The organism is Hydrogenophaga sp. RAC07 (genome assembly GCF_001713375.1).
In the GTDB taxonomy this organism is placed as follows: Bacteria; Pseudomonadota; Gammaproteobacteria; order Burkholderiales; family Burkholderiaceae_C; genus Hydrogenophaga.
Genome location: NZ_CP016449.1, coordinates 1289483 through 1400861, shown reverse-complemented (window position 1 = coordinate 1400861; position 111379 = coordinate 1289483). Strand labels below are relative to the sequence as shown.

Below are 111379 nucleotides of genomic sequence, written 5' to 3'. Positions count from 1 at the left end.
TGGGTGGCTCGTGGTGGTACGGCGCCGCGCAGATGAAGGCCGACGTGGTGGCGTGGAAGGCGGCGGATTTTTTCGCGGTCTACATCGGCTTTCGCTGCGTTTACAGCTGAGGTTTGCCAGGGCCGGCCTGAGCCGGTTCACACAGGCTCAAAACCGGCTCACAATATCAGTCGTTGCTGATTTACTTTTACACCGAGGAGATACCCATGGCCCCGCACCGCTGGTTGAGCAGCGCTTTTGCGCTCGTCCTGACCGCCTTGAGCTGGTCGGCTTCGGCGCAAAGCCTGGTCGAGATGCAGCCGCAGAAAGTCGGCCCCAACACGTACTACGTGCAGGGCCTGGCAGCGCTCGGCTCACCGGCCAACCAGAACTTCATCAGCAACGCCGGTTTCGTGGTGGCGCCACAGGGTGTGGTGGTGATCGATGCGCTGGGCTCGCCCGCCCTGGCGCGCAGGTTGGTGCAGAAGATTGGAGAGATCACGCCCAAACCCATCACCCACGTGATCGTGACCCACTACCACGCCGACCACATTTACGGCCTGCAGGTGTTCAAGGAACTGGGGGCGCAGATCGTGGCGCAGCAGGACGCGCGCACCTACCTGAACTCGGACACCGCCGCGCAGCGCCTGGTGGCCTCGCGCAGCGAACTTGCGCCCTGGGTGGACGACAACACCCGCCTGGTACCGGCCGACCGCTGGCTCACCGACTCGACCACGCTGGAGCTGGCGGGCATGCGCTTTGTGGCGGAGCGCGTGGGCCCTTCGCACACACCGGAAGACCTGGCCATCCATGTGCCGGGCGAACGCGTGCTGTTTGCCGGCGACCTCATGTTCGCCGGGCGCCTGCCGTTTGTGGGCCAGGCCGACAGCAACCAGTGGATCCAGTCCCTCGACCGCCTGCTGCGCTTTGACGTGGCGGTGGCGGTGCCCGGCCACGGCGCCGCCTCCACCGAGCCACGCAAAGACATGGGGGTGATGCGCGACTACCTCACCTATCTGCGCAGCACCATGGGCAAGGCGGCCAAAGAGCTGGTGCCGTTTGACGAGGCCTACAGCGCCACCGACTGGAGCCGCTTCGAGCCCATGCCCATGTTCCGTTTTGCCAACCGCATGAACGCCTACAACACCTATCTGTTGATGGAGAAGGAAAGCCTGGGCGGGCGCTGAGCACGCCGCTGCGGCGATACCGCAGAATCGCCGGGTGACGCCCTCAACCGACCCGCACGACATCCCCGCCCCGCAGCCCACCTTGTCGCCCGCCACGTGGCGCGGCGACCTTGGCGGTGCGCTGGGTGACCTGGGCACCCTGCTGCCCTTTCTGGTCGGCTTCATCGTGCTGGCCGGTGTGCACCCCACCTCCATCCTGCTGGCCTTCGGTCTGAGCCTCATCACGGTCGGCTGGCGCCTGGGCATTCCCTTCCCGGTGCAGCCCATGAAAGCCGTGGGCGCGGCCGCCCTGGCCAGCGCTGCAGTGGCGGGCCAGAACATGCAGGCCGTGCTCGCTCTGGCCGCGTTGATCACCGGCGTGTTCTGGCTCATCGCCGCCTGGAGCGGCCTGGCGCGCTGGCTGGCACGACACGTGTCGCGCGACGGGATCCACGGCGTGGTGCTCGGCCTGGGCATCGCGCTCATCGTCGCCGGGCTGCGGCGCATCGAAGGCGATCTGTTGCTGGGCGCGGCCTCGGTGGTGCTGGCGCTCGTGTTGCTGGGGCGTGGCGGCTGGCTCACCATGCCCGTGCTCATGGCCTTGGGCTGGGCGGTGGGCAACTGGCGCCAACCCGAGCTGCTGCAAGCGCTGGCCAGCGCACCGTGGACACTGCAGCTGCCCGCGCCGCAGTGGCCCGCGTTGAACCAGCCCGGCGTGTGGTTCGCCGCCATCGGCCTGGCCGCGGCACAGATACCACTGACCTTCGGCAACGCCATCCTCGGCATCGTGGCCGAAACGCGCCGCCTGTTCCCCGCCGTGGCGCTGGACGAGAACCGCGCCGCACGCGGCACCGGCCTCATGAACCTGATGGCCGGCGGCCTGGGCGCGCCGCCCATGTGTTTTGGTGCGGGCGGCATGGCCGCGCAGGTGGCGTGTGGCGCACGCACCGGGCGCGCACCCATCTTTCTGGGCAGCGTGTTGCTGCTCGCCGGCCTGTTCGCCAGCGGTCAGCTCACCGCACTGCTGGGCCTGCTGCCCGCCGGCACCCTGGGCGCCATGCTTTTTGTGGCCGGCTTTTCACTCACCATCGGCACCGCGGGCAGCTCGCGCGACAAGGAAGCCCGCGCCGTGCTGCTCACCACCGCTGCCGTGTCGGTGTGGAACGCGGGGGTGGGTGTGGTGGTGGGGGTGGTGCTGGAGGCGGGCTTGCGGGCGCGGGTGATGCGGATTTGAAGAAGGTGAACTGCCGGGATCAAGGCAGAAAGCCGCGGTGCCGTTTGCCAAAGGCGCTTTCATCGGTTTGCACGGCAGCTGCAACCACGACGTGCCGAAGCGCTGAACCATGGTTTGGGAAAGTCGAGGTTGTCGGGGACCAGCCACCCAGCCTCAAGCCTCGTGCGACCGCTGCGCCTGCGGGAGCTTCGTTCGGCGTCGCCGGTCACAGCTGCGCCAGACGGCGCAGCTCTTCAGGGCTGGTGCTCGGCAATCCGAAGAACTCGAGGTAGGCAGGAATCTGCTCGAACAGCATGTCCAGCCCGATCTGGGTGCGGCAGCCGAGGGCGGTGGACGCCGCGAGCAGGGGCGTGACGGTGGGCTGCAGCACCACCTCGCCGACGAAGGTGGACGGTGACAGGCGCGCCACGTCGAACGGCAGCGGGTCATCCGCGTGCATGCCCAGCGGTGTGGCGTTGACCACCAGATCCATGCCTTCCGGATCGGCACTGCCGATCTGGGTCAACAGGCCTGGGTGATGGCGGGCAAGGCGATGCTGGAGCGCTTCGGCGCGCGCGGGATCGGCGTCGGACAACAACAGCTCGGCGACGCCCGCACCGGCGAGCGACGCCGCAATGGCGCAGCCCACGCCACCACTGCCCACCACCAGCACCCGGGCACCTGCGACGGGCAGGCCCTTGCGGGCCACGCCGCGCACGAAACCTTCGCCATCGAATTGTTCGCCCACCAGGCGGCCCTGCGCGTCGCAGCGCACGGCGTTGCAGGCGCCGGCTACCTTCACCGCCGTGCTGGTCTCGTCGAGCAGATCCACCACCGCCACCTTCAGCGGCATGGTGATGAGTGCGCCCCGCACGTTGCGCAGGCGCAGCAGCGGGGGCAGCAGGCTGCCGAGTTCGTCGGCGGTGCAGGCCAGAGGCACCACCGCGACATTGATGCCGTGGGCGGCGAAATAAGGGTTGTAGATCAGTGGCGACTTGAAGCTGTGCGTGGGCCAGCCCAGGTGCAAGATCACCTGCGTGTTGCCGTCGATGCGCGGTGTGTGGCCGGCGGATGAGGTGGTCATGGGTGTGGCGGCCGTCAACCGGTGTAGCCCGCCAACCGCGGCAGGAAGAGCACGAAGTCGGGCCAGAGTGTGATGACCACGAGAGCACCGATCATCACCACCAGAAACGGCATCACCTCGCGCACGAGCGCGAGCAAGGATACGTTGGCGATCTTGGTCATCATGAACAGCAGCAGGCCGTAAGGGGGAGTGACGAGGCCGATCATGATGTTGAGCACGGCCACCACGCCGAAGTGCACCGGATCAATGCCCAGGGCCACCGCCGTGGGCAGCAACACCGGCAGGATCACCAGGATGATGGTGGAGCCCTCGAGGAACGCGCCCAGCAGCAACAGCAGCAGGTTCACCGCCAGCAGAAAAGCCAGCGGCGACATGTCCAGCGTGCGCAGCAATGCACTGAGCGAAGCCGGGATGTTTTCCGACGTGATCACGTAGTTGAACACCAGCGCGCCCGCGATCAGCATGCCGATGGAGATGCTGGTGCGCGCACTCGACAGCAGCGACTCGGCCATGTCGCGCCAACCCAGGCTGCGGTAGAGCACCGAGGCCACCAGCAGCGCATACGCCGCGGCCAGGCCCGCCGCTTCGGTGGGCGTGGTGATGCCGCTGTAGAGACAGCCCAGCAGGATGATGGGCAGCATCAGCGCGGGCAGGGCCTCGCGCGTGATGCGGGGCAGGTCGCGCATCGGCACGGCCGGCTCCACCGGGAACTGGTGCCGCCGGGCCTGCACATAGATCAGCGCCATCTGCACCGCGGCCAGCAGCAGACCGGGCAACACGCCGGCGAGGAACAGAAAGCCGATCGAGGTGCCCGAGATCAGGGCGTAGAGCACCAGCGGTATGGAGGGCGGCAAGATGGGCCCGATAACCGCCGACACGGCGGTGAGCGCGCCCGCAAACGCCGGCGTGTACTTGCCTTCGCGGGTCATCATGGCCTGCATCAGCTTGCCCGAACCCGCCGCGTCGGCCAGCGCCGAACCCGACATGCTGGCGAACACGATACTCTGCAGCACATTGACCTGCGCGAGACCGCCGGGAAAGCGTCCCACGATGGCATTGCAGAAACGCAGCAGGCGGTCGAGCACACTGCCGGTGCTCATGAAACTCGCCGCCAGGATGAACAGCGGAATGGCCAGCAGCAGGTAGCTGGAATAGGTGCTGTTGAGCAGTTGCTCGGCCGCGCTGCCCATGTCCATGCCCTTGAGCCAGAGGTACAGGATGGAGCCACCGATCATGGCCTGCCCCACGGGCACGCCCAGCACACTGAGCGCGACGATGGTGGCCAGGGCCAACGAAAACGGACTGGTGAAGTTCACAGATGCCTCAGGTGGAGGGAGGGTCGATCGGCTCAACGCGCGGAGCGCGCAGCAGGCCCACGATGAACCACAGGTGCCGTGCAATCACGGCCACTGCAAACGCCAGGTAGATCGAGAACAGCCAGTCGAAGCGGATCTTGAGGTAGGAGGTGCTCTCCACTTTCATGAAGCTCACATAGTCCCAGGTGGCCGGCAGCGCCATGCCGAAGAGCACCACGATGCCGATGGAGCCGATGGCTCTGGCGATGCGTCGCACCCGGGGGCCGGCCACCACATCGAGCAGGTCGATGCGGATCTCGTCTTCGTCTTTGAGCACGAAGGCCGCACCCCACAGCACCAGCCAGAGCCAGGCCACCAGCGAGATCTCGGCGGTCCAGCCCACCGGCCAGTCGAACACGTAGCGCAGGACGATCTGCAGGATGAAGGCGATGAAGATGACCGCGAGCAGAGCTGCGGCCACCCCGTCGGCGATGCGGCGTAGGGCGCGCATCCTCACTTCATTGCGTTGATCTTGTCGATCATGCCGGCTGGCCATGCCTTGGCCTCATCCGAGGCCAGGTAGATCTTCTGCGCGTGGTCACGGAAAGCGTTGATGTTGGGCGCGTACACGTCCAGCCCGCCGCGGCGGAAGCCCTCGGCCAGATCGGCCTCGCGCTTCTGGTGCTCGGCGGTGCTCCAGGCAATGGCCTTGTCGGCCGCGGCCTGGAAGGCGCGCTGTTTGTCGGGCGACATGGCCTGCCAGGTCTTCAGGTTGAGCGTGAGCAGGTCAAAACCCACCAGGTGCGAGGTGAGCACGATCTGGCCCATCACCTCGTTGAACTTCATGTTCTGCACGTTGGGCAGCGGGTTGTCCTGGCCGTCCACCGTGCCGGTCTGCAGGCCGGTGTAGGTCTCCGCGTAGGCCAGCGGCGTGGGGTTGGCACCCAGCGAGCGGCCCAGCAGTTGCCAGGCGTCACCCGGAGGCATGCGCAGCTTCACGCCCGCCAGATCGGCCGGCGTGTTGATCTTCTTCTTGCCACGCAGACCCACATGGCGCGTACCGAAAAACACCGGCCCCAGGATCTTCACCTTGAGCTGGTCTTCCACCAGCTTCTTCATCTGCACGCCCATGTCGCTGGCGAAGAAGGCGTTGAGGTGGTTGGCATCGCGGAACAGGTAGGCCGATGTCAGCAGCGACCAGGCCGGCACCTGCTTTGAAATGTCCTGCGGCGAGATGTTGCCCATCTCCAGGTTGTCGCGCTGCAGCGCCACCAGCTCGGTGCCCTGGCGGAACAGCGTGGAGTTGAGGAACAGGTCGATCTTGTGGTCCGCGGCCACGTCGGCGGCCAGGCGTTTCATCATCTCGGCGCGGATGTCGGTGTCGGCAAAGACGGCGGCAAAACGCAGCGTGCTCTGGGCCTGGGCCAGACCGGGCCACAGCGTGGCAGCGGCCAGGGTGGCACCTGTGACGAGGGCGGTGCGGCGGGTGAAGGCAGTGTTCATGGTGTTGTCTCCTGTGGGTATCGTTGGCGGGAAAAGCAGATGAAACCGGGGCGCGTGATCATGTCGTTGCGGTGGACTTGACGTGCTCGCTGACTGCGCGCAGCGCAAGTTCGTAGCCCAACGGACCGAGTCCGCAGATCACGCCGGTGGCGCCCAGCGAGATGATCGACTGCTGGTACAGCGCTTCGCGGCGGTGGATGTTGGTGAGATGCACCTCCATCACCGGCTGGTCCAGGGTCTTGAGCGCGTCAAGCAGGGGAATCGAGCGAAACGACAGGCCTGCGGGATTGATGACCACCGAGGCGCCCAGGGCACGCGCTTCCTGCACCCAATCGATCAGCACGCCTTCGTGGTTGGACTGCCGAAACTCGCACTGCAGGCCAAGTTCGGCGGTCACCGCACGGCAGCGCTGTTCGATCTGGGCCAGCGTCGTGTGGCCATACAGATGCGGTTCGCGGATGCCCAACAAGTTGAGGTTGGGGCCGTTGAGGATGAAGACGGTGTGGGTCATGGTGGTGCGGTCGTGGGTGCGTTCGGGCAAGCCCGCCTGATACGGCGGCTTGGCGTGTCGTGGGCTTGGCCCTACATTTGTCTCCAGATTTGTCGTGTCGGAATCACCGGGAACTTGGTGACGCCGTGTCTTCGATCCGATTCTTGCCCCGGTTCAGGAAAGACTTTCCAAATTGGAAAGTCTTTCCACATCAAGAAATTATCCATGAACCTTGCCCTCGACCGCGGCCTTGCGCTGCTGGAACACCTCTCACGCAATCCCGACGGTTTGCCCCTGGCCCTCATGGCGCAAGACCTCGACATTCCCCCGAGCGCCTGTCATCGCCTGCTGGGTGACCTGCAGCACTGTGGCTATGTGCGGCAGAAACGCAAACAGGGTGACTACCAACTCACGACCAAGGTGGTCTCGCTCGGCTTGGGGTATCTCAGCCACGCGGGCATCGTCGACATTGCCGAGCCGCTGCTGGAGCGGCTGGCGCAGCAATCGGGCGAGCTCGTGCGGCTGTCGATCGTGGACGACGAGCGTCTGATCTGGGTGGCCAAGGCCCAGGGCACACGGCAGCAAGGCATCCGATACGACCCCGACATGGGCATGGAAGCGCGCCTCTCATGCACCGCGTCCGGTCACGCCTGGCTGCTCACGCTGAGCGACGAGCGCGCGCTCGAACTGGTGGCACGGCAAGGCTTCGGGGCGCAGAAGGACTACGGACCCAAGGCGCCGACCACCATCAAGTCGCTGCTGGGCTTTCTGCACGCTGCGCGCGTGCGCGGCTGCGCCATGATCGACGAAGTGTTCGCCCCCGGCATGAACGCCATGGCCGCACCGGTGTTGCGTCGCAAGGAAGCCATCGGCGTCATCAGCATCGCCGGGCCGCGCCAGCGCCTCACCATGGACGTCATGCAGAACCTCGCGCCCGCATTGCTCGCCGCCGCGGCCGAACTCGGGCCCATCAGCAATGCCTCCAACCTGTTCGGCCGACCTCCGCTGGGCAAGGGCTGAGGGTCATCCTCCCTGGTTTTCCCTCACGCAAACGAGCTGGCAACCTCGCCGCATGACGACGTTTTTTTCCAGCTTGTCCGGCGCGGGTCCGGTCTTCATGCAGGGCCTGTTCCTGAGCCTCGGACTCATCGTGGCCATTGGCGCGCAGAACGCCTTTGTGCTGCGCCAGGGACTTCGCCGCGAACATGTGGGCAGTGTGGTGATGTTCTGTGCGGTGGCAGACGCCGTGCTGATCATGGCGGGCGTGCTGGGCATGGCACAGGCCCTGGCAGACAGCCCCGGCATCGCACGTGCGCTGGCGCTCGCCGGCGCGGCGTTTCTGGCGGTCTACGGGTGGCTGGCCCTGCGTCGAGCGCGCAACCCGCAGCTTCTGAAGGCGTCCGAGGGCGGCGAGACGTTCAGCCGCGGCGCGGCAGTGGCGCAGGCGGCGGCGTTCACGCTGCTCAATCCCCACGTCTACCTGGACACGGTGCTGCTGGTGGGCAGCATCGGTGCGCAGCAGCCAGCGTCCCTGCGTGGCTGGTTCGTGGCCGGCGCGAGCACGGCCAGCCTGGTCTGGTTCGGGCTGCTCGGTTTCGGCGCACGCTGGCTGGCGCCCTGGTTTGCGCGTCCGAAGGCATGGCGGGTGCTGGACGGGCTGATCGGTGTGACCATGTGGGTGCTGGCAGCGCTGCTGGTGCGCCACGCCTTCCCCAGCACCTGAGGGCTCCCAGGCACAGGCGATGGCCCTGCGCAGCCATCGACAGGATGCTCATCGCATCGGCCGGGGTCGCTCAGTGAACGTGACCATGGTGGTCCTTGCCGGCGTCCTCACCCAGCTCGCCCTTCGCCTGCCGCATCACCGTCCACCCGCCGTGCAGCGCGAGCGCGGCCATCAGGCTGGCCACCAGGAGGTCGGGCCAGGCGGAGCCGGTGCCGAACACGCCGAGCGCGGCCATGAACACCGCGACGTTGCCGATGGCGTCGTTGCGCGAGCACAGCCACACGCTGCGCATGTTGGCGTCGCCTTCGCGAAACGCGTAGAGCATCCACGCCACAGCCACATTGGCCACCAACGCCAGCAGCGCCACCGCGCCCATGGTCACGGCCTGCGGCACGCCGCCCTGCCACACGGCCCACACCGCGGCGCCCAGCACATAGAGGCCAAAGCCCATCATGCTCACCGCCTTGAGCATGGCCGCGCGCGCGCGCCAGGCCAGGGCAGACGCCAGCACGGCGAGCGACACGGCGTAGTTGAGGGCGTCGCCCGCAAAGTCCACGGCGTCGGCCAGCAGCGACAGCGAACCGGCCTGCAGGCCCGCGCCGATCTCGATGAGGAACATGGCGGCGTTGACGATCAGCGCAATCCACAGGATCTTGCGGTAGCGAGGCAGGTTGACGATGGCATCAAGCTTGGGGGTGTCGTGGTCACAGCAATGGGCGGACATGGTTTTTCCTTTCGATGCCTGCATTGGAAACCCTGGAGCCGCTACAGTGTCAACCACGGGTTTGACCGAAGGGCTTCAACATGCAGATCAAGGAACTGGCCCGCGCCACGGGCGTGGATGTGGAAACCATCCGCTACTACGAAAAACAGGGCCTGCTGCCCGAGCCGGCGCGGCGCGACAACGGCTACCGCGACTACGCAGCCGAGCACCTGGAGCGCCTGTCCTTCATTCGCCACTGCCGCGCGCTGGACATGCCGCTGGCCGATGTGAGCCGGCTGCTGGGTTTTGTGGATGCGCCGCTGGCCGATTGCAGCGACGTGGACCTGCTGGTGGATGAACAACTGGCGCGCGTTCGCGCGCGGCTCAAGAGCATGCGTGCGCTGGAGAAACAACTCCTGCAGTTGCGGGCGCGCTGCTCTGGCAAGCACGAGGGGCACTGCGGCATCCTGGACGAACTGGTGTCGGCGGCACACGGCGAGGCGTGTGCCTGCCACGCAGCACCATGAGCAGGCATCCATGCAAGGCGGGGCTCGGGCAACCGATGCTTGTGCTGGTGTTTTTTCTCGCGCTGCTTGTTGGCTCCAGTGAGGCCCTGGCCCACGCGGTGACCGAGGGCGACAAGGGATACATCCAGGAAATCTCTGGCGTCAACCTGCTGCCCTTCATGTACCTGGGTGCCAAGCACATGGTGACCGGCTACGACCACCTGCTGTTCCTGTTCGGGGTGATCTTCTTTCTGTACCGGCTCTCGCACATCGGCCTGTATGTGAGCCTGTTTGCGCTGGGTCACTCCACCACCATGCTCCTGGGCGTGTATTTCAACGTCGGGATCAACAGCCACCTCATCGACGCGATCATCGGCTTGTCGGTGGTCTACAAGGCGCTCGACAACCTCGGAGCCTTTCAGCGCTGGCTGGGCTTCCAGCCCGACACGCGCGTGGCCACACTGGTGTTCGGCCTGTTCCACGGCTTTGGTCTGGCGACCAAGATTCTGGAGTACGGGATCTCGCCCGATGGCCTGGTGCCCAACCTGCTGGCGTTCAACGTCGGCGTGGAGATCGGCCAGCTGCTGGCGCTCGCCGTCATCCTGATCGGCATGGGCTTCTGGCGGCGCACACCCGGCTTTGTGCGCCATGCGTACACCGCCAACGTCGCCATGATGAGCGCGGGCTTCGTCCTGGTGGGCATGCAGCTCACCGGCTACTTCGTGTCGTGACACCCAGGGATCTTTCGACCATGTACAACAGCAACACCCCACCGCCTTCAGACCTGCCGACGTCCCGGCAACTGCTGCGCTCCACCCTGCTGGCCGCCCTCTCGGCCACCGTCCTGCTGATCGCCGTCGTACTGCCGGCCGAGTACGGCATCGACCCCACCGGCATCGGGCGTGTGCTGCGGTTGACCGAGATGGGCGAGATCAAACAGCAACTGGCTGCAGAGGCCGAAGCGGACGCGGCAACGCCGACAGCTGCGGTGGCGCCGGCGCCGGCCCCGGCGGCCACTGCAACGCCCCAGGCGCCAGCGCCTGTCGTTGACGCGGAGCAGGCAGCACCCTGGCGCGACGAGATGCGCGTGACGCTCGCCCCGGGAGAAGGCGCCGAAATCAAACTGCGCATGCGCGAAGGCGACAAGGCCGAATTCAGCTGGGTGGTGGAAGGAGGCGCGGTCAATTTCGACACGCACGGCGACGGAGGTGGCCGCTCCATCAGCTACGAAAAGGGGCGCGGTGTTCCGGCCGACGAAGGCGCTCTGGTCGCGGCCTTCACGGGCAACCACGGCTGGTACTGGCGCAACCGGGGCCGGGCCGACGTGACCCTGGTGCTGCGCACGCGTGGCACGTACAGCGACATCAAGCGGGCGATCTGATGGCTGTTGCCGACGCCGACTTCAGGCGTCCAGCTTGATGAGCCCCTCGGCCACGTAGCGTTTGAAGTCGGCCAATGGAATGGCTGCAGAGCCGTGCGTGTCCTCGTCGGTCCAGCTCAAGGTCACGTCGTTGATGCCGCGGTTCAGGTCCACCGGACCGGGGCGAATGGCCACATTCGGGCCGTCGCCACTGCGGAACTCGACCTTGCCGACGATGAGTGCTTTTTGTGCCATGAGAATCCCCCAGTGAAAGACACCGAGCATCACCGCTTGTTGGCCACAAAGTCGGTGCGCTGGCATACGCTGGGCACGTCGTTCCGCTGCTTCTCGCCATGACCCACAACCCACGTTCTCCCGCACCGCTCTCCCCTGCCCTGCGCGGCGGCCTGCTGGCCCTGGTGGCTGCGGTGCTGTTTGGTCTGAGCACGCCGCTGGTGCAACGCTTCGGGACGGGTGTCGGCCCGTTCAGCACGGCGGCGCTGCTCTACGCCGGGGCGGCGCTGGTGGCGCTGCTGCTGCGCCAGCCCGCCCGACGTGAGGCGCAGCTGCGCCGCACCGACCTGCCCCGCCTGTTCGCCATGGCGGCCAGCGGCGCGGTCATCGGGCCGGTGGCGCTGGCCTGGGGGCTGCAGCGCACCAGCGGCACGAGCGCTTCGCTCATGCTCACGTGTGAGGCAGTCTTCACAGCGGTGCTGGCCTGGCGCTGGTTTGGCGAAACCATGGACCGCCGCGTGATCGGCGCCGTGTTGCTGCTGCTCGCCGGGGGTGCGTTGCTCGTCGTCGAGCAAGGCCTGGCGGGACAGGTGCAGCTGCTGGGCCTGCTGGCCGTGGCGCTGGCCACTGCGGCCTGGGGCGTGGACAACACACTCTCGCGCGGCGTGGCTGATCGAGACCCTGGCCAGGTGGTCTGGGCCAAGGCGCTGCTGGGCTGCGGCGCCACCGTGGCGCTGGCCCTCTTGTGGCGCGAAGCCCTGCCCGGCTGGACCAACGCACTGGCCTTGCTGGCCGTGGGTGCCACCGGCTACGGCCTGAGTCTGCGCTTCTACCTGCTCGCGCAGCGCAGCTTTGGCGCAGCGCGCACCGGCTCGGTGTTCGCCTTTGCCCCGTTCATTGGAGCGGCGGGCGCCTTTGTTCTGGGCGAACGCTCGGGCAGTGCACTCATGGGGGTGGGTGGTGGGCTCATGGTGCTGGGCGTGCTGCTGCACCTGATGGAGCGCCACAGCCATGCGCACACGCACGAGGCGCTGGAGCACGAACACGCCCACTCACACGACGACGGCCACCACCTGCACACACACCAGCCCATGCCGCACGGCACGCACAGCCACTGGCACCAGCACGCCCCGACGCAACACGAGCACCCGCATGCGCCGGACGCGCACCACCTGCACCGGCACTGAGCCGCAGGTCAGTCGCTCTTGCGGCTGGGAAAGATCGCCTTCTCCATGCTGCACTCGAAGGTGTTGGAAGGTTTTGACATTTCGGTGGCTTGTTGGATCGGGTGGAAGAACCCTGCGGCCGGGGCCCGGCCGGTGGCTCAAGACATCAAGCGGGCGAGCAGGTACACGGTGGCCTTGATCATGGCCCAGACGACGCCCGAGACCACAACGCCCGCCACCGCCGAGGCCAGCAAGCCGATGCCGATCCACACGCCGTCGCGCTCCAGCACGCCCAACGCCAGCAGACTGATGGCCAGCGCAGGCAAGGTGTTGCCCAGGGGCACGGGCAGCATCAGGATGGCGGCCAGCACCAGGCACACCAGTCCCACGAAATACTCCACCGGTGGCCTCACCAGCACCGAGGCGCGCGGCTTGAGCAACTTTTCGGCCTTGGCCAGCCAGGGCACGATGCGCCGCACCAGGGTGGCGAGGTCGTCGCGCGAGATCGATCGCCGGGTGATGACACCGGGCAACCAAGGCCGCATGCCGAGCATGAGCTGGGCCGAGAGAAACAGCAGGGGCGCTCCGAGCAAGGTGGACACGCCCGGTGGCACCGGCAGGATGTTGGGCGCCGCGAAAAAGAACATGAGCGCACCGATGGCGCGGTCGCCCAGGGCGGCGAGCAGGTCGCCCACCGAGATGCGTTCACGGCTGTTGTCGTTCGCCAGGCGGAACAGGACCAACGACAGCGGCACGTTGCCCTGCCGCGCCTGCACGGCCACGTCGGTCGAGCTCAAGGCCGGACGCCTCGCTCAGATGGCGCTCAACACGCCCGTGGCCAGCAACACCAGCACCACGCAGCCCAGCGCCACGCGGTACACCACAAACGGCATGTAGCCGCGGGTCGACACCAGGCGCAGGAACCACACGATCACGCCGTAGCCCACCACGAAGGCGATCAGCGTGGCCAGTGCGGTCGGGCCGGGGGCAATGGGGCTACCCACCTCCCAGCTGCGGTAGAGCTGGTAGAAGCCCGAGGCCATCACGGCGGGTATGGCCAGCAAGAACGAGTAACGCGCCGCAGCCTCGCGGGTGTAGCCCATGAGCAGGCCGGCCGTGATGGTGCCACCGGAGCGCGACACACCCGGAATGAGCGCCATGGCCTGCGCCAGCCCGAACAGCAGCCCATGGCTCCAGGAGAGTTCCTTGAGCGTGCGCTGCTTGGAGCCCACGCGCTCCGCAATGGCCAGCAGCACACCGAACACGATCAGCATCACGGCAGTCAGCGTGAGGTTGCGCAGCCGGCCTTCAATCGCATCCTTGAAAGCCAGGCCCAGCAGCGCAATGGGCAGCGTGCCGATCAGGATCAGCCACCCCATGCGCGCATCGGGGTCGCGGCGCCACTCGGCTTGTGTCAACGATTTCCACCAGGCTTGCAGGATGCGCAGGATGTCCTTGCGGAAGTAGATCAACACCGCCGCTTCGGTGCCGATCTGGGTGATGGCGGTGAAGGCCGCGCCGGGGTCGCCGCCCGATGGCAACAGCGGCCCCAGGATGCGCAGGTGGGCGCTGGACGACACCGGCAGGAATTCGGTGAGCCCCTGCACCAGACCGAGAAAGGCCGCTTCGGCCCAGACCGTGGCGCTCACAGGCGGCGCTTGTTCAGCACGTGGCTGACAGCGGAATGGACGGGAAGACTCGTGGTCATGGGGATGTGTGTTCGGTGGATGGCGTGAAAAAACGGGTGCCCGCGCAGGGTGCCGGCAGTATATCGGGGCGGTCCCGCACACACGCGCTGTTACCAGCCTCACACCTCATGCGTACGCTCGCATACAGACCCCTGCTCTCCACGCCCATAACCTGAAAGCCAGTCGACACCTTCGGCTGCGAGTGTGCAACCTGCTTCAAGCAGTCTTTCAAAGGATCAACCATGAAGACCTCCAACCTCATCACATCTTCCCTGGCCGCATTGGCCGTCGTCGGCTCGGTCGGTCTGGTGTTCGCACAGACCACCACCCCAGGGTCCGGCACCAGCGCCACCCCCGGCGTGACCACGCAGGACAGCCCGTCCACCACCACCACCACCCCCATGGCCACACCACCCAGCGGCGGCATGACCACGCCGGCGCCCGCCACCACCGACAGCATGAACAACAGCGCCGCGATGAACGAGCCCATGGCGCGCGCCGATCGCAACTGACCGCTCCTGCAGTCCTGCCCAGCGCCCCCCGGACCCTTGTGGTTGCGGGGGGCGCACCGCCTGACCCGCAGTGCACGCCACACCCATGAACACCCCTGAGCCGATCGACACACAGGACAACCTGTGGCCCGCCGCCCGCAACGGCGTGCTGGCCGGCCTGGCCATGCTCGCCTTGCTGGCGCCGCCCGGCAGCTGGGGACCCGGTGGTGCGCTCGCCTCTGCGCCTGCACAGGTCACGGCGGAGGTGGCACCCAAACGGCTGGCCGAGCTGGGCAACGTGAACGTGTCGGACGACGCCCGTCTCATGGCCCATTGGGTCGCATCCACCAACGACCACGCGGCCAGGCCGTTTGTGCTGATCGACAAGCGCGCGGCCCATCTGTATGTGTTTGACGCGCAAGCGCGGCTGCTGGACCACACCGCCGTCTTGCTGGGTTCTGCTGCCGGCGACGATTCGGTGCCCGGCATCGGCGACAAGGCCATTGCCGATGTGCTGCCCGAAGAACGCACCACGCCCGCTGGCCGATTTGTGGGACAGCGCGGGCTCAACCTGGGTGGCGAAGACGTGGTGTGGGTCGACTACGGCGCCGCCGTGTCCATGCACCGGGTGCGCGCCAACGTCCCCAAAGAGCGCCGTCTGCAGCGCCTGGCCAGCGAGTCGTCCGACGACAACCGCATCAGCTACGGCTGCATCAACATTCCCGCGAATTTCTTCGATGCCCACATCGCGCCCACCTTCTCGGCGCAGCAGGCCATGGTGTACGTGCTGCCCGAACAGAAGACCCTGCAAACGGTGTTTGGTGTGCCGCCACCAGGGCTTTTGGCTCAGATGATCCGGTAATAAACAACCAACAATCCATTCGTTCCTGAACGGCGCTGAAGCCCGGATCATCCGGTCACTTTCAACCGCTTCACACAAGGAACGACATGACCACCCGCCGCCACCTGATCCGGGCCCTTGCAGCCACCGCCCTCACCGCAGGCGCCTTTTCGGCCAACGCCCAACCTGCGCCGGTGACCCTGCTCAATGTGTCGTACGACCCGACCCGTGAGCTTTACGCGGAGTACAACGCCGCGTTCATCAAACATTGGAAGGCCAGGACCGGCCAGGACGTGACCATCCAGCAAAGCCATGGTGGCTCGGGCAAGCAGGCCCGCTCCATCATCGACGGCCTCGGCGCCGATGTGGCCACCCTGGCCCTGGCGGGCGACACCGACGCGCTGCACAACAACGGCGGCTGGATTCCGAAAGACTGGCAGAAACGCCTGCCACTCAACAGCTCGCCCTACACCTCCACCATCGTGCTCGTGACCCGCGCAGGCAACCCCAAGAACATCAAGGACTGGGACGACCTGATCCGCCCCGACGTGAAGGTCATCACCCCCAACCCCAAGACCTCGGGCGGCGCGCGTTGGAACTACCTGGCCGCGTGGGAATTCGCCAAGCGCAAGTACGGCAGCGATGACAAAGCCAAGGAATTCGTGGCCAAGCTCTACGCCAACGTGCCGGTGCTCGACTCGGGCGCGCGCGGCTCCTCCATCACCTTCGCACAGCGCGCCCAGGGCGACGTGTTCATCTCCTGGGAAAACGAGGCCTGGCTGCTGGACAAGGAATTCGGCAACAAGGTCGACTTCGTCTACCCCTCGCTGTCCATCCTGGCCGAACCCGCCGTGACCGTGGTCGACAAGAACGCGGACAAAAAGGGCACCCGCGCGGTGGCCCAGGCCTACCTGGACTACCTCTACACCGACGAGGCGCAAGACATCATCGGCAAACACTTCTACCGCCCCACCTCGACCAAGGCCCAGGCCAAGTACGCCAAGCAACTGCCCAGGCTCAACCTCTTCAAGATCGAAGACGCGTTCGGCGGTTGGGAGCAGGCGGCCAAGGTGCACTTCGCCGACGGCGGCACGTTTGACCAGATCTACACGAGGAAGTAAGGCGACCGGGTGTCACATAGGATGGAGCCCTCTGATTCCATCCCATCACACCAAGGAACGTACATGCCCAAGGCCTACTGGATCTCCACCTACCGCTCCGTCAGCGACCCCGCCGCACTTGCGGCCTATGCAGCCCTGGCCGGTCCGGCGCTGCAAGCCGCAGGTGCGCGTTTCCTCGCGCGCGGCATGCCCGCCCACGTGTACGAGGCTGGCGTCAACCAGCGCGCCGTCCTGATCGAGTTCGACAGCGTGGCACAGGCCACCGCGGCGCACGACAGCCCGGCCTACCAGGAAGCATTGGCAGCGCTCGGCCAAGGGGCAGAGCGGGACATCCGCATCATCGAAGCCCTGACATAAACACCGACCTCACGGGCGGAGGCGCCATGCACCTGGAAGGTTCGTGCCATTGCGGCAGCGTCAAGTTCTCGGTGGAGTCCACCGAGCCAGTGCCGTTCATGCGCTGCTACTGCTCCGTCTGCCGAAAAACAGCGGGCACGGGTGGCTACGCCATCAACCTCGGCGCCGACCACCACACCCTGAAGGTCACCGGCAAACGCCACCTGCGCGTCTACCAGGCGCAGATCGTCGAGGGCGGGCATGTGCGGCAGAGCAGCGCACAACGTCATTTTTGCGGCAAATGCGGCACGGCACTCTGGCTGTGGGACCCCACCTGGCCCGAGCTGGTGCACCCCCACGCCGGAGCCATCGACACGCCCTTGCCCACGCCGCCAGCGAACGTGCACATCCTGCTGGACTCGAAGGCGGCCTGGGTGGCGGTGGAAGGCCACAAAGGCGACCCATGTTTCGCCGGCTACCCGGACTTCTCGCTCAAGGAGTGGCACCAGCGCCACCCGTGAGCGTTGCCGTGCCGGTGCCTGTCACCGAGCGCCGCACTCAGGCCATGAACACCGCAATGAAGGCCAGCATGAAGATCAGGATGGCACCCATGGTCGGCAGCAGCAAAGGCATGTAGTGCACCACCGAATCCAGGATGTCTTCGGCCTGCTCATCTGCATAGGCGCGCAGTTCCGGATCTGAATAGTCCAGTGGGTGGTCGGCCAGCGCGTCGTCGGGGGAAGGTTGTCTGTGGTCCATGGAAGCTCCTGCCAAAGGTTCATCGGGTTGCGACGGACCGCTGCATAGCGCAGCCCACAGCACTCAAGGCTTGCAGCCTGCGGGATTGGAGGAAACACGTCAATCAAAAGTTTCGTGTGGGCGTCATTTGAAGATGCCCACGGTGTGGCACGCGGCCGCAGCGGCATATGCCCGGACCACATAAGAAAACAAGAACAAAGTCGTTGGTGCCGCAGAGGCCGGCATCCAGAATTCTTCGGATCCTGCGTCCATCTGAAGCATTCATGAACAACACCTTGCGCGTGGCCCTGGCCAGCGCCTCGCCCATGGCCCCCCTGCCTCGTCGTGCCACGCGCCGCGTGCTGCCGGGCTTCAACATCACACTGGGCTTCACGGTTTTTTACCTGAGCCTGATCGTGCTGATCCCGCTCTCGGCGCTGATCTTCAAGACCTTCACGCTGACCTGGCCGCAGTTCTGGGAAGCGGTCACCGCGCCGCGCGTGGTGGCCTCGTACCGGCTGACCTTCGGCGCCTCGTTCACAGCAGCCTGCGTCAACGCGGTGTTTGGTCTGCTGGTGGCCTGGGTGCTGGTGCGCTACAGCTTTCCCGGCAAGAAGATCGTCGACGCGCTGGTGGACCTGCCTTTCGCGCTGCCCACCGCCGTGGCCGGCATTTCGCTCACCGCCATCCTGGCCGGCAATGGCTGGATCGGCCAGTACACCGAGCCGCTGGGCCTGCAGCTCGCGTTCAACCCCAACGGCGTGGTGATCGCGCTCATCTTCATCGGCCTGCCGTTCGTGGTGCGCACGGTGCAGCCGGTGCTCGAAGACACCGAGAAAGAACTGGAAGAAGCCGCCACCTGCCTGGGCGCCACACGGTGGCAGACCTTCAGCCGGGTGATCTTTCCCTGCATCGCCCCAGCCCTGCTCACCGGCTTTGCCATGGCGTTTGCGCGGGCGGTGGGTGAATACGGCTCGGTGATTTTCATCGCCGGCAACATGCCCATGATTTCCGAGATCACACCCCTCATCATCATCAGCAAACTCGAGCAGTACGACTACGCCGGCGCCACCGCCGTGGCCACGGTGATGCTCGTCATTTCATTCATCCTGTTGCTGCTCATCAACGGTCTGCAAACCTGGCAACGCAAACGTTCCGGTGGGGTGATGGCATGAGCGCTGCACGCACAGAAGCACCCTGGGTGCGCCGCACGCTGATCGGCGTGGCGCTGGTCTTCATGTTCCTCTTCCTGGTGCTGCCACTCGCAGCGGTGTTCACCGAAGCCCTTCGCAAGGGCTGGGACGCCTACTGGGAAGCACTGCAGGAGCCCGACGCGTGGTCGGCCATCCGGCTGACGCTGATGACGGCGGCCATTGCGGTGCCGCTGAACCTGGTGTTCGGCGTGGCCGCGGCCTGGTGCATCGCCAAGTACGAGTTCCGTGGCAAGTCCTTCCTCACCACGCTGATCGACCTGCCGTTCTCGGTGTCACCGGTGGTGGCGGGCCTGATCTACGTGCTGGTGTTCGGCGCGCAGGGCTGGTTCGGTCCCTGGCTGATGGCGCACGACATCAAGATCGTCTTCGCCGTGCCCGGCATCATCCTGGCCACGGTCTTCGTCACCTTCCCGTTCATTGCGCGCGAACTCATCCCGCTGATGCAGGCGCAAGGCAACGACGAAGAGCAGGCCGCGCAGGTGCTGGGCGCCAGCGGCTGGCAGACCTTCTGGTACGTGACCCTGCCCAACATCAAGTGGGGCCTGATCTACGGCGTGATCCTGTGCAATGCGCGGGCCATGGGCGAGTTCGGCGCGGTCTCGGTGGTCTCGGGCCACATCCGCGGCCAGACCAACACCATGCCGCTGCACGTGGAGGTGCTCTACAACGAGTACCAGTCGGTGGCCGCATTTGCGGTGGCCTCGCTGCTGGCGCTGCTGGCCCTGGTCACGCTGGTGATCAAGTCGGCGGCCGAGTGGCGCATGGAAGCCGAGATGACAGCACTGGCCGAGCTGCCACCCGAGCGGCCTTCGGCGCCAGTGCCTTTTCTGGCCCCCTCTCCCCAGAGGGGCGAGGGAGTAAGAGAAAGACACCTATGAGCATTGAAATCCGCAACATCAACAAACACTTCGGCAGCTTCCAGGCGCTGAACAACGTCAACCTCGACATCCGCTCGGGCGAGCTGCTCGCCCTACTCGGCCCCTCGGGCTGCGGCAAGACCACGCTGCTGCGCATCATTGCCGGGCTGGAGACGCCGGACACCGGCAACATCTTCTTCAGCGGCGAGGACACCACCGACGTGCATGTGCGCGAGCGCAACGTGGGTTTTGTGTTCCAGCACTACGCGCTGTTCCGCCACATGACCGTGCTGGAAAACGTGGCCTTCGGCCTGCGCGTGAAGCCGCGCGGCGAACGCCCGAGCGACGCGCAGATCCAAAGCAAGGTGCACGACCTGCTCAAGCTGGTGCAGCTCGACTGGCTGGCCGACCGTTACCCCTCGCAGCTCTCGGGCGGACAGCGCCAGCGCATTGCGCTCGCGCGGGCGCTCGCGGTGGAGCCCAAGGTGCTGCTGCTGGACGAACCCTTCGGCGCGCTCGACGCCAAGGTGCGCAAGGAACTGCGCCGCTGGTTGCGCCGCCTGCACGACGAACTGCACGTGACCAGCGTGTTCGTCACGCACGACCAGGAGGAAGCCCTCGAAGTGGCCGACCGTGTCGTGCTCATGAACCAGGGCCATGTGGAACAGGTGGGCGCACCGCAAGAGGTGTGGGACCGCCCGGCCAGCCCGTTCGTGTACGGCTTCCTGGGTGATGTGAACCTGTTTCATGGCCGCGCTCACGAAGGCCAGATGCACCTGGAGGGTGTGTCGTTCGCTTCGCCCGAACACGCCGGTGCGCAGGACGCACAGGCCTTTGCCTATGTGCGTCCGCACGAGCTCGACGTGCTGCCCTATGCGGCCGGCCTGAACGGCATGGTGGTCAAGCTCGACCGCGCGGTGGTGGTGGGACCGATCGCCCGCCTGGAACTCCTGCCGGTGGCATCACCCACCAACGGCGACCCGCCCAAGCTGATCGAAGCCCACCTCTCGGCCGACCGCTTCAAGGAGCTCGGCATCCGGGAAGGCGACACCGTGGTGGTGGCGCCGCGCAAGGCGCGAGTGTTCCTGCAGCCTCAGGTGGAAGCCTGAGCCGTCGGCCAACCGTCGGACCGGCTGCACCCCACGGCAGCACCACCCGATGGCGCCGCCGGATGTGCGTGTGCTGCCGGCTTGACCTGCAACGCCGCGTCGTTGGTCAGACGGGTGTACGCGTCGCGGATCACGCCGTGGCATTCGCAGCTGTGGGCTTCCAGGCCGGCGCGGTCGATCACCGACATCTGGCCACGGCCATAACGGATCACGCCGGCCTTCTGCAGGCGCAAGGCTCCACCGGTCACACCCTCGCGGCGCACGCCCAGCATGCTGGCGATGCGCTCCTGCGTGATGTGCAGCTCGTCGTCGGCCTGGCGATCCAGGTGCACCAGCAGCCAGCGCGCGAGTTGCTGGTCGAGCGAGTGATGGCGGTTGCAGGCCGAGGTCTGCGACATGTGCAGGAACAGCGTTCGCGTGTAGTTCAGCAGGTGGTGCATCACCTGCTCCGAGCGTTTGGCCTGGTGGGCGATGGACTGCGCGCTCATGCGGTAGCCATGTCCGCCCCGGCTCACCAGGGCGGTGTTCTGCGCCATCACCGTGCCACTGGCGGTGGTGCCGTTGTTGGCGTTGCTGCTGCCCATGAAGGCGTCCACACCCACCATGCCTTCGTTGCCCACCGCGGCCACCTCCACGGTGGCGCCGTCCAGCATGGTGGAGACCAGCGAGACCACGGCCGTGGTGGGAAAGTAAACGTGGCGCAGACTGCTGCCGGCCTCGAACAGGGTGCTGTGGGCGGGCATCTCGACCCACTCCAGATGGGATTCGATGTAGCGCCAGTCGTCAAACGGCATGGCCGCGAGCAACTGGTTCTGCTCGCGGTGGGAAATGGCTGTGTGTGTCAATGCAGTGCGCCTCGTGTTTGTTCTCTGGGCGCAATGTAGGTTGACGCATATGGGTTTTCCATGTCGAAAGACACATGCGGCCACCGCTTTACACAACTTGTCAATCGGTTACATCCCAGGGTGATCTGCCTCACCAACGCCATCAGACCAGGGGGCGCTGCGGCGGATGACCGTCACCATACAAATCGGCCAGCCTGGCCAAGGCCTTCACATCCCGCAGGTACAGGCGGCCGTCCTTGATCTCGTGCAAGCCGCGCTTCTCCAACTTGCGCAGCGTCTTGTTGGTGTGCACCAGCGACAGTCCCAGGGCGTCGGCGATGTGCTGCTGCGTGAGCGGCCACACCACGCCACCCTTGCCTTTGTCGTCCTGCAGCGCGGCGGCGCGCTTGAACAGCAGGATCAGCGTGCTGGCGATGCGCTCCTCGGCGCTGCGCCGCCCCACCGACAGCAAGGTGTCGTCCACCAGCGATTCCTCGTGCGCGGTGAGCCAGGTCACGTTGAAGCCCATGGTGGGCGAGCGGCGGTGAATTTCCCACAGCGCGTCGCGCTGGAACAGGCAGAAGCTGGCCGAGGTGAGCGTGTCCACGCCGTGGGCGGCTGCATCGCCCATCTTCTGTTGCACACCGATGAAGTCGCCCGCGAGCAGGAAGGTCAGGATCTGCCTCCGTCCGTCGCTCAAGGTCTTGTAGCGGAAGGCCCAGCCTTGCAGCAAGGTGTAGAGCGGTGAGTCGGTCTGGCCCTCGTGGATCAGGGTCTCGCCGGCTTCCACGCGCAAGGAGCGGCGCTTGAGCGACTGAACCAGCTCCAGTTCTTCGGGGGTGTGGTCAACGAACAGCGCCAGGGGCCGCAGGGGGCACTCGGTGCAGGGCATGGCGGCAGGAGGTGCCTTGTCGGGCCATTCAGCAGCGTCTTGGGGGTGGACGTTGGTTGTCATTGTTGTTCTTGTCCGGGTAGACCACCAGGTCGACGTGCAGAGCGGGTCGATGCACGTTGTTGAGTTGGTCGTGAGTCTATTTGCAGAGCGGTGCCCCACAGGAGTCTGTTCGTTTTCACACACATGCCCGAAGGGTTATCGCATGCAGCAGTGTTCGAGAACGCACAGACCTGCGCGCGACGGGGCCTTACGGTGAGAGGGCCAGCTTCATCGCATCCCCCATGCCGCCATCAGGATTTCAGAAAGCACCCATGACCACGCCCGTCCCCCGAGGCCGCAAATCCCGTCGGGTCGAGCCGCGCCGTCCGGTGGCCAATGCCATCACGCAGCTGCTGGTCGACCACAACGAACTGCAGCAAATGTTCGCTGCCTTCGAGAACACACGCTCGGTGAACAACAAGCGTTTCCTGGTGCAGCGCATCTGCAGCACGGTGGTGGTGCATGCGCAGCTCAAGGAAGAGATCTTCTACCCGGCGGTGGAGTCGGTGCTGCCGCAGGCCACCCCGGAACACGCGGCCATGAAAGCCATGGTCGCCCACATCCAGAGTCTGGAACCGGTGGCCGAGCATGTGGACGGCCCGATCCAGGTGCTGGCCCAGACGGTGAACGAGCATGTGTCGGACCTGCACACCAGCCTGTTTCCGCGTGTGAAGGCCTCGGACATCGATCTGGAAGAACTCGGCCACCGCATGGCCCGGCGCAAGGCCGAGTTGATCGCCGAACTGCCCTGAGGCGAACAGCCCGGTCAGTGCGACAGCTGCGAGGCTGCCGGGCGACTCCGGTGCGTCTCCCGCTCTTCAAGACGCCGAGCCTCGACCCGCTCGAACATCTCCAGCATCCAGGCCATGCGCTGGTTGAACGGGCGCGTGGACACGCCGCTGGAAAACGCGGCGTCCTCCAGCGTCTGGCACTGATCCACCAGGTAGGCAATGGCGGCCAGCGGCGGCACAGCTGCGGCCGAACGCCCCACCCAACCCGATTGCACCGAGGCACACGCCAACAGCACCAGCTTGCGCGAGGCCGGCACCACCGCACGGCGCGCGCACGGGTCCAGACCGTCGCGGCGCAGCTGCTGGCCGATCTCGGCGTAGATCAAACGCGCGGCCAGGATGGCCGAACGGCAGTCGCGCGGCAACTGCGCAATGCCGGCAGCGGCCTGTTCGTACAGCCGGTCGGCTTCATCGAGCAGTCGGGACACCACGCCCTGCAGTGCCGGGGTTCCCACAGGTTGCAGCAGCCAGGCCTCGGTGTCGATGCCGGCCTGCGCCATCCACTGGCGCGGCAGGTACAAGCGACCGTTGCGCGCGTCTTCGCCCACGTCGCGCGCGATGTTGGTGAGCTGCATGGCCACGCCGAGTTCACACGCCCGCGCCAGCGCCTGCGGGCTGCGCACGCCCATGATCCAGCACATCATGGCGCCCACACTGCCGGCCACACGCGCGCCGTAGTCGTGCACCTGCTCCAGCGTGTCGTAGCGCCGGCCCTGCGCGTCCCAGGCGAAGCCGTCGAGCAAGGCGTCGAGCAGCGGGCGCGGCAATTCGTGGCGCTGCACCACCACCGACAGCGCCCGGTCTTCCACGCAGTCCTGCGGGTCACCGGCATAGATGAGGTCCAGCCGGTGCGAGAGCACGCGCATGGCTTCATCAATGCCCATCTCGCCGCTGTCCACCATGTCGTCGGCCACGCGGCAGAAGGCGTAGAGCGCGATCGACGAGGCGCGCACACGAACCGGCAGCAGGCGGCTGGCAGCAAAGAAGGTCCTGGAGCCGGTGCGCATGAGCGCCACGCAGGCGTCCAGGTCGACCGAGGCGCGCGGCGCCGATGTGTCAGCGTGTGGCATGTGAGCGGCCATGGGCTTGGTGCCACGTATCTGCAGAAGGAACCACCGAGTCCAGCGCCTTGGCCGACATCAGCACACCCGGCACACCCGCGCCGGGGTGGGTGCTGGCACCCACCATGAAGAGGCCATCCACGTCTTCGCTTCGGTTGTGCGGGCGGAACCACGCGCTTTGCAGCAGCAGCGGCTCCAGGCCAAAGGCCGCTCCCTTGAAGGACAGCAGGCGGTCGTGAAAATCCTGCGGCGTGGTGAGCAGCGAAGCGGTGACGTGCTGCTCGAAGCCCGGCAGCACGGTGCGGTCCAGCACCTCGGCGATGGCCTGGCGGAACGATTCGGCCTGCCGTGACCAGTCGGTGCCGCTGTCCAGGTGCGGCACCGGGGCCAGTGCATAAAACGTGTCGTGCCCGGCGGGCGCCATGGACGCGTCGCTTGCCGTGGGTCGGTGCAGGTAGAGGCTGAAGTCCTTGGCCAGCTTGTGGCGGCTGAAGATGTCTTTCAGCAGCTCCTTGTAGCGCGGGCCGAGCAGCATCATGTGGTGCGGAACGTCTGTGTACTGTCGGCTGGTGCCGAAGTACCAGACGAAGAGGCTCATGGAGTAGCGCCCGTTCTCCACCTTGCGGTCGGTCCAGTGGCGTCGGTGTCTGGCCTCGATCAGGTTGCGGTAGGTCCAGGCGGTGTCGGCGTTCGACACCACGATGTCGGCGCTGATGCGCTCACCACTGGCCAGCGTCACGCCGGTGACCACGCCCTGGTCCACCTCGATGCGTTTCACTTCGGCGTTGCAGCGCAACACACCGCCCTGCCCCTCCAGCAAACTCACCAGCCCTTGCACGAGCTTGCCTGTGCCGCCCACGGCCCAGTGCACACCGTACTTGCGCTCCAGGGCGTTGATGAGGCTGTAGATGCAGGTCACCGAAAACGGGTTGCCACCGATCAGCAGGCTCTGCAGGCTCATGGCCATGCGCAGCTTGGGGTGCTTGAGGTGCGCCGCCACCATGGCGTGCAGGCTGCGCCAGCCGCGCATCTTGAAGATGGCCGGGCTGGCCTTGATCAGGTCGCCCACGGTGTCGAATGCCTTGTCACCCAGCGCCTCGAAGCCCAGGCGGTAACAGTGGTCGGCCTCGGCCATGAAGCGCTCGTAGCCCGCAGCGTCGCCGGGGCTGATGCGGCGAACTTCGGCGCGCATCTTGTCAGGGTCGCCGCTGTAGTTGAACTCGTCGCCGTCGTCGAAGCGGATGCGGTAGAACGGATCGAGGGCCCGCAGCTCGATGTCGTCGGACAGCTTGCGCCCGGCCAGCGCCCACAGTTCTTCGAACAAAAACGGCACGGTGATGATGGTCGGACCGGCGTCGAACGTGTGTCCGTTCTGGCGGTGCACATAGGCGCGGCCACCGGGCGCGTCGAGCTTCTCCAGCACGGTCACGCGCCAGCCTTTGGCGGCCAGGCGCACGGCCGAGGCCAGGCCACCAAAGCCGCTGCCGACGATGACCGCGTGGGGAGCGTCGGAGGACCGGGTGTTCATGGCGCGGGACGAAGGCGGCAGGTCCCACAGGTCTTCGGGCGTGCGAAAGGCGTTCATGCTTTTTCCGGTTTGATCACCGGGCTGCGCGACATGGCCCAGCCCCAGAGTTTCTGCATGGGCGTGGGAAACGCCATGATCACGTGTTCCACGATGGCCAGGCCCAGCAAGGCCGCCAGCAGGACCCAGCCGGTGGTCACCGTTGCCGTGCCGCTGGACACCTGCCACACCATCCAGGCCCACAGGGCGCACGAGAGGCCCACCGTGAGGTAATAGAACAGCGTGAGCGGCCCGCGCTTGAAGTAGCTCGCCAGGTACAACAGGTGGCTGGGCAGGTACTGCTCGCCGGTCTCGGGAACCCCCAGAAACAGGTTCATCTTGGCCGAGAAGCGCATGCACCAGAGCAAGGCAAAGGTGCAGATCGCCACATGCCCGGCCTGGCTCTGCTGCATCCACAGCAACACGCCGAAGTTCGCCAGCAAGGCCAGCTCGTGCCAGATGACCGCCCGCACCGACTGCGTGAAACGCGTCCAGCCGCGGGCCCCGGCTTGCAGCGGCACGCGGCGCGGGCCGGTGAGCCAGCCGGTGAGAAAGGCCATCTCGTGCCAGCTCCACATCACGATCACGCTGGCAAATGCGAGGTAGGCGCTGCCCACGGTGTGGTCCTGCATGCTGAGCTGGGTGGTCCACAGGCTGCCGAGCAGCAGCAGGCTCAAGACACCCAGCGTCCAGGGGAAGGTGGTGGGCGCCCTGCGCACCAGCCACAGGATGGCACCCGTGCCGAACCACCAGCACAGCAACGCAAACAGCGCTGGCGCTGCCACGGAGCTGGAGAGATCGGTCATGGGTGGCAGCCGGTCTGATTCACCAGACCGGTTCCATGCGAATGGTCTGCGGCAGCTCCTGCTTTTTCACCGGCAGCAAATAAAGATGGCCGAAGGTGAACGCGGCCTGCACGGCGCAGCTGGCCGCCTGCAGCTTGCCCCGCAGCCCGCCGCGCTGTTTGGCGCGATCGGCCACCAGCGAGATCTTGAGCAGGCGCTCCAGGCCGCTGCGGAAGGCCGGGTGGTCGATGTCGACCTCCACCGGGAACACCTGGCGGCAGATGTCGTTGGTGATGCGGAACACTTCAAAGTCGTAGCTGCTGGACTCCAGGCCCATGGCCTCGTGCAGCAGCGGACGCGTGTGGTCGCGCACGTACATGGTGGCGTACACCGCGAGGATGAAAAACCGGATCCAGAGCTTGTTGGCGCCGCGCAGCAGCCCGGGCTGCGAGCGCATGATCAGCGCGAAGGATTCGCCGTGGCGAAACTCGTCGTTGCACCAGCGTTCGAACCAGCGAAAGATGGGGTGGAAACGCTTGTCGGGGTGGCGTTCGAGCTGGCGGAAGATGGTGATGTAGCGCGCGTAGCCGATCTTCTCGCTCAGGTAGGTGGCGTAGAAGATGTACTTGGGCTTGAAGTAGGTGTAGGCCTTGTTGCGCTTCAAGCTGCCCAGGTCGATGCCGAGGTTGAAGTCCTTGAGCGACTGGTTGATGAAGCCGGCATGGCGCGATTCGTCGCGCGCCATGTAGGTCATCAGCTGTTTGATGTCGGGGTTGCTGACGTTCTTGCGGATCTCGTTGTAGAGGATGCAACCCGAGAATTCCGAGGTGAGCGAACTGATGAGGAAGTCCAGAAACTCCTGGCGCATCTCTGGCGAGAGTTGCGGCATCAGGGTGCGCACTTCTTCGGCAAACGCGGCGTCGCGCTGGAAGTGATCGTGGTTGTTGTCGCCCTCGTACTCCTTCATCATCACGTCCCAGTCGGCTCGCACGCTGGAGATGTCGAGCGCATCCATGGCCTTGAAGTCGGTGGTGTAGAAGCGCGGCGCGAGCACGGTGCTCTTCACCGCCTTGGCGTTGGCGTCTTCGGCACTCTCCACCGTGTCCATCAACAGGGCAACGTGATCGATCTCGGGACTGGCGGTCTGGGTGTTCATCGTTGTCTCCTGGTGTTGTTGGGCTTCAAGAAGCGGGCCTGGCCCACTGCAGCTGCGAGAACACCGCAGAGTTGGTGGGGCCGAAAGACTCCAGGCTCAGGCGCTGGCCGGTGGCGGTGTCCAGCAGCGTGATGCGGCCGTCCACATGGCCGGTCAGCTGGAACGGCAGGTCGGGGCTCATGCCGCTGCGCTTGCGCTCGCGGTTGAGCGCGCGCAGGCTGCCACGCAGAAAGCCCTGCTCACCCTGGAAGCGCGCCACTTCCTGCTTCGTGCCCGCATCCAGCACCGCGATGTCGCCGTTGGACTGGCCCACGAAGGACAGCTGGCGCTCCCACTGCACCGCCTCGTGGGCCTCGGGTGGGGCCGCGCCATACACCTTCATCTGCAGCGTCACGCCGGCCAGCACCACCAGCAGAAAGATGCCCAGTGCCCAGATCGGCCAGGGGGTGTCGGTGCCCAGGGGAGAGGGGTGGTGCGTGTTCATGGGGGCTCTCCGGAAATCGGTCAGGCGGTGGCGGCAGCAATCTCGCGCTCGCGGGGCTGGCGCACAGGCGCAGGCGTCTGCTCCTGGGTGCCCAGAACGGCCAGCGTGTCGGTGTTCTGCGCGGTCCAGGCCTGCAGCACCAGCTCACCGAGCTGGCGGGCATCGGGCACGCAGCGCAGGCTGGGCTGCGGCTGCTTGAGCAGCCAGGGCCGTGCGTGGGGCCAGAGGTTCAGATACGCAATGCGGTCATCACCGGTGAGCGTGAGCGCGATGTCCCCGTGGCCCCTGGCTTGCGGGCGGATGGCGGCGGCGGCCAGCTTGCGCAGCGGCAGGTTGAAGGTGAGCGTGAGCACGATGCCGATGCGCATGAGGATGCGGCGGTCGGTCAGCGTGTAGACGGTGGTGCGCGCGGAGAACCAGGCCGTGAGTGCGAGCAGGCCCAGCGCCACCGTGGCCAGCACGGCGCTGGTGAGCAGCGGCATCAGCACCGAGCCGCCAGGCTCGCCCAGCAGATAGAGCCACTGCAGGCACAACATGCCCGCGAAATAGATGGCCAGCTTGCGCACGTGGAAAGCGTGGATGGCCAGGGTGCGCCAGTCGGGGCTGCCCTGCCAGAGCAGGCGTTCGCCCTGCGGCAGCGGCTCGGGCAGGCCGGGCGCGGCTTCGAATTCGTGTTCGTGGTGCGCGTTCACAGCATCGGCTCCATGCGCTGGGGCGTGGCGTAGAGCAGACCGGCGCCGTAGTACGCCATGATCTTTTCCTCTTCCAGCAGCGTCACCTGCTCGGGGTTGCGGGTCTTGGGCACGTTGGTGAACTGCTCCGCCAGGATCGCATGCACGCTCACGCCGTCCTTGCGGATGCGCGAGAAGTTCACCGGCAGCAGCACCGAGCCACCGCTCTTGAGATCGACCTCGATGTAGCGGAACATCATTTCGGACTTGTCGACCCACATGTCGCGCACCACACCGGCGATTTCCTTGTCGGCGCCATACACCGGCAGGCCGCGCGGATCGGTGTCCTGGCGGGCCACACCGTGGCCGGCGGCAGCGCGCAGCGGCACGATCTTGGCTTCACCTTCGAGCGTCATGTCGGGATGGTCGGCGCGCGCCGCCCAGGCACCCGGGCCCACGCCGGCCAGCAGCGGATCGCCCACCGGATCGAGCGGCGAGCCGGCCCAGCGGTGCGTCGGCGTGGCCGAGTAGGCGCCGTCGGCGCGGTTCGGGTCGGGTGCGAAGAAGGTGCGGCCGTCTTCGAGTTCGTAGCTCTTGGGCTGGGCGGTCGGCCAGCCCGGCGTCACGGGGCCGTTTTCACGGCCGGGGTCCATCGGGTAGCCCTCGCGGTGGCTCTCACGCTGGAGGTAGTAGATCAATCCGAAGAAGAAAATCCAGAACGCGTAGAGCACGAGTTGTGCAACGTCGACGTACTGGGTGATTGCGCCTGTATCCATGGTGGTTCTCCTTCAATGAGGGCTGGCTCGGTGACTCGCTCGGTGACTCTGGTTCAACGCTGTTTCAACCCGGCAATTCGGCCAGGCCAATCGGATGGGGGTTGGGCTCGGCGGCCGCTTTGGAGCGGCGCACCAGGGGGCCCAGCGCGATGAGCACCGCGAAGAGCAGATAGATTTCGAGGTGGAACACGAAGCTGTAGCCCGTGACCGGAGAATTGAGCGCTTCGCCCAGCCAGCCATGGGTGGCCAGGCTGCCCACCACGTCGCGCAGCACACCGCCGAAGGCCATGGACAAACCGGCCGCCGTGGCCTGCACCGCCCCCCAGGCGCCCAGCACCAGGCCGGTGAGTTCGCGCTCGGGCAGGTCCATGGCGGTGAGCAACATGCTCACCGAGAACAGGCCGCCCGAGAAACCGATGAGCGCTGCGCCCACCTGGAACAACAAGGCCGAGTTCAGTGGCGCCGAGAAGATCACGCAGGCAAACGCCGGCAGGCCGAGCAAGGCACCGATGGCCGCCAGGCGGATGGTGTCCAGCCCGCGCGCCATGAAGCGCGCCGACAGCACAAAGGCCAGCAAGGCACCGCCGGCGCTCATGGCGGTGAGCGAACTCGTGAGGCTCACGTTGAGGCCGAGCACCTGGCCGCCGTAGGGCTCCAGGATGATGTCCTGCATGTTGAAAGCCACGGTGCCCAGACCCACGGTCCAAAGAAACCGTTTGATCCTGGGGATCGCCATCAGGCGGGCCCAGCTGCGCGAAAAACCATGGGCCTCGCGCGCTCCGCGGCGGGCCTGGCGCGGCTCCTGTTTCCACAGCGAGGTGATGTTGAGAAAGGCCACCAGCACCGCAGCGCCCTGCACCACCTGCACCAGGCGGGTGGGCGTGAAATCGATCAGCACAAGACCCAGCAGCGCGCTGCCCAGGATCATGCCGACCAGCAGCGTGCTGTAGAGCAAGGCCACCACGCGCGGGCGCTTGTCTTCGGGAGACAGATCGCTGGCCAGCGCCATGCCGGCGGTCTGCGTGATCTGCATGCCCGCGCCCACCAGCAGAAAAGCGAGTGCCGCGCCGATGCGCCCGGCCCACACGCCGGCATCGTTCACGGTCAGCAGCAACAGCGCAAACGGCATGATGGCCAGCCCGCCGAACATGAGCAGCGTGCCGATCCACATGTAGGGCATGCGCTTCAAGCCCAGCGCAGACGGATGCGTGTCGCTGCGGTAGCCGATGAGTGCGCGCAGCGGTGCAAACACCAGCGGCAGCGCCACCGAGAGCGCCACCCACCAGGCGGGCACGGCCAGCTCCACGATCATCACGCGGTTGAGCGTGCCCACCAGCAGCGCGATGGTGATGCCGATGGAGAGCTGGAACATGGACAGGCGCAGCAGGCGCCCCAGCGGCAGGTCGCTGGAGGCCGCGTCCGCGAACGGTGCGTACCGCCGGGTGATGTTCATCGCCCAGGCGGGGGAGAGCATCCGGTTCAGGTTCACCGCGTCCACTCCCAGGCTTGTGAGGTGTAGAAGCCGCCCGAGACACGTTGGGTGCGGCCCTCGGTCCAGCCGCTGCCGCCCAGGCCCTGCAACAGCAATGCGCGCAGGCGGGCCTGCGAGACCGGGGTGAGCGCGGGCGAGCGGTCGCTGCGGGGGAAGAAGCGGCCCATGGCGTGGGCCACGCTCAGCAGCGGGCTGCTGGGCGCAATGGTGAAGAGCACGCTGCCGCGCGTGCGCCCGGCCAGTCGCTGAATGGCGTTGGCAATGTCGGGCGTGTCGTAGTGGATCACCGAGTCCATGGCCACCACGTGGTCGAACTCACCCAGCGCGTCGTCGAGCATGTCGCCCGAGAGGTAGGTGATGCTGCCGCCGCGCCCGTTGGGTGTGAGGGTGGCGTTGCGTTCGCGGCCCAGCTGCACCAGCGTGGGCGAGAGGTCGATGGCCACCACCTCGGCACCGCGCTGCATGGCCTCCAGCGCCAGCGCACCGGTGCCGCAACCGGCGTCGAGCAGGCGCAGGCCGCGCATGTCCTGCGGCAACCAGCCCAGCAGCGTGTTGCGCATCTCGTCGCGCCCGGCGCGCACCGAGGCGCGGATGCGGCCCACCGGTGCGTTGGAAGTCAGGCGCTCCCAGGCTTTCGCTGCGGTGCGATCGAAATAGTTTTCGATCTCCGAGCGGCGCTCGATGTAGTTGGCGTTGGAGGTCTTCATCGCACCGTCTCCGCTCAGTCGAACCCGAGCAGGTCGAAGATGTCGCGGTCCTTCATGGGCACGGCCGCCAGCGGCTCCACCCCCAGCCAGAGCGACGCGGCCAGGCGCATGTATTCCTTTTTCACCGCTTCGAGTTCGGGCGAGGTTTCCATCTCGAACAAGGTGCTCTTCTTGAGGCGGCTGCGGCGGATCACGTCCAGGTCGGGGAAGTGCGCGGCGAGCTTCAGGCCGATCTGGTTGTTGTACTTGTCGATCTGGTCGGTGGCCGAACTGCGGTTGGCGATCACGCCTCCCAGGCGCACGTTGTAGTTCTTCGCCTTGGCACCGATGGCCTGCACGATGCGGTTCATCGCGAAGATCGAGTCGAAGTCGTTGGCGGTGACGATGAGCGCGCGGTCGGCGTGCTGCAGCGGGGCGGCGAAGCCACCACACACCACGTCGCCCAGCACGTCGAAGATCACCACGTCGGTGTCTTCGAGCAGGTGGTGCTCCTTCAGCAGTTTCACGGTCTGGCCGACCACGTAACCGCCACAGCCGGTGCCGGCGGGCGGGCCGCCGGCTTCGACACACATCACGCCGTTGTAGCCGGGGAACACGAAGTCTTCCACGCGCAATTCCTCGGCGTGGAAGTCCACCGTCTCCAGCACGTCGATCACCGTGGGCAGCATCTTCTTCGTCAGGGTGAAGGTGCTGTCGTGCTTGGGGTCGCAGCCGATCTGCAGCACGCGTTTGCCCAGGTGGGAAAACGCGGCCGACAGGTTGGAGCTGGTGGTGCTCTTGCCGATGCCGCCCTTGCCATAGATGGCAAAGACCTTGGCATTGCCGATCTTGAGCGAGGGGTCGAGCTGGACCTGAAGGCTGCCCTCCCCGTCTTCACGGCTGGATCGGCCGGAGGCACGCCTCAGGTCGGTCAGGGGAACGCTGGTTTCCATCATTCGATAGCTCCTTCAAAAACACCTTCGAGCCGGTCTTCGAGTTCTTCGCTGGCCTGGCGCAGCGCCGCAAGCACCTCGGGATCGGGTTGCCAATATTGGCGATCGGACGCTTCCAGCAGGCGGTTGGCCACCCGCATGGAAGCCGTGGGATTGAGCTTGGCCAACCGGTTGCGCATGTCGGGATCGAGCATGAAGGTCTGGCTGAGTTGTTCGTACACCCAGGGCTGCACCTGGCCGGTGGTGGCCGACCAGCCCATGGTGTTGGTCACGTGCACCTCGATCTGGCGCACGCCCTCGTAGCCGCTTTCCAGCATGCCTTCGTACCACTTGGGGTTGAGCATGCGGGTGCGTGTCTCCAGCGCCACCTGTTCCTTGAGGCTGCGTACCGCGCCGTCGCCCTTGGTCTGGTCGCCGATGTAGACCGGCGGCGTGACACCACCACGCGCCCGCTTCACTGCCTGCGTGATGCCGCCCAGCGTGTCGAAGTAGTTGTCCACCGTGGTCACGCCCAGTTCCACCGAATCCAGGTTCTGGTAGGTCAGTTCCACATCGGCCAGCGCGCTTTGCAGCAGCGCGGTGTGCTGCACCGCCAGACCGGTGCGGCCGTAGGCAAAACCCTTGCGGCGGCTGTAGGTCTCTGCGATTTCGTCGCCCCCGGTCCAGCGGCTGCTTTCCACCAGGTTGTTCACGTTGGAGCCGTAGGCGCCTTCGGCGTTGCCGTAGACGCGCAGCGACGCCGTCTCCAGCGTGCAGCCATGTTCGGACTGGTAGGCCAGCGCGTGCTTGCGGATCCAGTTCTGCTCCACCGATTCGTCGGCAGACGCGGCCATGAAGGCGGCTTCGGCCAGCATGCGGATCTGCAGCGGCATGAGGTCGCGGAAGATGCCCGAGAGCGTGATCACCACGTCGATGCGCGGGCGACCGAGTGTGGCCAGCGGAACGAGCGTGGCGCCGGCGATGCGGCCGTAGCTGTCGAACCGCGGCAGCGCACCCATGAGCGCCATGGCCTGGGCAATCGGTGCGCCTTCGTTCTTGAGGTTGTCACTGCCCCAGAGCACCATGGCCACCGACTCGGGCAGCTGGTTGGATTCCTGCATGTGGCGGTCGAGCAGGCGTTGTGCTTGTTCGGCGCCGTCTTTCACGGCAAAGGCGCTCGGGATGCGGAACGGGTCGAAGCCGTGCAGGTTGCGTCCGGTGGGCAGCACCTCGGGCGTGCGCAGGATGTCGCCACCGGGCGCGGGGCGGATGTAGCGGCCGTCGAGCGCGCTCAGGATGGCGTCGACCTCGGTGTCCTTGGCGAGCATGCGGCCGGCGTCGGCCAGACCTTGCATGGCCAGCAAGGTGACATCGTCGCTGTGCATGTGGCCGGCCTTCATGGCCATCTCCACGCCGAGACCGTCGACCAGGGCGCGCACCGTGGCGCGCGGTGGTCGCTGGCCTTCCCAGGCTTCGCTCATGGCCAGCAGCATGTCCACACACTCGGCTTCGCTGGGTGCGCGGCCGGTCACATGGAGGCCGCAGGGAATCAGCGTGTATTCGAGTTCCAGCACCTGCTGCGCGAGCACGAAGACCTGGCTGTCGGCGTCACCACCGGGCTCGGCGTTCCACACCGGTTCGATGTCCACCAGATCGAGTGCGGCGGCCTGCGCCTGCAGCATGGCCACACACTCCACGCGCTCCCGCGAGGTGGGCTCCAGGCTGCGCCAGCGCTCGATGGCTTCCTTCAGGTCGATCAGACCCTTGTAGAGACCGGCCTGAGCCACCGGCGGCGTGAGGTAGCTGATGAGTGTGGCGCCCGAGCGGCGCTTGGCGATCGCACCTTCGCTGGGGTTGTTGGAAGCGTAGAGGTAGATGTTGGGCAGGTCGCCGATGAGGCGGTCGGGCCAGCAGCTGCCCGACATGCCGCTTTGTTTTCCGGGCATGAATTCGAGCGCGCCGTGGGTGCCGAAGTGCAGCACGGCATGGGCATGGAAGTCTTCGCGCAGGTAGCGGTAGAAGGCCGAGAACGCGTGGGTCGGCGACAGGCCTTTTTCGAACAGCAGGCGCATCGGGTCGCCCTCGTAGCCGAACGAGGGTTGCACCGCCACCAGCACGTTGCCGAACTGTCTGCCGAGCACCAGGATGTCGCTGCCGTTGCTCAGCTGTTTGCCCGGCGCCGGGCCCCACTGCGCCTCGATCTCGCTGAGCCAGCGCTCGCGCTTGACGTGGTCGTCGGCGCTGATGAGTGTGTGCACGTTGGCGTCGGCCCCGTGCAGCGCGGCGTTGCCTTGCAGCACGCTCTCACGCAGCGCGTCGATGCTCTCGGGCATGTCCACCGTGTAGCCCTGCGCCTTCATGGCGGTGAGCGTGTGGAACATCGACTCGAACACCGACAGGTAAGCGGCGCTGCCGACATTGCCGGCGTTGGGCGGGAAGTTGAAGATGACCACCGCCACGCGGCGCTGGGCGCGCTGGCTACGGCGCAGGTTCACCAGCCGCAGCACGCGCGAAGCCAGCATGATGGCTCGTTCGGGGCACGACTGCATGTCCTGCGCGCTGTCAGTCTCCGTGAAAGTGCAGGCGTGGTGGCAGCCGGTGCAGGCCACGCCCACCGGTCCGGCGCGGCCGCCGAAGACGATGGGACTGGTGGCGCCGTCGAGCTCGGGGATGGCGACCATGATGGTGCTCTCCACCGGCAGCAGCCCGCGGTCGGAGCCACCCCACTGCGCGAGGTTCTGGAACTCCACCGGGTGCGCGGCCACATAAGGCACATCGAGGCGGGCCAGGATTTCTTCGGCCGCCTTGGCGTCGTTGTATGCCGGGCCACCCACGAGCGAGAAGCCGGTGAGCGAGACCACGGCGTCGACGATGCAACGGCCGTCCTGCATGAAGAAGGCATCGATCGCAGGGCGCGCATCGAGCCCGGCGGCGAACACCGGCACCACGCGCAGGCCACGCGCTTCCATGGCCGCGATGGCGCCGTCGTAATGTGCCGAGTTGCCCGAGAGCAGGTAGGAGCGCAGCAGCAACACACCGACCGTGCCCACGGTGGGACGCACCGCGGGGAGCGGCAGCGCTGCGACCTTGTCGGACAGCCGACCGGCCATGCGCGGGTGGTACACGCCGACCTCGGGGTACTCGATCGGCGGCTGCGCCTTGACCTGTGCGCGCAGGTTCCTGCGCTCGCCGTCGGCGCCGCGGTTCACCACGTGGCGCACCAGATTCAGGATGTTTTCGTCCGAGCCGCCCAGCCAGTACTGCAGTGTCATGAAGTACGCGCGCACGTCCTGCGCGGTGCCGGGCACGAAACGCAGCAGTTGCGGGATGCGGCGCAGCATCTTCATTTGCGCCGCGCCGCCGGTGGCCGCTTTCTCCTTGCTGCCGCGCAGCTTCTTGAGCATGGCCATGGGGCCGCTGGCGGGCTTGGCCATGTCGAAGTTGCCCAGTCGCGTGAGCTTGACCACCTCGGCCGCCGACGCCATGCAGATCATGGCGTCGCACTGGTCGCGGCGCGCCTGCAGCGCGGGCAGGATGGGCAGGAAGTGGTCTTCCATGAAGAGCATGCCGGCGATCACGATGTCGGCGCTGGCGATGTCTTCCTTGCAACGTTCGATGGCCGCGTCGTTGCCGGCGTACTCGGACGCGGCGTGCAGGCTGAGCGTGAGCCCTGGGATCTCGTTTTTCAGGGTGCGCTGTGCGCGCTCGATCGCACCGGCCAGGTGCGTGTCCATGGTCACCACCACCAGCCGCACCGCCAGCGGGCTGCTGGCCGTCGGGGTCTTAGCGCCCATAGTGAGCTTTGGCGTCATACAGCGTCTCCACGGTGATCAGGGACACCCCTCGGTCGATGGCAAAACGCTCGGTGTTGCGCCTGGCTTTTCCGCGAACGAAGAAGGGGATCTTTCGCAGTTCTTTTTCGGCGTCGAGGCCCCAGGTGGCCTCTTGCGGCGTGAGGGTCTCGTTCGCGGCCGCCTGCTCCACAGGTGCGACCGGTGCCACCACGGCCTTGGGCGTCATCGCACCGCCCAGGTGCGAGGGCGCGGCGTCTTCGTGAAACTCGGCGTCGCCGCGGAACATGCCGATCAGGTGCTCTTCCAGGCCCATCATCAGCGGGTGCACCCAGGTGTCGAACAGCACGTTGGCGCCTTCAAAACCCATCTGCGGCGAGTAGCGCGCGGGAAAGTCCTGCACGTGCACGGGCGCCGAGATCACCGCGCAAGGCACGCCCAGGCGCTTGGCGATGTGGCGCTCCATCTGCGAGCCCAGCACCAGCTCGGGCTGCAGCTCGGCGATGCGGGCCTCCACTTCCAGGTAGTCGTCGCTGATCAGCGCTTCCACACCGTAGAGCGCAGCGGCCTCGCGCACCTCGCGGGCGAACTCCCGGCTGTAGGTGCCCAGACCGACCACGGTGAAGCCCATCTCTTGCGCGGCGATGCGCGCAGCGGCCACCACGTGGGTGGCGTCGCCGAACACGAAGACGCGTTTGCTCGTGAGGTAGGTGGAGTCGACCGACTTGGCGTACCAGGGCGCGCGGGCTTCGGCGTTGGCCAACACCGCGGCGGGGTCCACACCGGCCAGCTCGGCCACCTCGTGGATGAAGTCGCGCGTGGCGCCCGAGCCGATCGGCACGGTGCGGGTGGACGGCTGGCCGAATGTGCGCTTGAGCCAGCCGGCGGCCACGTTGGCGATCTCGGGGTAGAGCACCACGTTGAAGTCGGCATCGCCCAGGCGCGCCATGTCGGCTGGCGATGCGCCCAGGGGCGCGGTCACGTTGATGTCCACGCCCATCTCACGCAGCAGGCCGGAGATTTCGCGCAGGTCGTCGCGGTGGCGAAAGCCCAGCGCGGCGGGGCCGAGGATGTTGCAGCGGGCGCGCTGGCCGGCGTCTCGCGGGGCGCGCTTGAGGCTGGTGTCGGCCAGGTTGCGCACCATCTGATAGAAGGTCTCGGACGCGCCCCAGTTTTCCTTGCGCTGGTAAGACGGCAGTTCCAGCGCCACCACCGGCACCGGCAGATCGAGCGCCTTGCACAGGCCACCCGGGTCGTCCTGGATCAGCTCGGCGGTGCACGAGGAGCCGACCATCATGGCCTGCGGCTTGAAGCGTTCGTAGGCTTCGCGCGCTGCGTTCTTGAACAGCTCGGCGGTGTCGCCACCCAGGTCGCGCGCCTGGAAAGTGGTGTAGGTCACGGGCGGGCGCTTGGCGTTGCGCTCGATCATGGTGAACAGCAGATCCGCGTAGGTGTCGCCCTGCGGGGCGTGCAACACGTAGTGCACGTCCTTCATCGCGGTGGCGATGCGCATCGCGCCCACATGGGGCGGTCCTTCGTAGGTCCAGAGCGTGAGTTGCATGGTGAGGGTGCCGTTGAAGGGTCAGGCGGCCAGGCGCAGGCGGCGCACCAGCGGGCGGCTGAACAGCTCGGCCAGATCGGCCGCCTGCTCGAAGCCCTGGATGGGGGTGAACACCAGTTCGATCGCCCACTTGGTCGTGAGGCCCTCGGCCTCCAGCGGATTGGCCAGGCCCAGGCCACACACCACGATGTCGGGCTGGGCGGCGCGGCAGCGGTCGAGCTGGTTTTCGACGTGCTGGCCTTCGCTCAGGAACGTGCCTTCGGGCAGCAGGGCCAGCTCTTCGGCCATGTGCTGGCGGTGCAGGTACGGCGTGCCGACTTCGGCCAGCGTCATGCCGAGTTCACGCGAAAGAAAACGCGCCAGCGGGATCTCCAGCTGCGAATCGGGGAAAAAGAAGATGCTTTTGCCGGCGAGCTGCGTGCGCTGACGAGCCACGGCGGTGGTGGCGCGGTCGCGGGCCGGGGCGATCGCGGCCTCGAACGTGGCAGCGTCAACTCCGAAGGCCGAAGCCGCCGCCTGCAACCACGCGGTGGTGCCTTCCACGCCCAGCGGAAACGGTGCCGGCAGCCGCGTGGCGCCGCGCGCTTCCAGCGCCACCGCCGTGTCGGCCAGGAAAGGCTGGGCCAGCAGAAACACCGTGTTGGGGCCGACCGCCGGCATTTCGTTGGCCTGGCGCGGCGGGAAGAACTGCACCGGGCCGATGCCCAGCTGTTTGAACAGGCGGGCGAACTGGTCTTCCACCACGTCGGCCAGCGCGCCCACCACCATCAGCGCGGCCGGGGCGTTGGCGACCGGGGCGGGCAGCACCGGCACCAGCGAAGCCAGGCAGGCGTCTTCACCCTGGGTGAAGGTGGTCTCGATGCCGCTGCCCGAGTAGTTGAGCACGCGAACGTCGGGCGAAAAACGCCCCGAAAGCCGCGAGGCAGCGCGGGACAGATCCAGCTTGATGACCTCGGACGGGCAGGAGCCCACCAGGAACAGCAGCTTGATCTCGGGGCGGCGCTCGATCAGACGGGTGACCACGCGGTCGAGCTCTTCGTTGCAATCGGCCAGGCCGGCCAGATCGCGCTCGTCGATGATGGCGGTGGCAAAACGCGGCTCGGCAAAGATCATCACACCGGCGGCGCTCTGGATCAGGTGGGCGCAGGTGCGCGAACCGACCACGAGGAAAAAGGCGTCCTGGATCTTGCGGTGCAGCCAGATGATGCCGGTGAGGCCGCAGAACACCTCGCGCTGGCCCCGCTCCTTGAGCACGGGCGCGTCCGCGCAGCCTCTGGAAACCGACTGGATGGGAATGACCGGACTCATGCCGTCGCCCCGGAACTGTGCACAACGGGCGCGTTGCCAGAGCTCTGCAGCCGCGCCATGCGCAGCTTGTAGATGAACTGGCCGGCATTGACCACGTAGGTGGCGTAGGCCGCCAGCGCCAGCCAGGCCAGGCCGCGTGCGTCCAGCCAGCCACCGAACAAAGCCACCAGGTAAGCCGTGTGCAGCGCCAGCACCAGCATGCTGAACACGTCTTCCCAGTAGAAGGCGGGCGCAAACAGAAAGCGGCCGAAGACCACTTTTTCCCAGATGCAGCCGGTGATCATGATGGTGTAGAGCGTCAGCGTCTTGATGACCACCGAGGCGGTGGCGGCGGTCTGGCCGTCGCCGGTGGCCAGGAAACGCAGCACCAACCCGAGGCTGACCAGAAAGACCAGAAACTGCACCGGCGCGAGGATGCCCTGCACCAGCGTCCACACCGTGGCGTCTCGCCGCACCCGTTCTTCGGGGGTGTACAGAGGGCGACTGGGGGGCCGCTGGCGTTCGGGGTGCATCTGTGGTGTCTCCATGGATCTCGCTTGGGACCCAATTTAGATGCTCGCGCCGGTTGTGTCAACTTAACTTGACGTATTTTTTAATTGACACTCAGTGTCGACCCCGGTAAAGTTTTTTGTACGGTCTTTAAGAAAATTTTGACGCGCCAGATTGACAGCAGTACAACGCGTTTCAGGCTTCCAGACCCGCAGACCGGACAGCCGGGAAGCCCGGTAGAACAGCATCCAGCAATCTCTGATCTCGTAAGACCAGCTCCGGCAAGCACCGTGGCCCCTGCGTATCGGCACAGCGCGCAAGCGCCAGGAGACAGGCACATGGGCTCTTATTCCAGGCAGACGTCGCCCGCAGAGACCGAGCTCTTCGGCACGCCACCCCTTGATGGATGGCCCGAATCCACCTGCAACCCCGCCGGCACGCCGGGTATCGACGACCTCCTGCGCACAGACGCCCTGGAATCTTCCAACGACGACGGCTTGCGATCGGTCTTGCTGGCCAAGGCGGTCGAGTACGAAATCATCCCCCGCTTGATGCTGGCACACCGCGTCCAACGCGATGGTCTGCCCCAGCCCCTGTCCCAGGGCGTGCAGGTCTCCCCGGAAGACGTGATCCCGTTTGCCGACCTGGTGCTGCACGAGGAAGACGCCGCCCTGCGCGGTTTTGTGGCGGCCTTGCGCGATCGCGGCGTGGCCACCGAATCCTTGTTCCTGGATCTGCTGGCCCCCGTGGCCCGTTACCTGGGCGAGCTGTGGGAACGCGATCTGTGCAGCTTCACCGAAGTCACCGTGGCCTTGGGCCGCTTGCAGCAACTGCTGCGGGAAAACAGCGCGGCTTTCACCCAGTTCAACCGCGACGGCGCCCCGGTGGAGGCGCGCAGGGTGCTGCTCATCCCCTGCCCCGGCGAGCAGCACACCTTCGGCCTGTCCCTGGTGGGCGAGTTTTTCCACCGCGCCGGCTGGGAGGTGGTCACCAGTTTTGTGGCGTCGGATGGTGCGCCCGCAATGGTGCAGAAAGACTGGTACGACGTGGTGGGTTTTTCGCTGGCATGCGAGACCGGCATCGAGCGACTCAGCGAAGCCATGAACCAGGTCCGCAGGAAAAGCCTCAACCCCGGCGTCTCTATAATCGCGGGCGGTGCAATCTTTGGTTTGCACCCGGAGTTCGGCCCTCAAATCCCCGCCGATGCCATCATCACCGATGGCCCAGCTGCACCGGCCCTGGCTGAAAAATTGCTGGCCGACAGACTCGCGCGAATTCAGGTTTGAAGCCCGTTCACCTCCATAGTGATTTTGCTAGAACCACGAAAGTCAACCATGTCGCAGGCGTCACAGGCCTATGTCCACAGACCGTTTGACAAGGCAGACCCGTTCCTCGCCGGTCTGGACGCGGACGCCGCTGCGGAGTTGGTGACGGCCTCTGCGGACGTGGTGCTCATCCTGGACAACGACGGCGTGATCCGGGACCTGGCCCTGATGGGCAAGGACATGATGGGTCTGGGCTGCCACGAATGGATCGGCAAGCCCTGGTCGCAAACAGTCACGGTCGAGAGCAAGCCCAAGATCGAAGACCTGCTGGGCCACAACGACAAGGCCGGCGCCGACAACGTCCGCTGGCGCCATGTGAACCACCCCATGAGCGACCGGGCAGATCTGCCTTTGTCGTACTCGGTGGTGCAGGTGCATCGCAAAACCCAAGGCAAGGCCGACGAGGTCTCGCACAGCGTGGCGTTTGGTCGCGACCTGCGCGGCCAGGTGGCGCTGCAGCAGCGTCTGGTCACGGCCCAGCAGTCCATGGAACGCGACTACTGGCGCCTGCGCCAGGTCGAAACACGCTACCGGCTGCTGTTCCAGATGGCCTCGGAGCCGGTGCTCATCCTTGAAGGCTCGATCGACAAGCTCGAAGAAGCCAACCCGGCCGCCCACGAGCTGTTTGGCGAGCCGTCCCGCCTGCCCGGCTGGACCCTGCTCAGCAGCCTGGATGAAGCCAGCCAGACGGCGGTGCGCGAAATGCTGGACCGCCTGCGCGCCAGCGGCCGCGCCGACCCTTGCACGATCCGTCTGGTCGACTCCAACCAGGACATGGTCGTGGCGGCCTCGCAGTTCCGGCAGGAGAACACCCTGCACTTCCTGCTGCGCTTCACGCGCCCCATGGGCATGGCCGCACCAAGTCTGTCGGCCAGCAAGCGCCAGCTGCTGCAGGTGATGGAAAGCGCGCCCGACGCGCTGGTGGTCACCGATCTGGACGGCCGCATCCTGAGTGCCAACCGCGCCTTTCTCGAACTCGGCCAGCTCGGCAGTGAAGACCAGGCGCGTGGCGAGGTGCTTGAAAAATGGCTGGGCCGCACCGGCGTGGATTTCCGGGTGCTGCTCACCAACCTGCGCCAGCACGGCAGCGTGCGCCTGTTTGCCACGCAGCTGCGCGGCGAATACGGCTCCACCTCCGAGGTGGAAATCTCGGCCGTGGCGGTGAACGCGGGTTCACAACGTTGCCTGGGTTTCACCATCCGCGACGTGGGCCGGCGCCTGGGCACCGAGACCCGCGCCAGCAAAGAGCTGCCGCGCTCGGCCAGCCAGATGACCGAGCTGGTGGGCCGCCTCCCGCTCAAGGACATCGTGCGCGAGACCACCGACCTGATCGAACAGCTCTGCATCGAGGCCGCGCTCGAGCTCACCGGCGACAACCGCGCTTCGGCTGCCGAGATGCTGGGCCTCTCCCGCCAGAGCCTCTACATCAAGCTGCGCCGCTTCGGCATCCTCGAAGGCGTGAGCGAAGACACGCATTGAGGGGTTCACCCCCCGCGCCGCTTTGCGGCTCCCCCCTCTCTCGCCTTCGGCGGGAGGGGGGCGGCAGCTGGGACCGGCGGAGCCGGATCCGCGCTGCCCCTGGGTGAAAACCAGCCTCTTCTCCGGCTGGTTTTTTTTTGGCGGTACGGCTGCGCCGCCGCCCCCTTCATCCGGGGTTTCCCTCGGTTTACACCTTGAGTGTCATTTTTCTTTGACACTTGTTGATGGGAGAGGTACAACCTTTTCCATGCAACTCCCCGCCCTCTCGGCTGTCACGGAACTGTTCAAACCGATCACCTGGTTTCCGCCCATGTGGGCGTTTGCCTGCGGGGTGGTGGCCTCGGGGGTGTCGATGGACGGGCGCTGGTTGCTGGCGGTGGTGGGGGTGGCGTTGGCCGGGCCGCTGGTGTGCGCGACGAGTCAGGCGGTGAACGACTGGTACGACCGCCATGTGGACGCCATCAACGAACCGCAACGGCCCATTCCCTCCGGACGCATCCCGGGCCACTGGGGTCTGTACCTTGCGATTCTGTGGACAGTGGTGTCGCTGGCCGTGGCGACCTTGCTGGGACCATGGGGCTTTGGCGCCGCTGCGCTGGGCCTGCTGCTGGCCTGGGCCTACAGTGCGCCACCCGTGCGTCTGAAGGAAAACGGCTGGTGGGGCAACGCAGCCTGCGGCATCAGCTACGAAGGCATTGCCTGGATCACCGGTGCGGCCGTGATGGCCGGCGGTGCCATGCCCGGCGGTGAATCGCTGGTGCTGGCCGCGCTCTACAGCGCCGGCACGCACGGCATCATGACACTCAACGATTTCAAGGCCGTGGCTGGCGACCGTCAGATGGGCGTGCGCTCGCTGCCGGTGCAGCTGGGCGTGCAGGGCGCCGCACGCGTGGCCTGCTGGCTCATGGCGGTACCGCAGGTGGTGGTGATTGCGCTGCTGCTGGGTTGGGGCCAGCCGTGGCACGCGGCCGGTGTGGCCGGTCTGCTGGCGGCCCAGACGGTGCTGATGCGACGCTTTCTCGCCGATCCGACACCGCGCGCGCTCTGGTACAGCGGTTTCGGCGTGCCGCTGTTCGTGTCCGGAATGATGGTCAGCGCCTTTGCGCTGCGGTCGATGACAGGAGCGGGCGCATGACACCGTTTGGCTGGGGCAGCATCGCGCGCCTCGGCCTGGTGCAGATGGCGCTGGGTGCCATCGTCGTGCTCACCACCTCCACGCTCAACCGCGTGATGGTCGTGGAGCTGGCCCTGCCCGCGCTGCTGCCGGGCATGCTGGTCGCCCTGCACTACCTCGTTCAGATCGCGCGCCCGCGCATGGGCCACGGCTCCGACGTGGGTGGGCGCCGCACGCCCTGGATCGTGGGCGGCATGGCGGTGCTGGGTGCGGGCGGCGTGGTCGCGGCGTTGGGCACGGTGTGGATGGCCACCGACCGCACGGCAGGCATTGCCCTCGCTGTGTCCGGCTTTGCACTCGTGGGGCTGGGCGTGAGCGCCAGCGGGACGTCGCTGCTGGTGATGCTGGCCAAACGCGTGCCCGCCACACGGCGTGCGGGTGCGGCCACGCTGGTCTGGATGATGATGATCGCGGGCTTCGCGCTCACCGCGGGTCTGGCCGGCCACTTGCTGGAGCCCTACTCGCCCGAGCGCCTGCTGGCCGTGACGGCCGGTGTGTCGCTTGTCGCCTTCGGGCTCGCCGTGGTGGCCCTGCGCGGGCTCGAAGGTGCACATGCCCGCTACGAGCGGCCCGCAGGTGATGCACCCCACTTCAAACAGGCCTTGGCCCAGGTCTGGAGCGAACCGGTGGCCCGCCGCTTCACCATCTTCGTGTTCGTTTCCATGCTGGCCTACAGCGCGCAAGACCTGATCCTGGAGCCCTTTGCCGGCACGGTCTTCGGCTACACGCCGGGCGCGTCCACCCAGCTTTCGGGCGTGCAACACGGCGGCGTGCTGGCCGGCATGTTGCTGGTGGCGTTCTCGGGCGCGCTGGCCGCGCGGTTTCCCGCGCACCCGCTGCTCGGCCGCATCGGGTCTCTGCGCGGCTGGACGATTGGCGGCTGCGTCGCGTCGGCGCTGGCCTTGTTCGGACTCACGCTGGCGGGCCTGCAGGGCGAAGGTGCGCCACTCAAGGCCACCGTGTTTGCGCTGGGCCTGGCCAACGGCGCGTTTTCCATCGGCGCCATCGGTTCCATGATGCGGCTCGCGAGCGAGGGCCGGCAGGCGCGCGAAGGGGTTCGCATGGGTCTGTGGGGCGCGGCGCAAGCTGTGGCGTTCGGCATCGGTGGCCTGGTCGGCACCGGTGCGAGCGACCTGGCCCGCTGGCTCATCGCCACACCCGGGTCGGCCTATGCGGCTGTGTTCGCCCTCGAAGGTTTGCTGTTCCTGCTCTCGGCGGCTCTCGCCTGGCGCATCTCGGCACCGGCGGCCAAAGCCCCATCCCGCCTCTCCCCGTTTTCCAAAGCTGGTGACGTCTTTGCCGCCGGCCCCAACCCCAGGCAACTGTCATGAACACAGACGAAACCTTCGACGTGGTGGTGATCGGTGGCGGCCCCGCCGGTGCCACGGCGGCGCACGAGCTGGCCCGCCAGGGCCGCTCGGTGCTGCTGCTCGACCGGGCCGGCCGCATCAAGCCGTGTGGAGGCGCGATCCCGCCGCGCCTGATCAAGGATTTCGCGATCCCGGACGAGTTGCTGGTGGCCAAGGCGCAGTGCGCGCGCATGATCGCGCCCTCCAACAAACACGTCGACATCCCGATCGACAACGGCTTTGTGGGCATGGTCAACCGCGAGTCGTTCGACGAGTGGCTGCGGGCACGCGCCGCCACCGCCGGTGCGGTGCGGCGCACCGGCGTGTTTGAAAAACTCAGCCGCGATGCCGACGGCACCAGCGTTGTTCACTACAGCGCGCGCGAGCGCCACCAGCGTGGCGAGGGCACACCGGCACAGGTGCGCGCCAGTGTGATCGTGGGTGCTGACGGCGCGAAGTCGCAGGTGGCGCGCCAGGGCGCCGTGCCCGGCGTGGAGGACACGCAGTACGTGTTCGCGTACCACGAGATCGTGCGCGCGCCCGCACAGGAAGCGCAGCCTGCGGATTACGACGGCACGCGTTGCGACGTGTACTACCAGGGCCGCTTTTCACCCGACTTCTACGGCTGGGTGTTCCCGCACGGTGACACCATGAGCATCGGCACCGGCAGCGCCGACAAGGGCTTTTCGTTGCGTGGCTCGGTGCAGAAGATGCGCGAAGCCAGTGGCCTGGCCGGCTGCGAGACGCTGCGCCGCGAGGGTGCGCCGCTGCCCATGAAGCCGCTGAAACGCTGGGACAACGGCCGCGACGTGGTGCTGGCCGGCGATGCTGCGGGAGTGGTGGCGCCGGCCTCGGGCGAAGGCATCTACTACGCCATGCTCGGCGGCGAACTCGCCGCGCAGGCGGCCCACGAGTTGCTGGCCACGGGCGATGTGCGCGCGCTCAGGCTGGCACGCAAGCGCTTCATGAAGCTGCACGGCACCGTGTTCACGGTGCTCGGCATCATGCAGTGGTTCTGGTACGTCAACGAGAAGCGTCGCGAGCGCTTCGTGAAGATCTGCGAGGACCGCGACGTGCAGCAGCTCACCTTCGAGTCCTACATGAACAAGCAGCTCACGCGCAAGAAGCCCATGGCACACGTGCGCATCTTCCTCAAAGACGTGAGCCACCTGCTGGGCTTTGCGCGGGTGTGAACGATTTCTGGCAGATCCGCTGGCTGCTGGACGCGGTGATCGTCTTCACCGTGCTGGAAGGGGTCGGGCTCTGGATGTACCACCGCCTCACGGGCCAAGGGCTGGCCCAGGATGACTACGCCTTGAACATGCTCTCGGGCCTGTGCCTGATGCTGGCCGTTCGCGCCGCGCTCGGCGGGCTGCCATGGCCCTGGGTCGCGGTGTGCCTGAGCGCATCAGGCCTGGCACACGGCTGGGACATCACGAGGCGCTGGCGGCAACGCCAGCCCTCTTTCAAGTAGGGCGCTGGCAGCGCCAGCGCTCCACAACCACGGGTGTCAGCCGGCTTTCTTGACGTAGGCGCTGCACCAGCCTTTGCCGGCCACCAGCTTGCCGGGGAAGATCGCGCAAGGGCCTGCCGGGTCGGCGGGCTTGCCTGCGTAGACCTGACAGTTGCTGCACATCTGTGCAGCGGCGTGTTTGGGAAACTTCTTGGCATCGACCTTGGTGGTGTCGGCCACATAACCCAGGGCTGCGGCCTGGGGATCCTTCTCGTTGACCATGGCGGCTTGCGCCTGGGCCGCCGAAGCCGCCATGAGCGCGGTACCGCTGGCAGCGACTTGAAGCATGAAGACACGACGATTGGAACCGTTCATTTGTCACCTCGTGGGGATTGCAGGATTGCCGAAGCATCCTACGTCGCGCCGTCTTAAGCCGGGCTGACAAACCCAAGCGCTTGAGTGCGGCAATGGACTATTGCGGCGCCGGGGTTTTCGGGCCAAAGGCCAAGGGATGCATGGCATGGACACCCGTGTGGCTGCGCGAAGCAAGGGGTACGTACACTTGTGGGAAAAACGCGCCCATGACCCCACAAGACTACGTCCAGCAAAAAGCCGCGGCCTCGGGCAGCAGCTTCTACTACGCCTTTCTGTTCCTGCCCGCCGAGCGCCGCGCCGCCATCACCGCCTTTTATGCGTTCTGCCGCGAGGTGGACGATGTGGTCGACGAGGTGAGTGACCCGGCTGTGGCCCAGACCAAGCTGGCCTGGTGGCGTCGCGAGGTGGCGCAATCGTTTGCCGGCTCGCCCACCCACCCGGTGATGCGCGCCCTCATGCCGCTGAGCACCGCCTACGCCATTGAAGCCCGGCACCTGAACGCCGTGATCGACGGCTGCCAGATGGACCTGGAGCAGAACCGTTACCTCGACTTCGCCAACCTGCAGCGCTACTGCCATCTGGTGGCCGGCGTGGTGGGCGAGGTGGCCGCCAACATCTTCGGCCAGACCCAGTTGCAGACCACCGCCTACGCCCACCGGCTGGGCCTGGCCTTCCAGCTCACCAACATCGTGCGCGACGTGGGCGAAGATGCGGCACGCGGTCGCATCTACCTGCCGGTCAACGAGCTGCAGAGCTTCAACGTGAAGGCGCACGAACTGCTGCAACGAGGCGCTGCACCCGGCACCGACGAGGCCGATTTCAAGCGCCGCTTCACCGCCCTCATGCAGTTCCAGTGCACGCGCGCGCTGCAGACCTACGACGACGCCCTGGCCCTTTTGCCCGCAGCCGACCGCAGTGCGCAGAAGCCCGGCTTGATGATGGCCAGCATTTACCGCACCCTGCTGCAGGAGATCGCTGCCGACCCGCTGCTGGTGCTGACGCAGCGCGTGAGCCTCACGCCGCTGCGCAAGTTCTGGCTGGCCTGGAAAGTGCAAGCCCTCGGAAGACTATGAGGATGGCCCCCACGCTCCACCGCTGGAGCGGGTCGCTGCCCCCCGAGGGGGCTGACCCGCCTTGGGGCGGCCCGGCGGCGAGGCCGTCGCCCCCACGCTCCCCCGCTTCGCGTGGTCCACTGCCCCCCGAGGGGGCTTACCCGCCTTGGGGCGGCCCGGCGGCGAGGCCGTCGCCCCCACGCTCCCCCGCTTCGCGTGGTCCACTGCCCCCCGAGGGGGCTGACCCGCCTTGGGGCTGCCCGGCGGCGGGGCTGGCATGAAGCTCGCCGTCGTCGGCGCAGGTTGGGCCGGCATGGCCGCGGCGGTGGAGGCTGCGGGTCTGGGCATGGACGTCACGGTGTTTGAAGCCACACGCGCCCTCGGCGGCCGTGCCCGCGCGCTGGGCACCGAAATGCCCGACGGCACACCCATCACGCTGGACAACGGCCAGCACATCCTGATCGGCGCGTACAGCGAGACCCTGGCCCTGATGCAACGCGTGGGGCTGGACCTGCCGCAGGCGCTGATGGCGCTGCCGCTCTCGCTGCCCTACCCCGACGGCACGGGCCTGCAAACACCCACCTGGGCCGCGCGCTGGCCGGCACCGCTCGATGCGCTGGCGGCGATCGCCACCGCGCGCGGCTGGACCTGGGGCGAGCGCCTGGCGCTGATCCGTGCATCGTTGGGCTGGCAGATGGCAGGCTTTCTCTGCGAGCCCACCGCCACGGTGGAACAGCTCTGCGAAAACCTGCCCGACCGGGTGGTGCAGGAGCTGATCGAACCCCTGTGTGTATCGGCACTCAACCTGCCTTCGTCGCACGCGAGCGCCAGCGTGTTCCTGCGGGTCATGCAGGACGCCTTGTTCGGTCGTGGCGCAGCGGGCTTCGGCGCCTCCAACCTGCTGTTGCCGCGCACCGATCTCGGCAGCCTGTTTCCATCGGCCGCCGCGCTGTGGCTGCAGCGGCACCATGGGAGTTCCAGCCGCATTCACATGGGCGCCCGCATCACAGGCCTGCTGAACCACGCAGGTCGGTGGCGCCTGACGGGTGAAGGTGTGGACGAGGCCTTCGACTGCGTGGTCTGGGCCACGCCCGCCAGCGTGGCCGCGCAGACCCTGCTGGCCCACGCAGACGACAACGAGACCCTCGCCAGCTGGGCGCTGTCGGCCCATGCCCTGCACTTCACCGCCATCACCACGGTTTACGCGTTTGCACCCGGCGCGCGGCTGTCTGCGCCCATGCTGGCTCTGCGCGCCGAGCCCGATGCGCACGCCGCCCCCGCGCAGTTCGTGTTCGACCGCGGGCAACTCAACCCCGACGACACCGGCGTGCTGGCCTTCGTGGTGAGCGCGAGCAGCGGCGAGCGCGACGAGCTGCAGGCGCGTGTGCTGCAACAAGGTGAGCGCCAGCTGGGCCTGAGCCTGCAGCCCCTGATCACCGTGGTGGAGAAACGCGCCACCTTCGCCTGCACGCCCGGCCTGGAGCGCCCCGGCGCGTTGATGGCGCCCGGACTGTTCGCCGCAGGCGACTATGTGCAAGGGCCCTACCCCGCCACGCTCGAAGCGTCGGTGCGCAGCGGCCTGGCCGCGGCGCGGCTGGCCAACGAATGAGCCGACGAGCGCACGTCAAGGGAACCTCTGCAGACACATGCGTTCCCACGGATGTAACTTTTTTCAACCCACCACCAAGGACCCCCGCAGGATGAACCTGACCAGCCCCACCCGAACACTGTTGCTCACCACCTCGCTGTGTCTCGCGACACTTTTCAACACGGCAGCCAACGCGCAGAGCATGGTGAGCGTCAAGGGCAGCACGCTCAACATGCGCGAAGGCCCGGGCACGCACACGGCGGTGTTGTGGGAACTGAAGCGGGGTTATCCGCTGCAGATCACCGGGCGCAAGGGCAGCTGGGTCCGGGTGCGCGACTTCGAAGGCGACACCGGTTGGGTCGCGCGTTCGCTCACCGGCAACACGCCGCACCATGTGGTCAAGTCCAAGGTGGCCAACCTGCGCGCCGGACCGGGCACGCAGCACCGCATCGTGGGACGCCTTGAATACGGGGAGCTCCTGCGCACCCGCGAGAAGCGCGCCGACTGGGTGCGCGTGGAGCGCAGCGAAGGCGTGAGCGGCTGGATCGCGAAGCGCTTGCTCTGGGGTTTCTGAAAGCCGACGTTCAGTCGAACTCGCGCACCTGAAGATAGGCTGGTCGCGCCATGCAGCGCAGGATCCAGTCGTGCGTGAGCGGGTGGTCGGCCATCAGCACCTGCGAGGGGCGCGCCCAGTTGAGCACGCTGGCCGCACAGACGTCGGCCACGGTGAACCGAGAGGCCGCGAGAAAGGCCTGGCCCGCGTCCTTCTGCCGTTGCAGGTGCTGCTCGACCACGCGCAGCGGCACCACCAGACGGCGCTCTGCGGCCTCGGCGAGTTCCGGTTTGCGCCGCTCCTCGGGCATCGCCAGGCGGTGCATCAGCACGGTCAGCGCGTCGGCCTCGGCTTCCGTCACGGCCCAGAAGCTCCAGCGCAAGGCCTCGGCGTCTTCGCGCGGCGTGGCCGGTGTGATGCTCACCCCGTCGGCCACCCCGTGGTGGCGCGCGATGTAGAGCGCACAAGCCATGCTCTCCCACAGCACCACATCTCCCTCGGGCCGCGCATCGACGATGGCCGGCACATGGCCATTGGGGTTGATGGCCAGAAACGCCGGCGTGCGCGTGCCGCCGCCCCGGTAGTCCAGCTTCTCGTGCCGGAAGTCGAGGCCGAGTTCGGTGGCGGCCCACAAGGGGCGCACCGCGCGGGACGCAGGGATGCCGTAGATCGTGAGGCTCATGCTGAACGAGGTGGGGAAAGAAACATCAGCCGATCTGACGGCACAGGTCCATCAGGTCGGCCACGGTGGCGTGCGGCTGCAGCGGTGCGTGTTCCCAGGCCATTCCGGTGCGGTTGACCCAGGCCACCTGCATGCCGGCACGCAGCGCACCCACCACGTCGAGCACCGCGTCATCACCGATGTGCAGCACCTCGGTGGCTTCCACACCCGCGGCATCGGCCGCGGCGTGGAAGATGCGCGGGTCGGGCTTGCCCACACCGAACTCGCGCGCGTTGAAGGCCGCGTGAAAGTGGTGCCCCAGGCCCACGCGGTGCACGTCGGCGTTGCCGTTGGACACCGCCACCACCGGAAATCGCGTGCTCAACCATTCCAGCGCCGGCATGGCGTCTTCAAACAGCTGCACGCGTTGGCGCTCGTCAAAGAACACATCGAACGCCGGCTCGGCCAGCGCGGGATCGTCGCCCGCGCGGTGCAATACATACCGGATCGACTCGCGCCGCAAGGCACTGAGGTCGTACGCAAGATCGGGTCGCAGCGTCTGCAGGTGGTTGCGCGCTTCGCGCAGGGCGCCGGGCGTGGCATAGAGCCGGGCGGTGGCGGGAGCGTGTTGCGCGAGCCAGTTGGCCAGCATGGCCTCGGCGCGCTCGATGGTGGGCCAGATGGGCCAGAGCGTGTCATCGAGATCGATGCTGATGGCGCGGATGCGGCTGGGGTCCAGCACAACAGGTGCCGGGAGGTCTGTACTCATGGGGGTTTTCATGCTTGCGAGAGAATAGCGCATGCCCTTCAACACCGAACCGCCCTACAAACACGGCCAAGCCGCTCGCACCGCAGTTCTGCTGTGCAACCTGGGCACCCCCGACGAACCCACCGCCCCCGCTCTGCGCCGCTACCTCGCCGAGTTCCTGGGCGACCAGCGCGTGGTGGAGATCCCGCGCTTCGTCTGGATGTTGATCCTGCACGGCATCATCCTGCGCGTGCGGCCCAAAAAATCAGCGGCCAAGTACGCCGGCATCTGGATGCCCGAGGGCTCACCGCTGAAGGTGTGGACCGAACGCCAGGCCACGCTGCTGCGCGGCTACCTGGGCGAACGCGGTCACCAGGTCACGGTGCGTTACGCCATGCGTTACGGCAACCCGTCGATTGCCTCGGTGATGGACGAACTCAGGGCCGAGGGCGTGACCCGCGTGCTGGTGTTGCCGGCCTACCCTCAGTACAGCGCCACCACCACGGCGAGTGTGGTCGACGGCGTGATGAACTGGGCGGCCAAGGTGCGCAACCTGCCCGAGCTGCGCTTCATCAACCGTTACCACGACCACCCGGGCTACATCCACGCGCTGGCCAAGACCATCCGCGCGCACTGGATGGCGCACGGCCAGAGTGAACAACTGGTGATGAGCTTTCACGGCGTGCCCGAGCGCACCCTGCAACTGGGCGACCCCTACCACTGCGAATGCCACAAGACCGCACGCCTGCTGGCCGAACAGCTGGGCCTGCCCAAGGACCGCTACAAGGTCACCTTCCAGTCGCGCTTCGGCAAGGCCAAGTGGCTGGAGCCCTACACCGAGCCCACGCTGATCGACCTCGCTGGCAAGGGTTTGAAAAGCGTTGACGTGGTCTGCCCCGGCTTCACCAGCGACTGCCTGGAAACCCTGGAAGAGATCAACATGGAAGCGCGTGAAGCGTTTCTGCACGCCGGCGGCAGCAGCTTCCAGTACATCCCCTGCCTCAACGACCAGCCCGAGTGGATCCGCGCGCTCAGCGACGTGGCCGAGCAGCACCTGCAAGGCTGGGCCACCAAGAGCGCCGACAACCCGATGGAGCTGCAGGCCAGCCGCGAACGGGCGCTGGCAATCGGCGCGAAGGACTGAGCCCTGTCAGCGGCCAGACCCGTCGTTTGACGGAGACGGGCCCGGAACCTGGAATTCGTCGGGTGGCACCCTGATCGGGGCGCGTGCAGTCAACTACCTGACGCGCCCGCCCAGTGGTGTCCAGCGCAGCACCTTGCTCAGGCCATCGCGGCCACTGGCCGCCCGGCCCACCAGGGCCGTGCCCGCCAACATGCCGAGCGAGCGAACCGCAAACGACGGACTCTTGCGCGTGAGCGCCCAGGCAGCGAGCCCTGCGCCCAGCACCAGCCAGTGTTCGCCGGGGATACCGTCGCGGGCGTCATCCATGGCCTTGAGATGCTCAATGGAGGATGGTTGGGAATGATCGACGTCGCTGCGGCTGGTCATGGGCATGGTGCTTCTCCGTGGGTGCATGAAGCAGCAACACTATCGGATTGCGAAGAACGACGCTGTTCGCAAACGCACGCTTTGCGTCGCACCCTCCAGCGGGAGCGACCTCAGTGGCCCGCCAGAAACCGCTGCACCAGCTCGAACTGCTCGGGCACGTTGAGCGCCGGCGCATGCCCGCATCCGGCGATGGTCACCACCAGCGCGCGCGGCCCGCGGTCGCGCATGGCCTCTGCCGTGTCGGCCAGCAGCAGATCCGAGTCGGCGCCGCGCAGGCACAACACCGGCACGTCGATGCGCTCGAAGGTCGGCCACAGTTCGTAGTCGGCTGGGTGGTGCGTGAACTGCTGGACCATCGCCGGGTCGTAGTGCGGCGTCACGCGGCCGTCGGGCAGGCGGCGGGTGGAACTCTCGGTGAGCAGCGTCCACTGCGCATCGCTCAAATATCCATAGGGCTTGTAGATGGTGCGGAAGTACTGCTGCAGCTCACCCACGGTGTCGAAGGCGGCCGGGTTGCCGGCGTAGCTGCGGATGCGCGCAATCGCCGCGTCCGCCGTCTTGGGGCCGATGTCGTTGAGCACCAGCCGTTCAATGCGTCCGCGCAGCGCGCCGGCCGCGCACACCATGCCGATGGCGCCGCCCATGGAGGTGCCGACCCAGTGGAAGCGCTGCAGGCCGAGCTGGTCCACCAGTGCGGTGGCAATGCGGCTGTAGAAGTCGAGGCAGTACTCGGTCTCGGGCTTCGGGCTCCACTGGCTGAGACCGCGGCCGATGGTGTCGGGGCAGATGACACGCCAGCCTTGTGCGCTCAGGTGCGCGGCCAGCGGGTCCATGTCGCGCCCGGTGCGGGCCAGGCCGTGCCATGCGACCACCACGGGGCCAGCTGCGATTTCGGGTTGCCAGTCCATGAAGTGGATCTCGCGGCCTTCGCACACGAGGTAACGCGAGCGCGGCACCACGGCGGCTTGCGGTTTCATTTCAGTCCCTTCAAGCGCACCAACGCCGCGCGCTCCCTGAGCTTGCCCACCACGCCGGTGGGAAAGTAGTAGACCGAGAGCACGAACAGCACGCCCAGCCAGAGCAGCCAGCGGTCGGGCGTGAGCAGCGCGGGCAGCAACGGGATGCCTTCGGTGGCGGTGCCGGCCACGCGCAGCAGGTCCTGCAGGTAGCTCTGTGCCAGCACAAAGATCACGCTGCCGATGAGTGCACCGTAGAGCGTGCCCATGCCGCCGATCACGACGATGAGCAGGATGTCCAGCATGATCTCGAACGAGAGCGAGGTGTCGGGCCCCTGGTAACGCAGCCAGATCGCGAGCAGGCAGCCGGCGAGCGTGGCGAACGAGGCCGACAGCACGTTGGACAGCGTGCGGTACACCACCGTGCGGTAGCCCAGCGCCTCGGCGCGGAAGTCGTTCTCGCGGATGGCCTGCAGCACACGCCCGAACGGCGAATTCACGATGCGCAGAATGGTCAGGAAGATCGCGGTGACGGCCACAAAGATCAGGTAGTAGGTGATCAGGCGGCCGTTCAGATCGACCTCGCCCAACGGTGTGACCAGCGGCGTCTCCCGCAGCATGAAGCCGGGCGAGAGCAGCTCGGGCACGCGGAAGCTCAGGCCGTCTTCGCCGCCGGTGAAGTCGGAGAGTTGCGAGGCCAGCGTGAGGAAAGCCGAGGCCACGGCCAGCGTGATCATGGCGAAGAAGATCGCCTTCACGCGCAACGAGAACAGGCCGATGAGCAGCGACAGCAGCAGCGAGATCAGCAGCGCGCAGAACACCCCCACGGCCAGCGCACCCCAACCCGCCTGCTCGGCCGAGTTCAGCGAGATCGCCACGCCATAGGCGCCGATGCCGAAGAACATGGTGTGGGCAAAACTCACGATGCCGGTGTAGCCCAGCAGCAAATCAAAGCTGGCCACCAGCGCCACGAAGATCAGCACCTTGGCCGCCACGTTGAGCGCCTTCACGCCGGGGAACAGGAAAGGCGCGAACAGCAGGCCGAGGAACAGGACCACCAGCAAGGCGGTGAGCCAGCGGCTGCGCGGCAGGTCGTTGGAAAGGAGTCGGGACATCATGTTCGGCTCCTCAGCGATTGGTCACGGGGTACACACCCTGCGGCCGCCACAACAGGATGGCCACCATCAGCGCGATGTTGGAAAACAGCGCGACCTTGGGCGCCAGGAAACCGGTGTAGTTCGCCATCAGGCCCACCAGCAGCGCGCCGATGAGCGCACCCGTGGTGGAGCCCAGGCCGCCGATGATGATGACGATGAAGATCAACACGTTGACCTGCGCGCCCATCTGCGGCAACACGGTCTGCTGGTACAGGCCCCACATCACGCCGCCCAGGCCGGCCAGCGCACTGCCCACCACGAACACGCCGATGAAGAGCTGGCGGATCCGGTAGCCGAGCGACTCGACCATCTCGCGGTCCTGCACGCCGGCGCGCACCAGCAGGCCGACCTTGGTGCGGTTGAGCGTCCACACCATGGCCGCGAACACGGCCGCGCCCACCAGCACCGCGAGCAGGCGGTACTTCTCCACCGCGGCGTCGCCAAAGATGAAGGAGCCTCTCAAACTCTCCGGCAGCGGCAGCGCGATCTGCCCCGGGCCCCAGATGACCTTGATCATCTCTTCGCCAATGATCATGCCGCCCATGGTGATGAGGATCTGCTTGAGGTGCATGCCGTACACCGGGCGGATGATGAGGCGCTCGAACACCCAGCCCAGCGCTCCGGCCACCGCCATGGCCACCAGCATGGCCGGCAGCAAGGCCATGAGGTTGAGCCAGAGGCTGTCGGCCTGGGTGTAGCTGGTCATGCTGGCCAGCACCGTGGTGGCCACGAAGGCACCGAGTGCGATGAACACGCCGTGGCCGAAGTTCAGCACGTCCATGAGGCCAAACACCAGCGTGAGGCCCGAGGCGATGATGAAGATGATCATGCCCATGGCCAGCCCGGCCACGGTGAGCGTGATCCAGGTGGAACCGCTGCCCACGGCGGGCAAGGCGATGAGCGCGAGCGCGGGCACGAGCGCGAGCGGCTTCCAGTCGAAGTCGGCTTTGAGGAGTGTCATTGGTGTGATCCCAAAGAGAGACCGAGCAATCGGGACTGCATGGCTTCATCGGCGGCCAGTTCGGCCATCGAGCCGCTGTGCACCACACGGCCGTCGTCCATCACGGCCACGGAGTCGCCGAGCTGGCGCGCGAAGTTGAAGTTCTGCTCGACCAGCAGGATGGTGGTCTGGGCGGCCTTGAGTTCGCGGAAGGCCGCGATCATGTTCTGGATGATCGCGGGCGCCAGGCCCTTGCTGGGCTCGTCGATCAGCAACAACTTGCGCGGCTCGACGATAGCGCGCGAGACCGCCAGCATCTGCTTCTGCCCGCCGCTCAGCTTGCCGGCGGGGTGCAGCCAGAACTTCTTGATGGCGGGGAACAGGCCGAAGATCCATTCGAGCCGTGTGGTGTCGATGTCGTCGAGCGTGCGCGCGCCGCGCGCGGCGAGCAGCATGTTCTCGCGCACCGAGAGGTCGGAGAAGATGCCCATGCTCTCGGGCACGTAGGCCACGCCGCTTTGTACGGTGTCGGGTGTGGGCTGCTTCGTGATGTCCACCCCATCCAGCGTCACCGTGCCCTGGCTCGCGTGCCACAGGCCCATGATGGTGCGCAGCGTGGTCGTCTTGCCCGCGCCGTTGCGGCCGAGCAGCATGGTGAGCTGGTTGGCCGGCACCACGAGGTCCACGCCGTGGAGGATGTGGTACGCGCCGATGTGGGTGTGGACGCCACTCAAAGTCAAGAGGTTGCTCATGCAGCCTCCTCTTCGGTCGGGTTGATGCCGAGGTAGGCCTGCTGCACCACGGGTGACGCAATGACTTCGGCGGGGTCGCCGTCGGCCACCAGTTCGCCGTTGTGCAGCACGATGATGCGGTCCGAGAGTTCGCGCACCACATCCATCTTGTGTTCGACCAGCAGGATGGTCTTGGTCTTGTCGTTCTTGAGCTGGCGAATCAGGTTCAGCACCACCGGCACCTCGTCCACGCTCATGCCGGCGGTGGGTTCGTCGAACATGAACACCAGCGGATCGAGTGCCATGAGGATGGCCACTTCCAGCTTGCGCTGGTCGCCGTGCGGCAGGCTGCTGGCCAGTGCGTCGCGCTTCTCAATCAGTGACACCGTCTCCAGCACTTCGTCGGCGCGCTCCAGCAGGTCACGACGGTCGCTCCAGATGCGCCACAGGTTCAGCCCGGCCTTCGCCTTGGCCTGCACCGCCAGGCGCACGTTTTCCTGCACCGTCAGGTTGGGAAACAGGTTGGTGAGCTGGAAGGCGCGGCCCAGCCCGGCCTGCGCACGCGCCGGCGCACCGAGCGACGAGATGTCGTGGCCACCGAGACGCACGCTGCCCGCGCTGGCCTTGATCTGCCCGGAGATCAGGTTGAAGTAGGTCGTCTTGCCGGCGCCGTTGGGGCCGACGATGGCGGTCAGCGTGCCCGGCGCGAACGCGCAGGAGACAGCACTCACCGCCACGTGCCCGCCGAAGCGGACCGTGAGGTCTTGGGTTTCAAGCATTGAAGGACTCTCCGCATGAGGCAGCGGTGTGCCGTGAGCCGCAAGTGCGGCGAACTTCCAGAAACACCGCGGAACCGGCTCCGCCGGGCCGCAGGTGTTGTCCCCCTTTCAAGGGGGAAGCCGCGTGAGCGGCGCAGGGGGTTCTTACCTCTTGTTCCGGATGGGAATCGCCAAGTCTTCAGGCTTGATCTCCCGCACCAGCTCAGGCACACCCCACGCAAACGCGGGGTCCACCTTGATCTTGAAGTGGTACATGCTCTGCATGGCCTGGTGGTCTTCCTTGCGGAAAGTCATCTTGCCCTTGGGCGTGTCGAAGCTCATGCCCTCCATGGTGCTGATGAGCTTCTCGGTGTTGGTGTCGCCATTGGTCTTCTTGAGCGCCGTCACCACCGCCATCGCCGCCGAAAAACCACCGGCCGTGAAGAAGTCCGGCGGCGCCTTGAACTGCTTGTAGTGCTCGGCCACCATGGCGTCGTTCACCGGGTTCTTCGGGATGCCGAAGTAGTAGTACAGCGCGCCTTCCATACCGGGGAACTGCTTGTAAGCCACCATGGCCGGCAGGATGTTGCCACCCGTGGCGAGCTTGATGCCGTAGCGCTTTTCCAGGTCCATTTCGGCGATCTTGGAAAACGGCGTGGGCGCACCCGACCAGCCCACCGAGATGTACTTGGTGCCCGGCTGGTCCTTGAGCTTGTCGACGATGCGCAGCAGGCCGGCGGTGAAGTCGGTCGTGCCCACGGGCAGGTATTCCTCGTGAACGATCTTGGCCTTCTTCATGAAGTCCTTGGTGGCCTTCACGCCGTCGCGACCAAAGGCGTTGTCGTTGGCGAGCAAGGCCACCACGTTGCCTGGCTGGTCCAGCGCCACGGCGTTGGCGGCGGCGTCCTGGCTGCTGTTGCGCCCGGTGCGGAAGATGTACTTGTTCCACTTGTCGCCGGTGATCGAATCGGCCACGGCGGGCTCGACCAGCAGGATCTTTTTGTATTCCTCGGCCACCGGCAGCATGGCCAGCGCCACGGGCGAGGCGGTCGGGCCAATGGCCAGGTCCACCTTGTCGTCGGCATACGCGGCGGCGAGCAGGCTCTTGCCCACGTCGGGCTTGCCCTGGTCGTCCTTCTCGATCACGACGAGCTTTTTGCCCGCGACCATCATGGTGCCTTGGGTGGCGTAGTTCAGGCCCATCATCAGGCCGGCCTGGGTCTGCTTGGCGTAGGCCTCGAGCGGGCCGGTCTTGCTGTGGATGTGGGCGATGCGGATCTCGCCCTTGTTGGCTTGAGCCATGGCCATCGAGGCACCGAAAGCGGTGGTGCAGGCGAGCGCGATGACCGCCAGGCGGCGGGTGGGGTTGGTCATGTCTTGTCTCCTGGTTTTTGAACGGATCACAGCCTTGGGCCGTGTTCAGACATTGCAGGCTTCGTGCCAGTGCGCACGGCCGTTGATTTCGCTGGGCTTTTTCAGGTCAACCCGATGAACCGCCTGAATTTCAGACGCATCACCCAAGTCCAATTGCCTGAATTTCAGTCGATTGTCTGAACTTCAGACGCCGATCCCATGGTGGCGAGCCGGTCGTACAGGCTGGCGCGCGAGATGCCCAGCAACCTGGCGGCGGCCGTGCGGTTGCCACCCGTGTGCACCAGCGCCTGCGCGATGGCTCGGTGCTCCAGCTCGGCAATCTGCTCGGGCAGCGGGCGCACGGCATCGGTCACAGCGGCGCGCAGCGGCAGGCGCACGGCGGCGGCCGGAGCGAGCGCAGGCAGCCCGGCCTCCTGCAACACCAGGCCCACCTGCGAGCCCGCGATGTGGTGCGTGTCGCTGCGCAGCGCGAGCTGCTCCAGCACATTGCGCAGTTCGCGGATGTTGCCGCGCCAGGGCTGCGCGGCCAGCAGGGCCTGCGCGTCGGCGGACAGCTCCAGCTGCGCGCCACCGCCGCGCGCGGCGATGTCTTCGCACAGCGCTTCGATCAACAGCGCAATGTCGTCCTGCCGCTCACGCAGCGGGGGCACACGGATCGGCAACACGTTGAGCCGGTAGTAGAGGTCTTCGCGAAAGCTGCCGTCGCGCACCATCTGCTGCAGATCGCGCGAGGTGGCGGCCACCACGCGCACGTCAAACGACACCAGCTTGTTCGAGCCCAGCGGCTCGATCTCGCCCTCCTGCAAAGCGCGCAAGAGCTTGACCTGCACCGACATCGGCATGTCACCCAGCTCGTCGAGAAACAGCGTGCCACCGTCGGCCAGTTTGAATTTGCCGTCGCGGCCCTTTTTGTCGGCGCCGGTGTAGGCGCCCGGCGCCACACCGAAGAACTCGGCCTCGAGCAAGGTGTCGGGCACGGCAGCCATGTTCACACTCACAAACGGCCGGCCGGCGCGCGGCGAGGCCGCGTGGATCGCGTGCGCCAGCAGTTCCTTGCCGGTACCGGTCTCGCCCAGCAGCAACACCGGGCTGGCGGACTGCGCGGCGCGCCGCGCCTGGCGTTTCACCTCGAGTGCGGCGGCGCTGCTGCCCACGAAGCTGGCAAAGGTGTACTTGGTGCGGCGCTGGCTGGCGAGTTCGCGGCGCGCATCGATCAGGTCCTGCTCCAGGCGTGCGAACTTGGAAATGAGGGGCTGCAGCGTGGTCTCGGGATGGTCGAACAGCACGATGCCGAGCACGCCGATGACTTCGCCCGCGTCGTCGCGCAGCGGAATGCGGCTGACAACAAACGTGCCGGCCTTGTTGGTCAGCAGGTCGATGAGGATGGGTTTGCCGGTGGCCAGCACCTGGTGCATCTGCGTGTTCTGCACGACGCTGGAGACCGGGTGGCCGACAAAGTCTTCTTCGCGCTGGAACCCGAGTGCAGGCAAAAAACGGCGGTACTGGTCGTTGATCCACACCACGCGGGCATTGCGGTCGACCAGCATCATGCCCTCGCTGGCGTTCGCAAACAGGTCGAACATGGACCTGGCGGCCAGTTCAAGAATGCTTTGCGCGTCGCGCGGAAGTCGGTCGTCCCGGATCATGCTGGGATGGTACCCCCGGTGGGTATCGGGTCCATGAGGTGGAACCCCCTGCTTTCTCCGGCCGGCTTTCTCCGGTGGGTCCGGTCATCGGCAAGCAAACATCACTTCAGGCTCGCGGGCGCGGCGTGCGCTGCGCAGCGGCGTAAAGGAGGAGGCGGCGCCAGCCGCCGGGGGACAGCCGCGGAGCAGCGCACGCCGCGTCCGCGAGCCCTCGAGGTGCCACCCTAAACAGCAACCCGCCGCGCCAACAACCGAGGCACCAGCAACACCAACACCACCACCGCCAGCAACGTGGCCGACATCGGACGTTCCAGAAACACCATGAAGCTGCCCTCGCCGATGGACAACGCGTTGCGCATCTGTGCCTCGGCCATCGGGCCCAGGATCAAACCCACGATCACCGGTGCCGTGGGGAAGTCGTAGCGGCGCATCACCACACCCAAGAGACCCAGTCCGTACATCAGGAACAGGTCGAACGAACTCTGGCGCATGCCGTACACGCCCACCGTGGCGAAGATCAGGATGCCGGCGTAGAGCTGCGGGCGCGGGATCTTCAGCAGCTTGACCCAAAGCCCCACCATCGGCAGGTTGAGCACCAGCAGCATCACGTTGCCGATGTAGAGCGATGCGATCAAGGCCCACACCAGCGCCGACGAGGTCTGGAACAGTTGCGGACCGGCGTTGATGCCGTAGTTCTGCAGCGCGCTCAGCAGAATGGCCGCCGTCACCGAGGTGGGAATGCCCAGCGTGAGCAGCGGCACCAGCGTGCCGGTCACGGCAGCGTTGTTCGCCGCCTCGGGGCCGGCCACGCCTTCAATCGCGCCCGTGGTGCCGAACTCGGCCTTGTGCTCGGGGCTGGCCAGCTTGCGCTCGGTGGCGTAACTCAGGAAGGTGGGGATCTCGGTACCGCCGGCCGGGATGGTGCCGAACGGAAAACCGATGGCCGTGCCGCGCAGCCAGGCGGGCCATGAGCGGCGCCATTCGCTGCGCGTCATGTGGGCGCGGGTCATCTTGTTCATCATGGCCGGGCTGCGGCCTTCGTACAGCGCGTTGTAAAGCGCCTCGGCCACGGCAAACAAGCCCACCGCCACCAGCACCACCTCGATGCCGTCCATGAACTCCAGCACACCAGCGGTGTAGCGCACCTGCGCGGTGATCTGGTCGATGCCGATCAGGCCCAGCGCCAGGCCGAAGAACAGCGCGGTGAGGCCGCGCAGCGTGCTCTGGCCCAGCACCGCGCTCACGGTGGTGAAAGCCAGCAGCATCAGGCAAAAATATTCTGGCGGGCCGAGTTGCACCGCGAACTGTGCGAGCACCGGCGCGAACAGCGTGACCAGGACGGTGGCGATGGTGCCGGCCACAAACGAGCCGATGGCCGCGCTGGCCAAGGCCGCGCCGGCACGCCCGCTCTTGGCCATCTTGAAGCCTTCGAGCGCGGTGACCATGGTGCCGGTCTCACCCGGCGTGTTGAGCAGGATCGACGTGGTCGAGCCGCCGTACATGGCGCCGTAGTAGATGCCGGCGAAAAAGATCATCGAAGCCGTGGGTTCAACCTGGCCCGTGATGGGCAACAGCATGGCCACGGTCACGGCCGGGCCCAGGCCAGGCAGCACGCCGATGGCCGTGCCCAGCGCGCAGCCGGCAAACGCCCACAGCAGGTTGATCGGGGTGCCGGCGGTGGCAAAGCCGCCCAGCAATTGGGTGAAGGTGTCCATCATGGTGGTGCAGCCTTGGCGTTCAGATCCAGCCGCCGGCCGTGATGCCCGGCAGGTTCACCGCGAGCAATTTGGTGAAAAGCCAGTACACCGGTGCCGCGATCAGCATGCCGGTGACCGCGTCTTTCGCGGTCTGGCTCAAATTGCCGGCCGGCTTGCCTTCGCTCGCGCGCAGGCCGCGAACCGCGAACACAAAACACAGCGAACAACTCAGGATGAAACCGATGGTGGTGATGAGCGATGCGTTGAGCAACACACCGGCGGACACCCAGGCGAGCGCGCGCCAGTCGCCACGCGCCGCGCCCGAGGGCTCTTCCATCTGGCGGTAACCGCCGGTGAGCACCTCGCGGATCAGCATCACGCCGCACAGGCCGAGCGCCGCGCTGATCACCCAGGGCAAAAAATTGGGGCCGACACCGGCATAGCCCGCGTCGGAAGGAATGTCCATCGCACCCCAGGCCAGCACCGCCGCCACGATGAGGGCGCCGATGCCCAAGGCGAGCTGGCCGGGACGGTGGTTGGCGGGTGCCTGGGGTTCAAAGGAATCCATGTCCATGCTCACAAAAAGTTGGCGGGGCCGCAGCCCTCACCCCTGCCCTCTCCCAGAGGGAGAGGGAGCGAGAGAAGCAACCCCGTCCAGGGACATCGAGGGTCCGGCTCCGCCGGCCCCAGATGCCGTCCCCCTCCCGGCGCCGCAGGCGCGCCAGAGAGGGAGAAGCCGCAAAGCGGCGCAGGGGGTGCTTCCGGGTTCAGACCATGCCGGCGCGGACCATGGTGGCACGCAGCGAGGAAAAGTCCTTGTCCACGAATTCGTCAAACGCCTTGCCGGTCAACAGCGCGGGCGTCCAGTTGTTTTTCTCCAAGGCAGCCGCCCAGGCCTTGCTCTGCGTGGCCTTGACCACCATGGCGGTCAGCGCGTCGCGCTGGGCCTGGGTGATGCCGGGCGCGCCGTAGACGCCGCGCCAGTTGCCGATCTCCACGTCGATGCCCTGCTCTTTCAGCGTGGGCACGTCGATGCCCTTGACGCGCTGCGCCGATGTGACAGCGATCGCGCGCATCTTGCCGCTCTCGATGTACTGCTGGAATTCGCTGAAGCCGCTGCCGCCCACGGTGACGTTGCCGCCCAGGATGGCCGCCACTGCTTCACCGCCGCCACGGAAGGGCACGTAGTTGATCTTGGACGCGGGCACGCCGACCGACTGCGCGATCTGCGCGGCGGCAATGTGCTCGGTGGCGCCGCGCGAACCGCCGCCCCACTTGATGCTGCCCGGGTCCTTCTTGAGCTGCTCGACCACGTCCTTCATGGTCTTGTAGGGTGAGTTGGCCGGCAGCACGAACACGTTGTACTCGGTGGTGAGACGGGCAATGGGCGTGAGCTGGGTGACGGACACCGGTGGCTTGCCGGTGATGATGCCGCCGAGCATGACGGCGCCCATGACCATCAACGCGTTCGGATCGCCTTTGCTGGCATTGAAGAACTGGGCCAGGCCAATGGCGCCAGCCGCACCGCCCTTGTTTTCGAACGTGACCGAAGAGGCCACACCTGCGTCGCGCAGGGCTTCGCCCAGCGCACGGCCGGTGCCGTCCCAGCCGCCCCCGGGGTTGGCGGGGATCATCATCTTGATGTTGGCATTGGCCCAGGCCACGTTGGGCAAGGCGCCGGCGGCGGCCAGGGCGGCCAGGGATTTGAGGAAGGTGTCGCGACGCATGGTGTGTCTCCTGCTGTGTGTGATCTGACGTTGTGATCTTGCGGCTGATCCCTGTCAATCCGCTGTCCCGCGAGCTAGGGAAAACCCTGCATCGCGAGACTGGGGTGATCAGAAGCGGTGGCGCAAGCCGACCTGGATGCCGTTGGAATTCGATCCCGCCACCGGGCTGTTGAAGCCCAGCGCGGAAGCGGTGTCGTTGTCCACCGCAGTGAGGTGCCCGTAGATGGCGGTGCGCTTGGACAGGTTGTGGCTGGCCTGCAGCGTGTAGAGGCGCGCGTCGTCGCTGGCGGCAGCGGCCGAACCGTTCACGTCCTTGGCCTGCGCCGCGCCCACCGACACCGTGGTCTCGCCAAACTTGAACGCCGCGGCCAGACCATAGACCTTGAGCTTCTTCGCGGCCTTGTCTTCCGCGTCGTAATAGGCCGACAGCTTGAAGCTGCCGAAGTCGTAGGCACCCGCCAGCAGCACCGCGTCGCGGCCCTGCTTGCCGGCGAGCACGCCGTCGGCGTCGGTCACCTGCATCAGCGAAATGCCGGCGGTCAGTGGCCCATTGGCGTACAGCGCGTGCGCGCTGACCTGCTTGGCGAAGTCCTTGCTCGGATCGGTGGCGGCACGCCCGTCGCCCAGGCTGTGCTGCAGCTGGAACACGGTGTTGGCCACGATCGGCGAGACGTAGGTGATGGCGCTGTCCACCCGGTTGTAGTCACCGTTGCCGATGATGGGCACCACGCTCAGCACGTCGTAGGTCTTGGTGCCGACGATGCCGGCGATGTCGTCCATGGGCGTGTACTGGCGGCCCAGGCGCACCGTGCCCCAGCCAGCGCCCAGCCCGACGAAACTCTGGCGACCAAAGGCCCGACCGCCCTGCCCCTGCGTGCCCGATTGCGCGTTGATGCCGGACTCCAGCACGAACGTGGCCTTGAGGCCGCCGCCCAGGTCTTCCGTGCCGCGCACACCCCAGCGGGAACCTTGCTGCTGGCCCGACGCCATGCGGGTGATCGAGGTCGCGCCTTTGAGGCGCTCCAGCGCCACGTCAACGACGCCGTACAGGGTCACGGACGACTGGGCAAATGCCAGCCCGCTGAACAGCCCCAGAACGCCCAGGGCGATCGCATTTTTTTTCATATAGATCTCACGAATGGATGGACAACTCCGCAATTTGACTGCCTTGTCCGCTGCGGCAATCGGACAGGCTGCATGCTCGGTTCACAGGCTGTCAGTCCGCTGTCCATCGCATCCGTACAAACCCTGTGGAGCGCTCGGACAGCGAGGAGCCCGTGCCCATAATCGAGGCTCATGAAACTGCTGCTGATCGAAGACAACGCCACCATGCAGACCACCCTGCGGCGCAGCTTCGAGCGGCGCGGTGTGCAGGTGCTCGGTTGCGAGGACGGCGCCCGCGCGCTGGCCCTGTGGCAAGCCAGCCTGCCCGATGCGGTGTTGCTCGACCTGAGCCTGCCCGGCCTGGATGGCCTGGAGGTGCTGAGCCAGGCGCGCGCTGCCGGGCTGAAAACACCCGTGATCATCCTCACCGCGCGCGGCACCGTGGGCGACCGCATCCTGGGCCTGAACACCGGCGCGGACGACTACCTGCCCAAGCCGTTCGACCTCGACGAACTCGAAGCGCGCCTGCGCGCCTTGGTGCGCCGCTCGGGCAGCGCCGACCACGCCGCGGGCAACGCCGGCCGCGGCCCGGTGTGGTGCGGCATGCATGTGGAGAAGGACAGCGGTGCCGTGTACTTCGCCGGCCAGCCCATGGAGCTGGCGCCACGCGAGCTTTCCCTGTTGCAGGCCCTGCTCGGCAAACCCGGACACGCCATCGCCAAGGAACGCCTGTTCGAACTGGTGTTCCCCGGCGAAAGCCAGGTGCAACCCGAAGCGATCGAGGTGGTGGCCTACCGCCTGCGCAAGAAGATCGCCCACACCGGCGCGCAGCTGGTCACGCTGCGTGGTCTGGGGTATCTGCTCAAGGCCGAGACCTGATGGGCGTTTTTGTGTCCGGGGCTGGTTCTGCCCGTTCCCGTGCCCACCGGCCACGCGCCCTCTCGCTGCGACGCACCCTGTTGCTCGGCATCCTGCTGCCGGTGTTCGCCTTTGTGCTGATCAACACGGTGGTGCTGTACCGCCAGGCACTGGCCGCGGCCGACACCGCCTACGACCGCACCCTGCTCGCCACCGCCAAGTCGCTCGGCGAACAGCTGCGTGTCACCGGTGCTGGCAGCGAACTGCGGGTGGAATCCACCGTGCTCTATTCGGCGCTGGAGGCCTTCGAGGCCGACAACCGCAGCCGCATCTTCTACCGCGTGAGCGGCCTGCAGGGTGAACTGGTCTCGGGCTTCGACGACCTGCCGCCGGGGCGCAGCGACATTCCGCAGAAGAACCTGTATGCGGCGCTGGTGAACTTTTACGACGACCAGTACCAGGGCGTGCCTGTGCGCATGGCCGTGTTGCTGCAACCGGTCTCGGGCGTTTACGAACAGGGCATGGCCACCATCCAGGTGGCCGAGACGCTGGAGCTGCGCGAGACGCTGGCGCGCCAGATCCTGATCGACACGCTGTGGCGCCAGGCCGCGCTGGTGCTGGTGATCGCGCTGGTGGTGGTGTTCGTGGTGCAGCGCGCCACGCGCCCGGTGCGCGCGCTCAGCAGCGCGCTGGGTGCACGCAGCGAAAACGACCTGTCGCCCCTGCCCACCGAAGGCGCCCCGCGCGAGCTGCTGCCGTTGCTGGACGCAACCAACCAGCACATGCAGCGCCTCTCGCATCTGCTGGAGCACCAGAAGCGCTTTGTGCGCGACACCTCGCACCAGTTGCGCACGCCGCTAGCCGTTCTCAAGACGCAGGTGCAGTCGGCCCAGCGCGGCGATGTGGAGCCGCGCCAGGCGCTGGATGAAATCGGCCACACGGTGGAGCGCGCCACCGAGCTTGCCAACCAGATGCTGGCGCTGGCCAAGGTGGAGCAACTGCGGCAGGAGAAAAGCACACCGGTGCACGACTGGTCGGCCGTGGTGCGGCTGGTCGCGCTCGACCTCTCTGCGCTCATCGCCGAGCGCTCGCTCGACTTCTCCATCACCACCCAGCCGGCGCCCGTGCGCGCCCACGAATGGGCCCTGCGCGAACTCAGCCGCAACCTGCTGCACAACGCCATCAAGAACACGCCCCCGGGCTCCGCGCTCACCGTGGCGCTGGTGGTGGATCCGCAAACCGCCGCGCTCACCATCAGCGACGAAGGCCCGGGCATCTCGGCCGCGCTGCGCGAGCGGCTGTTCCAGCCCTTCGCCACCGAACACCGCCAGGCCAGCAGCGCGTCGGGCTCCGGACTGGGCCTGGCGATCTGCCGCGAAATCGTGCAATCGCTGGGCGGCGCCATCGATCTCGACAACCGAATCCATTCAGGCCAGGTGCGCGGACTCGACGCCACCGTGCGCCTGCCCCTGGCCCCACCCGACACGCCTGCATGAAACCCGCCCGCACCGAACCCGCTTCCACCAAGGTCCGACTGGACAAATGGCTCTGGGCCGCACGCTTCTACAAGACGCGCGGGTTGAGCAGTGAAGAGATCGACAAGGGTCGCGTGAAGCTCAACGGTCAACTCGCGAAACCGTCGAAAGACGTGAAGACCGGCGACATGCTGGAACTGCGCATCGGCCACGAGGTGCGCACGGTGGTGGTCAAGGGGTTGAGCGGCGTGCGCGCTGCAGCGCCGGTGGCCGCCTTGCTGTTTGAAGAAACAGCCGCCTCGCTGGCACAACGCGCGGCCAACGCCGAGTTGCGACGACTCGCACCCGAGCCTGCACACAGCCAGACCATGGGACGCCCGACCAAGCGGGACCGGCGGGACATCGAGGGGCTGCGCGATGCGCCGCCGCGAGGCGAATGGAACGATCGCTGGAGCGCGTCGCTCGACGATCTGGACTAGCCCTTTCTGAGCCCCAGCCACATCACCGTGGCCACCACCAGCAGGCCTCCAGCCACCTGCACCGCCGCGATCGACTGGCCGAGAATCGCCCAGGCCAGCACCAGCGCGAAGATGGGCTCGATGTTCATGATGGCCGAGTTGCCGACCACGCCCAGCTTGGGCAGCACGGTGAACATGATGGTGAAGGCGGTGCCGTAGAGCAGCGTCAGGCCGAACAATCCCCACCAGCCCACGGGCGCTTGTGGCAAGGCCAGGCCGCCCTGCAAACCACACGCAATGAGCGCCATGACACCCACGATGGTCATGGTGGTGGCGGTGCGCAGACGGCCGTCGAGGTCACCCGTCTCGTGCTGCGTGATCACCAGCGCCAGACCAAAGGTGGCCGCCGCCGTGAGTGCAAATGCCACGCCCACACCGATGCGGGCCCAGTGCCCCGATGCGCCCAGCCCCGACGCCGCGCCGGACACATCAAGCGCCAGCGCCAGCCCAATCAGCATCACCGGCATGGCGCGCAACACGCGGGGCTGCGGGCGCTGGCCGTAGACCACACGCGCCCACAGCGCCGTCCACAGCGGGTAGGTGTTGAAGGCCAGCAAGGCCAGCGCCACCGGCAGCCGCGCCACCGAGGCATAGAGGCACAGGCTCTGCACACCCACCAGCAAGCCGATGGCGGGCAAGGCTTTGCGGTGCCGGGCTTGCAAACTCACCGGCACGCGGTAGACCAGCAGGATCAGGCCCACCACCAAGGCCGTGACGCCGCTGCGAAACGCCACCGCAGTGGCCACGCTCACACCGTTGTCGAACGCCAGCCGGGCCGCCACGTGGTTGGCGCCCATCATGAATGCGATGAGCAAGAGCGTGGCAAAGGCCGATGTGGAGAGGGAAGCGGTGGGGGTGGGGGGTGTGGACATGCCGACATTCTGCAGGGTGCAGGCTGTCAGAGATCCAGCACCAGGCGCGCGCTGCAGGCACGCGAACAGCACGGCAGAAACTGGTCGTTGCCGGCCTTCTCCTCGGGTGTGAGGTAGAGGTCGCGGTGGTCGGGCGTGCCGGCCTTCACACCCGTGAGGCAGGTGCCGCACACACCTTGTTCGCACGACATGGGAATGTCCAGGCCGGCTGCTTGCAGGGCCGCCAGCGCGGTCTGGTCGGGCTTGACCACGATCACCTGGCCGCTGCTGGCAATCTCCAGCTCGAAGCTGCCGTCGCCGCTGGTGTCCACCGGCGCGGCGCCGAAAAATTCGAAGTGCAGCCGCGCCTCGGGCCAGCCTTGTGCGCGGGCGGTGCCGAGCACCGCGTCCATGAAACCCTGTGGTCCGCAGGTGTAGAGATGGGTGCCTGGCGCAGCCTGCTGCAGCAAGGCGGCGATGTCGAGTTTCTGGGCCGCGTCGCCGTCGTCAAAGTGGTGGTGCACCTGCTGCGCAAAGGGCGAGGCCGCCATGCGTTCCACAAAGGCCGTGCGCTCGCGCGAGCGGCTGGCGTGGTGCAGCTCGAAGCTGGCACCGTCGCGCGCGAGCTGCTCGGCCATGGCCAGCAGCGGCGTGATTCCGATGCCACCGCCCAGCAGCAGGTGGTGCGCCGCGTCCGTGGCGAGTGGAAAGTGGTTCTTGGGCGTGCTGATGTGCAGCGTCGAGCCCTCGGTCACGGCGTCGTGCACCGCCTGCGAACCACCGCGCGAGGCGGCGTCGCGCAGCACCCCGATCTGGTAGAGCGCCGGGTTGCCGGGCGGGTTGCACAGCGAGTACTGGCGCACCAGCCCGTTGGGCAGGTGCACGTCGATGTGGGCGCCTGCGCTGAAGGCCGGCAGGACATGGCCCGGCTCGGCCACCAGGTCCAGGCTGCAGATGTCCAGCGCCTCGGCGCGCTTGCGCGCCACGCGCACCAACAGGGGAGTTTGGGGGTCGCTCATGGTGTTGTCTCGCTGGGTGGGTCAGGCGGGAGCGCCCTGCTCCGCCGCAATCACGCGCTCGATCACCTTGCGCGACTGCACGCCACCGGCATCGATGTTGAGCTTGAGCAGCTTGCGCTCGGGGAAGTCGCTGATGTTGCGCTGCTGACGCTCCAGCATGTCCAGGTCTTCCGAAAAGATCTTGCCCTGGCCTTCACGGATCTGCGCGGTGAGCGCCTTGTCGCCCGGATTGAACTTGCGCGCCATGCCCCAGAAGTAGTGCATGGAGGTGTCAGTCTCGGGCGTGATGAAGTCCACCACCACGCTGTAGACCTTGTGCTCGGCCGGTGCTTCGACACCACCGTGACCTGCATGGGCCACGCCCACCTCGATCATCACGTGGCTCGGTGGCGTGAAGCGGCAGATTTGCCAGCGGTCCACCGGCACATCATCGGCCAGGTGGTTGGCGCGCAGCGCGGATTTCCAGAACGGCGGCGCTGTGATGTTCTCCATGAAGCGGCTGGTGATCACGTTGTCGCCGTCGACCACGGTCTTGCACGGCACCTCGTCGATCTCCTTCTGACCGATGCTGGTGGAGTGCACATAGGTCTCGTGCGTCAGGTCCATGAGGTTGTCGACCATGAGGCGGTAGTCGGCCTTCACGTGGTAGAGCCCGCCGCCGTAAGCCCACTCGGGGTTGTCGTACCACTCCATGTGCGGGATCAGCGAGGCATCGGCCTTGGCCGCGTCACCGGGCCAGACCCAGACGAAACCGTAGCGCTCTTCCACCGGGTAACTGCGGATGGCCGGGAAGCCGCCCACGCGCTGGCCCGGCATGGCGATGGTCTTGCCGTCGCAGCCCATTTCCAGACCGTGGTAGCCGCAGACCAGCTTGCCTTCGCACACGTAGCCCAGCGAAAGCGGCGCGCCGCGGTGCGGGCAGAAATCCTCCACCGCGGCCACCTTGCCCTGCAGCGCGCGGTAGAACACGATGCGCTGGTTGCAGATGGTGCGGCCCAGCGGTTTTTCGTCGATCTCGTCGGCCGTGCAGGCCACGTACCAGGTGTTGGTCGGGAACATGGGATGTCTCCTTGGGTTGAACGAACCGGATTCATTCAGTATGCTGAATGACTATCAGTATACGGAATGTCGCACCCAAAAAAAAGAGGGTTGAAGCTAGGGTTTACCCGAATTTTTGGACTTCGCCGCGGTTTCGTTGAGCTGCACGAACTTGCGCAGCAGGCGCAAAAACTCGGCCTGCTCGGTCGGCTCCAGCGGCGCCAGCAACTCGCGGTACATGGGCGCCACCTTGGGCAGCATGTCGGCGAGCACGGCCAGGCCCTCGGCCGTGAGCGTGAGGCTGCGCTGGCGGCGCGGCAACAGCTCACGCACGATCCAGCCCTTGGCTTCGAGCCGGGTGGCGATGTCGGCGGTGGTGGAGGTGTCCAGCGCCACCTTGTCGGCCAGCGTGACCTGGTCCATGCCGGGCGTGTCCTGCAGCGCACGCAGGATGGCGTACTGCACCGGCGTGATCTGGCGGCCGTGGGTGTTGTGGAAGGTCGAGACCGCGACCTGGTGCGCGCGCCGGATCAGGTGGCCGGGTTCGGCGTGCAGCTCAACGCCGCTGTCGGCAATGGGGCTGGCTGCGGAGCGGGCGGTGGCTGAGCGGGGCGGGGTCATCGGGTGGGTCCACTGTGAGCAATGTGCGGGACTATAGGCCAGCCACTGGCGGGGTCGCTTCCATAATCGGCCCTCCCCGCCCGTCGTCCCACCCTCTGCATGCACACCGCGCCCCCACTGGTCGATCAGCTCAAGCCGCTGCGTGCGCTGTGCGCCGTCGCGGCCACCGGCAGCACGGTGGCGGCCGCAGGTGCGCTGCACCTGTCGCAGTCGTCGGTGGTGCGGGCCATCCAGTCGTTGGAAACGGACCTGGCGGGCGCCCTCTTCGAACGCTCTGCCCGGGGCATGGAGCCCACGCCCATGGGGCAGGAGCTGGCGCTGCGGGCCTCGCGCGGCCTGGGCCACCTCGCGCAGGCAGATGCGCCCGCGCGCCGGCACGCCAGCACCGACGCGCTGGCCTGGACCTTCAGCCGCCTGGCGGCCGGCGTGGGCACGCGCCACATGGTGGTGCTGCTGTCGCTGGCGCAAACCGCTTCGGAAACGGCCAGCGCGCTGGCACTGGGCATCAGCCAGCCGGCGGTGCACCAGACGCTGGCCCAGCTGGAACACATGGCCGGCGCCGCGTTGTTCGTGCGGGCACGCAAGGGCCTGCGCCTGACCGAAGCGGGCGAAGTCACGCTGCAGGCCTTCAAGCTGGCGCGGGCCGAACTGCAGCAGGCGGGCGACGCGCTGGCGGCGCAACGTGGCGTGGTGCAAGGGCGATTGGTCATCGGCACGCTGCCGTTCTCCACCGGGCGCCTGCTTTCCGGCGCGGTGGACCGCGTGCTGCAGGTCCACCCCGGGCTGGCCATCACCATCGTGGACGGCACCTACGACGCCTTGCTGCACCAGCTGCGCCAGGCCGACATCGACTTCATCGTGGGCGCGCTCCGGCCCACGTTGACCGGCGCCGACCTGGCGCAGGAAACCCTCTTCCTCGACCGCCTTGCGGTGGTGGCGCGGGCGGCGCACCCGCTGGCCGGGCGGCGCAACCTGAGCTGGCAGGACCTGCGCGGCGCGGGCTGGATCATGCCGATGCCGAACACGCCCGCGCAGGTGGCGTTCGAGCAGGCGCTGAAGGTGGCGCGCATCCCGATCCCGGCCGATCCGCTGCGCGTCAACAGCGCGCTGATGATGCAGGCCCTGCTGGCGCAAAGCGATCGCGTGGCACTCATGTCGCCGCGCCAGGTGGACGCCGAGATCCGCGCTGGCCTGCTGGTCCAGCTGGGTGTGGCGGTTCGACACGAGCCGCGCATGATCGGGCTGGTGCGGCGCGCGGACTACCTGCCCACGCCGGCGGCGCAGTCGCTGATGGACGCACTGCGCAGCGTGGCCCGGGAGATCGCCGGCGACGCTGAAGCCGAAACTTGAAATAAGCAGAATGCATAGTTGATCCGGCGAAAGCATTGGACCTTTCCCTGCGCCAGGGGGATCATGCGTGGCCTGTGAAGCCGCCAGCACGCAGCGGCATGCATACGGGAAAACCCGCAATCCACCGGAGACACACCATGCAGAAACGCCACTTCATCCGCACCGCCGTTGCCCTCGCGCTCGTGGGGTCCCTCGGCCATGCCGCCGCTCAGGACAACACATTCAAGATCGGCCTGATCCTGCCCATGACCGGACCGTTTGCCTCCACCGGCAAGCAGCTCGAAGCCGCTGCCCGTCTCTACATGGCACAGAACGGTGACACCGTTGCCGGCAAGAAGGTGCAGCTGATCGTGAAAGACGACACCGGCGCACCCGACGTGACCAAGCGCATCGCTCAGGAGCTGGTGATCAACGACAAGGTGCAGGTGCTGGCCGGGTTCGGCCTCACGCCGCTGGCCTTTGCCACCGCACCGGTGGCCACGCAATCCAAGACACCGCTGGTGGTGATGGCCGCGGCCACCTCCAGCATCACGGAAGCGTCGCCCTACATCGTGCGCACCAGCTTCACCGTGCCGCAGGTGGTCACCGTGCTGGCCGATTGGGCGACCAAGAACAACATCAAGCGGGTGGTGACGCTGGTCACCGACTACGCACCCGGCGTGGATTCCGAGAAGTTCTTCAGCCAGCGCTTCCAGGCCAACGGCGGCGTGGTGGTGGAGTCGCTGCGCGTGCCGCTGCGCAGCCCCGATTTCGCGCCCTTCCTGCAGAAGGTGCGTGATGCCAAGCCCGACGCGCTATTTACCTTCGTGCCGTCGGGTGCGGGTTCGGCGCTGATGAAGCAGTTTGCCGAGCGCGGCCTGGACAAGGCCGGCATCCGCATGATTGCGGAAGGCAGCGTGACCGATGACGACATCCTCAACGGCATGGGCGACGTGGCCCTGGGCGTGGTCACGGCCCACCACTACTCGGCCGCGCACAACTCGCCGCTGAACAAGAAGTTTGTTGAAGCCTTCGGCAAGGCCAACAACGGCATGCGCCCCAACTTCATGGCCGTGGGCGCCTACGACGGCATGCGCGTGATCTACGAAGGCGCGAAGAAGACCAAGGGCGAAGGTGGCGAGGCCTTGCTCAACGCCATGAAGGGACAGGTCTTCGAGAGCCCGCGCGGCCCGATCTACATCGACGCGCAGACCCGCGACGTGGTGCACAACGTCTACGTGCGAAAGGTCGAGCGGATCAACGGCCAGATGTGGAACACCGAGATCGAGACGGTCACCGACATGAAGGACCCGGGCAAGGCCAAGTAAGCCGCGCCCGACCTCCGTTCCCTCCCTTGTCATGACGGCGGGTGCCTCGCGCACCCGCCTGTGAGATGCCACGCCCATGCTGACCATCCTCTTCGACGGCATAGCCTACGGCATGCTGCTTTTCATCCTGGCCGTGGGCCTGTCGGTGACCATGGGTTTGATGAACTTCATCAACCTGGCCCACGGCGCCTTCGCCATGCTCGGCGGCTACCTCACGGTGGCCCTGATGCAGCACGCGGGCCTGCCCTTTCTCGTCTGCCTGCCGTTGGCTTTCGGGGTGACAGCGCTTGTGGGGGCGGTGCTGGAGCGCACGCTCTACCGGCCGATGTACAAGAAGCCGCACCTGGACCAGGTCTTGTTCTCGATCGGCCTGACCTTCATGGCCGTGGCCGCCACCGACTACTTCATGGGTTCGCAACAGCAGATCATCCAGCTGCCGACCTGGCTGCTGGGCCGCACCGAGCTGTTCGATGGCGCCCTCGGCATGGGGCACTACCGGCTCTTCATCATCGCCATCTGCGCCGCGCTCACCGTGGGGCTGCAATTCATCCTCTCGCGCACCCGATTCGGCAGCCGCCTGCGCGCCAGCGTGGACGATCCGCGCGTGGCCGCCAGCCTGGGCATCAACGTGAACGTGGTGTTCGCGGCCACCTTCGCCGTGGGTTCGGGCCTGGCCGGCCTGGGTGGCGCGCTGGGGGCCGAAGTGCTGGGTCTGGACCCGAGCTTCCCGCTGAAGTTTCTGGTGTATTTCCTGATTGTGGTGGCGGTGGGTGGCACCTCGTCCATCACCGGTCCGCTGCTGGCGGCGCTGCTGCTGGGCATCGCCGACGTGGCGGGCAAGTACTACATCCCCAAGCTCGGCGGATTCATCGTCTACACCCTCATGATCGCCATCCTGATCTGGCGGCCACACGGCCTGTTCTCGCGCCTCGGAGGCGGCAAATGACACCCACCACACCCCCACTTGGCAAGCTGCTCGACCAGGCCCGCTGGCGCCCCTGGGAGCCGGTGCTCTGGCTGGCCGCACTGGCCGCGCCCTGGCTGCTCAAGGAGCACGCGCTGATCATCAACGAGGTCGCCATCGTCGCGCTGTTCGCGGTGTCGCTGGACCTGATCCTCGGCTACACCGGCATCGTCTCGCTGGGCCACGCGGCCTTCCTCGGCTTCGGCGCGTACAGCGCGGCCCTGTTTGCCAAACACATCCACCCCGACCCGATGGTGGGACTGGCGGTGGGCACCGCAGCGGGCACGTTGCTGGGCGCGGTGGCCTCGCTGACCATCATGCGCGGCACCGATCTCACACGCATCATGGTGACGCTCGGTCTCACGCTGATCCTGTTCGAACTGGCCAACAAGCTCGACTGGCTCACCGGCGGCGCCGACGGTCTGCAAGGCGTGGTCATGGGTCCGTTGCTGGGCCGCTTTGAATTCGACCTGTACGGCCAGGTGGCCGCCGCCTATTCCATCGCCGTGCTGCTGGTGTGTTTCCTGCTGGCGCGCCGGCTGGTGCACTCGCCCTTTGGCGCCACGCTCAAGGCGGTGCGCGACAACCGGCTGCGTGCCATGTCCATCGGCATCCCGGTCGCATCAAGGCTGGCGGTGGTCTACACCGTGTCCGCGGGCATGGCCGGCGCGGCCGGCGCCTTGCTCGCCCAGACCACCGGCTTCGCCTCGCTCGACGTGTTCTCCATCGAGCGCTCGGCCGACGTGGTGCTGATGCTGGTAATCGGGGGAGTGGGCTGGCTCTACGGCGGTGTGGTCGGTGCGGTGGTGTTCAAGCTGCTGCACGACGTGATCGCCGGCATCACGCCGCAGTACTGGACCTTCTGGGTCGGCCTCTTCCTCGTCGTGCTGGTGCTGGTGGGACGCGAGCGCCTGCTGCGGCCCTGGACCTGGTTCTCGCGCAAGGATGCCGCATGAACGCCCCGACCCCCATGAACACCACCACCGTGCTCAAGACAGAGGGCCTGGTCAAGCGTTTCGGCGGCATCGTCGCCACGCAGGACGTGAGCCTGAACGTGAGCCACGGCGCGCGCCACGCGCTCATCGGCCCCAACGGCGCGGGCAAGACCACGCTGATCAACCTGCTGACCGGCGTGCTCGAACCTTCGGCCGGGCGCATCCTGCTCGATGGCGACGACATCACCACGCTCGCACCGCACCAGCGTGTGCGCCGCGGCATGGTGCGCACCTTCCAGATCAACCAGCTGTTCAACAGCCTCACGCCGCGGGAAACCCTGGCCATGGTGGTGGCGCAGCACCTGGGATTGGGCGGACGCTGGTGGCAGCCGCTGGGGCGCCAGCCGGCGGTCAACCAACGCTGCGAACAGTTGTTGGAAAAGTTCCACCTGGCCGACGTGGGCCATGTGCGCACCGAGCACCTGGCCTATGGCAAGCGCCGCCTGCTGGAGATCGCCATCGCCCTGGCCTGCGAGCCGCGCGTGCTGCTGCTCGACGAGCCGGTGGCCGGCGTGCCGGCGGGTGAACGCGAGGAACTGCTGCACACCGTGGCCGCGCTGCCGGCCGATGTGTCGGTGCTGCTGATCGAGCACGACATGGACCTGGTGTTTGAATTCGCCCGCTTCATCACCGTGCTGGTCAACGGCGCGGTGCTGGTCGAAGGCACACCGGGAGAGATTGCCAACGACCCGCGGGTCAAAGCCGTGTACCTCGGCCATGGGGAGGCCATCCATGGCTGATCTGCTGCACATTGAAAACCTGAGCGCCGGCTACGGCGAGGCGGTGGTGCTCCAGGGCGTGAGCTTCTCGCTGCCCGAGGGCGAAACGCTGGCGCTGCTGGGCCGCAACGGCACCGGCAAGACCACGCTCATGAACACGCTGGCCGGCGCCACGCGCCAGCACGGCGGCAGCATCCGGCTGGCCGGCGTCGAACTGCACCGCCTGCCCGCGCACGAACGCGCGGCCGCCGGCATCGGGTGGGTGCCGCAGGAGCGCAACATCTTCAAATCGCTCACGGTGCAAGAAAACCTGACGGCGGTGGCGCGCCCGGCGCGCGCCGGCAGCAGCAACCGGCCGTGGACACCCGAACGCGTGTACGAGCTGTTCCCGCGCCTGGCCGAGCGCAAGACCAACCTGGGCACCCAGCTCTCTGGCGGTGAGCAGCAAATGCTGGCCGTGGGCCGCGCGTTGGTGCTCAACCCACGCCTGCTGCTGCTCGACGAGCCGCTGGAAGGCCTGGCGCCCATCATTGTGGAAGAGTTGCTGCGCGCCATCGCCCGCATCACGCGCGACGAGGGCCTCTCGGCCATCATCGTCGAGCAACATCCACAAGCCATCCTGCGCATCAGCCACCGCGCGGTGGTGCTGGACCACGGCAACGTGGTGCACAGCGGCGACGCTGCAGCGCTGGCCGCACAGCCCGAGTTGCTGGATGGCCTGCTCGGCGTGGTTCGCACCTCAGGAGCCACGCATGCCGCTTGAATCCGCGCAAGGCGAACCGCTGTGGCTGGTGCCCGGCCTGATGTGCGACGCGGCGGTGTGGCAACCCGTGATGCCCGCGCTGGGCTCGGACCGCGAGTGCCACGTGGTGGACCACGGCGAGGCCGACAGCGTGGTCCTGATGGCGCGCCAGCTGCTGGACGCCGCACCGCCTCGGTTCGCTATGGCCGGCCATTCGATGGGCGCGCGCGTGGCGCTGGAGGTGCTGCGCCAGGCGCCCGCGCGCGTGAGCCGCGTGGCCCTGCTCGACACTGGCTACCTGGCCCGCGCCAGCGGCACTGCGGGGGAGGAAGAAACCCGCAAGCGCCACGCCCTGCTGGACGTGGCACGGCGCGAAGGCGTACGCGCGATGGCCCGGCAGTGGGTGCAAGGCATGGTGCACCCCGCACGCCTGAACGACGCATCACTGCTGGAGGCCATCGTGGCCATGTTCGAGCGCAAGAGCGCCGACACCTTCGAGCGCCAGCTCCGTGCGCTGTTGCAGCGGCCGGACGCGTCCGACGTGCTGCGCGGCATCCGCGTGCCGGCGCTCGTGATGTGCGGTCGCCAGGACAGCTGGGCCCCGGTCGCGCAGCACGAAGCCATGCACGCCCTGATCCCCGGTGCGGTGCTGGCCGTGACCGAAGACGCCGGTCACATGGCACCGATGGAGCGGCCCGCAGCCGTGGCCGAGGTGCTGCAGCGCTGGCTGACGGCAACGGCCAAGGCCACATAAACCCGGACCCGACATGAACACCGCCGATTTCGCCGACATCCCGGGCACCGTGCTGTTTGACGCCCAGCAATCGCGCAAAGGCTATGCACTGAACCAGTTCTGCATGTCGCTCATGAAGCCAGCCAACCGCGAACGGTTCCGCGCCAACGAAGCCGCCTACCTGGCCGAATGGCCGATGACGCAGGCGCAGCGCGAAGCGGTGCTGGCCCGCGACATGAACCGCTGCCTGGCCCTGGGTGGCAACGTGTACTTCCTCGTCAAGATCTCCGCCACCGACGGCGTCAGCGTGCAGCAGATGGTGGGCACCATGACCGGCATGAGCGAAGCCGACTACCGCGAGATGATGCTCAAGGGCGGGCGTCCGATCGAGGGAAACCGCTACCTGCACGAGTGGTCCGACCGCCAGGGAACGCCCTGATGGCCCGGGTCAGCGCCAGCGTCTACACCTCGCACGTGCCGGCCATCGGCGCAGCACTCGACCAGGGCCGCTCGGCCGAGCCCTATTGGGCGCCGGTGTTCGGCGGCTACGAGGCTTCGCGCGCCTGGCTGCGCGAGAACCCGCCCGATGTGATCGTGCTGGTGTTCAACGACCACGCCACCGCCTTCGGGCCTGATCTCGTTCCCACCTTTGCCATCGGCACCGGCGAGCGCTTCTCACCCGCCGACGAAGGCTGGGGCGCGCGCCCGGTGCCGGTGGTGCAAGGCCACCCCGAGCTGGCTGCGCACATCGCGCAGAGCGCGATCCAGGACGACTTCGACCTCACGCTGGTCAACCGCATGGACGTGGACCACGGCCTGACCGTGCCGCTGTCGTTGATGTTCGGTCAGCCGCCCGCCGACGATTTCCGCTGGCCCTGCCCGGTGATTCCGCTGGCCGTCAACGTGATCCAGTACCCGGTGCCCACCGGCCGTCGCTGCCTGGCCTTGGGCCGCGCGGTGCGCAAGGCGATCGAGAGCTATGGTGAAGATCTCAACGTTCAGGTCTGGGGCACGGGGGGCATGAGCCACCAGTTGCAGGGCCAGCGCGCCGGCCTGATCAACCCCGTGTTCGACCACGCTTTCATGGACATGATCACCACCGTGCCCGAGGCCGCCGCCGCCATCTCCCATGTGGATTTCGTGCGCGAAGCCGGCAGCGAGGGCATCGAGCTGGTGATGTGGCTGATCGCGCGCGGCGCCATGCCCGAACGCCCCGACGGTCGCGCACCGACCTGCGTGCACCGCTTCTATCACGTGCCCGCGTCCAACACCGCCGTGGGCCACCTCGTGCTGACGCCATGAACCTTGACCTCGATACCTTGCTGGCCCAACAAGCCTGCCGCGACCTCGTGCTGGCCGCCGCCGACGCGGTGGACGGCCGCCAGTTCACCGCGCTGGCCGCGTTGTTCGACACCGATGGCGTGCTGGTGCGGCCCGACGGCGTGGAACTGCGCGGGCGCGACGCCATCGTCGCGGCCTACGCAGCGCGCGACCCCGACCGCCTGACGCGCCACCTGATGTGCAACCAACGCGTGGCCGTGGACCTGGCCGCCGGCACCGCACGCGCGAGCTGTGCCGTGTTGCTGTGGAGCGGCAAACACAGCGATGCCACCACCGCACGCGGGCGCCCCGCCGATCCGGTGCAGCAAGTGGGGGAGATTCACGACCAGCTCGCACGAACGCCGGAGGGCTGGCGCATTCGCCGACGGGAAGCGTGGTTCACGCTGTTCCGGGCCGGCGCGACGCCCTAGGCCGACCAGACGCAAAAAAGCCCTGCAATGCAGGGCTTTTTTGCGATTCCATCGACCTGTTGAACAGTCGTGAAATCGGGTCTGGCGGAGCGAGAGGGATTCGAACCCTCGATGAGGCTCTACACCCCATACTCCCTTAGCAGGGGAGCACCTTCGGCCACTCGGTCATCGCTCCGGAAGCTGCGTATTATGCCTCATCTCACCCCGCCTCTTCCTCTGAGGCGGGCACTTCAACCGGTGATGGTGTCGGCGGTCTGGTCGAGGTCGAATTCGCGGTGCAGCGAACGCACGGCGAGTTCCATGTACTTCTCGTCGATCACCACCGAGGTCTTGATCTCCGAGGTCGAGATCATCTGGATGTTGATGCCCTCGGTGCTCAGGCACTTGAACATGCGGCTGGCCACACCCACGTGGCTGCGCATGCCGATGCCGACGATGCTGACCTTGCAGATGCGCGCATCGCCCACCACCTCGGCAGCACCCAGCGAGGGCACGACCTTGGCCTTGAGCAGATCCATGGTTTTCTGGAAATCGTTGCGGTGCACCGTGAAGCTGAAGTCGGTCTTGCCGTCCTTGCTCAGGTTCTGGATGATCACATCGACTTCGATGTTGGCATCGGCCACCGCACCCAGGATCTGGTAGGCGATGCCGGGGGTGTCGGGCACGCCGAGCACGGAGATCTTGGCTTCGTCGCGGTTGAACGCAATGCCTGAGACGACGGCTTGTTCCATGGTTTCTTCCTCCTCAAAAGTGATCAGGGTGCCGGACGCGGCTTCTTCATTCAGATCGATGTCCCAGGGCGTGAAGCTCGAAAGCACGCGCAGGGGAACCTTGTACTTGCCGGCAAATTCAACCGAGCGGATCTGCAGCACCTTGCTGCCCATGCTGGCCATCTCCAGCATTTCCTCGAAGCTCACGCGCTCCAGGCGGCGGGCCTCGGGCACCACACGTGGGTCGGTGGTGTAGACGCCGTCCACGTCGGTGTAGATCAGGCACTCGGCCGCCTTGAGGGCTGCGGCCACGGCCACGGCCGAGGTGTCGCTGCCGCCGCGGCCCAGGGTGGTGATGTGGCCCTCAGGGTCCACGCCCTGGAAGCCGGTGACGATGACCACCTTGCCGGCGTTCAGATCGGCCCGGATGCGCACGTCGTCGATCGATTCGATGCGGGCCTTGGTGAAGGCGCTGTTGGTCTTGATCGGCACCTGCCAGCCGGCGTAGCTCACCGACTCCATGCCTTCGGCCTGCAGCGCGATGGCCAACAGGGCAGAAGACGCCTGCTCGCCTGTGGAGGCCAGCATGTCGAGTTCGCGGCTGTAAGCGCTGGTCGCTTTGGCGGGTGCGAGTTCCTTGGCCAGGCCGAGCAGGCGGTTGGTCTCGCCGCTCATGGCACTGGGCACGACCACGAGCTGGTGGCCTGCGCGGTGCCACTTGGCCACGCGTTTGGCCACATTGCGGATGCGCTCGGTCGACCCCATGGAGGTGCCGCCGTACTTGTGAACTATCAAGGCCATCGGGTTGGATTGGTTGGGTTGAACGCGCCGGCTGCGCCGCCGGGCAAAGCCCGCAATTATAGGGCGGGGGTGTAGCGCAGGCGCCCACCTTCGCGCTCCACATGCCCTGTGCCCACCTTCAAGTGGATGCGGTGACCGCGAGTCGTGCACGCCTCGATCTGGTCGAGCAACTCGTCGAGCTGTGCGGTGGCTGCTGCCACCCCGGCGCTGCTGCGCAACCAGTGGCGCAGGGCATTGGTCTGGCGATCGCGCGAGAGCGCTTGCAAGCGAGCGATTTGCGGAGGCACGCCGGTCTGCGCCAGGTCAAGGGCAGCCAGTTCATCCAGCAGGCGCTGGGCCTGCGCGGCGTGGCGGGCGCTGCGAGCGAGCATGGGCCGAAAGCCGGGAAAGCAGGCTTCCCACGCGGGCATGAGCACGGCCCGGATGCGGTTGCGGGTGAAGCGGGTGTCGGTGTTGCTGGGATCGTCTACAAACGCGTGCCCCTCGCTCAGCAACCAGGAGCGCAGCACGCTGGCCGGCACGTCCAGCAAGGGCCGTCCGAAGCACATGCCCGCGCGCTCGAACCGCTCGGGCATGGACGCCAGGCCCGGCAGGCCCGCTCCCCGGCTCAGCGCCAGCAACAAGGTTTCCGCCTGGTCGTCGGCGTGTTGGCCCAGCAGCACGCAGTCGGCTCCGGCATCCACAGCCAGGCGGGCCAGCGCGGCGTAGCGCGCCAGACGGGCCGCGTCTTCCGGGCTCTGTCCGGGCTCATGCGCAGCCTGCACATGCTCCATGCGCAGCTCAATGCCATGAAGCGCGCAGAAACGTCGGGCATGGGACTCGAACCCGTCGGCTGCCGCTTGCAGGCCGTGGTGCACATGGAGCGCCACCAGCTGGTCGGGCCAGCGCTGGCGCGCTGCCAGCAGCAAGGCGGTGGAATCGGCACCTGCGCTGTAGGCCACCGCCACCTTCAGCGGCCGGGCTGCGCAGCGTTCGCACCACCGTGCCAACGCCTGCTCGCAGGGGTTGGCGGATGCGTTGCTGCGGTTCACGTCAGCGCTTGTCGCTCTTGGCGTCGGCCTTGCTGTCGGCTTTGGTGTCGGTGAAGCGGCCGTAGCTGTTGAGGCGCGCGTAGCGGCGGTCCACCAGCTCCTTGACCTTGAGATCGGTCACCTGGCGCCACGCGTCGCCCAACGCACGCTTGAGGAAAGCGGCCATCTGCTTGTGGTCGCGGTGCGCGCCACCCACCGGCTCGTTGACGATCTTGTCGACCAAGCCCAGCGCCTTGAGGCGGTGCGCGGTGATGCCCAGCGCGTCGGCCGCGTCGCTCGCACGGTCGCTGGTTTTCCAGAGGATGGAGGCGCAACCTTCAGGGCTGATCACCGAGTACACCGAGTACTGCAGCATCAGCACCTGGTCGGCCACGGAGATGGCCAGCGCGCCGCCGGAGCCCCCTTCGCCAATGATGGTGGAGATGATGGGCACTTCGAGTTGCGCCATCTCGAAGATGTTGCGACCGATCGCTTCGGACTGTCCGCGCTCTTCGGCGTCGATGCCGGGATAGGCGCCCGGTGTGTCCACAAAGGTGAAGACCGGCAGGCGGAATTTCTCGGCCAGCTTCATCAGGCGCAAGGCCTTGCGATAGCCCTCGGGCTTGGTCATGCCGAAATTGCGCAGGCCCCGCTCTTTGGTGTCGCGGCCCTTCTGGTGGCCCAACACCATGCAGGGCTGGCCGTTGAAGCGGGCCAGACCGCCCACGATGCTCAGGTCGTCGGAGAAATGGCGGTCACCGTGCAGCTCAACGAAGTGCGTGAAGATTTCGCGCACATAGTCCAAGGTGTAGGGCCGGTCGGCGTGGCGCGCGATCTTGGTGATCTGCCACGGCGTCAGGCTGCTGTAGATGTCTTTGGTGAGTTGCAGGCTCTTGCCAGCCAGCTGTTCGATTTCTTCGGAGATGTCGACCGCGGATTCTGTCTGCACGTAGCGCAGTTCCTCGATCTTGGTTTCGAGTTCGGCAATGGGCTGCTCGAAATCGAGAAAGTTCTTTTTGGCCAAGGTGGACTCCTGTGGTCTTGTGGTGCGGGGCGCCGCGCCTGACATGCGTCAGTGCCGCGGGCCATGGCCCGATGCTTCGGGCTTGTGCTTCAACGACGTGTCGGGATCAGTAGGCAACGGGGGCCGGGTCGAGCGAGCGCCAAATATACCAAGTCGCCACGCTGCTGAAAGGGGCCCACGAGCTCGCCACTTCGCGGATGTCGCTGCGGCTCACCGGCTCGCCCGAAAAGTAGCAGCGGCTGATGCCGTTCTGCAGACCAATGTCGTCCAGCGGTAGTACGTTGGGCCGCATCAGGTGGAAGATGAGGAACATTTCGGCCGTCCAGCGGCCAATGCCGCGGATGGCCACCAGCTCGGTGATGATGGCTTCGTCGTCCATCTCCGCCCAGTCTTTCACGTGCACCTGGTTGTTCGCAAAGTGCAAGGCCAGATCCACCAGATATTCCACCTTGCGCGCCGACAAACCGGCCGCGCGCATGTCGTCGACCTTGAGCTTGAGCACCTGCGCAGGCACCATTTTTTTTGGCAACACGGCAAAGCGGTCCCAGACCGACTGCGCGGCCTTCACCGAAATCTGCTGCCCCACGATGCTGCGCGCGAGCGTGACAAAAGCGTCGCCTCTTGACTGCAAGCTCACGCCCCCGTGCTGCGGAATCAGCTTCTTCATCACGCGGTCGCGCTTCATCAGGTGGCGGCAAGCTTCCTGCCAGTAGTCGGGCGCGTCAGGGCCCACATCGGGCAACACGGAGGTGGCCATCAGACGCGTTCCCAGGTGGTGCCGGTGGGGCTGTCCTTGAGTGCGATGCCCTGCTCCAGCAAGGCCTTGCGGATGCGGTCGGCTTCGGCGAAGTCCCTGGCTTGTTTGGCGGCCACGCGGGCTGCGATGTGCTCGGCAATGGTCGCCTCGTCCAAACTCCCCGCAGACGCCCCTGCCCCGCTTTGCAGGTAAGTCGCCGGATCGGCCTGCAGCAGACCGAGCGTGGCCCCCAGCGCCTTGAGCAAACCAGCGACAGCGGGGTCTTTGCTCCGGTTGACTTCACCAGCCAACTCGAACAAGACCGCCACCGCTTCGGGTGTGCCGAAGTCCTCGTCCATCGCGGCGCGAAAGCGTTGCGCGTGCGGCTGGTCCCAGTCAATAGCGCCCATGGGCGCGGCCGGCACCAACGACAGCGCGGTGTAGAGGCGTTTGAGCGCACCGCGTGCGTCGTCCAGGTGCACGTCGCTGTAGTTCAGTGCGCTGCGGTAATGCGCGCGCAGGATGAAGAAGCGCACCGTCTCCGGGTCGTACTTGGCCAGCACCTCGCGGATGGTGAAAAAGTTGCCCAGGCTCTTGGACATCTTTTCGTTGTCCACACGCACAAAACCGTTGTGCACCCAGAAGCGCGCCAGCGGTTGGCCGGTGGCGCCTTCGCTCTGGGCGATCTCGTTTTCATGGTGGGGAAACTGCAGGTCGGCGCCGCCACCGTGGATGTCGAAGGTTTCGCCCAGCGTGGCGCAGCTCATGGCCGAGCACTCGATGTGCCAGCCCGGCCGACCCGCGCCGTAGGCGCTGGCCCACTGCGCCTCGGCAGGTTCGTCGGGCTTGGCCGATTTCCACAGCACGAAGTCCAGCGGGTCGTTCTTGTCGCTGGCCACCGCCACGCGCTCGCCGGCGCGCAGGTCGTCGAGCGACTTGCCCGAGAGCTTGCCGTAGCCCTCGAACTTGCGCACCGCGTAGTTCACGTCGCCGTTGTCGGCCTGGTAGGCCAGACCCTTTTTCTGCAGCGTGTCGATCAGCGAGAGCATTTGCGGCACGTACTCTGTGGCACGCGGCTCCAGGGTCGGCGGCTCGATGCCGAGCACGGCGATGTCCTGGTGCATGGCGGCGGTCATTTCGTCGGTGAGTGTGCGCAGCGTGATGCCGCGCTCGACCGCGCGCTTGATGATCTTGTCGTCGATGTCGGTGATGTTGCGCACGTAGGTGACGCGGTAGCCACTCACCTTGAGCCAGCGCTGGATCACGTCAAACGCCATCATCATGCGGGCGTGGCCGATGTGGCAAAGGTCGTAGATCGTCATCCCGCAGACGTACATGCGCACATGACCGGGTTCGATCGGCTGGAACTCTTCCAGGCGGCGCGTGAGCGTGTTGTGGATTTTCAGGGTCATGTCGGGAATGCGGGCACGGGATCAGCGCGGCGAAACGGGGTGGAAAACCTGACGCGGCAGCTGGTGCGGCCGGCCTGTGTCACACAGGCCACGCGGGGTGCTGCTGGTGGTCTGGATCGGCCATGAGAAACAGACCCCTCAGATACAATGCGCCAGTATATCCAGCCCGGTGCAGCGTGCCATGCAGCGCCGGGCCTTCGATCAACGTGTCGCTGGATGCAACCGTCTTTCGGTGGCCCAGGTTCGCTCTCCGAGGTCCCATGTCCCACCCTGTGAATCTTTCAACCACCCTGCGTGGTGCCGCCTCCCCTGTGGTCCGCTCCGGCATGGCTTCGCGCCTGCGCTGTCTGGCGGTCGCCGTCGCCGTGGGCCTGGGCACATCGATGGCGCTGGCACAGACCGAGGACTACGCCGAAGTCAACCGCCTGTTGCGCAGCGGCCAGCTCGCCGAAGCCCTGGCCAAGGCCGACCAGTACCTGGTGGGCAAGGCGCGCGATCCGCAGATGCGTTTTCTCAAGGGCGTGATCCTCACCGAAAGCGGCAAGACGCAGGACGCGATTGCCACCTTCAGCAAGCTCACCGAAGACTACCCCGAGCTGCCCGAGCCCTACAACAACCTCGCCGTGCTCTACGCCGGCCAGAGCCAGTTCGACAAGGCACGCGCCGCACTCGAAATGGCGATCCGCACCAACCCGAGCTACGCAACGGCCCATGAGAACCTCGGCGACGTGTACGCCAAGCTCGCCAGCCAGGCCTATAGCAAGGCCCTGCAGCTGGATGGCACCAACCCCGCTGTGGCGCCCAAGCTCAGCCTGATCCGCAACCTGTTTGCCGCCGACACGCGCGCGGGTGCCGCCTCGGTGGCCGCCGCGCCCGCTCCGGCGCCAGCCGCCGCCAAGCCGGCCGTCTCTGCGCCTGCGGCACCTGCCGCCCCGGTGGCCGCTGTCACCAAACCCGCTGCGCCGGCTGCGGCCCCTGCTCCCGCTCCCGCCACGCCCGCGGTGGCGGCTGATGCCCAGCGTGAAGTGGAGGCCGCTGTGCGCACCTGGGCTGGTGCCTGGTCGTCCAGGGACATGAACGGCTACCTCGGCGCGTACGCCAGCAACTTCGCACCGCCCGGCGGCCAGGCCCGCAAGGCCTGGGAGTCGGACCGCCGCGCCCGCATCGAACCGCGCACGCGCATCGGGGTGGACGTGAGCAATCTGGAAGTCACGGTGGAAGGCGACAAGGCCACGGCCCGTTTCCGCCAGGACTACACCTCCGACACCCTCAACGTCACCAGCCGCAAGACGCTCGACATGGTCAAGAGCGGCAACCGCTGGTTGATCGTGCGCGAATCCACGGGCTCTTGATGGCGGGTCGGCGGATGGGTCAGCGGGGACATGCCGGCGTGGCTGCGGGCCAGCAGGGACAGGGCATGAGCCGGCGCACGACCTGGGTTCTGGGCGCCGTGGTGGTTGCCGCACTTCTGGCCGTGTGGGTCAACAGCGCCCGGCAAGACCGTGGCCTGAGCGGTGCAAGCGACTCCATCGACACAGCCGAGCCTTCGCTGCTCAACCAGGCCATGGCACGCGTTCAAGACACCGCGCGCAGCCAGTTGCCGGCCAGCCCCTCGGGCCTGCAGACCAACAGCCTCACACCTGCCCGTTTGGACGAGGTCAAGCCCATGCTTGGCCAGGCCGAAGCACGCCTGATCGGGATCTACCAGCTCATCAGCCAGGGCCGGCACCGCGACGCGCTTGTCCTGGCCGATCAACTGGTCAAGGACCATCCCAACTTCCAGCTCGCCCACCTGGTGCACGGCGATCTGCTGAGCCTGCAGGCTCGCCCTGTGCGCCAGCTCGGTGATGTGCCCGACACCAAGGCCCTGGCCGCGAGCCAGCAGCTGTCCACGCTGCGTGAAGAATCGCGCCGGCGCCTGCTGGCGCTCACCGAGCGTCCGCCCGCAGGCAGCATCCCCACCCAGTTCCTCACGCTGGCACCGCAAAGCCGCCATGCGATTGCCATCGATGCGTCGCGCTCGCGCCTGTACCTGTTCGAAAACCTCAACCCTGCGCGCTCCAGTCCAGGCGACAACCGCCAACCCAATCTGAAGCTGGTGGGTGACTTCTACATGTCGGTGGGCCTGTCGGGCATCGAAAAAGCGGTCGAGGGCGACAAGCGCACACCACTGGGCGTGTACTACATCACCAGCACCCTCAATCCGGCCGACCTGCCCGATCTGTACGGCGTGGGCGCCCTGCCCATCAACTACCCGAACCCGCTGGACGTGCAACGTGGCAAGACCGGCAGCGGCATCTGGCTGCACGGCACACCCAGCGACCAGTTCGTGCGCGCGCCGCAGGCCTCCGACGGTTGTGTGGTGCTGTCCAACCCCGACCTGGAGCGCCTGCTGCGCACGGTTCAGATCCGCACCACGCCCGTGGTGATCGCGCCCGAGCTGCAGTGGGTGCAGCCCGACGCACTCAGCCAGGACCTGGCGCAGTTCGAGGGCGTGCTCGAAGCCTGGCGCCGCAGCCGCAGCGAAGGCAATCTGGCCGAGCTCAAAGGGTTTTACTCCAGTCGCTTCTCCAACCAGGGTCGCGATCTAGCTCAATGGTGGCCCCGCGTGGAGAACGAATTGCGCAGCACCGGCCCGCGCCAACTGGCGATCAAGGACCTGTCGGTCCTGCGCTGGAACGACACCGACGACACACGCGTCGTCACCTTCGGCGAAGTCGCCGCCGGCCAGAACCGCGGTGTGACCAAACGCCAGTACTGGATCCGCGAAAACGATCGCTGGACCATCTTCTTCGAAGGAAACATCGGATGACCACACGCCCCTCCATTCCTCTGCGCCGTGGCGTGCTCGCCGCGCTCACGGTGGCTGCGTCACTGGCCTGGTTGCCCGCCTCGGCGCAGACCGCACCACCCCGCGTGAAGCTGACCACCTCCATGGGTGACATCGTGCTGGAGCTCTACCCCGACAAGGCGCCCAAGACAGTCGAGAACTTCCTGCAGTATGTGAAAGACAAGCACTACGACGGCACCGTGTTCCACCGCGTGATCAGCAACTTCATGGTGCAGGGCGGGGGCTTCGACACCAGCTACCAACAAAAGCCCACCCGCGCACCCGTGGCCCACGAAGGCCAGGCGGCCCTGCAGCGCGGCGGCCCGCGCAACACCGTGGGCACCGTGGCCATGGCGCGCACCAACGACCCGCAATCCGCTTCGTCGCAGTTCTTCATCAACGTCAAGGACAACGCGTTCCTGGACCCGACCATCATTCCGCCGGGCGACCCGGTGCCCCGTTTCGAGTACAACGGCCAGGTCTACGAAAACGTACCGCGCGCCAACCTCGTCAACGCTGCGCAGCTCTACGGTTACACCGTGTTCGGCAAAGTGGTCTCGGGCATGGACGTGGTCAACAAGATCAAGGAAACGCCGACCGGCGCCGGCGGTCCGTTTCCCACCGATGTGCCCAAAACCCCCATCACCATCCTCAAAGCCACCCTGGAGAAATGACCATGGCCAACCCCCAAGTCGAACTGCACATCACCGGTCACGGTGTCATCACCATCGAACTCGACGCCGAAAAAGCGCCGCTGTCCGCCGCCAACTTCCTGTCCTACGTGAACAAGGGCCACTACAACAACACGGTGTTCCACCGCGTGATCCCCGGTTTCATGGTGCAGGGCGGCGGCTTTGAGCCCGGCATGACCCAGAAGCCCACCGACGCCCCCATCAACAACGAAGCCAACAACGGCCTGAAGAACGACACCTACACCCTGGCCATGGCGCGCACCAGCGACCCGCACTCGGCCACGGCGCAGTTCTTCATCAACGTGGCCAACAACGGCTTCCTCAACCACACCGCGCCCAGCGCGCAAGGCTGGGGCTACGCCGTGTTCGGCAAGGTGGTCTCGGGCGCCGAGATCGTCAAGAAGATCGAAGGCCTGCCCACGGGCCGCAAGGGCTTCCACGACGACGTCCCGAAGGACGACGTCGTGATCGAAAAAGCCGTCGCGCTGTGATCCCGGGGGCTCGGCCCCTGGCAGTCCTGCTTTGATGTCCGCCCCCTCCCCCGACCGCCTCGACCAGCTGCGCGCACCCGCGCACTGGCAGGCGGTCGAATTCATTTCAGACCTGCACCTGCAACCCGGCGAGCCACTGACCTTCGATGTCTGGCGCGCATTTCTGCACCGCCCCACGTCTGAACGGGCCGACGCGCTCTTCATCCTGGGCGATTTGTTCGAAGTCTGGGTGGGTGACGACGTCCTCGAATCCAGCGCCTCCACCGACCAGACCTTCTGGCGGGCGTGCGCCGAAGCCCTCAAGCATTTCAGCGGCCACACGCCGGTCTACTTCATGGCCGGCAACCGCGACTTTCTGCTGGGCACCGAAGGCCTCAAGGCCTGTGGCATGCAAGGTCTGAGTGACCCGACCACATTCGACTTCCTTGGCCAGCACTGGCTGCTCAGCCACGGCGATGCGCTGTGCCTGGCGGACACCGACTACATGCGTTTTCGCCAGCAGGTTCGCCAGCCAGCGTGGCAGCACGATTTTCTGGCGCGGCCTTTGAGCGAGCGGACCGGCATCGCCCGCGGTCTGCGCGAACAAAGCGAAGCGCGCAAACGCAGCACCGCCAGCGACCCCAGCCTGTGGGCCGACGTGGACGCAGAAGCGGCGCGCGACGCGCTGCGCACCGCAGGCGCCCACACCCTCATCCACGGCCACACCCACCGCCCGGGCGTTCATGCGCTGGGTGACGATCTGCAACGCGTGGTGCTCAGCGACTGGGATGCTGCCGCCGAACCGCCGCGTGCGGAGGTGCTGCGGCTCGATGCACAAGGCCTGCGCCGCATCCCCTTGCCGCTGTCATGATCGATCTGCTCCAACGCCTGCTGCCGCGCTCGTTGCGCCAGCCCACGCCGGTGCCCGACGCGCTGTGGCAATCCACGTTGGCAGCCCACCCTTTCCTGTCGGCGCTGAACAGCACCGAGCATGGCCGCCTGCGCCAGCTGTGCACCCACTTCCTGGCCGAGAAAGAGTTCCACGGTGCCAACGGGCTTGAGTTCACCGACGCCATGGCCCTGGCGATTGCAGCGCAGGCCTGTCTGCCTTTGCTGCACATGCACGGCACCTCGGGCGAGCCCGTGCGCGACCCGCTCAAGCTGCTCGACTGGTACGGTGATTTCGTCGGCATCGTGGTGCAACCCGGTGCCGTGGTGGCGCGTCGCAAGACCACCGACGGCGCGGGCGTGGTGCACCACTACGACGAGGTGCTGGCCGGAGAAGCCATGGACCGCGGCCCGCTGATGCTGAGCTGGGAAGAAGTCGCCCACGCGAGTGCCGCGGCCGTGAGCGGCAGCAACGTCGTGATCCACGAGTTCGTGCACAAGATGGACATGCGCGGCATCTCACTGGGCGAGCACCCAGACGGCGCACCCCCCTTGCCCAAAGGATTTCTGGGCACGCGCAGCGCAGCGCAAGCGCGCAAGTTGTGGCGCGAGACGATGCAGCACGCGTTCGATGCGTTCCGCGAAGCGGTGGCCATGGCCGAGCGATTCGGCGCTGAGCGCCCCTGGCTGGACGACTACGCGGCCAGGGACCCCGCCGAGTTTTTCGCCGTGACCTGCGAGGCCTACTTCGTGAACCGGGAGCGCTTCGCGCAAGAGTTTCCAGCGTTGGTGCCGCTGTACGACGGGTTCTTCCGACCCGCAACACCCGCCCGTTAAAAAGCCCGCACAGACGGCGTCTGCGCGGGCTTTGGATACGAGGTGGAACGGGCTCAGCGTTTCAGCAAAACCTTCAACACGGTCTGAAGCCGGCGCGCAGCCGAGGCATCAAACGCCGACGCCAGCACACCCGCCACATCGTCCGCCCAGGTCTCGCTCGGTGCCGCTGCGTGGCGACGCGTGAGCAACTGCAGTTGCAGCATGCGGCGCTCGCTCAGGTGCTCGGCCGGCGTGGGCACTTCGGCGGCCATCTCCAGCCGCAGCAAGGTCTCACCCGGCAAAGCTGCGGCCGGTCTGGACAAGGCCGCCGACCACGCGCTGCGGCTGCCCGCGCTCACGCGCGAACCCAGGGCTTGCGCCGTGGGCATCTGCTCGGCGTCGCGCTTTTCCCACGCGGTCATGAGCTGCGTGAGCACCTCGCCGTGGGCTTGCGCGGCGAGCTTGCGCAGGCTGGCTTCGGCCGCTTCGATGGCCTGGCGCTGGGCGCGGAACGCGGCGTCACCCAGACGCGGGCCGCGCTGTTCGCGTTCGTCGCGCCACGGCGCTGCCGCTCCGGGGCCACGCGCGTCGCGCGGACCACGCGAGTCGGGGCGGCCTGCGCCACCACCGTCTCGGCGTCCGTCGGGGCGGGCACCGCGCGCGTCGCGGCCGGCCGGCTCCGCCTTTTTCATGCCGGGACGGTCGTCGCCGCGCATGGCCACGAGCTTCTTGGGCGGTGCGGCGGGCTTGGCAGGCACCACCGGTTCGGCCGGGGCGGCCACGACAGCTTCATCGGCTTCATTGGCTGCGCCAGCGTCTTCGGCTGTTTCGGTCACCGTCTCGGACGACGTTTCAGCTGGCTCACTCGGCGCCGACTTTTCTGCAACCACGACAGGCGCGGGCACAGGCTCCACAGCAGCAGGTCGACCGGCCAGTGCCGACTCCAGCTCCTGCATGGCCGCACGGATGCGTTGCGCATCGCCGCTGGCGCTCGCCTGCTCCAGCGCGCGCGACGCGTCGAGCACGCGCTGGTCGTGCGCGTTGAGCGATGTTGCAGCCTTCTCCCGCTCGGTGGTCTTGCGGTTGAACGCTTCGTCGATGGGCTGGCGGAACGCCTCCCACAACTTCTGTTCATGCTTGCGCTCCAGCGGCACCGCGTGGGCTTCGGCCTGCCAGCGCTGTTGCAGCGCCTTCACCGCGTCGATGCGCAGCATGGGTGCGGCACCCAGCGCGGTGGCCTCTTCGATCAAGGCCTTGCGGCGTGCCGTGCTCTCGGCCTGGGCCGTTTCCAGTCCGGCGTGAGCCGCGTGCATGGCGTCTTTCCACTGTGGCTGCATTTCGGCAAACGCCTTCTCGCTCATGTGCCCGGCTTCGCGCCAGCGCTCCGAGAAGGTGTGCAGCGCGCGCACCTGGGCTTTCCAGTCGGTGTTGCCGGCGTGTGCTTCGGTCCAGGCTTTCAACTCCGCAATGATCGCCAGGCGTTGTGCCTTGTGCGCGTCGGCCTGTTGGCGCACCTGCACCAACCAGGCTTCCACGAGCTTGTGGGCCTCGGTGCAGGCTTCGTCAAAGCGCTTCCACAGCGCGTGGTTGGGCTGGCCGCCCTGGTCGGTGGCCTTCCATTGGTCGCGCAGGCCGCGCAGCGTCTCCTGCATCTTGCGGCCACCCAGGCGCTGGCCTTCGGGCGCTTGCAACAAGGCTTCGGCCTTGGCCACGAGTTCTTCGCGCAACTGGTCGGCGCGCCAGCGTTGCCAGCCTTCGAGTTCACCGGCCTGGCTCAGGGCCGCGTGAGCGCGTGCGTCGAGCGCGGCGCTCACAAAACGGCCGTTGGACTTGAGGATCGCGCGCACATCGGCCGCGGCCTTGGGCGTGGCCTTGCCATGGCCTTCGGCAAGCTCGCGTTCCAGCACGTCGAGCGCGTTGCCGAGATCGGTCGTCACGCGGGCGCGGCGTTCCTGTTGCGCTTGCGTGTCCACCGCGGGCTTCTCGGCCACGGGAGCGGCCTCACCGCCGCGCGCCACGCGCAGCTCGTCGGCCCACACGGGCACAGCCGGCAGCGGGGCTTGTGCATCGGCGTCGGCGGCCACGGCCTGGGCCAATGCGCCTTCGAACGCGTCCCACACCAGTTGCAACTGCTTGCGCGAAGCGTCGAGCATGGGCGGGAACTTCACGTCCACACTGGCCCACTGCGGGTCCTGAGCCAGACCGCTGGCTTGCTCCTGCCACTGGGCCACATCGGCCTGCAGCGTCTGCGCGCTGTGCTGGGCTTCGCGCCAGGGTTTGGTGGAGAGCACTTCAATGCGCTGCGCGATCAACACCGCGGCTTCGCGCTCCACCTGCACCCGGTGCTGTAGATCTTCGATCGACTTGACGCGCTCGGCCAGCGACTGGCGCAGCGTGGCCAGCGGCTCGCGCGACAGCGGCGCGCCGGCGCGTGCAGCGTCACGCTGCCAGGCCAGGGCGTCGGCGAGGTTCAGGCGCGAATGGTCCAGCAAGGCCTGCGCCTTCTGTGCCCACTCCACAGCCATCTGCTCCTGCGTCTTCATGCGCTTTTGCTCGTCGAGCTTTTCCTTCAGCGGTTTGGCCGCGCCGCGGTCGCGGTTGGACAGCTCCTTGTAGACCTCGTTCATCTGCTCCAGGCCCGGCTCGGTGGCCAGCCACTCGCGGATGCGCGCGGCGCGCTCGCCCGAGGTGGGCGCGGAGAACGCACCACCGGTCACGGCGTCCAGGGGATGGGCCGCGGTGGCGGACTTGGAAGGGGTGGGCGTGTTCACGGCAGTTGGAGAGGCTTGAGGGGAAGAAGACTTGCGCAGGGAAAACAGCGACATGGGAACGTCAGTTCAATCAGGACAGAGGCCACGCCAGAGCGGCGCGGCAAACGCGTATTGTCGCCGCTGTTCGTCCACGCGCCACCGTTCAGCCCCGACAGGGCCTTGGCAGGAGGCTCGATCAGCGCGGCGCCAGCCGCAGCTCGGCTTGCGGGCGCCAGTCTTCGCCCTGGCGACCCAGCTGCGGCGCGCCCAGAAACATGCGGTCTTCGGGCAGCGATCGGCTGGCCAGAAAATCCTTGACGGCCTGGCCACGTGCCACGGCCAGATCGCGCAAGGCGTCGGGCGTGACCGGTATCGAGGCCAGCAGCAGGGCTTCCATCTCGGCCAGCGGAATGTCCTTGGCGAAGCCGATCAGGTTGCGCGGCTTCGGAATGTCGGCGCGGCGGTACACCTCTTTGAGCAGCGCGGGGTATTCCTCGGCCGAGACCCCGATCTTGTCGGGGATGGCTTTGCCATCGCGCGCCAGGGCGCGGCGCTTCTCGGCCAGCACACGTTCGTCAAGCCGGCTGCGCTGGTAACCGCTGCGCTCGGCCTCCAGGTCGCTGTGCCCCACCACCGTGATCTGCAGCGCCGGCCGGTCAGCCAGCACCTTGGCCACCGATTCCAGCCGCTGCTGGTTGTCGGGCGACAGCACCGCACTGCCCGGCGCGAACACGACCTGGCTGGGCGACTCCGCACCGCCGCCGAAAGCGCTCGCAATCAGCGAGAACGGCGCGGTGATGGCCTTGCCGATGAGGTTGAAAATGAGCTTGAAGATGATGGGCGCCAGGCGGAACTGCGGATCGTTGATCGAGCCGCTCACCGGCAGGTTGATATCGATCACGCCGTTGCGATCGGCCAGCAGCGCCACCGCCAGCTTCACCGGCAGGTTGGGCGCGTCGCTGCCTGCCACGCGCTCGCCAAAGCTGAGCTGGTTGAGCACGATCTGGTTGCTGGCCACGAGCTGGCCGTCGGGGTCGATCCTGTAGGCCACGTCCACGCTGAGCTTGCCGCGCTCGATGCCGTAGCCGGCGTACTTCACTGTGTAGGGCGAGAGCGGCGGCAGCTCCAGGTTGCGCACGCGGCCCTGGATGTCGAGCGCCAGCGGCTGGGCCAGCGGGTTGAGCTGACCGTCGATCTCGAGCGCGGCCGTGCCTTCGGCGCGCCCGCGCAAAGACAAGGCCGCCAACCCGGGCGCGGCGCCCGCCGGTTGGGCATTGGAGAAAGCGCCCAGGCTGCCGGTGAGTTCGCTCAGGTTGGCGGTGTAGTTGGGCTTGATGAAGCGGTCCGAGAACAGCACACGGCCATTGACCAGGCTGATCGGGCCCAGGCGGATGTCGGGCGCGGGGCCACTGGCAGTGGCTGCGGCTTGCGGCGGCGCGGGTTCGCCAGTGGGCGCCTCACCGGGCTGTTTCACCAGGCCTTGCAGGTTGATCTTGCCGCCCTCGTCGATGATCACCCGGGCGAAATAGTCGCTGAGCACGGTCTCGCGCACCGCCACCTGGGTGGCCTGCCCAGGGGTCAAGTTGAGTTGCAGACCACGCACCTGCAGCGATTTCCAGGCCAGCAGGTCTTCGGCGGGCGACAAGGTGTTGGCGCTCAGGTCGTCCAGCGTGGCGTCGCCCTGCAGTTTCAGCGCCAGCGCGCCGCCCGGCAGGCCCAGCTGAACCCGGCCTCGGTAGCTCGCGTCGGCACGCAGCAACTCCAGGTTGAGGCGGTCGGCAAAGTACGGCTCCAACGCGTGCGCCGGCAGGCGATCGATCTGGGCCCGGGCGTCCAGCCGCAGGCCTGCACCGCCCGATGCGCCAGGTGCTGGCAGCCGCAAGGCTCCAGTGAGTGACAGCTGGCCGGGCGCGACCTCGCCGGCACGGCCAGCGCCCACCCGCGCTTTGACCGACAGAGCCATGTCTCCTTGTTCGGCATCCAGCGGCCGCAGGCCTTTGAGGTCCAGTTGCAGCTGTGTGATGTCCAGCGCCACGGGCTGGGCAGGCACGCGGTCCAAGAAGCCGATCGACCCATTGCTGAGCTGCAAGGCGTTAAGACCCACGCGCCAGGGGGCCGGATCCGCGCCCGATTCTTCGGTGGGTGCGGCCACCAACCACGGCTCAAACATCCAGCTGCCGTTCGCTTCGCGTTGCACGCGTGCCTGGGGCTGGGTGATGACAAGGCTGCCCACGTCGACGCTGCGCTGCACCATGTCCAGGCGCAGGTCTTCCACCAGCAGACGCTTCAGGCTCGCCAGCGGTCGTCGGGGCGGCCCGAGCTTGAGTTCGTTCAGTTCCAGACGGGTCGCCAGCACCTGCAGCGCCATGGGCCGGTCGCCCTCCGCGGCCTGCCATTCGATCCGACCGCCTGCGTTGAGCTTGCCCTCCAAGGCAGGCTTGAGCGCACCACTTATATAAGAAGCAAATCGCTCCAGAGGAATGTCACCCAGAGACAGCTCCGCCTGCGCAGCCACATCGGTGGCGGTTCCTTTGATGCCGATGGGGGTCTGGTCGAGTTGCGCCGACACCTCGAACGGCATGGGAGCCTTCACAGGCCAGCTCAAATCACGGCTCTGCACCCGCAAGGCGGACAGCGCCATGTCGGCGGTGGGCTTGACTGCGTCATCGCGCCATTGAACGACGCCGCCGTCCAGATCGAACCGTCCGAGCCGGATCTCCCACGGAACGACCGCTGTTGACGGCTGTGCCCTGGCGGGCACTTGCTGCGCCACGGGTTGAAACCGCTGGGCCAGACGCGCCAAGTTGAGCTGCCCCTGGGCGTCGCGCGACACGTTCAGGCTCGGCGCTTTCCAATCGATGGACGCCAGATCGATCCGGCGCGCCAGCGGCTCGACGCGGTTCAGCGTCACACCCAGGCGCTCCCACGACAAGACGTTCGCCACCCCGTCCACCAACTTCAGCCCGGAGATCGCCAAATCACCCGACACCCAGACCTGCGGCACTTCGCGCTGCGCAAAGGCCAGCTTGAGGTCGAGCTGGAGGATGCCGGCTTCGGGCTTGATGGGCCACGCCGCCGGCCAATAAGGAAAGTAAGGCGCCAGGTCGAGCGCGGGAATGCGCAGGCTGGCATTGGTTTCGCGGTCCACCGCGAACGGCGTGGTTGCCGCGCGCGAATCGAAGGCGCTGCCGTTGAGCTCGAAGGCCAGCCGCGGCTCGGTCACCACCTCACGGCGCGAATCCAGGTTGCTGAGAAACGGGATGCTCACGGTCAGGCCGCGCAGGCGGTGGGTGGCGCCCACGCTGTCGTCCACCAGCGTGAACTCGCCACCCTGCAGTTCGACGTTGAACAGCGCAAACCGCGCTGGCTCGCCGGCGTTGTCTGATGGCGCAACGCGCAGCCGCTGCACGATGTCGTCCACGTCGTAGCGCCCACCACCCAGGTGGCGCAATGCCACGCGCGGCTGCTCGATCTGAAAGGCGTCGATCACCGGCGCCAGCCGCAAGATCGATTGCAGTTCGGCGTTCACATGAACCCGAGCCACGGACAACTGCTCGGCGTCGCCCTGGGCGCTGGCAACACGCAGGCCCTCGATGGTCAAGGCCAGCGACCAGGGCCGAAAGTCGACCTCTTCTACCGTCACGCTGCGCCCCAACGCCTGACTGGCCTGCTTTTCGAGCTGCCATTTCAGGAGCAGCGGAACCGCCAGCCAGGCAATCGACCAGAGCAACAGCACGCCGCCCACGGTCCAGAGAAAGCGTCTGATCCACGGATTGATCGGGGAGACGGGGCTGTTGTTGCTCATGGTTGTGAGGACTGGGTGAATGGCGTGCCGCCAGTGTCTCCGAACTCCTGCGCCCGGGCACCGGCAGGGTCGCAGAGCCCCAGAAACAAGAAACCCCGACAAACGAGGTTTGCCGGGGTCGACGGCGGGCTTGATGCTCATGCCGTCATTTTTGGCGGAGGGAGTTTGATGTCTCTCCAGCCTGGAAGCAACAGATTGCTCCCGTTGGGGGCCGTCATGCGGTTGCACCGCTGGGTCGGCTGATGCCGGTCCTCAAGACCGACAGGCGAAGCGTACTCTCCCCGTCCGCTGACGACAAGGCGGGTCGGCGAAACGGGCCATGAGGCTTTTCAATGGCGCTTCCCAAGTCCATTCGGGGACCTCGAAAACGGGTTTTGCGACATGAAAGGTGGGCGCGAGCCGACAAGCGGCAAATGACAAGCAACCCAGCCGCAAGCCTTGCAGGCGCTGGGTTTCACGCTAGCGAAGCGCTTGAGCGGTCAGTTGAAACCGAATGTTTATAACCAAAAGTATCTTTAAACAGCGTTCTAAACATTGACTGGGTATTTATAAGCCCATACCATCCGCCCACTTTGACCCTTCAAAGGGTTAACCCCGACCGCAGCCAGCACCGGCCAGGTCGATCGCCAAACCCATTTGCAAGGCCTTCGACAGCGACCACACTGGGCCAGCCGCCTCAAACGGCCGAAGCCATGAACGGAGCGACACCATGACCACCTTCACTGCGCCACACAAGAACACCTCAGGTGTCGTGGCATCCATCAAGACCACGCTGGCTGACACCTACCGTGGGTTCCTCGACATCACACACAACAGCGTGGCCCTGTTGGGCACCCTGTTCGCTGTGGGCCTGATCGTGCTGAGCGCGCGAGGTGACCTGCGCCAGAGCGCCGAGCAGCAATTGCTGGGCTGGTTGCTGCAGCGCCAGGAAGCGACCATGGACGAACCCTTGATCGCGGTGGAGCCCACCGCCATCGACCGCGTCACCGCCGCCGACCCAGGCGACCTGCCCAAACAGCAGGCCAACGTGACGTTCTGGCTCAGCCGCAAGTACCGCGTGGCGCCCGAGCCGCTCGGCGCCCTGGTGGCAGAAGCGTTCGAGATCGGCGAGAAAGCCAAGCTCGATCCCACGTTGATCCTGGCGGTGATGGCCATTGAATCGCGCTTCAATCCATTCGCCCAGAGCCCCGTGGGCGCCCAGGGCCTGATGCAGGTGCTCACGCGCGTGCACACCGACAAGTACGAAGATTTCGGCGGTCAGCTGGCTGCCTTTGACCCGGTGTCCAACCTGCGCGTGGGTGTGCGTGTGCTGCAAGACTGCATCAAGCGCGCTGGCTCGGTGGAAGGCGGCTTGCGTCTGTATGTGGGTGCCGTCACCACCGACGGTGGCTGGTACATCGACAAGGTGATGTCCGAGCACATGCGCATCCAGAGCGTGGCGCTGGGCAAGCCTTTGCAGCGCTATGTGCCGCCTGCGCGCACGGTCAAGGTCGTCGCACCGGCTGCGCCGGCGCCTGTGGTGGCACCTGGCACCGAAATCGAAGCGGGCCCTGCCGCCCCGGCAGCCACCCCGGCACCCGCTCCCATGGCGCAGTCCTGAGCGAGTTGTGGCCGGCGCAGCCGATGCGCCGGCCTTTGCGGGAACGGTCAGCCAAGGCCATGGCACTCGGCTAAACTCGCTGAGTACGCAACTGGCGATAGGCGCGCAACCTCCGGAATGAGTTCCAGAGGTCTGGCGCTGACGTGGCCCCCCTGCCCGATCATTCCAACCCTGGATCCGCGGCCGGGACAACCACTGGGAAGCGTGCCGCCCCGCTGACGCAGCGCGGGTGTTCAGCCGTTCGCCTGGGCAGCCCTTGTCAATGCGCAAGGATTCACCTCTAGAAGGACTGCCATGTTCGACCGCAACATTCTCATCGAGCAAACCGACCCCGAGCTGTACGCCGCCATCCAGGCTGAAAACACGCGGCAGGAACACCACATCGAGTTGATCGCCAGCGAGAACTACGCCTCGCCCGCAGTGATGGCTGCCCAAGGCACCCAGCTCACCAACAAGTACGCCGAAGGCTACCCCGGCAAACGCTACTACGGCGGCTGCGAGTTCGTCGACATCGCCGAGCAACTGGCCATCGACCGCGTGAAGCAGATTTTTGGCGCGGACGCCGCCAACGTGCAGCCCCACTGCGGCGCCTCGGCCAACGAAGCCGTGTTCCTGGCCTTCCTCAAGCCCGGCGACACCATCATGGGCATGAGCCTGGCCGAAGGCGGTCACCTCACCCACGGCATGGCGCTCAACATGAGCGGCAAGTGGTTCAACGTGGTGTCCTACGGTCTCAACGACAAGGAAGAGATCGACTACGACGCCATGGAGCGCAAGGCACACGAAACCAAACCCAAACTCATCATTGCCGGTGCGTCGGCCTACAGCCTGCGCATCGACTTCGAGCGCTTCGCCAAGGTGGCCAAGGATGTCGGCGCCATTTTCATGGTCGACATGGCCCACTACGCCGGTCTGATCGCTGCAGGCATATACCCCAATCCGGTTCCCCACGCCGACGTGGTCACCTCCACCACGCACAAGAGCCTGCGCGGCCCGCGCGGCGGCATCATCCTGATGAAGGCCCAGCACGAAAAAGCCATCAACAGCGCCATCTTCCCCGGTTTGCAGGGTGGTCCGCTGATGCACGTGATCGCCGCCAAGGCGGTGGCATTCAAAGAAGCGCTGGCGCCTGAATTCAAGACATACCAGCAACAAGTGCTGACAAATGCGCGCATCGTCGCCGAAACACTCACGTCGCGCGGCCTGCGCATCGTCAGCGGCCGGACCGAAAGCCATGTGATGCTGGTCGACCTGCGCGCCAAGGGCATCACCGGCAAGGAAGCCGAAGCGGTACTGGGCAGTGCGCACATGACCATCAACAAGAACGCGATCCCGAACGACCCGGAAAAGCCCATGGTCACCAGCGGCGTGCGCATCGGCACCCCGGCCATGACCACCCGCGGCTTCAAGGACGAAGAAGCCCGCGCCACCGCCCACCTGATCGCCGACGTGCTGGACAACCCGCGTGATGCAGCCAACATCGAAGCGGTCCGCGCCAAGGTCAATGCCTTGACCGCACGCTTCCCGGTCTACAAGTAACGCCAACGGGCGGCATCACACGATGAAATGCCCCTTTTGCGGTCATCTGGAAACCCAGGTCGTGGAAACCCGCGTCTCGGAAGACGCGGATTTCATCCGCCGCAGGCGCCAGTGCGGGCATTGCGAAAAGCGGTTCACCACCTATGAACGGCCGGAAGTGAGCTTTCCGGCGGTGGTGAAAAAAGACGGCCGCCGGATGGACTACGTCCCGGGCAAACTCCGCGCCTCGTTCGCCTTGGCGCTGCGCAAACGCCCCGTGAGCACCGAACAGGTGGACGCAGCCATCGAGCGCATCGAAGAAAAGCTGCTCAACCTGGGCGCCCGCGAAGTGCCCGCCACGCGCCTGGGCGAGATGGTGATGCGCGAGCTGAAGAAGCTTGACAAGGTGGCCTACGTGCGCTTTGCCAGCGTCTACCGCAGCTTTGAGGACATCGACGAATTCCGGGCGTTGGTGGATGAGGTTCAGCGGTAGTCCACGACCACAGGGCAGGGATTTGGCCGTGAGCAATGTCACGCCCATTGACGTTAGACCTAGAAAGCCCCACTTTTGAATTCTTAAGAATTCAATTTCTTCGCCAATCTCTCGAAATATTAGCGCTATGTAACTTATCGCCCAGATGCAGAAAAAATACTGCGTCAGGCGTATTCACTGATCGGGAAAAAGCACCTACGAAAACGCGACCGCCTATCCCGCCAAGCAGGCACTTCGGCGCTTCAGCGGAGCGCTCAACAAGGTGCCGGGCAAAATTCAAGCGTGAAACATTTCTTTACCCACCGCCAATTGATCCGTGCCGTTCAGCATGGTTTCACTTTGATCGAACTGATGGTCGCGATCGCGATTCTTGCGATTCTGCTGGCTGTAGGGGTCCCGAGCTTTCAATCCTTCATTGCCAGCAGCCGATTGACCACGGCAAACAACGACTTTGTAGGTGCCATGACGCTCGCTCGGAGCGAAGCCATTCGACGCGGCAACCGCGTGACCGTTTGCAAAAGCGCTGACCTGAACACCTGCACGACCGCGGGGGGTTGGCAGCAGGGCTGGATCGTATTTGTGGACACCACCCGATCAGGCGCTGCCGCTGAGGTTAATACAGGCGAAACCATCGTTTCACGTTATGAAGCAATACAGGGCTCATTGACCTTGGTGGGCGATACCAACGTGGCCAGCTACATATCCTTCGCGGCCGATGGAACCGCACGCCTGATGTCAGGAGCCGCTCAGGCGGGTCGGATCCGCGTCTGCAACTCGGCCTCTGTGATGGAGGACTCTCGCCGAGCGCGCGACATCACCGTGACGTCGGCCGGTCGTATCGCCACATCGGTACCTACCAGCGTCAGCGCCACATGCCCGCTTTGAACACGAATCATGAAAAATTCCATGCATTTCAAGGTAAAGAGAGCTCCTTCATTCCAGCGAGGTGTGGGCTTGATCGAGGTACTGGTGGCGGTGCTGATCTTGGCACTCGGCTTGCTCGGCATGGCGGGTCTGCAGGCCAATGCGCTGAAGACCAACCAGAGCAGTTATGGCCGCACCCAGGCGGTCATGTTGAGCTATTACATGCTTGATGCCATGCGCGCGGATCGCAACAACGCGGTGCTCCAGAACTACAACACAGGGGTTGTAGCCGGAGGTGTGATCGAGCCGGCGTGCAGTGCCAACGTGTTCAACCAGCCCAACCTGCGAGACACCACGCGGAAGGACTGGCTGGAAAGTCTCAAGTTCGCCCTGGGCAATGCGGATTCAACCTGCGGTGCAATTCACTGCGAAGTGAATGGCGAATGCACTATTCAGATCACTTGGGACGATTCCCGAGCGGGTGGCTCTGGCGAGCAACGTCTTGAAACCAGGAGCCGCTTGTGATTCTCCCCCGCACTTCGACACGCCGCCGCCAGGGCGGCTTCAGCCTGATCGAACTGATGGTGGCCCTGGTTCTGGGGCTGGTGCTGATCGGTGGCGTGATCAACATATTTGTCACCAACCAGCAGGCTTTTCGGACCAATGAGAATCTGGCACGCTTGCAGGAAAACGCCCGGATTTCGTTTGAACTGACGGCGCGCGAGATTCGTCAGGCCGGCGGCAATCTGTGTGGCGCTACATTGGTCGCCAATGTTCTGATCAACCCTGCATTGGGCTGGGCCTACAACTGGGACGCCGGATCGGTGCGAGGGTTTGACGGTGGCCAGGACGCCACCGGCATCGTGGCCACAGGCCCAGGCGTTGGCGAACGGGTGGCAGGCACCGATGCCGTGACCATTCTCAGTGGCGGGCTGGACAACGGCGTGATCATCACCAACCACAATCCCACGGCCGCCTCGATCGATTTGTCCTCCATCAACCACGGCTTGGCCATTGATGAAATTGTCATGGTCTGCGACGCAGGTTCCGCCGCCATCACGCAAATCACCAATTCAAGCCCGGGTACCAACAGCACCATCGTGCACAACACCGGTACCTCGTCACCTGGCAACTGCACCAAAGGGCTGGGCTTTCCCGCAGATTGCAGCAGCTCAGGCGGAACAGCCAAGACATTCCAGAGCGGTGGCTTCGTCACCCGGCTCTCAGCGTCGTTCTGGTACATCGGCAACAACCCTCGCGGCGGCCGATCCTTGTACCGCCTGCCTGACACAGGACCAGCGGAAGAAATTGCAGAAGGCGTGAGGGATCTGGAGTTGAAATACCTGATGCGCGATTCAGGTTCGGGCAATCTGGGCACCGACTGGATTGACGCCACGGCCATCCTCGACTGGTCCAACGCAGCGCCGCTTCAGGTGGTGGCAGTCCGCATGCGCGCCACGCTGCAAACGCAGCAAAACGTGAGCATCGACGCCCAGCCTCTGATCCGTCAGCTGGTGCATGTGGTTAACATCCGAAACAGGAGCCTTTGATGCCTGCCCTCGATCGCCACCGCACTGCCCGTCCGCAGCGTCGACAGCAAAAGGGCATCGCGCTTGTTGTGGCACTGATTCTTCTCGTCATCATGACGCTTGTGGGATTGAACAGCATGCGCTCGGTGACCCTGGAAGAACGCATGACTGGTCACACGCTCGATCGAAGTCTTTCGTTCCAGGCGGCTGAAGCCGCGCTGCGCGAGGCAGAGGCATTTGTTGAAGCGAACAAACCCTCCCCCGCTCCTTTGAGCGCCTGCGTGTCCGGCATTTGCGGCTCACCTGCTGCCACAGACACGCCGCGCTGGCTGGACAGTTCATTCTCCAGTTGGCGTGCGGCTGCGGTAGTCGAAAACGGCAACATCGACATTTCGCCGCAGTACTTCGTGGAATACCTGGGCACCACTTTCGCCTGCGATCCGAGTTCGCCCACCTCTTCCACCAACTGCCGGCGCTACCGCATCACCGCCCGCAGCAACGCAGGCAATGACCGGGCATCGGTGTTGCTTCAATCGATTTACGCAACGGAATGACCGTTCGCACAAGGGGGATCCGAATGAAGCTCAAAGCTCGAATGAACACGACCGCAAAAGTGCTTGCGATGTCTGTGATCGTCCTCACGCAGGGCGCCATGCTGGCCCACGCCAACCTGATCTGGCCGTCTACCCCCTTGAGCGCCACCGTCAGCGCAAAACCTCTGGCCATGCTGGTTGCCGGTCGCGACCACAAGCTTTTCTACGAAGCGTACAACGACGCCTCCGACATCAACGGCGATGGACTGCTGGATGTGGGATTCAAGCCAACCATCACCTACTTTGGCTTGTTCGACTCCACCCTGTGCTACAGCTATTCCGGCAACAGCGACAGCTACTCCATCAGCGACGCCACCAACATCGCAGCCGAAAACGCCGAGCTCTTCGAACCGGTTGCCACTGCCGGGGCGCTTGGGGTGTGCACTGGGGCCACCGAGTGGTCGGGCAACTGGCTCAACTACGTGACCACCAGCCGCATCGACGCGCTTCGAAAGGTGCTCTACGGCGGCTTCCGGGATATCGACACAGCCACCCGTACGGTCTTGCGGCGCGCCTACATTCCGCAAGATGCCCACAGCTGGGGCAAGGAATATCACAGCATTGCCACCAGTGGATACGACATCCGCCAATACACGCCGCTGGATTTGCCCGTCAATGCCACCTCGCGCCATTTCTTTGGCAATTTGACGGGCAACATCGATCGCTCCTGCGCCACCCTGAGCAATTGCAGCAGCCTGCCTCCGTTGCTCCGCATCCGTCGCAACGTCGGCGGCGACAAGCGCATCTGGGAATGGGCTTCGAAAGAACGTCCAGTGCTGGCGGACAGCCTGTCCAGCGGCGGCTTCCCCAACGGGACAGGATTGCCCGAAAACTTCACCGTACGCGCAGAAGTATGCAAGACACCGTACACCAACGAGTGCAAGTTCTATCCCAACGGAAACAGCGGCAGCTACAAACCCATCGGACTGCTGCATGAATACGGCGAGAACGAGGCCATGTTGTTTGGCCTCATGACGGGCAGTTACGACAAGCACATGTCGGGCGGGCGCCTGCGCAAGGTGATTTCGTCCTTTGCGAACGAAGTCAACTCAACCACGGGTCAGTTCGTGGTCGGTTCAGCACCGATCGTGGACACGTTCAACAACCTGCGCATCCGCGGCTTCAACCAGAGCAGCGCCACCAACGAGTACTGGAAGTCCAGCCCTTATGAAGACTCGGCCAAGGCCGCCAGCGAAGGGCAGCTCGTGGACTGGGGCAACCCTATCGGGGAAATGATGATGGAGGGAGCCAGGTACTTTGCGGGCGCCCTGGCCCCTTTGTCTGCGTTTGATGCCAGCACCGAACGCACCATTGATGGCCAGGTCGGCCTCAACAGCGCCACTTGGGACGATCCCTATGCGAACCGGCCGTATTGCTCTCGTGCCAATTTCCTTGTGATCTCGGACGTCAATCCGTCCTTCGATTCCAATCAGGTGCGAGGTGCAGTCAACGCCTTCAGTTCATCGATCTCGGGGACGAGCATCATCAGTTCGCTCAGTGCGGAAACCTACAGCAATCTGATCACCGGCATCGAAGCAGCCAGCGCAACGTCAAGCATCACAGGGCTGCGTTTCATCGGCCAGTCAGGAACGTTGTACGACGCCGCGCCCACGCCCAAAAACGTCACCAACCTGGCCAGCATTCGTGGTCTGGCACCCGAAGAACCGACCAAACAAGGTTCGTACTATTCGGCAGCGGTGGCGTATTGGGCCAAGAGTGTCGGTGTGCGCACTTTGACAACGCCAGCGGGCGCGTCGTTGCCGGTCAAGGTGGATTCCTACGTAGTCGCCTTGAGCTCGCCCCTGCCCTCGTTCGACATCCCGATGCCTGGTGACCGCAAGATCACCATGGTGCCGTTTGCCAAATCGGTCAGCGGGTCGAACATTGTGGCCACAAAGGGCAGCTACCAGCCCACCAACCAGATCGTCGACTTTTACGTGGAAGAGCTGGTCAATTCGAGTGGCCCGACCGGTAAGGATTACAACGCTGCGATCAACGGCGGTCGGTACTCCGCGCGCTTCCAGATCAACTTTGAAGACGTAGAGCAAGGTGGTGACCACGACATGGACGCCATTGCGCTTTACGAGATCAAGGCCAATGACAACGGGACTTTGTCCATCAAGGTCACGCCTACCTACCAGGCTGGTGGCATTCAGCAAAACATGGGCTATGTGATTTCGGGTACCACCAAAGACGGCGTCTACTTGGTGGCCCGCGACGAGACGAACTCGCCTGCCTATTTTCTCAACGTCCCCAAAGACCAAGAGCCCGGCTATTGCGAAACCTTGACCAACACCGGTTGCAACAGTTTGCCGGCCGTTGGCGCTCTTGCCGCAAATATTCCGACTTACACGTTCTCTCCCGGTTCGGCAGGTGCCAGTCTTCTCAAGGGTCCGCTCTGGTACCTGGCCAAGTACGGCGGCTACATAGCGGAGGATGCAATCACTGGCCCCAACCGCCGCCAAGAATGGGATGCCAACAACGATGGCACCCCAGACTCCTACTTTCTGGTTCAGAACCCATTGAACCTGCGCACCCAGTTGCGCAAGGCCTTGGAAAACATCAGTTCGCGAAGCGGCAGCGGAGGAAGCATCATCGCGAACAGCACCACGCTGTCCACAGAAACGCTTGTATTCCAAGCCACCTTCAACTCAAACCGTTGGTCTGGCGACCTTCTGGCTTACCCGGCAACAAGCGCGGGCGTTGGCGCCACGCCCACCTGGAACGCAGCAGCCCGCATCCCAGAACACAACAGCCGCAAGATCTTTTACTGGTCCGACGCCACCGGACTCAACAAGGGCCGCGAATTTACATGGGGCGGCAGCGGGCTCTCCACGGCAGAGAAGGCACTGTTTGACGATAGCCAGTCTCTCTTCAATTACCTGCGTGGCGATCGCAGTGGTGAAGTTTCAAAACAAGGCAACTTCCGGGATCGACTGGACAGCACAGTTCTCGGTGATATCGCGCATTCGTCGCCCGCCTTCAGCAAGGAGACGCAAACGGTCTTTGTTGGCGCCAACGACGGAATGCTGCACGCCTTCACAACAAAGGCCGCTGGAGCAAACGGCCTTCCCTCTGGCTCGGAAATGTTTGCCTATGTCCCCAGCACCTCACTGCCCAAGATGAAGGCGTTAGCGGCGACCAACTACAACACCAACCACCAATATTTCGTGGATGGCGACATTGCAGTATCCAACCAGACGCTGACGACCGACCGCATTTATCTCATCGGTCTGATGGGCCGCGGAGGCAAGGGCATGTTTGGCCTTGACGTCACGACGCCGGAGAGCTTTTCGGCCAACGACGTCAAGTGGGAGTACACAAACTCTGCGGATGCAGACTTGGGCTTCATGCTCGGACGCCCCATCATCACCCGCATCCAGGACGGCCGGCAGGTCGCCCTTGTGGGCAATGGTTACAACAGCAGCAACGGGTCCGCGGCACTTTATGTGGTCGAGCTCGCCACGGGAACCATCATCCGCAAGCTGGTCACGCCTGTCGCCGGCAACAATGGCCTGGCCACGCCTGGCACGTTCGATACGAACAGCGATGGCGAAGTGGACTTCGCGTACGCGGGTGATATGTTCGGCAACGTGTGGAAATTCAACCTGACCAATGACGACCCAGCCAACTGGAGCGTGGACAACAATGCCAGTCCCATTTTCGTGGCGCGCAACGCGAGCAATGGGGTGCAGCCCATCACTGGCCCAATGTCTGTGGCCATCAACACGGTGCAGTCCGACCCCAACCTGGGCAAACGGTTTGTATTCTTCGGCACGGGGAGTTATTTCCTCAGTGGCGACCCCACAAACACGTCGAGGCAAACCCTCTACAGCTTCATCGATTCGAACACGACCGTGAGCAGCCGCGCCAACATGACACCGCGAATAGTCAGCATCACCGGTACGTTCGATGGCAAGAAGGTCCGGTCCTTCCCCACTGCGTCTGCGGGAGACATGTTCAACAAGGACGGCTGTTACGTCGATCTCCCGGAGACGGGTGAGCGCATGATCACCACTCCCCGGCTGTTCAATCTTGCTGAGCCCACATTGCTCGGCAGCACCATCGTCCCTGTCACCAACGATCAGTGTGTTGCCGGCGGCAATGGCTACATCAATGCAATCAATCCGTTCACCTGTGCGAGATTGAGCCTCCCTTTCTTCGACATCAACGACAACAACAACTTTCTCGACGATGTCATCCAGTTGAGCGGCAACCAGAACGCCAACATCAGTTCCATCGACCTGGGTGTCGGCATGCCAGGAGAGGCCATCCTGATCGGCAATCGTCTGGTTGTGGGAGGATCCGATGGTCGCCTCGAGGACGTTCGAGTCAATATTCCCACTGTTGCCCGCAGGGGGCGCCTCTCGTGGCGCGAGATTGTCAGGGACTGATTTCATGAAACCACTCAACCTCTCCGCTGCGCACCGCGTTCGAGGCTTCACCTTGATCGAACTCATGATCGTGGTGGCCATCATCGGCATCCTCTCTGCCATTGCCTACCCGAGCTATCAAAACCATGTGTTGAAGACCCGGCGCGTGGCAGCGGCCGGATGCCTCATGGAACTGAGTCAATGGATGGAGCGCAATTACTCAACCTGCCTGGCCTACAACACCACAGGTGCCGGCTGTGCCACCCCCATGGCTAGCGCGGTGCTGCCCGTCCTGTCGTGTCGCAGCGATCTCGGCGCGTCTTACACGTTTGAATTCAGCACAGCCCCCACCTCCTCCCAATACGCTCTGCGCGCTGTGCCCGGTGGCCCGCAGGCTGGCGACACAGGATGTGGCAACCTGACCCTCAACCAAGCTGGACAAAAGGGCAAGTCTGGCGCGAAGGCTGTGAACGCTTGCTGGCAGTAAGTACTCCCGCTGCCTTCTCTGCGGTTTGGCAACAGGCGCTGGCGCTGGCGCGGAATGCCATCGATCTTTCCAATCCCAATCCGCGTGTAGGGTGTGTGATCATGTCCCACGAACGGCATGTCTTGGGACAGGGATTTACCCAACAGGCCGGCGGCCCACACGCCGAAGTCATGGCGCTTCGCGATGCTCGCGCCAAAGGCCACCCACTTGCCGGTGCCACCGCCTACGTCACCTTGGAACCCTGCTCCCACCATGGCCGTACTCCACCGTGCTGCGACGCGCTTGTCGAAGCCGGAATAGCCAAAGTGGTGGTGGCGACTGAGGACCCCAACCCACTTGTGGCCGGGCGAGGCCTGGCGCGGCTGAGGGCGGCGGGCATTGAGGTGGAGCTGCTCCCGCCCGAGAGCGAAGCGGCCTTGGCATCACGCGAACTCAACATCGGTTTCTTCAGCCGAATGGTGCGCGGCACACCGTGGGTGCGCATGAAAATGGCCGCGTCGCTCGATGGCACGAGTGCGCTGAACAATGGAGCGAGCCAGTGGATCACCGGGGAAGCCGCTCGAACTGACGGTCATGCCTGGCGCGCTCGCGCTTGTGCCGTGCTCACGGGTATCGGCACAGTAATGGAAGACGACCCCAGGCTCGACGTGCGTTTGCCAGACACCACACGTCAGCCCCACCTCGTGATCGTGGACAGTGCGCTTGCCACGCCGTTGTCAGCACGACTGTTCGAGCCCGCCCCCGGCGGGCTGCCACGGCAAGTCTGGATCTACCACGCGGTGCTCGACGCCGAGAAGCAGGCGGCTCTGGCCGAACGCGGCGCGATCCCTATCCACATGCCGGGCGCCGACAACAAAGTCGACTTGGCGGCCATGCTCAGGGACTTGGCACAGCGCGAAGTGAACGAGCTGCATGTGGAGGCGGGGCACAAGCTCAACGGCTCTTTCTTGCGCGAGGGCCTGGTGGACGAACTTCTGGTGTACTTGGCGCCCAAGTTGCTCGGCCAAGGCGCCAGCCTGTCGAACCTGGGGCCCCTCGAGCTGCTGCAGGATGGTGTCCCACTCCACTTCGCCTCCATTGAACGTGTGGGTGAAGACCTTCGCATCGTGGCCCGCGTGCAGGGCCATGATGCGTTTTTGCGAACGCCCCACGCTTGATCTGAGTTCCTCGCGCCTGCCACGCAAAGGCGCGCGTAGTGCAAACAAAGCAATCAATCCGTCGGTCTTCTGTCGAGTAGCAGCCATCGATTGACTACTTTGGAATTCAACATGCTTGGGTAGAGTTCCGGCATGTTCAGGTTCAGCACCCTCCTCTCGCGTCGCCCCAACTTCATCAAACTGACGACCGCCATGGCTGCACTGACAGTCGTGGTCGGCTTGGTGTTGCCCATCGCCAACGACCATGTGAAGCGCGGGCACCGCGCAAACGCTCGCGCCGCGTTGTCCAACGCAGCGCAGTGGATGGAACGCACCGCCTCGGCGCAAGGCCGGTATCCAAAGGCTGTGGCCATTCCCGAAAGCGTGTTGTTCGTGAAAGGCAGGCAATACACCATCGCCGC

General features: G+C 66.1%; 110 protein-coding genes and 1 tRNA gene (2 of these 111 cut by a window edge). 58 read left to right on the top strand and 53 right to left on the bottom strand.

The genetic code is table 11. The features are described 5' to 3' along the window. From BSY239_RS06570 to BSY239_RS06560, 3 genes are all read left to right on the top strand, one after another. Positions 1–110, top strand: the 3' portion of a protein-coding gene (locus BSY239_RS06570; protein WP_069046137.1) for a formylglycine-generating enzyme family protein. It extends 601 nt beyond the left edge of the window; only the last 110 of its 711 coding nucleotides appear in the window; its start codon lies beyond the left edge, outside the window; the stop codon is at positions 108–110. 96 nt (positions 111–206) lie between these two features. Beyond that, positions 207–1166: an MBL fold metallo-hydrolase gene (locus tag BSY239_RS06565; RefSeq protein ID WP_069048833.1), complete on the top strand. Its 960-nt coding sequence runs from the start codon at positions 207–209 to the stop codon at positions 1164–1166. Positions 1167–1200: 34 nt separating this feature from the next. Then, entirely contained in the window at positions 1201–2379 is a 1179-nt protein-coding gene (locus BSY239_RS06560) for a putative sulfate/molybdate transporter (RefSeq protein ID WP_083239840.1), read from the top strand. 205 nt (positions 2380–2584) lie between these two features. Here the strand turns inward: BSY239_RS06560 and BSY239_RS06555 are convergent, their stop codons facing one another. From BSY239_RS06555 to BSY239_RS06535, 5 genes are read right to left on the bottom strand one after another with little or no spacing between them, the layout of a single operon-like run. Beyond that, complete coding sequence (locus BSY239_RS06555; protein ID WP_069046136.1) at positions 2585–3442, bottom strand: shikimate dehydrogenase family protein; 858 nt, start codon at positions 3440–3442, stop codon at positions 2585–2587. 14 nt (positions 3443–3456) lie between these two features. Beyond that, positions 3457–4758 carry a TRAP transporter large permease gene (locus tag BSY239_RS06550; protein WP_069046135.1) on the bottom strand — a complete coding sequence of 434 codons (1302 nt, stop codon included), beginning with the start codon at positions 4756–4758 and terminating at the stop codon, positions 3457–3459. Positions 4759–4765: 7 nt separating this feature from the next. Then, positions 4766–5248, bottom strand: a complete 483-nt coding sequence (locus tag BSY239_RS06545; RefSeq protein ID WP_069046134.1) for a TRAP transporter small permease — start codon at positions 5246–5248, stop codon at positions 4766–4768. A gap of 2 nt (positions 5249–5250) precedes the next feature. Next, a complete protein-coding gene (gene dctP / locus BSY239_RS06540; protein WP_069046133.1) occupies positions 5251–6240 on the bottom strand; it encodes a TRAP transporter substrate-binding protein DctP in 990 nt (329 codons plus the stop codon). Between the two features lie 58 nt (positions 6241–6298). After that, positions 6299–6751, bottom strand: a complete 453-nt coding sequence (locus BSY239_RS06535) for a type II 3-dehydroquinate dehydratase (RefSeq protein ID WP_069048831.1) — start codon at positions 6749–6751, stop codon at positions 6299–6301. 204 nt (positions 6752–6955) lie between these two features. Here BSY239_RS06535 and BSY239_RS06530 point away from each other — a divergent pair, with 204 nt between their 5' ends. Together BSY239_RS06530 and BSY239_RS06525 are read left to right on the top strand one after the other, a co-directional pair. Beyond that, positions 6956–7750, top strand: coding sequence for an IclR family transcriptional regulator (locus BSY239_RS06530; RefSeq protein ID WP_069046132.1), 795 nt, complete (start codon positions 6956–6958; stop codon positions 7748–7750). 52 nt (positions 7751–7802) lie between these two features. After that, complete coding sequence (locus tag BSY239_RS06525) at positions 7803–8453, top strand: LysE/ArgO family amino acid transporter (RefSeq protein ID WP_069046131.1); 651 nt, start codon at positions 7803–7805, stop codon at positions 8451–8453. A gap of 70 nt (positions 8454–8523) precedes the next feature. Here the strand turns inward: BSY239_RS06525 and BSY239_RS06520 are convergent, their stop codons facing one another. Beyond that, positions 8524–9177 (bottom strand): cation transporter, encoded by a 654-nt coding sequence (locus BSY239_RS06520; RefSeq protein ID WP_069048830.1) that lies wholly within the window; start codon positions 9175–9177, stop codon positions 8524–8526. A gap of 80 nt (positions 9178–9257) precedes the next feature. Here BSY239_RS06520 and BSY239_RS06515 point away from each other — a divergent pair, with 80 nt between their 5' ends. The 3 genes from BSY239_RS06515 to BSY239_RS06505 are packed head-to-tail and all read left to right on the top strand — an operon-like array spanning position 9258 to position 11043. Further along, on the top strand, positions 9258–9683 hold the full coding sequence (locus BSY239_RS06515) for a Cd(II)/Pb(II)-responsive transcriptional regulator (protein ID WP_069046130.1): 426 nt from the start codon (positions 9258–9260) through the stop codon (positions 9681–9683). Positions 9684–9718: 35 nt separating this feature from the next. Continuing rightward, positions 9719–10393 carry a HupE/UreJ family protein gene (locus tag BSY239_RS06510; protein ID WP_236944147.1) on the top strand — a complete coding sequence of 225 codons (675 nt, stop codon included), beginning with the start codon at positions 9719–9721 and terminating at the stop codon, positions 10391–10393. A gap of 20 nt (positions 10394–10413) precedes the next feature. Further along, positions 10414–11043, top strand: coding sequence for a transmembrane anchor protein (locus BSY239_RS06505; protein ID WP_069046128.1), 630 nt, complete (start codon positions 10414–10416; stop codon positions 11041–11043). A 21-nt stretch (positions 11044–11064) separates the two neighbouring features. On the opposite strand, the gene BSY239_RS06500 is transcribed toward BSY239_RS06505, so the two are convergent. After that, positions 11065–11277 (bottom strand): hypothetical protein, encoded by a 213-nt coding sequence (locus BSY239_RS06500; RefSeq protein WP_069046127.1) that lies wholly within the window; start codon positions 11275–11277, stop codon positions 11065–11067. A 98-nt stretch (positions 11278–11375) separates the two neighbouring features. Between BSY239_RS06500 and BSY239_RS06495 the strand changes: the two genes are divergently transcribed. Further along, positions 11376–12443, top strand: coding sequence for a DMT family transporter (locus BSY239_RS06495; protein WP_069046126.1), 1068 nt, complete (start codon positions 11376–11378; stop codon positions 12441–12443). A gap of 137 nt (positions 12444–12580) precedes the next feature. On the opposite strand, the gene BSY239_RS06490 is transcribed toward BSY239_RS06495, so the two are convergent. Both BSY239_RS06490 and BSY239_RS06485 read right to left on the bottom strand, forming a co-directional pair. Next, positions 12581–13219, bottom strand: coding sequence for an exopolysaccharide biosynthesis protein (locus BSY239_RS06490; RefSeq protein ID WP_069046125.1), 639 nt, complete (start codon positions 13217–13219; stop codon positions 12581–12583). A gap of 15 nt (positions 13220–13234) precedes the next feature. Further along, positions 13235–14071: an undecaprenyl-diphosphate phosphatase gene (locus BSY239_RS06485; RefSeq protein ID WP_069046124.1), complete on the bottom strand. Its 837-nt coding sequence runs from the start codon at positions 14069–14071 to the stop codon at positions 13235–13237. A gap of 281 nt (positions 14072–14352) precedes the next feature. Here BSY239_RS06485 and BSY239_RS06480 point away from each other — a divergent pair, with 281 nt between their 5' ends. The 5 genes from BSY239_RS06480 (at position 14353) to BSY239_RS06460 (ending at position 17420) form a co-directional block, all read left to right on the top strand. Continuing rightward, positions 14353–14622 (top strand): hypothetical protein, encoded by a 270-nt coding sequence (locus BSY239_RS06480; RefSeq protein ID WP_069046123.1) that lies wholly within the window; start codon positions 14353–14355, stop codon positions 14620–14622. Between the two features lie 85 nt (positions 14623–14707). Beyond that, positions 14708–15463 (top strand): hypothetical protein, encoded by a 756-nt coding sequence (locus BSY239_RS06475; protein WP_069046122.1) that lies wholly within the window; start codon positions 14708–14710, stop codon positions 15461–15463. A gap of 86 nt (positions 15464–15549) precedes the next feature. Then, positions 15550–16563: a sulfate ABC transporter substrate-binding protein gene (locus BSY239_RS06470; RefSeq protein ID WP_069046121.1), complete on the top strand. Its 1014-nt coding sequence runs from the start codon at positions 15550–15552 to the stop codon at positions 16561–16563. A 63-nt stretch (positions 16564–16626) separates the two neighbouring features. Next, entirely contained in the window at positions 16627–16920 is a 294-nt protein-coding gene (locus BSY239_RS06465; protein WP_069046120.1) for a DUF1330 domain-containing protein, read from the top strand. A 26-nt stretch (positions 16921–16946) separates the two neighbouring features. Beyond that, positions 16947–17420, top strand: coding sequence for a GFA family protein (locus BSY239_RS06460; RefSeq protein WP_069046119.1), 474 nt, complete (start codon positions 16947–16949; stop codon positions 17418–17420). A gap of 37 nt (positions 17421–17457) precedes the next feature. Here BSY239_RS06460 and BSY239_RS06455 read toward each other — a convergent pair whose 3' ends face one another. Beyond that, positions 17458–17658, bottom strand: coding sequence for a hypothetical protein (locus BSY239_RS06455; protein ID WP_069046118.1), 201 nt, complete (start codon positions 17656–17658; stop codon positions 17458–17460). A gap of 263 nt (positions 17659–17921) precedes the next feature. Here BSY239_RS06455 and cysT point away from each other — a divergent pair, with 263 nt between their 5' ends. From cysT to BSY239_RS06440, 3 genes are read left to right on the top strand one after another with little or no spacing between them, the layout of a single operon-like run. Further along, entirely contained in the window at positions 17922–18812 is an 891-nt protein-coding gene (gene cysT / locus BSY239_RS06450; RefSeq protein WP_069046117.1) for a sulfate ABC transporter permease subunit CysT, read from the top strand. Further along, positions 18809–19729, top strand: a complete 921-nt coding sequence (gene cysW, locus BSY239_RS06445; protein WP_069046116.1) for a sulfate ABC transporter permease subunit CysW — start codon at positions 18809–18811, stop codon at positions 19727–19729. The genes cysT and cysW overlap by 4 nt, the downstream gene beginning before the upstream one ends. Continuing rightward, positions 19726–20817, top strand: coding sequence for a sulfate/molybdate ABC transporter ATP-binding protein (locus BSY239_RS06440; protein WP_069046115.1), 1092 nt, complete (start codon positions 19726–19728; stop codon positions 20815–20817). Before cysW ends, BSY239_RS06440 begins: the two co-directional genes overlap by 4 nt. On the opposite strand, the gene BSY239_RS06435 is transcribed toward BSY239_RS06440, so the two are convergent. Beyond that, positions 20802–21662, bottom strand: a complete 861-nt coding sequence (locus tag BSY239_RS06435) for a Crp/Fnr family transcriptional regulator (RefSeq protein ID WP_069046114.1) — start codon at positions 21660–21662, stop codon at positions 20802–20804. The two genes, BSY239_RS06440 and BSY239_RS06435, sit on opposite strands and share 16 nt — an antisense overlap. Positions 21663–21804: 142 nt before the next feature. Beyond that, on the bottom strand, positions 21805–22596 hold the full coding sequence (locus tag BSY239_RS06430) for a Crp/Fnr family transcriptional regulator (RefSeq protein WP_069046113.1): 792 nt from the start codon (positions 22594–22596) through the stop codon (positions 21805–21807). A gap of 251 nt (positions 22597–22847) precedes the next feature. Between BSY239_RS06430 and BSY239_RS06425 the strand changes: the two genes are divergently transcribed. Further along, entirely contained in the window at positions 22848–23327 is a 480-nt protein-coding gene (locus tag BSY239_RS06425) for a hypothetical protein (RefSeq protein WP_069046112.1), read from the top strand. Between the two features lie 14 nt (positions 23328–23341). On the opposite strand, the gene BSY239_RS06420 is transcribed toward BSY239_RS06425, so the two are convergent. The 14 genes from BSY239_RS06420 to bchF all read right to left on the bottom strand — a co-directional run bounded on the left by BSY239_RS06420 (position 23342) and on the right by bchF (position 40145). After that, entirely contained in the window at positions 23342–24436 is a 1095-nt protein-coding gene (locus tag BSY239_RS06420; protein ID WP_069048829.1) for a phytoene/squalene synthase family protein, read from the bottom strand. Further along, entirely contained in the window at positions 24423–26012 is a 1590-nt protein-coding gene (locus tag BSY239_RS06415) for a phytoene desaturase (protein ID WP_236944146.1), read from the bottom strand. The genes BSY239_RS06420 and BSY239_RS06415 overlap by 14 nt, the downstream gene beginning before the upstream one ends. Next, positions 26009–26797: a putative photosynthetic complex assembly protein PuhE gene (gene puhE, locus BSY239_RS06410; RefSeq protein WP_069046111.1), complete on the bottom strand. Its 789-nt coding sequence runs from the start codon at positions 26795–26797 to the stop codon at positions 26009–26011. Before puhE ends, BSY239_RS06415 begins: the two co-directional genes overlap by 4 nt. 19 nt (positions 26798–26816) lie before the next feature. After that, on the bottom strand, positions 26817–27932 hold the full coding sequence (gene acsF, locus BSY239_RS06405) for a magnesium-protoporphyrin IX monomethyl ester (oxidative) cyclase (protein WP_236944145.1): 1116 nt from the start codon (positions 27930–27932) through the stop codon (positions 26817–26819). 25 nt (positions 27933–27957) lie between these two features. Next, positions 27958–28416, bottom strand: a complete 459-nt coding sequence (gene puhC, locus BSY239_RS06400; protein WP_069046110.1) for a photosynthetic complex assembly protein PuhC — start codon at positions 28414–28416, stop codon at positions 27958–27960. A gap of 20 nt (positions 28417–28436) precedes the next feature. Then, positions 28437–29108: a photosynthetic complex putative assembly protein PuhB gene (gene puhB / locus BSY239_RS06395; protein WP_069046109.1), complete on the bottom strand. Its 672-nt coding sequence runs from the start codon at positions 29106–29108 to the stop codon at positions 28437–28439. Beyond that, positions 29105–29863 (bottom strand): photosynthetic reaction center subunit H, encoded by a 759-nt coding sequence (gene puhA / locus BSY239_RS06390; protein WP_069046108.1) that lies wholly within the window; start codon positions 29861–29863, stop codon positions 29105–29107. The genes puhB and puhA overlap by 4 nt, the downstream gene beginning before the upstream one ends. 64 nt (positions 29864–29927) lie before the next feature. Then, positions 29928–31352: a BCD family MFS transporter gene (locus BSY239_RS06385; protein ID WP_236944144.1), complete on the bottom strand. Its 1425-nt coding sequence runs from the start codon at positions 31350–31352 to the stop codon at positions 29928–29930. Next, the gene (gene bchM / locus BSY239_RS06380; RefSeq protein WP_069046107.1) at positions 31349–32062 is read right to left on the bottom strand and encodes a magnesium protoporphyrin IX methyltransferase; all 714 of its coding nucleotides are present in this window, start codon (positions 32060–32062) and stop codon (positions 31349–31351) included. Before bchM ends, BSY239_RS06385 begins: the two co-directional genes overlap by 4 nt. Before the next feature lie 14 nt (positions 32063–32076). Further along, complete coding sequence (bchL, locus tag BSY239_RS06375) at positions 32077–32997, bottom strand: ferredoxin:protochlorophyllide reductase (ATP-dependent) iron-sulfur ATP-binding protein (protein WP_069046106.1); 921 nt, start codon at positions 32995–32997, stop codon at positions 32077–32079. Further along, positions 32994–36785, bottom strand: a complete 3792-nt coding sequence (locus BSY239_RS06370) for a magnesium chelatase subunit H (RefSeq protein ID WP_083239839.1) — start codon at positions 36783–36785, stop codon at positions 32994–32996. Before BSY239_RS06370 ends, bchL begins: the two co-directional genes overlap by 4 nt. Further along, positions 36757–38325, bottom strand: coding sequence for a ferredoxin:protochlorophyllide reductase (ATP-dependent) subunit B (gene bchB / locus BSY239_RS06365; RefSeq protein WP_069046104.1), 1569 nt, complete (start codon positions 38323–38325; stop codon positions 36757–36759). Before bchB ends, BSY239_RS06370 begins: the two co-directional genes overlap by 29 nt. Positions 38326–38346: 21 nt before the next feature. Continuing rightward, on the bottom strand, positions 38347–39633 hold the full coding sequence (locus BSY239_RS06360; RefSeq protein ID WP_156775425.1) for a ferredoxin:protochlorophyllide reductase (ATP-dependent) subunit N: 1287 nt from the start codon (positions 39631–39633) through the stop codon (positions 38347–38349). Beyond that, positions 39630–40145, bottom strand: a complete 516-nt coding sequence (gene bchF / locus BSY239_RS06355; protein ID WP_069046103.1) for a 2-vinyl bacteriochlorophyllide hydratase — start codon at positions 40143–40145, stop codon at positions 39630–39632. The genes BSY239_RS06360 and bchF overlap by 4 nt, the downstream gene beginning before the upstream one ends. 315 nt (positions 40146–40460) lie before the next feature. Here bchF and BSY239_RS06350 point away from each other — a divergent pair, with 315 nt between their 5' ends. The 6 genes from BSY239_RS06350 to BSY239_RS06325 all read left to right on the top strand — a co-directional run bounded on the left by BSY239_RS06350 (position 40461) and on the right by BSY239_RS06325 (position 46923). Then, the gene (locus tag BSY239_RS06350) at positions 40461–41408 is read left to right on the top strand and encodes a cobalamin B12-binding domain-containing protein (protein WP_083239838.1); all 948 of its coding nucleotides are present in this window, start codon (positions 40461–40463) and stop codon (positions 41406–41408) included. 48 nt (positions 41409–41456) lie between these two features. Further along, positions 41457–42926 carry a transcriptional regulator PpsR gene (gene ppsR, locus BSY239_RS06345; protein WP_083239837.1) on the top strand — a complete coding sequence of 490 codons (1470 nt, stop codon included), beginning with the start codon at positions 41457–41459 and terminating at the stop codon, positions 42924–42926. A 247-nt stretch (positions 42927–43173) separates the two neighbouring features. Next, positions 43174–44061 carry a chlorophyll synthase ChlG gene (gene chlG / locus BSY239_RS06340; protein WP_083239836.1) on the top strand — a complete coding sequence of 296 codons (888 nt, stop codon included), beginning with the start codon at positions 43174–43176 and terminating at the stop codon, positions 44059–44061. Beyond that, complete coding sequence (locus tag BSY239_RS06335; protein WP_069046102.1) at positions 44058–45431, top strand: BCD family MFS transporter; 1374 nt, start codon at positions 44058–44060, stop codon at positions 45429–45431. The genes chlG and BSY239_RS06335 overlap by 4 nt, the downstream gene beginning before the upstream one ends. Beyond that, positions 45428–46642, top strand: a complete 1215-nt coding sequence (locus BSY239_RS06330) for a geranylgeranyl diphosphate reductase (RefSeq protein WP_069046101.1) — start codon at positions 45428–45430, stop codon at positions 46640–46642. Before BSY239_RS06335 ends, BSY239_RS06330 begins: the two co-directional genes overlap by 4 nt. After that, the gene (locus BSY239_RS06325) at positions 46639–46923 is read left to right on the top strand and encodes a hypothetical protein (protein WP_069046100.1); all 285 of its coding nucleotides are present in this window, start codon (positions 46639–46641) and stop codon (positions 46921–46923) included. Before BSY239_RS06330 ends, BSY239_RS06325 begins: the two co-directional genes overlap by 4 nt. A 36-nt stretch (positions 46924–46959) precedes the next feature. On the opposite strand, the gene BSY239_RS06320 is transcribed toward BSY239_RS06325, so the two are convergent. Continuing rightward, positions 46960–47277 carry a high-potential iron-sulfur protein gene (locus BSY239_RS06320; RefSeq protein ID WP_069046099.1) on the bottom strand — a complete coding sequence of 106 codons (318 nt, stop codon included), beginning with the start codon at positions 47275–47277 and terminating at the stop codon, positions 46960–46962. 206 nt (positions 47278–47483) lie between these two features. Here BSY239_RS06320 and hpnD point away from each other — a divergent pair, with 206 nt between their 5' ends. From hpnD to BSY239_RS06305, 3 genes are all read left to right on the top strand, one after another. Further along, positions 47484–48350, top strand: a complete 867-nt coding sequence (hpnD, locus tag BSY239_RS06315; RefSeq protein ID WP_069046098.1) for a presqualene diphosphate synthase HpnD — start codon at positions 47484–47486, stop codon at positions 48348–48350. 256 nt (positions 48351–48606) lie between these two features. Then, entirely contained in the window at positions 48607–49938 is a 1332-nt protein-coding gene (gene hpnE / locus BSY239_RS06310; RefSeq protein WP_069046097.1) for a hydroxysqualene dehydroxylase HpnE, read from the top strand. 91 nt (positions 49939–50029) lie between these two features. Next, on the top strand, positions 50030–50491 hold the full coding sequence (locus BSY239_RS06305; protein WP_069046096.1) for an SH3 domain-containing protein: 462 nt from the start codon (positions 50030–50032) through the stop codon (positions 50489–50491). Positions 50492–50501: 10 nt separating this feature from the next. Here the strand turns inward: BSY239_RS06305 and BSY239_RS06300 are convergent, their stop codons facing one another. Together BSY239_RS06300 and BSY239_RS06295 are read right to left on the bottom strand one after the other, a co-directional pair. Next, on the bottom strand, positions 50502–51152 hold the full coding sequence (locus tag BSY239_RS06300; RefSeq protein WP_069046095.1) for a glutathione S-transferase family protein: 651 nt from the start codon (positions 51150–51152) through the stop codon (positions 50502–50504). 25 nt (positions 51153–51177) lie between these two features. Then, a complete protein-coding gene (locus BSY239_RS06295) occupies positions 51178–51900 on the bottom strand; it encodes an HAD family hydrolase (RefSeq protein ID WP_236944143.1) in 723 nt (240 codons plus the stop codon). Between the two features lie 31 nt (positions 51901–51931). On the opposite strand from BSY239_RS06295, the gene hemH reads away from it, so the two are divergent. Continuing rightward, complete coding sequence (hemH, locus tag BSY239_RS06290) at positions 51932–53023, top strand: ferrochelatase (RefSeq protein WP_069046093.1); 1092 nt, start codon at positions 51932–51934, stop codon at positions 53021–53023. A 93-nt stretch (positions 53024–53116) separates the two neighbouring features. Here the strand turns inward: hemH and BSY239_RS06285 are convergent, their stop codons facing one another. The 12 genes from BSY239_RS06285 to BSY239_RS06230 form a co-directional block, all read right to left on the bottom strand. Beyond that, entirely contained in the window at positions 53117–53395 is a 279-nt protein-coding gene (locus BSY239_RS06285; protein ID WP_156775424.1) for a hypothetical protein, read from the bottom strand. A 104-nt stretch (positions 53396–53499) separates the two neighbouring features. Continuing rightward, entirely contained in the window at positions 53500–54366 is an 867-nt protein-coding gene (locus BSY239_RS06280; RefSeq protein ID WP_069046091.1) for an alpha/beta fold hydrolase, read from the bottom strand. After that, on the bottom strand, positions 54363–55463 hold the full coding sequence (locus BSY239_RS06275; protein ID WP_069046090.1) for a branched-chain amino acid ABC transporter permease: 1101 nt from the start codon (positions 55461–55463) through the stop codon (positions 54363–54365). The genes BSY239_RS06280 and BSY239_RS06275 overlap by 4 nt, the downstream gene beginning before the upstream one ends. 10 nt (positions 55464–55473) lie before the next feature. After that, positions 55474–56463 (bottom strand): branched-chain amino acid ABC transporter permease, encoded by a 990-nt coding sequence (locus BSY239_RS06270; protein ID WP_069046089.1) that lies wholly within the window; start codon positions 56461–56463, stop codon positions 55474–55476. Beyond that, positions 56460–57194 carry an ABC transporter ATP-binding protein gene (locus BSY239_RS06265; RefSeq protein WP_069046088.1) on the bottom strand — a complete coding sequence of 245 codons (735 nt, stop codon included), beginning with the start codon at positions 57192–57194 and terminating at the stop codon, positions 56460–56462. The genes BSY239_RS06270 and BSY239_RS06265 overlap by 4 nt, the downstream gene beginning before the upstream one ends. Then, complete coding sequence (locus BSY239_RS06260) at positions 57191–57952, bottom strand: ABC transporter ATP-binding protein (RefSeq protein ID WP_069046087.1); 762 nt, start codon at positions 57950–57952, stop codon at positions 57191–57193. The genes BSY239_RS06265 and BSY239_RS06260 overlap by 4 nt, the downstream gene beginning before the upstream one ends. A 144-nt stretch (positions 57953–58096) precedes the next feature. Next, positions 58097–59305: a substrate-binding domain-containing protein gene (locus tag BSY239_RS06255; protein WP_069046086.1), complete on the bottom strand. Its 1209-nt coding sequence runs from the start codon at positions 59303–59305 to the stop codon at positions 58097–58099. A 164-nt stretch (positions 59306–59469) separates the two neighbouring features. Beyond that, positions 59470–60951: a sigma-54 interaction domain-containing protein gene (locus BSY239_RS06250; protein ID WP_069046085.1), complete on the bottom strand. Its 1482-nt coding sequence runs from the start codon at positions 60949–60951 to the stop codon at positions 59470–59472. Positions 60952–61175: 224 nt separating this feature from the next. After that, positions 61176–62666 (bottom strand): tripartite tricarboxylate transporter permease, encoded by a 1491-nt coding sequence (locus BSY239_RS06245; RefSeq protein WP_069048821.1) that lies wholly within the window; start codon positions 62664–62666, stop codon positions 61176–61178. A 22-nt stretch (positions 62667–62688) separates the two neighbouring features. Continuing rightward, positions 62689–63216: a tripartite tricarboxylate transporter TctB family protein gene (locus BSY239_RS06240; protein WP_069048820.1), complete on the bottom strand. Its 528-nt coding sequence runs from the start codon at positions 63214–63216 to the stop codon at positions 62689–62691. A gap of 199 nt (positions 63217–63415) precedes the next feature. Further along, the gene (locus tag BSY239_RS06235) at positions 63416–64375 is read right to left on the bottom strand and encodes a Bug family tripartite tricarboxylate transporter substrate binding protein (RefSeq protein ID WP_069046084.1); all 960 of its coding nucleotides are present in this window, start codon (positions 64373–64375) and stop codon (positions 63416–63418) included. 108 nt (positions 64376–64483) lie between these two features. After that, positions 64484–65500: a porin gene (locus BSY239_RS06230; RefSeq protein ID WP_069046083.1), complete on the bottom strand. Its 1017-nt coding sequence runs from the start codon at positions 65498–65500 to the stop codon at positions 64484–64486. Positions 65501–65671: 171 nt separating this feature from the next. Between BSY239_RS06230 and BSY239_RS06225 the strand changes: the two genes are divergently transcribed. Genes BSY239_RS06225 through BSY239_RS06215 form a run of 3 tightly spaced genes read left to right on the top strand, consistent with a single transcriptional unit; the run spans position 65672 to position 68291 of the window. Further along, the gene (locus BSY239_RS06225; protein WP_069046082.1) at positions 65672–66358 is read left to right on the top strand and encodes a response regulator transcription factor; all 687 of its coding nucleotides are present in this window, start codon (positions 65672–65674) and stop codon (positions 66356–66358) included. After that, a complete protein-coding gene (locus BSY239_RS06220) occupies positions 66358–67833 on the top strand; it encodes a sensor histidine kinase (RefSeq protein WP_069046081.1) in 1476 nt (491 codons plus the stop codon). The genes BSY239_RS06225 and BSY239_RS06220 overlap by 1 nt, the downstream gene beginning before the upstream one ends. Continuing rightward, on the top strand, positions 67830–68291 hold the full coding sequence (locus tag BSY239_RS06215; RefSeq protein ID WP_069046080.1) for an RNA-binding S4 domain-containing protein: 462 nt from the start codon (positions 67830–67832) through the stop codon (positions 68289–68291). The genes BSY239_RS06220 and BSY239_RS06215 overlap by 4 nt, the downstream gene beginning before the upstream one ends. On the opposite strand, the gene BSY239_RS06210 is transcribed toward BSY239_RS06215, so the two are convergent. The 4 genes from BSY239_RS06210 to BSY239_RS06195 all read right to left on the bottom strand — a co-directional run bounded on the left by BSY239_RS06210 (position 68288) and on the right by BSY239_RS06195 (position 71859). After that, on the bottom strand, positions 68288–69202 hold the full coding sequence (locus tag BSY239_RS06210; RefSeq protein WP_069046079.1) for a DMT family transporter: 915 nt from the start codon (positions 69200–69202) through the stop codon (positions 68288–68290). The genes BSY239_RS06215 and BSY239_RS06210 overlap by 4 nt on opposite strands. 26 nt (positions 69203–69228) lie before the next feature. Further along, positions 69229–70200 (bottom strand): PDR/VanB family oxidoreductase, encoded by a 972-nt coding sequence (locus BSY239_RS06205; protein ID WP_069046078.1) that lies wholly within the window; start codon positions 70198–70200, stop codon positions 69229–69231. Between the two features lie 21 nt (positions 70201–70221). Then, positions 70222–71259: an aromatic ring-hydroxylating dioxygenase subunit alpha gene (locus BSY239_RS06200; RefSeq protein WP_069046077.1), complete on the bottom strand. Its 1038-nt coding sequence runs from the start codon at positions 71257–71259 to the stop codon at positions 70222–70224. A gap of 96 nt (positions 71260–71355) precedes the next feature. Continuing rightward, positions 71356–71859 carry a MarR family winged helix-turn-helix transcriptional regulator gene (locus tag BSY239_RS06195; protein WP_069046076.1) on the bottom strand — a complete coding sequence of 168 codons (504 nt, stop codon included), beginning with the start codon at positions 71857–71859 and terminating at the stop codon, positions 71356–71358. A 99-nt stretch (positions 71860–71958) separates the two neighbouring features. On the opposite strand from BSY239_RS06195, the gene BSY239_RS06190 reads away from it, so the two are divergent. From BSY239_RS06190 to BSY239_RS06145, 10 genes are all read left to right on the top strand, one after another. Next, the gene (locus BSY239_RS06190; RefSeq protein ID WP_069046075.1) at positions 71959–73209 is read left to right on the top strand and encodes a LysR family transcriptional regulator; all 1251 of its coding nucleotides are present in this window, start codon (positions 71959–71961) and stop codon (positions 73207–73209) included. Between the two features lie 137 nt (positions 73210–73346). Continuing rightward, a complete protein-coding gene (locus BSY239_RS06185; protein ID WP_069046074.1) occupies positions 73347–74516 on the top strand; it encodes an ABC transporter substrate-binding protein in 1170 nt (389 codons plus the stop codon). Positions 74517–74592: 76 nt separating this feature from the next. After that, positions 74593–75462, top strand: a complete 870-nt coding sequence (locus tag BSY239_RS06180) for a branched-chain amino acid ABC transporter permease (protein ID WP_069046073.1) — start codon at positions 74593–74595, stop codon at positions 75460–75462. After that, positions 75459–76436 carry a branched-chain amino acid ABC transporter permease gene (locus BSY239_RS06175; RefSeq protein ID WP_069046072.1) on the top strand — a complete coding sequence of 326 codons (978 nt, stop codon included), beginning with the start codon at positions 75459–75461 and terminating at the stop codon, positions 76434–76436. Before BSY239_RS06180 ends, BSY239_RS06175 begins: the two co-directional genes overlap by 4 nt. Further along, positions 76433–77215: an ABC transporter ATP-binding protein gene (locus BSY239_RS06170; protein WP_236944142.1), complete on the top strand. Its 783-nt coding sequence runs from the start codon at positions 76433–76435 to the stop codon at positions 77213–77215. The genes BSY239_RS06175 and BSY239_RS06170 overlap by 4 nt, the downstream gene beginning before the upstream one ends. Then, positions 77208–77957, top strand: coding sequence for an ABC transporter ATP-binding protein (locus BSY239_RS06165; protein ID WP_069046070.1), 750 nt, complete (start codon positions 77208–77210; stop codon positions 77955–77957). The genes BSY239_RS06170 and BSY239_RS06165 overlap by 8 nt, the downstream gene beginning before the upstream one ends. Continuing rightward, positions 77947–78690, top strand: coding sequence for an alpha/beta fold hydrolase (locus BSY239_RS06160; protein ID WP_069046069.1), 744 nt, complete (start codon positions 77947–77949; stop codon positions 78688–78690). The genes BSY239_RS06165 and BSY239_RS06160 overlap by 11 nt, the downstream gene beginning before the upstream one ends. A gap of 13 nt (positions 78691–78703) precedes the next feature. Then, positions 78704–79108, top strand: coding sequence for a protocatechuate 4,5-dioxygenase subunit alpha (gene ligA / locus BSY239_RS06155; protein ID WP_069046068.1), 405 nt, complete (start codon positions 78704–78706; stop codon positions 79106–79108). Further along, positions 79108–79971, top strand: a complete 864-nt coding sequence (locus BSY239_RS06150) for a class III extradiol dioxygenase subunit beta (protein WP_069046067.1) — start codon at positions 79108–79110, stop codon at positions 79969–79971. The genes ligA and BSY239_RS06150 overlap by 1 nt, the downstream gene beginning before the upstream one ends. Then, on the top strand, positions 79968–80420 hold the full coding sequence (locus tag BSY239_RS06145; protein ID WP_069046066.1) for a nuclear transport factor 2 family protein: 453 nt from the start codon (positions 79968–79970) through the stop codon (positions 80418–80420). Before BSY239_RS06150 ends, BSY239_RS06145 begins: the two co-directional genes overlap by 4 nt. An 82-nt stretch (positions 80421–80502) precedes the next feature. Here BSY239_RS06145 and BSY239_RS06140 read toward each other — a convergent pair. From BSY239_RS06140 to cysS, 6 genes are all read right to left on the bottom strand, one after another. Beyond that, positions 80503–80595 (bottom strand) — tRNA-Ser (locus tag BSY239_RS06140). 55 nt (positions 80596–80650) lie between these two features. Continuing rightward, positions 80651–81931 carry an aspartate kinase gene (locus BSY239_RS06135; RefSeq protein ID WP_069046065.1) on the bottom strand — a complete coding sequence of 427 codons (1281 nt, stop codon included), beginning with the start codon at positions 81929–81931 and terminating at the stop codon, positions 80651–80653. Positions 81932–81987: 56 nt separating this feature from the next. Further along, complete coding sequence (gene tilS, locus BSY239_RS06130; RefSeq protein ID WP_069048819.1) at positions 81988–82920, bottom strand: tRNA lysidine(34) synthetase TilS; 933 nt, start codon at positions 82918–82920, stop codon at positions 81988–81990. 43 nt (positions 82921–82963) lie between these two features. Then, positions 82964–83965, bottom strand: a complete 1002-nt coding sequence (locus tag BSY239_RS06125) for an acetyl-CoA carboxylase carboxyltransferase subunit alpha (RefSeq protein ID WP_069046064.1) — start codon at positions 83963–83965, stop codon at positions 82964–82966. 106 nt (positions 83966–84071) lie between these two features. Continuing rightward, complete coding sequence (locus BSY239_RS06120) at positions 84072–84722, bottom strand: DNA-3-methyladenine glycosylase family protein (RefSeq protein ID WP_069046063.1); 651 nt, start codon at positions 84720–84722, stop codon at positions 84072–84074. Continuing rightward, complete coding sequence (cysS, locus tag BSY239_RS06115) at positions 84722–86113, bottom strand: cysteine--tRNA ligase (RefSeq protein WP_069046062.1); 1392 nt, start codon at positions 86111–86113, stop codon at positions 84722–84724. The genes BSY239_RS06120 and cysS overlap by 1 nt, the downstream gene beginning before the upstream one ends. 326 nt (positions 86114–86439) lie before the next feature. Here cysS and BSY239_RS06110 point away from each other — a divergent pair, with 326 nt between their 5' ends. The 6 genes from BSY239_RS06110 to BSY239_RS06085 all read left to right on the top strand — a co-directional run bounded on the left by BSY239_RS06110 (position 86440) and on the right by BSY239_RS06085 (position 91830). Then, positions 86440–87465 carry a nuclear transport factor 2 family protein gene (locus tag BSY239_RS06110; RefSeq protein ID WP_069048818.1) on the top strand — a complete coding sequence of 342 codons (1026 nt, stop codon included), beginning with the start codon at positions 86440–86442 and terminating at the stop codon, positions 87463–87465. Between the two features lie 65 nt (positions 87466–87530). Then, positions 87531–88925, top strand: a complete 1395-nt coding sequence (locus BSY239_RS06105; RefSeq protein ID WP_236944141.1) for a L,D-transpeptidase family protein — start codon at positions 87531–87533, stop codon at positions 88923–88925. Continuing rightward, complete coding sequence (locus tag BSY239_RS06100; protein WP_069046060.1) at positions 88922–89617, top strand: peptidylprolyl isomerase; 696 nt, start codon at positions 88922–88924, stop codon at positions 89615–89617. The genes BSY239_RS06105 and BSY239_RS06100 overlap by 4 nt, the downstream gene beginning before the upstream one ends. Before the next feature lie 2 nt (positions 89618–89619). Next, on the top strand, positions 89620–90126 hold the full coding sequence (locus BSY239_RS06095) for a peptidylprolyl isomerase (protein WP_069048817.1): 507 nt from the start codon (positions 89620–89622) through the stop codon (positions 90124–90126). A gap of 34 nt (positions 90127–90160) precedes the next feature. Continuing rightward, on the top strand, positions 90161–90976 hold the full coding sequence (locus tag BSY239_RS06090; protein ID WP_069046059.1) for a UDP-2,3-diacylglucosamine diphosphatase: 816 nt from the start codon (positions 90161–90163) through the stop codon (positions 90974–90976). Next, entirely contained in the window at positions 90973–91830 is an 858-nt protein-coding gene (locus tag BSY239_RS06085; protein ID WP_069046058.1) for a zinc-dependent peptidase, read from the top strand. Before BSY239_RS06090 ends, BSY239_RS06085 begins: the two co-directional genes overlap by 4 nt. 53 nt (positions 91831–91883) lie before the next feature. Here BSY239_RS06085 and BSY239_RS06080 read toward each other — a convergent pair whose 3' ends face one another. Beyond that, positions 91884–94634 (bottom strand): DUF349 domain-containing protein, encoded by a 2751-nt coding sequence (locus BSY239_RS06080; RefSeq protein WP_069046057.1) that lies wholly within the window; start codon positions 94632–94634, stop codon positions 91884–91886. A gap of 121 nt (positions 94635–94755) precedes the next feature. Beyond that, the gene (locus BSY239_RS06075) at positions 94756–98364 is read right to left on the bottom strand and encodes a DUF748 domain-containing protein (RefSeq protein ID WP_069046056.1); all 3609 of its coding nucleotides are present in this window, start codon (positions 98362–98364) and stop codon (positions 94756–94758) included. Between the two features lie 709 nt (positions 98365–99073). Between BSY239_RS06075 and BSY239_RS06070 the strand changes: the two genes are divergently transcribed. The 11 genes from BSY239_RS06070 to BSY239_RS06020 form a co-directional block, all read left to right on the top strand. After that, positions 99074–99964: a lytic transglycosylase domain-containing protein gene (locus tag BSY239_RS06070; RefSeq protein WP_069046055.1), complete on the top strand. Its 891-nt coding sequence runs from the start codon at positions 99074–99076 to the stop codon at positions 99962–99964. A gap of 294 nt (positions 99965–100258) precedes the next feature. Continuing rightward, positions 100259–101503 (top strand): serine hydroxymethyltransferase, encoded by a 1245-nt coding sequence (glyA, locus tag BSY239_RS06065; RefSeq protein ID WP_069046054.1) that lies wholly within the window; start codon positions 100259–100261, stop codon positions 101501–101503. 22 nt (positions 101504–101525) lie between these two features. Further along, complete coding sequence (nrdR, locus tag BSY239_RS06060; protein WP_069046053.1) at positions 101526–101975, top strand: transcriptional regulator NrdR; 450 nt, start codon at positions 101526–101528, stop codon at positions 101973–101975. Between the two features lie 282 nt (positions 101976–102257). After that, entirely contained in the window at positions 102258–102860 is a 603-nt protein-coding gene (locus BSY239_RS06055) for a GspH/FimT family pseudopilin (RefSeq protein ID WP_156775423.1), read from the top strand. 9 nt (positions 102861–102869) lie between these two features. Next, positions 102870–103364 carry a type IV pilus modification protein PilV gene (gene pilV, locus BSY239_RS06050; protein ID WP_216637505.1) on the top strand — a complete coding sequence of 165 codons (495 nt, stop codon included), beginning with the start codon at positions 102870–102872 and terminating at the stop codon, positions 103362–103364. After that, positions 103361–104389, top strand: coding sequence for a prepilin-type N-terminal cleavage/methylation domain-containing protein (locus BSY239_RS06045; RefSeq protein ID WP_216637504.1), 1029 nt, complete (start codon positions 103361–103363; stop codon positions 104387–104389). The genes pilV and BSY239_RS06045 overlap by 4 nt, the downstream gene beginning before the upstream one ends. After that, positions 104389–104922 (top strand): pilus assembly PilX family protein, encoded by a 534-nt coding sequence (locus BSY239_RS06040; protein ID WP_069046052.1) that lies wholly within the window; start codon positions 104389–104391, stop codon positions 104920–104922. The genes BSY239_RS06045 and BSY239_RS06040 overlap by 1 nt, the downstream gene beginning before the upstream one ends. 23 nt (positions 104923–104945) lie before the next feature. Beyond that, a complete protein-coding gene (locus BSY239_RS06035; RefSeq protein WP_156775422.1) occupies positions 104946–109355 on the top strand; it encodes a pilus assembly protein in 4410 nt (1469 codons plus the stop codon). A gap of 4 nt (positions 109356–109359) precedes the next feature. After that, complete coding sequence (locus BSY239_RS22785; RefSeq protein ID WP_069046050.1) at positions 109360–109821, top strand: type IV pilin protein; 462 nt, start codon at positions 109360–109362, stop codon at positions 109819–109821. Further along, positions 109809–110978: a bifunctional diaminohydroxyphosphoribosylaminopyrimidine deaminase/5-amino-6-(5-phosphoribosylamino)uracil reductase RibD gene (gene ribD, locus BSY239_RS06025; protein WP_236944140.1), complete on the top strand. Its 1170-nt coding sequence runs from the start codon at positions 109809–109811 to the stop codon at positions 110976–110978. The genes BSY239_RS22785 and ribD overlap by 13 nt, the downstream gene beginning before the upstream one ends. Before the next feature lie 192 nt (positions 110979–111170). Then, positions 111171–111379: the 5' portion of a type IV pilin protein gene (locus BSY239_RS06020; protein WP_216637503.1), read on the top strand. 166 nt of this gene lie beyond the right edge of the window; the window shows 209 of its 375 coding nt (coding positions 1–209); the start codon lies at positions 111171–111173; the stop codon falls past the right edge of the window.

Excerpts from the sequence above, each read along its gene's own strand:
- BSY239_RS06565 (WP_069048833.1), top strand. The coding sequence starts at position 207 with ATGGCCCCGCACCGCTGGTTGAGCAGCGCTTTTGCGCTCGTCCTGACC.
- BSY239_RS06555 (WP_069046136.1), bottom strand. The coding sequence starts at position 3,442 with ATGACCACCTCATCCGCCGGCCACACACCGCGCATCGACGGCAACACG.
- BSY239_RS06545 (WP_069046134.1), bottom strand. The coding sequence starts at position 5,248 with ATGCGCGCCCTACGCCGCATCGCCGACGGGGTGGCCGCAGCTCTGCTC.
- dctP (WP_069046133.1), bottom strand. The coding sequence starts at position 6,240 with ATGAACACTGCCTTCACCCGCCGCACCGCCCTCGTCACAGGTGCCACC.
- BSY239_RS06535 (WP_069048831.1), bottom strand. The coding sequence starts at position 6,751 with ATGACCCACACCGTCTTCATCCTCAACGGCCCCAACCTCAACTTGTTG.
- BSY239_RS06530 (WP_069046132.1), top strand. The coding sequence starts at position 6,956 with ATGAACCTTGCCCTCGACCGCGGCCTTGCGCTGCTGGAACACCTCTCA.
- BSY239_RS06525 (WP_069046131.1), top strand. The coding sequence starts at position 7,803 with ATGACGACGTTTTTTTCCAGCTTGTCCGGCGCGGGTCCGGTCTTCATG.
- BSY239_RS06520 (WP_069048830.1), bottom strand. The coding sequence starts at position 9,177 with ATGTCCGCCCATTGCTGTGACCACGACACCCCCAAGCTTGATGCCATC.
- BSY239_RS06515 (WP_069046130.1), top strand. The coding sequence starts at position 9,258 with ATGCAGATCAAGGAACTGGCCCGCGCCACGGGCGTGGATGTGGAAACC.
- BSY239_RS06510 (WP_236944147.1), top strand. The coding sequence starts at position 9,719 with ATGCTTGTGCTGGTGTTTTTTCTCGCGCTGCTTGTTGGCTCCAGTGAG.
- BSY239_RS06505 (WP_069046128.1), top strand. The coding sequence starts at position 10,414 with ATGTACAACAGCAACACCCCACCGCCTTCAGACCTGCCGACGTCCCGG.
- BSY239_RS06500 (WP_069046127.1), bottom strand. The coding sequence starts at position 11,277 with ATGGCACAAAAAGCACTCATCGTCGGCAAGGTCGAGTTCCGCAGTGGC.
- BSY239_RS06495 (WP_069046126.1), top strand. The coding sequence starts at position 11,376 with ATGACCCACAACCCACGTTCTCCCGCACCGCTCTCCCCTGCCCTGCGC.
- BSY239_RS06480 (WP_069046123.1), top strand. The coding sequence starts at position 14,353 with ATGAAGACCTCCAACCTCATCACATCTTCCCTGGCCGCATTGGCCGTC.
- BSY239_RS06475 (WP_069046122.1), top strand. The coding sequence starts at position 14,708 with ATGAACACCCCTGAGCCGATCGACACACAGGACAACCTGTGGCCCGCC.
- BSY239_RS06470 (WP_069046121.1), top strand. The coding sequence starts at position 15,550 with ATGACCACCCGCCGCCACCTGATCCGGGCCCTTGCAGCCACCGCCCTC.
- BSY239_RS06465 (WP_069046120.1), top strand. The coding sequence starts at position 16,627 with ATGCCCAAGGCCTACTGGATCTCCACCTACCGCTCCGTCAGCGACCCC.
- BSY239_RS06460 (WP_069046119.1), top strand. The coding sequence starts at position 16,947 with ATGCACCTGGAAGGTTCGTGCCATTGCGGCAGCGTCAAGTTCTCGGTG.
- BSY239_RS06455 (WP_069046118.1), bottom strand. The coding sequence starts at position 17,658 with ATGGACCACAGACAACCTTCCCCCGACGACGCGCTGGCCGACCACCCA.
- cysT (WP_069046117.1), top strand. The coding sequence starts at position 17,922 with ATGAACAACACCTTGCGCGTGGCCCTGGCCAGCGCCTCGCCCATGGCC.
- cysW (WP_069046116.1), top strand. The coding sequence starts at position 18,809 with ATGAGCGCTGCACGCACAGAAGCACCCTGGGTGCGCCGCACGCTGATC.
- BSY239_RS06440 (WP_069046115.1), top strand. The coding sequence starts at position 19,726 with ATGAGCATTGAAATCCGCAACATCAACAAACACTTCGGCAGCTTCCAG.
- BSY239_RS06430 (WP_069046113.1), bottom strand. The coding sequence starts at position 22,596 with ATGACAACCAACGTCCACCCCCAAGACGCTGCTGAATGGCCCGACAAG.
- BSY239_RS06425 (WP_069046112.1), top strand. The coding sequence starts at position 22,848 with ATGACCACGCCCGTCCCCCGAGGCCGCAAATCCCGTCGGGTCGAGCCG.
- BSY239_RS06420 (WP_069048829.1), bottom strand. The coding sequence starts at position 24,436 with ATGCCACACGCTGACACATCGGCGCCGCGCGCCTCGGTCGACCTGGAC.
- BSY239_RS06415 (WP_236944146.1), bottom strand. The coding sequence starts at position 26,012 with ATGAACGCCTTTCGCACGCCCGAAGACCTGTGGGACCTGCCGCCTTCG.
- puhE (WP_069046111.1), bottom strand. The coding sequence starts at position 26,797 with ATGACCGATCTCTCCAGCTCCGTGGCAGCGCCAGCGCTGTTTGCGTTG.
- acsF (WP_236944145.1), bottom strand. The coding sequence starts at position 27,932 with ATGAACACCCAGACCGCCAGTCCCGAGATCGATCACGTTGCCCTGTTG.
- puhC (WP_069046110.1), bottom strand. The coding sequence starts at position 28,416 with ATGAACACGCACCACCCCTCTCCCCTGGGCACCGACACCCCCTGGCCG.
- puhA (WP_069046108.1), bottom strand. The coding sequence starts at position 29,863 with ATGGATACAGGCGCAATCACCCAGTACGTCGACGTTGCACAACTCGTG.
- bchM (WP_069046107.1), bottom strand. The coding sequence starts at position 32,062 with ATGAAGACCTCCAACGCCAACTACATCGAGCGCCGCTCGGAGATCGAA.
- bchL (WP_069046106.1), bottom strand. The coding sequence starts at position 32,997 with ATGATGGAAACCAGCGTTCCCCTGACCGACCTGAGGCGTGCCTCCGGC.
- BSY239_RS06370 (WP_083239839.1), bottom strand. The coding sequence starts at position 36,785 with ATGACGCCAAAGCTCACTATGGGCGCTAAGACCCCGACGGCCAGCAGC.
- bchB (WP_069046104.1), bottom strand. The coding sequence starts at position 38,325 with ATGCAACTCACGCTCTGGACCTACGAAGGACCGCCCCATGTGGGCGCG.
- BSY239_RS06360 (WP_156775425.1), bottom strand. The coding sequence starts at position 39,633 with ATGAGTCCGGTCATTCCCATCCAGTCGGTTTCCAGAGGCTGCGCGGAC.
- bchF (WP_069046103.1), bottom strand. The coding sequence starts at position 40,145 with ATGCACCCCGAACGCCAGCGGCCCCCCAGTCGCCCTCTGTACACCCCC.
- BSY239_RS06350 (WP_083239838.1), top strand. The coding sequence starts at position 40,461 with ATGGGCTCTTATTCCAGGCAGACGTCGCCCGCAGAGACCGAGCTCTTC.
- ppsR (WP_083239837.1), top strand. The coding sequence starts at position 41,457 with ATGTCGCAGGCGTCACAGGCCTATGTCCACAGACCGTTTGACAAGGCA.
- chlG (WP_083239836.1), top strand. The coding sequence starts at position 43,174 with ATGCAACTCCCCGCCCTCTCGGCTGTCACGGAACTGTTCAAACCGATC.
- BSY239_RS06335 (WP_069046102.1), top strand. The coding sequence starts at position 44,058 with ATGACACCGTTTGGCTGGGGCAGCATCGCGCGCCTCGGCCTGGTGCAG.
- BSY239_RS06330 (WP_069046101.1), top strand. The coding sequence starts at position 45,428 with ATGAACACAGACGAAACCTTCGACGTGGTGGTGATCGGTGGCGGCCCC.
- BSY239_RS06320 (WP_069046099.1), bottom strand. The coding sequence starts at position 47,277 with ATGAACGGTTCCAATCGTCGTGTCTTCATGCTTCAAGTCGCTGCCAGC.
- hpnD (WP_069046098.1), top strand. The coding sequence starts at position 47,484 with ATGACCCCACAAGACTACGTCCAGCAAAAAGCCGCGGCCTCGGGCAGC.
- hpnE (WP_069046097.1), top strand. The coding sequence starts at position 48,607 with ATGAAGCTCGCCGTCGTCGGCGCAGGTTGGGCCGGCATGGCCGCGGCG.
- BSY239_RS06305 (WP_069046096.1), top strand. The coding sequence starts at position 50,030 with ATGAACCTGACCAGCCCCACCCGAACACTGTTGCTCACCACCTCGCTG.
- BSY239_RS06300 (WP_069046095.1), bottom strand. The coding sequence starts at position 51,152 with ATGAGCCTCACGATCTACGGCATCCCTGCGTCCCGCGCGGTGCGCCCC.
- BSY239_RS06295 (WP_236944143.1), bottom strand. The coding sequence starts at position 51,900 with ATGAGTACAGACCTCCCGGCACCTGTTGTGCTGGACCCCAGCCGCATC.
- hemH (WP_069046093.1), top strand. The coding sequence starts at position 51,932 with ATGCCCTTCAACACCGAACCGCCCTACAAACACGGCCAAGCCGCTCGC.
- BSY239_RS06285 (WP_156775424.1), bottom strand. The coding sequence starts at position 53,395 with ATGCCCATGACCAGCCGCAGCGACGTCGATCATTCCCAACCATCCTCC.
- BSY239_RS06280 (WP_069046091.1), bottom strand. The coding sequence starts at position 54,366 with ATGAAACCGCAAGCCGCCGTGGTGCCGCGCTCGCGTTACCTCGTGTGC.
- BSY239_RS06275 (WP_069046090.1), bottom strand. The coding sequence starts at position 55,463 with ATGATGTCCCGACTCCTTTCCAACGACCTGCCGCGCAGCCGCTGGCTC.
- BSY239_RS06270 (WP_069046089.1), bottom strand. The coding sequence starts at position 56,463 with ATGACACTCCTCAAAGCCGACTTCGACTGGAAGCCGCTCGCGCTCGTG.
- BSY239_RS06265 (WP_069046088.1), bottom strand. The coding sequence starts at position 57,194 with ATGAGCAACCTCTTGACTTTGAGTGGCGTCCACACCCACATCGGCGCG.
- BSY239_RS06260 (WP_069046087.1), bottom strand. The coding sequence starts at position 57,952 with ATGCTTGAAACCCAAGACCTCACGGTCCGCTTCGGCGGGCACGTGGCG.
- BSY239_RS06255 (WP_069046086.1), bottom strand. The coding sequence starts at position 59,305 with ATGACCAACCCCACCCGCCGCCTGGCGGTCATCGCGCTCGCCTGCACC.
- BSY239_RS06250 (WP_069046085.1), bottom strand. The coding sequence starts at position 60,951 with ATGATCCGGGACGACCGACTTCCGCGCGACGCGCAAAGCATTCTTGAA.
- BSY239_RS06245 (WP_069048821.1), bottom strand. The coding sequence starts at position 62,666 with ATGGACACCTTCACCCAATTGCTGGGCGGCTTTGCCACCGCCGGCACC.
- BSY239_RS06240 (WP_069048820.1), bottom strand. The coding sequence starts at position 63,216 with ATGGATTCCTTTGAACCCCAGGCACCCGCCAACCACCGTCCCGGCCAG.
- BSY239_RS06235 (WP_069046084.1), bottom strand. The coding sequence starts at position 64,375 with ATGCGTCGCGACACCTTCCTCAAATCCCTGGCCGCCCTGGCCGCCGCC.
- BSY239_RS06230 (WP_069046083.1), bottom strand. The coding sequence starts at position 65,500 with ATGAAAAAAAATGCGATCGCCCTGGGCGTTCTGGGGCTGTTCAGCGGG.
- BSY239_RS06225 (WP_069046082.1), top strand. The coding sequence starts at position 65,672 with ATGAAACTGCTGCTGATCGAAGACAACGCCACCATGCAGACCACCCTG.
- BSY239_RS06220 (WP_069046081.1), top strand. The coding sequence starts at position 66,358 with ATGGGCGTTTTTGTGTCCGGGGCTGGTTCTGCCCGTTCCCGTGCCCAC.
- BSY239_RS06215 (WP_069046080.1), top strand. The coding sequence starts at position 67,830 with ATGAAACCCGCCCGCACCGAACCCGCTTCCACCAAGGTCCGACTGGAC.
- BSY239_RS06210 (WP_069046079.1), bottom strand. The coding sequence starts at position 69,202 with ATGTCCACACCCCCCACCCCCACCGCTTCCCTCTCCACATCGGCCTTT.
- BSY239_RS06205 (WP_069046078.1), bottom strand. The coding sequence starts at position 70,200 with ATGAGCGACCCCCAAACTCCCCTGTTGGTGCGCGTGGCGCGCAAGCGC.
- BSY239_RS06200 (WP_069046077.1), bottom strand. The coding sequence starts at position 71,259 with ATGTTCCCGACCAACACCTGGTACGTGGCCTGCACGGCCGACGAGATC.
- BSY239_RS06195 (WP_069046076.1), bottom strand. The coding sequence starts at position 71,859 with ATGACCCCGCCCCGCTCAGCCACCGCCCGCTCCGCAGCCAGCCCCATT.
- BSY239_RS06190 (WP_069046075.1), top strand. The coding sequence starts at position 71,959 with ATGCACACCGCGCCCCCACTGGTCGATCAGCTCAAGCCGCTGCGTGCG.
- BSY239_RS06185 (WP_069046074.1), top strand. The coding sequence starts at position 73,347 with ATGCAGAAACGCCACTTCATCCGCACCGCCGTTGCCCTCGCGCTCGTG.
- BSY239_RS06180 (WP_069046073.1), top strand. The coding sequence starts at position 74,593 with ATGCTGACCATCCTCTTCGACGGCATAGCCTACGGCATGCTGCTTTTC.
- BSY239_RS06175 (WP_069046072.1), top strand. The coding sequence starts at position 75,459 with ATGACACCCACCACACCCCCACTTGGCAAGCTGCTCGACCAGGCCCGC.
- BSY239_RS06170 (WP_236944142.1), top strand. The coding sequence starts at position 76,433 with ATGAACGCCCCGACCCCCATGAACACCACCACCGTGCTCAAGACAGAG.
- BSY239_RS06165 (WP_069046070.1), top strand. The coding sequence starts at position 77,208 with ATGGCTGATCTGCTGCACATTGAAAACCTGAGCGCCGGCTACGGCGAG.
- BSY239_RS06160 (WP_069046069.1), top strand. The coding sequence starts at position 77,947 with ATGCCGCTTGAATCCGCGCAAGGCGAACCGCTGTGGCTGGTGCCCGGC.
- ligA (WP_069046068.1), top strand. The coding sequence starts at position 78,704 with ATGAACACCGCCGATTTCGCCGACATCCCGGGCACCGTGCTGTTTGAC.
- BSY239_RS06150 (WP_069046067.1), top strand. The coding sequence starts at position 79,108 with ATGGCCCGGGTCAGCGCCAGCGTCTACACCTCGCACGTGCCGGCCATC.
- BSY239_RS06145 (WP_069046066.1), top strand. The coding sequence starts at position 79,968 with ATGAACCTTGACCTCGATACCTTGCTGGCCCAACAAGCCTGCCGCGAC.
- BSY239_RS06135 (WP_069046065.1), bottom strand. The coding sequence starts at position 81,931 with ATGGCCTTGATAGTTCACAAGTACGGCGGCACCTCCATGGGGTCGACC.
- BSY239_RS06120 (WP_069046063.1), bottom strand. The coding sequence starts at position 84,722 with ATGGCCACCTCCGTGTTGCCCGATGTGGGCCCTGACGCGCCCGACTAC.
- cysS (WP_069046062.1), bottom strand. The coding sequence starts at position 86,113 with ATGACCCTGAAAATCCACAACACGCTCACGCGCCGCCTGGAAGAGTTC.
- BSY239_RS06110 (WP_069048818.1), top strand. The coding sequence starts at position 86,440 with ATGGCTTCGCGCCTGCGCTGTCTGGCGGTCGCCGTCGCCGTGGGCCTG.
- BSY239_RS06105 (WP_236944141.1), top strand. The coding sequence starts at position 87,531 with ATGAGCCGGCGCACGACCTGGGTTCTGGGCGCCGTGGTGGTTGCCGCA.
- BSY239_RS06100 (WP_069046060.1), top strand. The coding sequence starts at position 88,922 with ATGACCACACGCCCCTCCATTCCTCTGCGCCGTGGCGTGCTCGCCGCG.
- BSY239_RS06095 (WP_069048817.1), top strand. The coding sequence starts at position 89,620 with ATGGCCAACCCCCAAGTCGAACTGCACATCACCGGTCACGGTGTCATC.
- BSY239_RS06090 (WP_069046059.1), top strand. The coding sequence starts at position 90,161 with ATGTCCGCCCCCTCCCCCGACCGCCTCGACCAGCTGCGCGCACCCGCG.
- BSY239_RS06085 (WP_069046058.1), top strand. The coding sequence starts at position 90,973 with ATGATCGATCTGCTCCAACGCCTGCTGCCGCGCTCGTTGCGCCAGCCC.
- BSY239_RS06080 (WP_069046057.1), bottom strand. The coding sequence starts at position 94,634 with ATGTCGCTGTTTTCCCTGCGCAAGTCTTCTTCCCCTCAAGCCTCTCCA.
- BSY239_RS06075 (WP_069046056.1), bottom strand. The coding sequence starts at position 98,364 with ATGAGCAACAACAGCCCCGTCTCCCCGATCAATCCGTGGATCAGACGC.
- BSY239_RS06070 (WP_069046055.1), top strand. The coding sequence starts at position 99,074 with ATGACCACCTTCACTGCGCCACACAAGAACACCTCAGGTGTCGTGGCA.
- glyA (WP_069046054.1), top strand. The coding sequence starts at position 100,259 with ATGTTCGACCGCAACATTCTCATCGAGCAAACCGACCCCGAGCTGTAC.
- nrdR (WP_069046053.1), top strand. The coding sequence starts at position 101,526 with ATGAAATGCCCCTTTTGCGGTCATCTGGAAACCCAGGTCGTGGAAACC.
- pilV (WP_216637505.1), top strand. The coding sequence starts at position 102,870 with ATGAAAAATTCCATGCATTTCAAGGTAAAGAGAGCTCCTTCATTCCAG.
- BSY239_RS06040 (WP_069046052.1), top strand. The coding sequence starts at position 104,389 with ATGCCTGCCCTCGATCGCCACCGCACTGCCCGTCCGCAGCGTCGACAG.
- BSY239_RS06035 (WP_156775422.1), top strand. The coding sequence starts at position 104,946 with ATGAAGCTCAAAGCTCGAATGAACACGACCGCAAAAGTGCTTGCGATG.
- BSY239_RS22785 (WP_069046050.1), top strand. The coding sequence starts at position 109,360 with ATGAAACCACTCAACCTCTCCGCTGCGCACCGCGTTCGAGGCTTCACC.